The sequence below is a fragment of the Bacillus sp. AC266 genome (assembly GCF_979253805.1).
In genome coordinates this window covers 273,464-388,806 of sequence record NZ_CEEDEC010000005.1, presented here as the reverse complement: position 1 = coordinate 388,806, position 115,343 = coordinate 273,464, and the positions used below count along the sequence as shown (strand labels likewise).

At 35.8% G+C, this 115,343-nt stretch carries 119 protein-coding genes, 1 pseudogene and 3 riboswitches (1 of these 123 cut by a window edge); of the genes and pseudogenes, 82 read left to right on the top strand and 38 right to left on the bottom strand.

Going from position 1 to position 115,343, the window contains the following annotated elements; translation table 11 throughout:
• The 11 genes from AC0IXC_RS21980 to AC0IXC_RS21930 form a co-directional block, all read left to right on the top strand.
• Positions 1–167, top strand: partial view of a thiazole biosynthesis adenylyltransferase ThiF gene (locus AC0IXC_RS21980; RefSeq protein ID WP_193652589.1) — the 3' portion only. The gene continues 853 nt to the left of window position 1, outside the view; the window shows 167 of its 1,020 coding nt (coding positions 854–1,020); the start codon falls outside the window, past its left edge; it ends in the stop codon at positions 165–167.
• A 15-nt stretch (positions 168–182) separates the two neighbouring features.
• Positions 183–995: a bifunctional hydroxymethylpyrimidine kinase/phosphomethylpyrimidine kinase gene (gene thiD / locus AC0IXC_RS21975; RefSeq protein WP_033708803.1), complete on the top strand. Its 813-nt coding sequence runs from the start codon at positions 183–185 to the stop codon at positions 993–995.
• 85 nt (positions 996–1,080) lie between these two features.
• A riboswitch (cyclic di-AMP (ydaO/yuaA leader) is annotated at positions 1,081–1,228 on the top strand.
• A gap of 93 nt (positions 1,229–1,321) precedes the next feature.
• Positions 1,322–1,708, top strand: coding sequence for a hypothetical protein (locus AC0IXC_RS21970; protein WP_471653283.1), 387 nt, complete (start codon positions 1,322–1,324; stop codon positions 1,706–1,708).
• 16 nt (positions 1,709–1,724) lie between these two features.
• On the top strand, positions 1,725–1,955 hold the full coding sequence (locus tag AC0IXC_RS21965; protein WP_016101779.1) for a hypothetical protein: 231 nt from the start codon (positions 1,725–1,727) through the stop codon (positions 1,953–1,955).
• A gap of 262 nt (positions 1,956–2,217) precedes the next feature.
• Positions 2,218–2,363: riboswitch (cyclic di-AMP (ydaO/yuaA leader) on the top strand.
• A gap of 94 nt (positions 2,364–2,457) precedes the next feature.
• The gene (locus tag AC0IXC_RS21960; protein WP_000887888.1) at positions 2,458–2,562 is read left to right on the top strand and encodes a SipW-dependent-type signal peptide-containing protein; all 105 of its coding nucleotides are present in this window, start codon (positions 2,458–2,460) and stop codon (positions 2,560–2,562) included.
• The gene (gene kdpF, locus AC0IXC_RS21955) at positions 2,559–2,639 is read left to right on the top strand and encodes a K(+)-transporting ATPase subunit F (RefSeq protein ID WP_000973728.1); all 81 of its coding nucleotides are present in this window, start codon (positions 2,559–2,561) and stop codon (positions 2,637–2,639) included. The genes AC0IXC_RS21960 and kdpF overlap by 4 nt, the downstream gene beginning before the upstream one ends.
• 19 nt (positions 2,640–2,658) lie before the next feature.
• Entirely contained in the window at positions 2,659–4,326 is a 1,668-nt protein-coding gene (kdpA, locus tag AC0IXC_RS21950) for a potassium-transporting ATPase subunit KdpA (protein WP_471653282.1), read from the top strand.
• Between the two features lie 13 nt (positions 4,327–4,339).
• Positions 4,340–6,430: a potassium-transporting ATPase subunit KdpB gene (kdpB, locus tag AC0IXC_RS21945; protein WP_471653281.1), complete on the top strand. Its 2,091-nt coding sequence runs from the start codon at positions 4,340–4,342 to the stop codon at positions 6,428–6,430.
• A gap of 17 nt (positions 6,431–6,447) precedes the next feature.
• Positions 6,448–7,029 (top strand): K(+)-transporting ATPase subunit C, encoded by a 582-nt coding sequence (kdpC, locus tag AC0IXC_RS21940; protein WP_002140443.1) that lies wholly within the window; start codon positions 6,448–6,450, stop codon positions 7,027–7,029.
• A gap of 56 nt (positions 7,030–7,085) precedes the next feature.
• The gene (gene kdpDN / locus AC0IXC_RS21935) at positions 7,086–8,240 is read left to right on the top strand and encodes a KdpD-like non-kinase potassium sensor (RefSeq protein WP_002029873.1); all 1,155 of its coding nucleotides are present in this window, start codon (positions 7,086–7,088) and stop codon (positions 8,238–8,240) included.
• Positions 8,241–8,389: 149 nt separating this feature from the next.
• Positions 8,390–9,244, top strand: coding sequence for a patatin-like phospholipase family protein (locus AC0IXC_RS21930; protein ID WP_002029877.1), 855 nt, complete (start codon positions 8,390–8,392; stop codon positions 9,242–9,244).
• Between the two features lie 72 nt (positions 9,245–9,316).
• Here AC0IXC_RS21930 and AC0IXC_RS21925 read toward each other — a convergent pair whose 3' ends face one another.
• Positions 9,317–10,618: an NCS2 family permease gene (locus AC0IXC_RS21925; RefSeq protein ID WP_002029878.1), complete on the bottom strand. Its 1,302-nt coding sequence runs from the start codon at positions 10,616–10,618 to the stop codon at positions 9,317–9,319.
• A gap of 224 nt (positions 10,619–10,842) precedes the next feature.
• Here AC0IXC_RS21925 and AC0IXC_RS21920 point away from each other — a divergent pair, with 224 nt between their 5' ends.
• From AC0IXC_RS21920 to AC0IXC_RS21910, 3 genes are all read left to right on the top strand, one after another.
• Complete coding sequence (locus AC0IXC_RS21920; protein WP_471653289.1) at positions 10,843–11,709, top strand: SDR family oxidoreductase; 867 nt, start codon at positions 10,843–10,845, stop codon at positions 11,707–11,709.
• Positions 11,710–11,930: 221 nt separating this feature from the next.
• Entirely contained in the window at positions 11,931–12,692 is a 762-nt protein-coding gene (locus AC0IXC_RS21915) for a L,D-transpeptidase (protein ID WP_326996998.1), read from the top strand.
• A gap of 163 nt (positions 12,693–12,855) precedes the next feature.
• Positions 12,856–13,107 carry a hypothetical protein gene (locus AC0IXC_RS21910; RefSeq protein ID WP_002029881.1) on the top strand — a complete coding sequence of 84 codons (252 nt, stop codon included), beginning with the start codon at positions 12,856–12,858 and terminating at the stop codon, positions 13,105–13,107.
• 32 nt (positions 13,108–13,139) lie between these two features.
• Here the strand turns inward: AC0IXC_RS21910 and AC0IXC_RS21905 are convergent, their stop codons facing one another.
• The 9 genes from AC0IXC_RS21905 to AC0IXC_RS21865 all read right to left on the bottom strand — a co-directional run bounded on the left by AC0IXC_RS21905 (position 13,140) and on the right by AC0IXC_RS21865 (position 19,940).
• Positions 13,140–13,355, bottom strand: a complete 216-nt coding sequence (locus AC0IXC_RS21905) for a DUF1540 domain-containing protein (RefSeq protein WP_002029883.1) — start codon at positions 13,353–13,355, stop codon at positions 13,140–13,142.
• Positions 13,356–13,427: 72 nt separating this feature from the next.
• Positions 13,428–13,880 (bottom strand): thioredoxin family protein, encoded by a 453-nt coding sequence (locus AC0IXC_RS21900; RefSeq protein ID WP_002029885.1) that lies wholly within the window; start codon positions 13,878–13,880, stop codon positions 13,428–13,430.
• Between the two features lie 12 nt (positions 13,881–13,892).
• Positions 13,893–14,312: a disulfide formation protein C gene (locus AC0IXC_RS21895; RefSeq protein ID WP_000532269.1), complete on the bottom strand. Its 420-nt coding sequence runs from the start codon at positions 14,310–14,312 to the stop codon at positions 13,893–13,895.
• Positions 14,313–14,477: 165 nt separating this feature from the next.
• Positions 14,478–14,726: a YhdB family protein gene (locus AC0IXC_RS21890; protein WP_001195459.1), complete on the bottom strand. Its 249-nt coding sequence runs from the start codon at positions 14,724–14,726 to the stop codon at positions 14,478–14,480.
• Between the two features lie 121 nt (positions 14,727–14,847).
• A complete protein-coding gene (locus tag AC0IXC_RS21885) occupies positions 14,848–15,357 on the bottom strand; it encodes a PCYCGC motif-containing (lipo)protein (protein WP_471653280.1) in 510 nt (169 codons plus the stop codon).
• Positions 15,358–15,402: 45 nt separating this feature from the next.
• Positions 15,403–16,512 carry a GerAB/ArcD/ProY family transporter gene (locus AC0IXC_RS21880; protein ID WP_471653279.1) on the bottom strand — a complete coding sequence of 370 codons (1,110 nt, stop codon included), beginning with the start codon at positions 16,510–16,512 and terminating at the stop codon, positions 15,403–15,405.
• 12 nt (positions 16,513–16,524) lie between these two features.
• Positions 16,525–17,607: a spore germination protein GerYC gene (gene gerYC / locus AC0IXC_RS21875; protein ID WP_012260351.1), complete on the bottom strand. Its 1,083-nt coding sequence runs from the start codon at positions 17,605–17,607 to the stop codon at positions 16,525–16,527.
• On the bottom strand, positions 17,604–19,109 hold the full coding sequence (locus tag AC0IXC_RS21870; protein WP_471653278.1) for a spore germination protein: 1,506 nt from the start codon (positions 19,107–19,109) through the stop codon (positions 17,604–17,606). The genes gerYC and AC0IXC_RS21870 overlap by 4 nt, the downstream gene beginning before the upstream one ends.
• A 234-nt stretch (positions 19,110–19,343) precedes the next feature.
• Positions 19,344–19,940: a hypothetical protein gene (locus AC0IXC_RS21865; protein ID WP_305927074.1), complete on the bottom strand. Its 597-nt coding sequence runs from the start codon at positions 19,938–19,940 to the stop codon at positions 19,344–19,346.
• 231 nt (positions 19,941–20,171) lie between these two features.
• On the opposite strand from AC0IXC_RS21865, the gene AC0IXC_RS21860 reads away from it, so the two are divergent.
• The 4 genes from AC0IXC_RS21860 to AC0IXC_RS21845 all read left to right on the top strand — a co-directional run bounded on the left by AC0IXC_RS21860 (position 20,172) and on the right by AC0IXC_RS21845 (position 25,559).
• Complete coding sequence (locus tag AC0IXC_RS21860; RefSeq protein WP_002134515.1) at positions 20,172–20,732, top strand: nitroreductase family protein; 561 nt, start codon at positions 20,172–20,174, stop codon at positions 20,730–20,732.
• A 117-nt stretch (positions 20,733–20,849) separates the two neighbouring features.
• Complete coding sequence (gene spoVR, locus AC0IXC_RS21855; protein WP_215590752.1) at positions 20,850–22,265, top strand: stage V sporulation protein SpoVR; 1,416 nt, start codon at positions 20,850–20,852, stop codon at positions 22,263–22,265.
• Positions 22,266–22,373: 108 nt separating this feature from the next.
• Positions 22,374–24,260, top strand: coding sequence for an AAA family ATPase (locus AC0IXC_RS21850; RefSeq protein WP_471653277.1), 1,887 nt, complete (start codon positions 22,374–22,376; stop codon positions 24,258–24,260).
• Positions 24,261–24,263: 3 nt separating this feature from the next.
• The gene (locus AC0IXC_RS21845; RefSeq protein ID WP_097872485.1) at positions 24,264–25,559 is read left to right on the top strand and encodes an McrC family protein; all 1,296 of its coding nucleotides are present in this window, start codon (positions 24,264–24,266) and stop codon (positions 25,557–25,559) included.
• 108 nt (positions 25,560–25,667) lie between these two features.
• Here the strand turns inward: AC0IXC_RS21845 and AC0IXC_RS21840 are convergent, their stop codons facing one another.
• Positions 25,668–26,141: a MarR family winged helix-turn-helix transcriptional regulator gene (locus AC0IXC_RS21840; protein WP_131247296.1), complete on the bottom strand. Its 474-nt coding sequence runs from the start codon at positions 26,139–26,141 to the stop codon at positions 25,668–25,670.
• A gap of 152 nt (positions 26,142–26,293) precedes the next feature.
• Between AC0IXC_RS21840 and AC0IXC_RS21835 the strand changes: the two genes are divergently transcribed.
• The 10 genes from AC0IXC_RS21835 (at position 26,294) to AC0IXC_RS21790 (ending at position 32,257) form a co-directional block, all read left to right on the top strand.
• Positions 26,294–26,878, top strand: coding sequence for a DUF3238 domain-containing protein (locus AC0IXC_RS21835; RefSeq protein WP_002140455.1), 585 nt, complete (start codon positions 26,294–26,296; stop codon positions 26,876–26,878).
• A 136-nt stretch (positions 26,879–27,014) separates the two neighbouring features.
• Positions 27,015–27,599, top strand: a complete 585-nt coding sequence (locus AC0IXC_RS21830; RefSeq protein WP_471653276.1) for a DUF3238 domain-containing protein — start codon at positions 27,015–27,017, stop codon at positions 27,597–27,599.
• A gap of 241 nt (positions 27,600–27,840) precedes the next feature.
• Positions 27,841–28,104 (top strand): metal-sensitive transcriptional regulator, encoded by a 264-nt coding sequence (locus AC0IXC_RS21825; RefSeq protein ID WP_000456201.1) that lies wholly within the window; start codon positions 27,841–27,843, stop codon positions 28,102–28,104.
• An 88-nt stretch (positions 28,105–28,192) separates the two neighbouring features.
• Complete coding sequence (locus AC0IXC_RS21820; protein WP_002140458.1) at positions 28,193–28,753, top strand: sulfurtransferase TusA family protein; 561 nt, start codon at positions 28,193–28,195, stop codon at positions 28,751–28,753.
• A gap of 38 nt (positions 28,754–28,791) precedes the next feature.
• Positions 28,792–29,928 carry an MBL fold metallo-hydrolase gene (locus AC0IXC_RS21815; RefSeq protein ID WP_471653275.1) on the top strand — a complete coding sequence of 379 codons (1,137 nt, stop codon included), beginning with the start codon at positions 28,792–28,794 and terminating at the stop codon, positions 29,926–29,928.
• Positions 29,929–29,949: 21 nt separating this feature from the next.
• Positions 29,950–30,180, top strand: coding sequence for a sulfurtransferase TusA family protein (locus AC0IXC_RS21810; RefSeq protein WP_002029907.1), 231 nt, complete (start codon positions 29,950–29,952; stop codon positions 30,178–30,180).
• A gap of 38 nt (positions 30,181–30,218) precedes the next feature.
• Positions 30,219–30,578 (top strand): rhodanese-like domain-containing protein, encoded by a 360-nt coding sequence (locus tag AC0IXC_RS21805; protein ID WP_471653274.1) that lies wholly within the window; start codon positions 30,219–30,221, stop codon positions 30,576–30,578.
• Between the two features lie 23 nt (positions 30,579–30,601).
• A complete protein-coding gene (locus AC0IXC_RS21800) occupies positions 30,602–30,898 on the top strand; it encodes a rhodanese-like domain-containing protein (protein WP_107887860.1) in 297 nt (98 codons plus the stop codon).
• A gap of 72 nt (positions 30,899–30,970) precedes the next feature.
• Positions 30,971–31,450: a DsrE/DsrF/DrsH-like family protein gene (locus tag AC0IXC_RS21795; protein ID WP_002087459.1), complete on the top strand. Its 480-nt coding sequence runs from the start codon at positions 30,971–30,973 to the stop codon at positions 31,448–31,450.
• 33 nt (positions 31,451–31,483) lie between these two features.
• Positions 31,484–32,257, top strand: coding sequence for a sulfite exporter TauE/SafE family protein (locus tag AC0IXC_RS21790; RefSeq protein ID WP_002087455.1), 774 nt, complete (start codon positions 31,484–31,486; stop codon positions 32,255–32,257).
• Between the two features lie 33 nt (positions 32,258–32,290).
• Here AC0IXC_RS21790 and AC0IXC_RS21785 read toward each other — a convergent pair whose 3' ends face one another.
• Together AC0IXC_RS21785 and AC0IXC_RS21780 are read right to left on the bottom strand one after the other, a co-directional pair.
• Positions 32,291–32,731: a hypothetical protein gene (locus tag AC0IXC_RS21785; protein ID WP_002029912.1), complete on the bottom strand. Its 441-nt coding sequence runs from the start codon at positions 32,729–32,731 to the stop codon at positions 32,291–32,293.
• Between the two features lie 148 nt (positions 32,732–32,879).
• A complete protein-coding gene (locus AC0IXC_RS21780) occupies positions 32,880–34,082 on the bottom strand; it encodes an LCP family protein (protein WP_131929390.1) in 1,203 nt (400 codons plus the stop codon).
• A 314-nt stretch (positions 34,083–34,396) separates the two neighbouring features.
• Here AC0IXC_RS21780 and AC0IXC_RS21775 point away from each other — a divergent pair, with 314 nt between their 5' ends.
• Positions 34,397–35,395, top strand: a complete 999-nt coding sequence (locus AC0IXC_RS21775; RefSeq protein ID WP_326997012.1) for a YhdH/YhfP family quinone oxidoreductase — start codon at positions 34,397–34,399, stop codon at positions 35,393–35,395.
• Positions 35,396–35,429: 34 nt separating this feature from the next.
• On the opposite strand, the gene AC0IXC_RS21770 is transcribed toward AC0IXC_RS21775, so the two are convergent.
• The 3 genes from AC0IXC_RS21770 to AC0IXC_RS21760 all read right to left on the bottom strand — a co-directional run bounded on the left by AC0IXC_RS21770 (position 35,430) and on the right by AC0IXC_RS21760 (position 39,969).
• On the bottom strand, positions 35,430–37,085 hold the full coding sequence (locus AC0IXC_RS21770) for a Na/Pi cotransporter family protein (RefSeq protein WP_002010739.1): 1,656 nt from the start codon (positions 37,083–37,085) through the stop codon (positions 35,430–35,432).
• A gap of 510 nt (positions 37,086–37,595) precedes the next feature.
• Positions 37,596–38,585, bottom strand: a complete 990-nt coding sequence (locus AC0IXC_RS21765) for an NAD(P)-dependent alcohol dehydrogenase (RefSeq protein ID WP_098635821.1) — start codon at positions 38,583–38,585, stop codon at positions 37,596–37,598.
• A 181-nt stretch (positions 38,586–38,766) separates the two neighbouring features.
• On the bottom strand, positions 38,767–39,969 hold the full coding sequence (locus AC0IXC_RS21760; RefSeq protein WP_002140467.1) for an MFS transporter: 1,203 nt from the start codon (positions 39,967–39,969) through the stop codon (positions 38,767–38,769).
• A 319-nt stretch (positions 39,970–40,288) separates the two neighbouring features.
• Between AC0IXC_RS21760 and AC0IXC_RS21755 the strand changes: the two genes are divergently transcribed.
• The 7 genes from AC0IXC_RS21755 to AC0IXC_RS21725 all read left to right on the top strand — a co-directional run bounded on the left by AC0IXC_RS21755 (position 40,289) and on the right by AC0IXC_RS21725 (position 46,850).
• Positions 40,289–41,377 carry a DUF871 domain-containing protein gene (locus AC0IXC_RS21755; protein ID WP_002029923.1) on the top strand — a complete coding sequence of 363 codons (1,089 nt, stop codon included), beginning with the start codon at positions 40,289–40,291 and terminating at the stop codon, positions 41,375–41,377.
• A gap of 78 nt (positions 41,378–41,455) precedes the next feature.
• The gene (locus AC0IXC_RS21750) at positions 41,456–43,396 is read left to right on the top strand and encodes a BglG family transcription antiterminator (protein ID WP_471653273.1); all 1,941 of its coding nucleotides are present in this window, start codon (positions 41,456–41,458) and stop codon (positions 43,394–43,396) included.
• Between the two features lie 110 nt (positions 43,397–43,506).
• Complete coding sequence (locus tag AC0IXC_RS21745) at positions 43,507–43,827, top strand: PTS lactose/cellobiose transporter subunit IIA (protein WP_215590762.1); 321 nt, start codon at positions 43,507–43,509, stop codon at positions 43,825–43,827.
• Between the two features lies 1 nt (position 43,828).
• Positions 43,829–44,134 (top strand): PTS sugar transporter subunit IIB, encoded by a 306-nt coding sequence (locus AC0IXC_RS21740; protein WP_002134545.1) that lies wholly within the window; start codon positions 43,829–43,831, stop codon positions 44,132–44,134.
• Between the two features lie 76 nt (positions 44,135–44,210).
• Positions 44,211–45,521 carry a PTS sugar transporter subunit IIC gene (locus tag AC0IXC_RS21735; RefSeq protein ID WP_002140468.1) on the top strand — a complete coding sequence of 437 codons (1,311 nt, stop codon included), beginning with the start codon at positions 44,211–44,213 and terminating at the stop codon, positions 45,519–45,521.
• Complete coding sequence (locus AC0IXC_RS21730; RefSeq protein WP_002087437.1) at positions 45,497–45,775, top strand: hypothetical protein; 279 nt, start codon at positions 45,497–45,499, stop codon at positions 45,773–45,775. Before AC0IXC_RS21735 ends, AC0IXC_RS21730 begins: the two co-directional genes overlap by 25 nt.
• Positions 45,765–46,850 carry a DUF871 domain-containing protein gene (locus AC0IXC_RS21725; protein ID WP_215590763.1) on the top strand — a complete coding sequence of 362 codons (1,086 nt, stop codon included), beginning with the start codon at positions 45,765–45,767 and terminating at the stop codon, positions 46,848–46,850. Before AC0IXC_RS21730 ends, AC0IXC_RS21725 begins: the two co-directional genes overlap by 11 nt.
• Positions 46,851–47,025: 175 nt before the next feature.
• Here AC0IXC_RS21725 and entC read toward each other — a convergent pair whose 3' ends face one another.
• The 4 genes from entC to AC0IXC_RS21705 form a co-directional block, all read right to left on the bottom strand.
• Entirely contained in the window at positions 47,026–48,456 is a 1,431-nt protein-coding gene (gene entC, locus AC0IXC_RS21720; RefSeq protein WP_471653272.1) for a cell wall-binding protein EntC, read from the bottom strand.
• A gap of 717 nt (positions 48,457–49,173) precedes the next feature.
• Positions 49,174–50,325, bottom strand: coding sequence for an ABC transporter permease (locus AC0IXC_RS21715; RefSeq protein ID WP_002029935.1), 1,152 nt, complete (start codon positions 50,323–50,325; stop codon positions 49,174–49,176).
• 26 nt (positions 50,326–50,351) lie between these two features.
• Positions 50,352–51,026: an ABC transporter ATP-binding protein gene (locus tag AC0IXC_RS21710; protein WP_016101751.1), complete on the bottom strand. Its 675-nt coding sequence runs from the start codon at positions 51,024–51,026 to the stop codon at positions 50,352–50,354.
• Positions 51,023–52,126 (bottom strand): efflux RND transporter periplasmic adaptor subunit, encoded by a 1,104-nt coding sequence (locus tag AC0IXC_RS21705; RefSeq protein WP_471653271.1) that lies wholly within the window; start codon positions 52,124–52,126, stop codon positions 51,023–51,025. Before AC0IXC_RS21705 ends, AC0IXC_RS21710 begins: the two co-directional genes overlap by 4 nt.
• 215 nt (positions 52,127–52,341) lie before the next feature.
• Here AC0IXC_RS21705 and AC0IXC_RS21700 point away from each other — a divergent pair, with 215 nt between their 5' ends.
• The 4 genes from AC0IXC_RS21700 (at position 52,342) to AC0IXC_RS21685 (ending at position 57,098) form a co-directional block, all read left to right on the top strand.
• Positions 52,342–53,076 (top strand): YwaF family protein, encoded by a 735-nt coding sequence (locus AC0IXC_RS21700; protein WP_326997015.1) that lies wholly within the window; start codon positions 52,342–52,344, stop codon positions 53,074–53,076.
• An 87-nt stretch (positions 53,077–53,163) separates the two neighbouring features.
• Positions 53,164–54,030: an ABC transporter permease subunit gene (locus AC0IXC_RS21695; protein ID WP_063219336.1), complete on the top strand. Its 867-nt coding sequence runs from the start codon at positions 53,164–53,166 to the stop codon at positions 54,028–54,030.
• A 1-nt stretch (position 54,031) separates the two neighbouring features.
• On the top strand, positions 54,032–55,036 hold the full coding sequence (locus AC0IXC_RS21690; protein WP_471653270.1) for an ABC transporter permease: 1,005 nt from the start codon (positions 54,032–54,034) through the stop codon (positions 55,034–55,036).
• Positions 55,037–55,175: 139 nt separating this feature from the next.
• The gene (locus AC0IXC_RS21685; protein ID WP_471653269.1) at positions 55,176–57,098 is read left to right on the top strand and encodes an FtsX-like permease family protein; all 1,923 of its coding nucleotides are present in this window, start codon (positions 55,176–55,178) and stop codon (positions 57,096–57,098) included.
• Between the two features lie 38 nt (positions 57,099–57,136).
• Here the strand turns inward: AC0IXC_RS21685 and brnQ2 are convergent, their stop codons facing one another.
• The 4 genes from brnQ2 to AC0IXC_RS21665 form a co-directional block, all read right to left on the bottom strand.
• Positions 57,137–58,453 (bottom strand): branched-chain amino acid transport system II carrier protein BrnQ2, encoded by a 1,317-nt coding sequence (brnQ2, locus tag AC0IXC_RS21680; RefSeq protein WP_002029943.1) that lies wholly within the window; start codon positions 58,451–58,453, stop codon positions 57,137–57,139.
• 220 nt (positions 58,454–58,673) lie between these two features.
• Entirely contained in the window at positions 58,674–59,243 is a 570-nt protein-coding gene (cotJC, locus tag AC0IXC_RS21675) for a spore coat protein CotJC (protein ID WP_002140479.1), read from the bottom strand.
• Between the two features lie 12 nt (positions 59,244–59,255).
• The gene (locus AC0IXC_RS21670) at positions 59,256–59,519 is read right to left on the bottom strand and encodes a spore coat protein CotJB (RefSeq protein ID WP_002140482.1); all 264 of its coding nucleotides are present in this window, start codon (positions 59,517–59,519) and stop codon (positions 59,256–59,258) included.
• An 8-nt stretch (positions 59,520–59,527) separates the two neighbouring features.
• A complete protein-coding gene (locus tag AC0IXC_RS21665) occupies positions 59,528–59,743 on the bottom strand; it encodes a spore coat associated protein CotJA (RefSeq protein WP_002140483.1) in 216 nt (71 codons plus the stop codon).
• A 109-nt stretch (positions 59,744–59,852) separates the two neighbouring features.
• On the opposite strand from AC0IXC_RS21665, the gene AC0IXC_RS21660 reads away from it, so the two are divergent.
• The 6 genes from AC0IXC_RS21660 to AC0IXC_RS21635 all read left to right on the top strand — a co-directional run bounded on the left by AC0IXC_RS21660 (position 59,853) and on the right by AC0IXC_RS21635 (position 63,073).
• Positions 59,853–60,218: a VOC family protein gene (locus AC0IXC_RS21660; protein ID WP_000398543.1), complete on the top strand. Its 366-nt coding sequence runs from the start codon at positions 59,853–59,855 to the stop codon at positions 60,216–60,218.
• A 20-nt stretch (positions 60,219–60,238) separates the two neighbouring features.
• Complete coding sequence (locus AC0IXC_RS21655; RefSeq protein WP_043331297.1) at positions 60,239–61,018, top strand: DUF2935 domain-containing protein; 780 nt, start codon at positions 60,239–60,241, stop codon at positions 61,016–61,018.
• Between the two features lie 312 nt (positions 61,019–61,330).
• Positions 61,331–61,612, top strand: a complete 282-nt coding sequence (locus AC0IXC_RS21650) for a YkvA family protein (protein ID WP_107887871.1) — start codon at positions 61,331–61,333, stop codon at positions 61,610–61,612.
• Between the two features lie 11 nt (positions 61,613–61,623).
• Positions 61,624–62,229, top strand: coding sequence for a DedA family protein (locus AC0IXC_RS21645; protein ID WP_002010780.1), 606 nt, complete (start codon positions 61,624–61,626; stop codon positions 62,227–62,229).
• Positions 62,230–62,339: 110 nt separating this feature from the next.
• Positions 62,340–62,708 carry a DUF3992 domain-containing protein gene (locus AC0IXC_RS21640; RefSeq protein WP_002087413.1) on the top strand — a complete coding sequence of 123 codons (369 nt, stop codon included), beginning with the start codon at positions 62,340–62,342 and terminating at the stop codon, positions 62,706–62,708.
• 20 nt (positions 62,709–62,728) lie between these two features.
• Positions 62,729–63,073: a DUF3992 domain-containing protein gene (locus tag AC0IXC_RS21635; RefSeq protein WP_000525803.1), complete on the top strand. Its 345-nt coding sequence runs from the start codon at positions 62,729–62,731 to the stop codon at positions 63,071–63,073.
• A 60-nt stretch (positions 63,074–63,133) separates the two neighbouring features.
• Here AC0IXC_RS21635 and AC0IXC_RS21630 read toward each other — a convergent pair whose 3' ends face one another.
• Positions 63,134–63,559 (bottom strand): S-Ena type endospore appendage, encoded by a 426-nt coding sequence (locus AC0IXC_RS21630; RefSeq protein ID WP_002087412.1) that lies wholly within the window; start codon positions 63,557–63,559, stop codon positions 63,134–63,136.
• A 353-nt stretch (positions 63,560–63,912) separates the two neighbouring features.
• Here AC0IXC_RS21630 and AC0IXC_RS21625 point away from each other — a divergent pair, with 353 nt between their 5' ends.
• Positions 63,913–66,375 (top strand): LamG-like jellyroll fold domain-containing protein, encoded by a 2,463-nt coding sequence (locus AC0IXC_RS21625; protein ID WP_471653268.1) that lies wholly within the window; start codon positions 63,913–63,915, stop codon positions 66,373–66,375.
• A gap of 80 nt (positions 66,376–66,455) precedes the next feature.
• Complete coding sequence (locus AC0IXC_RS21620; RefSeq protein ID WP_000391506.1) at positions 66,456–66,659, top strand: hypothetical protein; 204 nt, start codon at positions 66,456–66,458, stop codon at positions 66,657–66,659.
• A gap of 144 nt (positions 66,660–66,803) precedes the next feature.
• On the opposite strand, the gene AC0IXC_RS21615 is transcribed toward AC0IXC_RS21620, so the two are convergent.
• The gene (locus tag AC0IXC_RS21615; RefSeq protein ID WP_002029953.1) at positions 66,804–68,207 is read right to left on the bottom strand and encodes an amino acid permease; all 1,404 of its coding nucleotides are present in this window, start codon (positions 68,205–68,207) and stop codon (positions 66,804–66,806) included.
• A 353-nt stretch (positions 68,208–68,560) separates the two neighbouring features.
• Here AC0IXC_RS21615 and AC0IXC_RS21610 point away from each other — a divergent pair, with 353 nt between their 5' ends.
• From AC0IXC_RS21610 to AC0IXC_RS21565, 10 genes are all read left to right on the top strand, one after another.
• Entirely contained in the window at positions 68,561–69,688 is a 1,128-nt protein-coding gene (locus AC0IXC_RS21610; RefSeq protein ID WP_002010790.1) for a cation:proton antiporter, read from the top strand.
• A 124-nt stretch (positions 69,689–69,812) separates the two neighbouring features.
• The gene (locus AC0IXC_RS21605; protein ID WP_341086662.1) at positions 69,813–70,142 is read left to right on the top strand and encodes an outer surface protein; all 330 of its coding nucleotides are present in this window, start codon (positions 69,813–69,815) and stop codon (positions 70,140–70,142) included.
• Between the two features lie 17 nt (positions 70,143–70,159).
• Positions 70,160–71,023, top strand: a complete 864-nt coding sequence (locus AC0IXC_RS21600; protein ID WP_326997022.1) for a MurR/RpiR family transcriptional regulator — start codon at positions 70,160–70,162, stop codon at positions 71,021–71,023.
• Positions 71,024–71,178: 155 nt separating this feature from the next.
• Positions 71,179–72,063 carry an N-acetylmuramic acid 6-phosphate etherase gene (murQ, locus tag AC0IXC_RS21595; RefSeq protein ID WP_326997023.1) on the top strand — a complete coding sequence of 295 codons (885 nt, stop codon included), beginning with the start codon at positions 71,179–71,181 and terminating at the stop codon, positions 72,061–72,063.
• Between the two features lie 23 nt (positions 72,064–72,086).
• Positions 72,087–73,451, top strand: coding sequence for a PTS transporter subunit EIIC (locus AC0IXC_RS21590; protein ID WP_002029962.1), 1,365 nt, complete (start codon positions 72,087–72,089; stop codon positions 73,449–73,451).
• A gap of 50 nt (positions 73,452–73,501) precedes the next feature.
• Entirely contained in the window at positions 73,502–74,560 is a 1,059-nt protein-coding gene (locus AC0IXC_RS21585) for a DUF871 domain-containing protein (RefSeq protein ID WP_471653267.1), read from the top strand.
• Positions 74,561–74,728: 168 nt separating this feature from the next.
• Entirely contained in the window at positions 74,729–75,133 is a 405-nt protein-coding gene (locus AC0IXC_RS21580) for a DoxX family protein (RefSeq protein ID WP_001077751.1), read from the top strand.
• 182 nt (positions 75,134–75,315) lie between these two features.
• Complete coding sequence (locus tag AC0IXC_RS21575; protein ID WP_326997025.1) at positions 75,316–76,116, top strand: MBL fold metallo-hydrolase; 801 nt, start codon at positions 75,316–75,318, stop codon at positions 76,114–76,116.
• Complete coding sequence (locus AC0IXC_RS21570; RefSeq protein WP_341086658.1) at positions 76,116–76,520, top strand: nuclear transport factor 2 family protein; 405 nt, start codon at positions 76,116–76,118, stop codon at positions 76,518–76,520. Before AC0IXC_RS21575 ends, AC0IXC_RS21570 begins: the two co-directional genes overlap by 1 nt.
• A gap of 88 nt (positions 76,521–76,608) precedes the next feature.
• Positions 76,609–77,091: a PRK06770 family protein gene (locus tag AC0IXC_RS21565; RefSeq protein ID WP_002087394.1), complete on the top strand. Its 483-nt coding sequence runs from the start codon at positions 76,609–76,611 to the stop codon at positions 77,089–77,091.
• Positions 77,092–77,124: 33 nt separating this feature from the next.
• Here AC0IXC_RS21565 and AC0IXC_RS21560 read toward each other — a convergent pair whose 3' ends face one another.
• Entirely contained in the window at positions 77,125–78,036 is a 912-nt protein-coding gene (locus AC0IXC_RS21560) for a DMT family transporter (RefSeq protein ID WP_256485645.1), read from the bottom strand.
• Positions 78,037–78,241: 205 nt separating this feature from the next.
• Here AC0IXC_RS21560 and AC0IXC_RS21555 point away from each other — a divergent pair, with 205 nt between their 5' ends.
• Both AC0IXC_RS21555 and AC0IXC_RS21550 read left to right on the top strand, forming a co-directional pair.
• Positions 78,242–78,736 (top strand): Lrp/AsnC family transcriptional regulator, encoded by a 495-nt coding sequence (locus AC0IXC_RS21555; protein ID WP_002188423.1) that lies wholly within the window; start codon positions 78,242–78,244, stop codon positions 78,734–78,736.
• Positions 78,737–79,026: 290 nt separating this feature from the next.
• Positions 79,027–79,482 (top strand): N-acetyltransferase, encoded by a 456-nt coding sequence (locus AC0IXC_RS21550; RefSeq protein ID WP_471653266.1) that lies wholly within the window; start codon positions 79,027–79,029, stop codon positions 79,480–79,482.
• A 78-nt stretch (positions 79,483–79,560) separates the two neighbouring features.
• Here AC0IXC_RS21550 and AC0IXC_RS21545 read toward each other — a convergent pair whose 3' ends face one another.
• Positions 79,561–80,331: an SDR family NAD(P)-dependent oxidoreductase gene (locus AC0IXC_RS21545; RefSeq protein WP_471653265.1), complete on the bottom strand. Its 771-nt coding sequence runs from the start codon at positions 80,329–80,331 to the stop codon at positions 79,561–79,563.
• Between the two features lie 140 nt (positions 80,332–80,471).
• Between AC0IXC_RS21545 and AC0IXC_RS21540 the strand changes: the two genes are divergently transcribed.
• From AC0IXC_RS21540 to AC0IXC_RS21520, 5 genes are all read left to right on the top strand, one after another.
• Positions 80,472–80,831, top strand: coding sequence for a MerR family transcriptional regulator (locus AC0IXC_RS21540; RefSeq protein ID WP_002188427.1), 360 nt, complete (start codon positions 80,472–80,474; stop codon positions 80,829–80,831).
• Between the two features lie 492 nt (positions 80,832–81,323).
• A complete protein-coding gene (locus AC0IXC_RS21535; RefSeq protein ID WP_002010813.1) occupies positions 81,324–81,680 on the top strand; it encodes a DMT family transporter in 357 nt (118 codons plus the stop codon).
• 2 nt (positions 81,681–81,682) lie between these two features.
• Positions 81,683–81,997 (top strand): DMT family transporter, encoded by a 315-nt coding sequence (locus AC0IXC_RS21530; protein WP_326997029.1) that lies wholly within the window; start codon positions 81,683–81,685, stop codon positions 81,995–81,997.
• Positions 81,998–82,135: 138 nt separating this feature from the next.
• Positions 82,136–82,714 (top strand): TetR/AcrR family transcriptional regulator, encoded by a 579-nt coding sequence (locus tag AC0IXC_RS21525; protein WP_002063960.1) that lies wholly within the window; start codon positions 82,136–82,138, stop codon positions 82,712–82,714.
• Between the two features lie 210 nt (positions 82,715–82,924).
• Entirely contained in the window at positions 82,925–84,127 is a 1,203-nt protein-coding gene (locus AC0IXC_RS21520) for an MFS transporter (protein ID WP_326997030.1), read from the top strand.
• A gap of 53 nt (positions 84,128–84,180) precedes the next feature.
• Here AC0IXC_RS21520 and AC0IXC_RS21515 read toward each other — a convergent pair whose 3' ends face one another.
• Entirely contained in the window at positions 84,181–84,519 is a 339-nt protein-coding gene (locus AC0IXC_RS21515) for a winged helix-turn-helix transcriptional regulator (protein ID WP_002166316.1), read from the bottom strand.
• 169 nt (positions 84,520–84,688) lie between these two features.
• Here AC0IXC_RS21515 and AC0IXC_RS21510 point away from each other — a divergent pair, with 169 nt between their 5' ends.
• The 3 genes and pseudogenes from AC0IXC_RS21510 to AC0IXC_RS21500 form a co-directional block, all read left to right on the top strand.
• Positions 84,689–85,228 (top strand): ester cyclase, encoded by a 540-nt coding sequence (locus tag AC0IXC_RS21510; protein WP_033708820.1) that lies wholly within the window; start codon positions 84,689–84,691, stop codon positions 85,226–85,228.
• A 19-nt stretch (positions 85,229–85,247) separates the two neighbouring features.
• Positions 85,248–85,796, top strand: coding sequence for an NAD(P)H-dependent oxidoreductase (locus AC0IXC_RS21505; RefSeq protein WP_033708821.1), 549 nt, complete (start codon positions 85,248–85,250; stop codon positions 85,794–85,796).
• Between the two features lie 12 nt (positions 85,797–85,808).
• A pseudogene (locus tag AC0IXC_RS21500) lies at positions 85,809–86,174 on the top strand (MFS transporter); the annotation flags it as partial.
• Between the two features lie 51 nt (positions 86,175–86,225).
• On the opposite strand, the gene AC0IXC_RS21495 reads toward AC0IXC_RS21500, so the two are convergent.
• The 5 genes from AC0IXC_RS21495 to gapN form a co-directional block, all read right to left on the bottom strand.
• Positions 86,226–86,429 carry a hypothetical protein gene (locus tag AC0IXC_RS21495; RefSeq protein ID WP_002010828.1) on the bottom strand — a complete coding sequence of 68 codons (204 nt, stop codon included), beginning with the start codon at positions 86,427–86,429 and terminating at the stop codon, positions 86,226–86,228.
• A 250-nt stretch (positions 86,430–86,679) separates the two neighbouring features.
• Positions 86,680–87,195 carry a type 1 glutamine amidotransferase domain-containing protein gene (locus tag AC0IXC_RS21490; protein ID WP_002029999.1) on the bottom strand — a complete coding sequence of 172 codons (516 nt, stop codon included), beginning with the start codon at positions 87,193–87,195 and terminating at the stop codon, positions 86,680–86,682.
• 282 nt (positions 87,196–87,477) lie between these two features.
• Entirely contained in the window at positions 87,478–88,677 is a 1,200-nt protein-coding gene (locus AC0IXC_RS21485) for an ABC transporter permease (protein ID WP_215590779.1), read from the bottom strand.
• Between the two features lie 60 nt (positions 88,678–88,737).
• Positions 88,738–90,162, bottom strand: a complete 1,425-nt coding sequence (locus tag AC0IXC_RS21480) for an amino acid permease (RefSeq protein ID WP_002030003.1) — start codon at positions 90,160–90,162, stop codon at positions 88,738–88,740.
• 146 nt (positions 90,163–90,308) lie between these two features.
• Positions 90,309–90,490: riboswitch (Lysine riboswitch) on the bottom strand.
• 177 nt (positions 90,491–90,667) lie between these two features.
• On the bottom strand, positions 90,668–92,107 hold the full coding sequence (gapN, locus tag AC0IXC_RS21475; RefSeq protein ID WP_002010835.1) for an NADP-dependent glyceraldehyde-3-phosphate dehydrogenase: 1,440 nt from the start codon (positions 92,105–92,107) through the stop codon (positions 90,668–90,670).
• Between the two features lie 628 nt (positions 92,108–92,735).
• Between gapN and AC0IXC_RS21470 the strand changes: the two genes are divergently transcribed.
• The 5 genes from AC0IXC_RS21470 (at position 92,736) to AC0IXC_RS21450 (ending at position 99,042) form a co-directional block, all read left to right on the top strand.
• Entirely contained in the window at positions 92,736–94,496 is a 1,761-nt protein-coding gene (locus tag AC0IXC_RS21470; RefSeq protein ID WP_471653264.1) for an ABC transporter ATP-binding protein, read from the top strand.
• Complete coding sequence (locus AC0IXC_RS21465) at positions 94,493–96,493, top strand: ABC transporter ATP-binding protein (RefSeq protein ID WP_471653263.1); 2,001 nt, start codon at positions 94,493–94,495, stop codon at positions 96,491–96,493. Before AC0IXC_RS21470 ends, AC0IXC_RS21465 begins: the two co-directional genes overlap by 4 nt.
• 303 nt (positions 96,494–96,796) lie before the next feature.
• Positions 96,797–97,594, top strand: a complete 798-nt coding sequence (locus AC0IXC_RS21460) for an amino acid ABC transporter substrate-binding protein (protein ID WP_002030008.1) — start codon at positions 96,797–96,799, stop codon at positions 97,592–97,594.
• On the top strand, positions 97,581–98,279 hold the full coding sequence (locus tag AC0IXC_RS21455) for an amino acid ABC transporter permease (protein ID WP_033706449.1): 699 nt from the start codon (positions 97,581–97,583) through the stop codon (positions 98,277–98,279). Before AC0IXC_RS21460 ends, AC0IXC_RS21455 begins: the two co-directional genes overlap by 14 nt.
• A gap of 28 nt (positions 98,280–98,307) precedes the next feature.
• Positions 98,308–99,042, top strand: a complete 735-nt coding sequence (locus AC0IXC_RS21450; protein ID WP_002010843.1) for an amino acid ABC transporter ATP-binding protein — start codon at positions 98,308–98,310, stop codon at positions 99,040–99,042.
• A 51-nt stretch (positions 99,043–99,093) separates the two neighbouring features.
• On the opposite strand, the gene sasP is transcribed toward AC0IXC_RS21450, so the two are convergent.
• Entirely contained in the window at positions 99,094–99,297 is a 204-nt protein-coding gene (sasP, locus tag AC0IXC_RS21445; protein WP_000013349.1) for a small acid-soluble spore protein, SasP family, read from the bottom strand.
• A gap of 491 nt (positions 99,298–99,788) precedes the next feature.
• Between sasP and AC0IXC_RS21440 the strand changes: the two genes are divergently transcribed.
• A complete protein-coding gene (locus AC0IXC_RS21440) occupies positions 99,789–100,034 on the top strand; it encodes a hypothetical protein (RefSeq protein ID WP_002087367.1) in 246 nt (81 codons plus the stop codon).
• A gap of 16 nt (positions 100,035–100,050) precedes the next feature.
• Here AC0IXC_RS21440 and AC0IXC_RS21435 read toward each other — a convergent pair whose 3' ends face one another.
• Positions 100,051–101,511, bottom strand: a complete 1,461-nt coding sequence (locus AC0IXC_RS21435; protein ID WP_471653262.1) for a YheC/YheD family endospore coat-associated protein — start codon at positions 101,509–101,511, stop codon at positions 100,051–100,053.
• Between the two features lie 19 nt (positions 101,512–101,530).
• Entirely contained in the window at positions 101,531–102,583 is a 1,053-nt protein-coding gene (locus AC0IXC_RS21430; protein WP_471653261.1) for a YheC/YheD family protein, read from the bottom strand.
• A gap of 125 nt (positions 102,584–102,708) precedes the next feature.
• Between AC0IXC_RS21430 and AC0IXC_RS21425 the strand changes: the two genes are divergently transcribed.
• The 6 genes from AC0IXC_RS21425 (at position 102,709) to AC0IXC_RS21400 (ending at position 109,496) form a co-directional block, all read left to right on the top strand.
• The gene (locus AC0IXC_RS21425) at positions 102,709–103,854 is read left to right on the top strand and encodes a DUF445 domain-containing protein (RefSeq protein ID WP_033708825.1); all 1,146 of its coding nucleotides are present in this window, start codon (positions 102,709–102,711) and stop codon (positions 103,852–103,854) included.
• A 143-nt stretch (positions 103,855–103,997) separates the two neighbouring features.
• Positions 103,998–104,351, top strand: a complete 354-nt coding sequence (locus AC0IXC_RS21420) for a YlbF/YmcA family competence regulator (protein WP_002030016.1) — start codon at positions 103,998–104,000, stop codon at positions 104,349–104,351.
• A 223-nt stretch (positions 104,352–104,574) separates the two neighbouring features.
• Entirely contained in the window at positions 104,575–106,263 is a 1,689-nt protein-coding gene (gene alsS, locus AC0IXC_RS21415) for an acetolactate synthase AlsS (RefSeq protein WP_471653260.1), read from the top strand.
• A 16-nt stretch (positions 106,264–106,279) separates the two neighbouring features.
• Complete coding sequence (gene alsD, locus AC0IXC_RS21410; RefSeq protein ID WP_471653259.1) at positions 106,280–107,038, top strand: alpha-acetolactate decarboxylase; 759 nt, start codon at positions 106,280–106,282, stop codon at positions 107,036–107,038.
• Between the two features lie 218 nt (positions 107,039–107,256).
• Complete coding sequence (locus AC0IXC_RS21405) at positions 107,257–108,336, top strand: tetratricopeptide repeat-containing glycosyltransferase family 2 protein (protein WP_471653258.1); 1,080 nt, start codon at positions 107,257–107,259, stop codon at positions 108,334–108,336.
• A 50-nt stretch (positions 108,337–108,386) separates the two neighbouring features.
• On the top strand, positions 108,387–109,496 hold the full coding sequence (locus AC0IXC_RS21400) for a glycosyltransferase (RefSeq protein WP_471653257.1): 1,110 nt from the start codon (positions 108,387–108,389) through the stop codon (positions 109,494–109,496).
• Positions 109,497–109,675: 179 nt separating this feature from the next.
• Here the strand turns inward: AC0IXC_RS21400 and AC0IXC_RS21395 are convergent, their stop codons facing one another.
• Positions 109,676–110,290, bottom strand: coding sequence for a DNA-3-methyladenine glycosylase (locus AC0IXC_RS21395; protein ID WP_044444668.1), 615 nt, complete (start codon positions 110,288–110,290; stop codon positions 109,676–109,678).
• 134 nt (positions 110,291–110,424) lie between these two features.
• Here AC0IXC_RS21395 and AC0IXC_RS21390 point away from each other — a divergent pair, with 134 nt between their 5' ends.
• Together AC0IXC_RS21390 and AC0IXC_RS21385 are read left to right on the top strand one after the other, a co-directional pair.
• Positions 110,425–111,297: a Cof-type HAD-IIB family hydrolase gene (locus AC0IXC_RS21390; protein WP_000640394.1), complete on the top strand. Its 873-nt coding sequence runs from the start codon at positions 110,425–110,427 to the stop codon at positions 111,295–111,297.
• A gap of 421 nt (positions 111,298–111,718) precedes the next feature.
• Positions 111,719–115,343, top strand: a 3,625-nt coding sequence (locus tag AC0IXC_RS21385) for an MSCRAMM family protein (RefSeq protein WP_471653256.1), incomplete at its 3' end; no start/stop codon positions are given.

Genomic DNA, 115,343 nt, shown 5'->3' with positions numbered 1-115,343 from the left:
AAAGATTGTTGAATGATCGTGTGACTGATTTAAATGTAAATCCATATTTATTATCATTTTCGGTTGAAGAAAAGAGATTAGTTGCTTTTAAAGATGGCCGTGTCCTTGTACATGGAACGAAAGATATAAGCGAAGCGAAAACAATTTATCATCGCTATTTTGGGTAGAAAAGGATGAGTGGAATGAAAGTGAATAAAGCTTTAACGATTGCAGGGTCTGATAGCGGAGGCGGCGCTGGGATTCAGGCGGATTTAAAAACATTCCAAGAGCTTGGTGTGTATGGAATGACGGCTATTACAGCAATTACTGCTCAAAATACGCTTGGCGTTCAAGGGGTGTATCCTGTTTCTTTAGAAGGAATTACGGAACAGCTGCATTCAATTGGCACGGATTTAACGCCAGATGCTGTAAAACTGGGAATGTTATTTAGTAGTGAAATTATTCAAATTGTGGCAGAGCATATTAAGAAATTTGGCTGGAATAATATTGTGCTAGATCCTGTTATGATTGCTAAAGGTGGTGCGTCATTATTACAACAAGAAGCAGTACAAGCATTAAAAGAATATTTATTGCCAGTAGCAACGGTTGTCACACCGAATGTTCCGGAAGCAGAAGTGTTAACTGGAATGGAGATTCAAAATATAGAAGATAGTAAGGAAGCTGCAAAAGTATTGCATGAATTAGGAGCTAAATATGTGCTTATGAAGGGCGGACATGCAGAATATCAAGGTAATGAAGTAATTGATTTACTCTTTGATGGTGAGCAGTTTATTGAATTTAGAAGTGAACGAATTCCTTCGAAGCAAACGCACGGAAGTGGGTGTACATTTGCTTCAGCGGTTACAGCAGGACTTGCGAAAGGCTACTTGATGGAAGAGGCAGTTCAAGAAGCAAAACGATTTATTAGTATAGCAATTGAAGAGCCATTGAATATTGGAAGTGGTCATGGGCCGACGAATCATTTTGCATATAAATTGAATAAGACGCATGTATAAAGATACGAGAAGCCAGTTTGTTAACTGGCTTTTTTTGTGTTTACTTTTTCAAAATACAGGAGTAATATATCAGCCAGAATACATTTTTTGTAATACGCTGAGTCCAAATGTATGGAGCGGAGGAACCAATTTGTGCGTCGTCACTAGGGGTGAATCTTTCAATGTTGAAAGTAGGGCTACTCTCAAAGTCCGAATCCGACAGCTAACTTCGTAAGCGTCTTGAGAGAGGACGGTGCCATGATGGATACATCACTTCATCGGTCTGATTAGTATAGGAGAATATCAATCTATGTTTGAGTTCTTTTATGCTAAGGAGGATGAGGTACATGGAACTAACACTTATTTGTGTTGGAGAAAAAAACAAGGTAAAGAGTTTAAGAGAGCTAGTAGCATTTCAGCATGAGTTAATTATTTTTACAGCCAATGAAGAGATAGCGGATGAAGTTAGAGAGTATGGGTTTGAATCAGCTTATAGCTGTAATAAGGAGAAGGATTTTACTAGTATTTGCACACGTATTAAGAAGGTGATTTTACTAGGGGATGAGCTTCCGATAGTTAGTTTCTTCACAGAACACATTCGTTTTTCTTTTCAAGCGCCTATTACTGTTGTTACAAAGAATAAACGCTATCCGGCCAGGCTCTATGAAACAATTGGAGCTAAATTTGTAGTGTTTACGAACCGTGATAATATTTCTTTTTTATTTTTTGAATAGGGCGGGGGAAATGAAGATGAAAGTGTTGTTACTAGGAGATATAGCGAATCGTTGGGCGATATCGGTAGAGAGAGTTCACGAATTGGTAGTGCTCGATCCTCTTTTTCCAGGTCCATATATTATATTACCATCAAAAGATGTTTTGTATTTAGAGGCGGATATTACCGAATATGAGCAGTTACATGCGGAATTATCACAAGTTTATATTCGAGGGAGAAATTTGCGTGCTTTTTTGCGTGGAGAATAAAGGTTGAATGAAAAAAGAGCGAATGCTGAGTGCAACAAGCTATGCACTTCATGTAATTCGCTCTTTTTATTTCGTATTTAAAAGATCATTTCTGTGAAAAAGAAAGGAAAGACGAGAAAACAGATGAAAAAATATTAATAACAACTAATGTAAACGCTTAAATAGATGGATATTTTCTTATTTTCAGTAATTTACCCCTTTACAAGTTAAATTTAGAGGAGTATATTTACTCTCATAAATCATTCATAAAATTTCCAAAAAAAACCTAAAATCGCTGAGTTCCAGAAATGGAGCGGGGGAACCAATTTTGTGCATTGTCACTTGGGGTGAATCTTTCAATTTTGAAAGTAGGGCTACTCTTTAGGCCCGAATCCGACAGCTAACCTCGTAAGCGTTTAGAGAGGAGGTTTACTTTGTGTTGTTCGTTTCGAACACTAAGTAGAGCTTAGTGTTCTTTTTTTGATAACTAGATGGTAAATTTTAACAAAAGCGAGGGGTAGTTATGTTAGATGTTGTAATGATCGGTATTTTTGTTGGGTTAGTCGCATCGATGGCAAGTCTTGCAAGTTGGTCAGATAAAGTTGTGAAAGAAGGGAAGCAATCATGATGATTGTCTTATCGGTTATTGTTGCAGCGATTACGGTGTACTTAGTGTACGCATTATTAAATCCAGAAAAGTTTTAATTAGGGGGAATCATTCATTATGATTTGGGTTGCAGTCGTTATTACAATGCTCTTGTTTATTCTAGTAGCAAAGCCAACGGGGATTTATTTAGAAAAAGCTTTTCAAGGTAGCAAAACGCTAGATAAAGTATTCGGGCCTTTTGAAAAACTTATTTTTAAAATTACGGGTGTAAAAGAATACAATCAAACGTGGAAACAGTACGCATTATCACTCGTTTTACTAAACGGATTTATGATTGTTGTTGTATATTTCATTTTCAGATTACAAGGTGTGCTGCCGCTAAATCCAGCGCATATCGAGGGAATGGAGCCTACGCTTGCTTTTAATACAGCAATTAGTTTTATGGCTGATACAAATTTACAGCATTATAGCGGTGAAAATGGTTTGTCTTATTTATCACAATTAATCGGGATTACATTTTTAATGTTTGCAGCACCAGCAACGACGTTAGCGCTCGTTATGGCATTTATAAGAGGACTCGCTGGAAAAGAACTTGGTAACTTTTTCGTTGATTTTACGAGAGCTTTAACGAGAGTATTTCTTCCTATTGCGTTTGTTGCAGCGCTAATCTTTGTCGCACTTGGTGTACCACAAACGTTAGACGGGGCAGTTACAGCACAAACAATCGATGGGGCAAAGCAAAGTATATTACGTGGGCCTGTTGCATCATTCGTGTCCATTAAGGAACTCGGAAATAACGGCGGTGGATTTTTCGGAGCAAACTCTACACATCCCTTCGAAAATCCAGGGCAAATGAGTAATATTTTGCAAATGATGCTTATGATGTTATTGCCAACAGCACTTCCATTTACGTACGGACGAATGGTAGGAAATAAAAAACAAGGTCGTATCCTTTTCGTTTCACTATTCATGGTATTTTTACTAGGATTTATAACGATTACTACATCTGAATTACATGGGAATCCAGCGTTAAATGGAATGGGTATCGAACATGTACAAGGAAGTACAGAAGGAAAAGAAGTCCGATTTGGAACAGTATTTTCTTCCCTTTATGCGACAGTAACGACAGCTGCGGAAACGGGGGCCGTTAATACGATGCATGATACGTTAACACCAGTTGGTGGTCTAGTTCCACTCGTAAATATGATGTTAAATACAGTATACGGCGGTGTTGGAGCAGGTTTTGTGAACATTATTATGTATACAATTATTGCAGTCTTTATATCTGGTTTAATGGTTGGACGGACACCGGAGTTTTTAGGTAAGAAAATTGAAGGTAAGGAAATGAAATTGATTGCGGTAACGATTTTATTTCATCCATTGCTTATTTTAGGGTTTTCAGCATTAGCTCTTTCAACAAGCTTAGGAACGGATGCAATTTCTCATTCAGGTTTCCACGGTTTAACGCAAGTTGTATATGAGTACACATCGTCAGCTGCGAATAACGGATCTGGATTTGAAGGTTTAGCAGACAATACACCGTTTTGGAATATTACGACTGGTTTAGTTATGTTTTTAGGACGCTATTTCAGTTTAATTACGATGCTAGCTGTTGCAGCTTCACTGAAAGAGAAGACGGTAGTACCAGAAACAGTCGGGACATTCCGTACGGATAATGGTTTATTTGGAGGGATCTTTATCGGAACAATTGTAATTGTTGGTGCGTTAACATTCTTCCCGATGTTAGTACTTGGCCCAATTGCAGAATTTCTTACATTGAAGTAATGGAGGGTAAATGATGAGACCGGTAGTAGTAAAAGAAAAAAGAGTAAATGAATCACAAATACATGCTGTAGAAGATGAGGTTAGACAAGCAAAAACGATGGATCGTGATATCGTGACACATGCAATGAAACAATCCTTTGCGAAATTGAATCCGAAAGTAATGATAAAGAATCCGATTATGTTCGTTGTGGAAATTGGATTTATCATTACGTTAATTTTATCCTTTCTTCCAAGTAGTTCTAGTAGTGTACCAGGGTGGTTTAATATAACAGTTTCTCTCATTCTATTATTTACAGTTTTATTTGCTAACTTTGCAGAAGCTTTAGCTGAAGGGCGTGGTAAAGCGCAAGCCGATTCTTTAAAACAATCGAAGAAAGATGTGTTTGCAAATGTTGTAAAAGAAAATGGAGATATTGTTCAAGTTTCAGCAACTGATCTGAGAAAAGGTGACGTTGTTATTGTAAAACAAGGAGAAATGATTCCAAATGATGGTGAAGTGATTAAAGGTTTAGCGTCTGTCGATGAATCTGCAATTACAGGGGAATCAGCTCCTGTAATAAAAGAGGCGGGTGGCGATTTTTGTTCAGTGACAGGCGGTACGATGGTCGTAAGTGATGAGATTACGATTGTAATTACGAGTAATCCTGGCGAATCATTTATTGATAAAATGATTTCTTTAGTAGAAGGAGCTGCGCGTCAAAAAACGCCGAATGAAATTGCCTTAAATACAGTATTAACGAGTTTAACTCTAATTTTCTTAATCGTCGTTGTGACGTTGCCGATTTTTACAAACTATTTAGGGTTTCAAATTGATACAGCTGTACTTGTAGCATTGTTAGTTTGTTTAATTCCAACGACAATTGGTGGGTTATTATCAGCAATTGGTATTGCTGGGATGGACCGCGTAACAAAGTTTAATGTATTAGCGATGTCAGGGAAAGCAGTAGAAGCTGCGGGTGATATTAATACAATTATTTTAGATAAAACAGGTACGATTACTTTCGGGAACCGGATGGCACATACACTGCTACCAGTAGGAAATGAAACGATTGAGCAAGTAGGAAAATGGGCTGCGATTAGCTCACTTTTAGATGAAACACCAGAAGGTCGATCTGTTATAGAATATGTACAAACGAAATCTATATCATATAATAGAGAAATTGCAGAACAAGGTGAATTTGTTCCATTTAAAGCAGAAACAAGAATGAGCGGTGTTGATTTACAGGATGGAACGAAAGTGAGAAAAGGTGCTGTCGGTGCCGTTATTGAATGGGTTCAATCACAAGGCGGAACGATTCCGAAAGATGTGAATCAAAAAGCAGATTTAATTTCAAAAGAAGGCGGAACACCACTTTTAGTTGCAGTGGATGATCGTATTTACGGTTTAATTTATTTAAAGGATACAGTAAAACCTGGTATGCGTGAGCGTTTTGAACAATTGCGCCAAATGGGGATTAAAACGGTTATGTGTACAGGGGATAACCCATTAACAGCAGCAACAATTGCAAAAGAAGCAGGGGTAGATGAATTCGTTGCTGAGTGTAAACCAGAAGATAAAATTGCAGTTATTAAAGCAGAGCAAGATAAAGGGAAACTTGTAGCGATGACAGGTGATGGTACAAATGATGCTCCGGCATTAGCACAGGCTGACGTTGGATTAGCAATGAATAGTGGGACAACAGCTGCGAAAGAAGCAGCAAATATGATTGATTTAGATTCGAATCCAACGAAAATTATTGAGGTTGTAGGAATCGGTAAGCAATTGTTAATGACACGTGGTGCGTTAACGACGTTTAGTATTGCGAACGATATTGCAAAATACTTTGCAATCATTCCAGCAATGTTTACACTTGCGATTCCGCAAATGGAAGCATTAAACATTATGAAATTAACATCACCGCTTTCAGCAATCTTATCAGCATTAATATTTAATGCGGTTATTATTCCGTTACTTATTCCGCTAGCGATGAAAGGTATCGCATATAAACCGATGAGTTCTAATGCATTGCTTAGCAGAAACTTACTCATTTATGGGCTTGGCGGAGTGATCGTTCCATTCATTGGAATTAAAGTAATTGATATGATTGTCGGCTTGTTCATATAAGGAAGAGGGGAAAAAAGATGGCGGAAAAACAAAGTATACTTTCACCAATTATTCGTATTACTTTTACGTTCTTAGTCTTGTGCGGCCTTGTATACCCGCTTATTGTAACTGGTATTGCTCAAGCGGTAATGAAGGATAATGCGGATGGAAGTCTTATATATAATGAAAAGGATGAAGTAGTTGGTTCAAAACTAATCGGTCAAAATTTCACAGATCCACGTTATTTTCATGGACGTGTCTCTAGTATAGAATATAAAGCAGAAGCATCTGGCTCAAATAACTATGCACCGTCTAATCCAGATTTAGCAAAACGAGTTGAGAAAAGTATTGAAGACTGGAAGAAACAAAACCGGGCCGTTCCAGTTACAGAAGTACCGATAGATTTAGTGACGAATTCGGGTTCAGGGCTTGATCCTGACATTAGTCCAAAAGCGGCTTCTGTGCAGGTAGATCGCATCTCGAAATTAACGAATATTCCGAAAGAAAAGCTGAATCAACTGATTAAGGATCAAACGGAAGGTGCTGCACTCGGCTTGTTTGGAGAAGATCGCGTGAACGTCTTAAAGTTAAATTTAGAATTACAGAAATTAATGAAATAGTAACAGTGCTACCTCAATCTAACGGATTGAGGTAGCGTTGTTTCGAAAGAAAGGTTGTGAGTGTTTTGTATGCGGATGACTATAAACCGACGTTTCAAAGGCGAACACCAGAAGAGTATTTAGAATACATTCGTCAGCAAAATCGCGGAAAGTTAAAGCTATACGTAGGGGCTGCACCTGGAGTTGGGAAAAGTTATAAAATGCTATTTGATGCAAGAGAGATGAAAAAAGACGGTATTGATATTGTAGTTGGTTTAATTGAAACACACGGTAGAAAAGAGACGGAAGAAGCAATTGCTGATTTAGAAAAAGTTCCTTTAAAAGAAATAGATTATAAAGGGAAAGTATTTTATGAACTTGATGTAGAAGGAATTATAAAGCGGGCACCACAAATTGTTGTTGTGGATGAACTTGCGCATAGTAATATTCCCGGGTCGAAAAATAAGAAACGTTACATGGATGTGCAGGAATTGTTAGATGCCGGTATATCTGTATTATCAGCGTTTAATATTCAACATTTAGAAAGCGTTCATGATATTGTAGCTCAAATTACGAATGTCAAAGTACGAGAGCGTATTCCAGACTTTATTTTACAAAAAGCAAATGAAATTCAGCTTGTTGATGCAACACCTGAGGTACTCCGGAAGAGATTAATAGATGGAAAGATATATAAGGAAGAAAAAATAGAGCAAAGCTTACAAAACTTCTTTACGATAAATAATTTAGGGGCATTAAGAGAGTTATCACTTCGAGAAGTTGCAGATGATATGGATGAGAAAATTAGCCAAACAGTAATAGAACCGATCGGTGTGAAAGAAAAAATTCTCGTTTGTGTACAATACAGTTCAACAGCAGAGAAATTAATACGGAGAGGTTGGCGCATGGCTGATCGGCTAAATGCTGAATTGTATGTGTTAAACGTTGAAAGAGAAAATATAGATTCTATTTCAGCAGGCAAAAAGCAGACGATTGAAGAATGGAAATCGCTAACGAATCAATTTGATGCGAGCTTTGTATTAGAAGAAGCAAAGGGAAGAAAGCCCGCTGATGTTATTATTGAAGTTGCAAAAAGACTACAGGTGACACAAGTTTTACTCGGGCAATCGGCGAGAACACGGTGGGAAGAAATACGAAAAGGTTCTATTGTAAATGAAATTATGAGACAAACGAAGTATATTGATATTCATATCGTTGCTGATCAAAGAGCTTAAAATAGAGACCGGGTTGTTGAGGAGTCTCTATTTTTCTTTTTTTCAAGCCTTTTGAATATAATTTCTGAAAGAACTCATATATAATAGAAAAAGATACTTAACATAGTGAATAATTAAAGAGTCAATGTATATAAAGAGGAGAGAATAACATGCTTGAAAATACGGGGTTAGTATTAGAAGGCGGCGGTATGCGTGGTGTATATACGGGCGGGATATTAGAATATTTTATGGAACAAGATTTATATTTTCCATATGTAATTGGTGTATCAGCTGGTGCTTGTCATGCAGCGTCGTATCTTTCCAGACAAAGAAATAGAAATAAAACAGTAAATATTGATTACGCATCACATCCGCAGTATTTATCGTATAAAAACTTGTGGAAAAAACGTCAGCTATTTGATATGGAATTCATTTTTCATGAAATTCCAGAAAAGCATGTACCGTTTGATTTTGAAACATACTTTAATAGTCCAGAGCGTTTCCTTGTAGGAACAACTGATTGTGAAACAGGACAGTCTGTTTATTTTGAAAAAGAGGGAACGAATGATGATGCACTAAATTTATTGCAAGCATCTAGTTCATTACCTTTCATTGCACCGGCAGTAAACTACCGAGGTAAGCAATTGTTAGATGGCGGGATTTCAGATCCGATTCCAGTTCGTAAAGCACAGGAAGATGGATTTAAAAAATCAGTCGTTATTTTGACGAGAAATCATGGTTACGCGAAGAAAAAATCAAAATTTGGTTGGATTGCAGCAAAGGCTTATAAGAAGTATCCAAACCTTGTAAATACGATGCTAAATCGTTATGAAGTGTATAATGAAACACTTCACTACATTGAAAAAGAAGAGCAAGCGGGTAATTTATTTGTTATTCGCCCAGAAGTGCCGCTTCAAGTAGATCGTATGGAAAAGGATACGGCTAAATTACAAAGTTTATATGAGCAAGGCTATGAAGATGCAAAGAGACAATTTGCAGATTTGCAGACGTTTTTGCAAAAATAATAATTAGGCTGTGGAGAAGGAGTTCTCTGCAGCCTTTTTTATTTATGAAAAAATCCCTCTTTATGAGGGATTTTAATGTGGTAAGAAAACTAATTGATAAGCGAACAAAATCCCGAATAAATACACAAGTGGGTGAACAGCACGGAATTGTCCTTTTGCCACTTTCATAAGTGGGTATGAAATAAATCCAAGTGCAATACCTGTTGAGATACTTGATGTAAGTGGCATGCTTAAGATTACTAAAAATGCTGGGAATGCTTCATCGAATGTATCCCAATCGATGTGGCGAACTGAGCCCATCATAAGACTACCAACGATAATTAGTGATGGTGCTGTAATAGCTGAAACGCCAGAAACAGCGCTCACTAACGGTCCGAAGAATGCTGCTAATGCAAATAGAACAGCTACTGTAACAGTTGTTAAACCAGTACGACCACCAGCTGCAACACCAGCAGATGATTCAATGTAAGCTGTTGATGGTGTTGTTCCGAACATAGCTCCAATTGTTGCTGAGAATGAGTCAGATAGAAGAGCTCGTCCTGCTTTTGGAAGCTTTCCATCTTTCATAAATCCACCTTGTTGTGCAACGCCAAGTAGTGTACCTGTTGTATCAAATAGTGTAACAAGGAAGAATGAGAACACAACGCCGTATAATCCGTAGTTAATTACATCAGATACAGCAGTAATTGGATTTGAAACGATAATTCCTTCTGGTAATCCAGGCATCGATGTAACGCCGCTTGAGAATGTTAATTGACCTGTGAAGTAAGCGATAATACCAGTTAATAACATTCCGATAAATAGTGCCCCGTTTATATTTAAAGACATAAGGATAATTGTAATTCCAAGGCCAGCTAATGCTAGTAGAACTGGAGCAGAGTGAAGATCGCCAAGCCCAACTAAGTTTGCATCATTTTTTGTAACAATTCCCGTTAAGCGCAAACCGATAAAAGCAATAAAAAGACCGATACCAGCAGTAAGTGCATGTTTTAAGTTCTCAGGAATTACTTCCATTAATTTCGTACGGAAAGATGTGAATGATAACAAAATTAAAATCATACCTGCTACGAATACAGCAGAGAATGCAATTGCGAAAGTCATGCCTTCATGGGCTTTTACAACAGAATAAGAGAAGTAAGCATTTAATCCCATACCTGGTGCAATTGCGATTGGTAAATTAGTAAAGATCGCCATAAATAATGTTCCGACAACAGCAGCGATAATTGTAGCTGTAAATGCTTGTTCAAACGGAACACCTGCATCCCCAAGGATGACAGGGTTTACGACAATGATATATGCCATTGTTAAAAAGGTAATAATACCTGCCATAATTTCAGTTTTAATAGAAGTTTTATGTTTTGAAAGGTTAAACATATAAACATCCTTTCTTTTTACGAATAATTTTCACAACAGTTATATATAATATTCGTTTTTTAACTATTTTGCAATAGTTTTGCATAAAAACTTTAGAACAACTTATATTTTATGTCGTAAATTCGAATATTAATCGTAAAACTGTGTGTGAATTGCGGTTCTTTAATGTGTAAGTAGTTTTTTTTATTGTGCGCATTATAAGGGGAAAGGAGTTGAAGGAAGTTATGCCGCAGCAAAAAAACTTTTTAACAATGCCAGCACAACATCAAAATAAACAACCTGGTATTGAATCGTTAATGAATCCTCTTCCAAAGTTTGAAGATCCTAATTATAAAGGAAGTGAAAAGTTAAAAGGAAAGAATGTATTAATTACAGGAGGAGATAGCGGGATTGGAAAAGCTGTTTCCATCGCTTTTGCAAAAGAGGGAGCAAATATTGCGATTGCTTATTTAGATGAGGACGAAGATGCAACTGAGACGAAACAACTTGTGGAAAAAGAAGGCGTGAATTGTGTATTATTGCCGGGAGATTTGAGTAATGAACAACATTGTAAAGAGATTGTAGAAGAGACCGCCCAGCAGCTAGGGGGACTAAATGTTCTTGTGAATAACGTCGCACAGCAATATCCGCAGCAAGGACTAGAGTATATTACAGCGGAACAGCTAGAAAAAACGTTCCGTATTAATATTTTTTCTTATTTTCATGTTACAAAAGCAGCCCTCTCTCATTTAAAGCAAGGGGATGTAATTATAAACACGGCATCTATCGTTGCGTATGAAGGAAATGAAACGTTGATCGACTATTCTGCAACGAAAGGAGCGATTGTCGCTTTTACAAGATCGCTCTCTCAGTCGTTAGTACAAAAGGGAATTCGTGTAAATGGTGTTGCACCAGGCCCAATTTGGACACCGCTTATTCCATCCAGTTTTGATGAGAAAAAAGTATCACAGTTTGGGAGTAATGTTCCTATGCAAAGGCCTGGTCAGCCGTATGAATTAGCGCCTGCATATGTATATTTAGCGTCTAGTGATTCGGCATATGTGACGGGACAGATGATGCATGTAAATGGTGGAGTAATTGTGAATGGATAGTTTTCATTTATAAGAGCAAAGTAAAGTTAATTGTATTTATCCCGCTATTTGCGGGCAGTAAGACCCCTACCTAACAATTCGGTGAATACAAGGAAGTTAGGTGGGAGATAAATGTCCGTAAATGCTCGATTGGTGAAGGCTAATTCTCAGTGGGGATGGACAAAATCCCACGACGAGTAAAGTTTCACTTTATTATGATGTTAGTGCTAGGGAGGATTTAGATGAAGAAAGTATGGTTTATCGTAATCCTATTTTTCTGCCTGCCAGCTAGCGTTTTTGCTAATACAGATCATTTAATATTAGTTAACCTTACGACGAATCAGCTGTCTTTTTTTGAAGATGGAAACTATACTAAGACATTTCCGATAACGACAGGAAAAGACAGGACCCCGACGCCTGAGGGTAATTTTTGTATTATAACTAAATATAAAAATAAAGAATACCATCGTAAAAAAATAGCTGGGGGTGCTCCGAATAACCCTCTCGGTACGAGGTGGTTAGGTCTAGATAAAAAGGAATATGCAATTCATGGGACAAATCGGGAATGGACGATTGGAAGCAGGGAGTCGAATGGTTGTATTCGCATGCACGATCGGGACATACAATGGTTATACGACCGGGTACAATTACAGACGAAAGTAATTATTTCTCGTTTTCATACGAGTCCCGAATATGAAGCGTATAAGCTTGGTTATCGGGTTGTGAGTTGGAATGGTCGTAAAGTAGAAGAAGAACAAATTGGAATGCTTACGTTAGTAGATCGCGCCGATATATATTGGCAAGAACCAAATGGACAATTGACGAAAGTAAAAACGGTATTGCCAAATGAAAAATATACAGTGTATTCAAAACGAAAAGATGGAACCTATTATATAGGAAACAATTTGTATATTGTAGATGAAACAGGAGAAAAAATTCGTTATGAGCAATTACCTTATTCGATTTTAAGTAACATATATAAAAGGAAATATAATGTTCCATAATAGCTACCGTGTATAGGCGGTAGCTTATTTGTGATGAAGTTTAGTTGGTTTTAATGATTTCATACCAATCGCGCGCCTGTAAATAGTGAGATAAAAAAATTGAAACAGCAACTATTATGTTTTGCTGAATATAATACAGTACAGACTGGGGGGCGGTCACATTATGAAAAGTGAATTTGCATTTAAAATTTTCTTAATCACGACTTGTTTATTTATCGTGTATTTATATGCGTTACTCGTCTTCTCCTTTTATGTTCCATATATTGATTTAATATTGTTCGTTGGATTTATTTGGGCATTTGTTAAAGCGAGGGAAGGGGAGAAGAGTGTATATCGGCGCATTACTTTATGCGGGACGGTCCTTCTCGTTATTTTGTACTTTTTTATGATGCATGATGTTTGGAGAGGAATGTAAAAAAGCATACGACTAATCGTATGCTTTTACGTTTAATATTTCGGTTTAAATGTATGACAACACGTTTCTACACTCGTTGTTACAGAACTTTCAAGCGTCTCGTTTGTTAAAGTAGCGTTTGTATATGAACTGTTTTCAATTTGACCTGCCTCTTGTGCATCAGGTTGAACAACGATTGCACTTGCTTGACAAAGGTTACCTTGTCCCCAAAATGAGCAATTGGAAACAGAGCATTTCACTTCTGGCATAAAACCCCCTCCTCATACATTAGTGTGGGATTTTACGCCCATTTCATGTATAGAAGGAGTTTCCTTTTCTTATTATTTTTTCGTTTGCTCAAGCCACTCTTTTAATTTGTCCTCCGGTTGTTCGCCGCTAATACGGCTCACTTCTTTACCATCTTTAAAATGAATGATTGTTGGAGTTCCTTTAATTTTATATTCATCCCAAGGAGCATCTAATTTTTCAATATCCATAACTTTCATATCAACATTCAAGTCTTTAGCCATTGGTACTACGATAGGAGATAATTTTTGGCAATGAACGCAAGATGTTTGATAAAAGTATACTGTTTCTTCTTTTTTCTCTTTTAAATTCTTTTGGAGATCTGAAAGAGAGATTTTATTTGTGTAGTAGTCAGAACCATCTGTTTGACTAGTAGCATTATCAATTTTTTGGCTTGTTGAAGCATTTTTTTCTTCCATTTGTGTTACAGCGAAAATTGCTGCAAACAAGGCGATAATAATACCGCCAAATATAAGCATTTTTTTCATTCTTTCATCTCCTTATTTGTTTTTAATTACGATGAAGCTACAAACAGCGATTGTGATAAAGCCGATAAGTGCTAAAAACGGGATTGTCACAAAGCCGAACCAGTTTATGTATTCTCCCGTACAAGGTACGCGGCCGCAAGCTGCCCCAGCAGCTGAAAATGCTGCGATTTTTTGAATTGCATAGTGATATAAAGAAATACAAGCACCAATACTTGCGATTGGTAAAGAATAACTTGCAATGCGATAGTCTTTCTTTACTACAGCGATACCGAGCCATAAAACAAATGGATACATAAAAATACGTTGATACCAACAAAGGACACAAGGCTCAAATTTCATAATTTCGGAAAAGTATAGACTTCCTAATGTAGCAATAAACGAAGCTCCCCATGCAGTAAGTAAAGCATATTCTTGCTTTTTTTCTCGTCCCATATTTTATACCTCACTTATAATAGTTACATACTAAATTATAGTATGAAGTAGTAGGGAAAAGAAAGAAAAAATATGTTTATCAATAAAAGTTTTATAAGGAGAAACTTTTATTGATATAAACATTTTAAAAAAGCGCTATTCTCATAAAGAGAATAGCGCTATATTTTACATTTGAATTTGCTCTACTTCTTCTACATGTGACTTTTGGGATGCGTGGTCAATATATTGAAATAGGAGCTGCAATTGTTTATCAACTTCTGGTAGTTCTTTACTGTATTGATAAGCGTGTAAAAAATGCTCAATACGCTTAGAAAATAATTGATCGTTCGTTTGAACCATGAGAACGAGTAATTTATCCCAATTACAGCAATACGTGTAATAGAGAGCTTTATCATAGTCGTTATATGTTTGCACTGTGTACCCTCCTTACCGAGGAGTTATATATAGTGTGTGACAAGTAAGGAGAAATACACTTGAAAGAATTTGTTAAGAAAAAAGGTGAATGAAAAGAGAAAAACGAGGGATTTCCTCGTTTTTATGCTTTTGGCATTGGCGTAGGTGTTGGCTTGCCATACCCTTCTTTGTATTTATTGTCGATATAGTTACGAATTTCGAGCGTTGATTTTCCTTTTTGTTTCATGGAAGCCGATTCAACCGCGATTTCTAGGCAGTTGACACAAGTTGTTGCGTGGGAATTCCAAACAACTTCACCATTCTTTTTAATTTCACGAATAAAGCAGTTTTTATTGTTTTTATGTCCTACACTCTCACCGCAACCGCAGTAACATGGAATCCAATCTAATAGCTCTGCATTTTGTCCAGCGACAGTGTAGATATCTTTCATTTGCGGATCAAGCTTGTCTAGGAAGGTAGGGAGTGTGTCGACTCCTTTTGTCTTTTCTTGAATATCAGCTTGCTGAGTATGTGATGCGTGGTCATGCTCTTCTTTTGATTCAGAAGATTTTTTTTCATTTGTACCAGTACTCCCGCATCCAGCAAGAATTAAGCTTAGTACTACAAGTAAAGAAAATACATACTTTTTCATTCGCTTGTCCCCTTTACAAATGTATTAACCAAATTGTATCAAATATCATGGTGTGTCGGGTGAAGATTTTTTCGACTGATTTTTGAAGCGCCATCGTAGTGAATGGAATAGAAATAAAATTGGTACATAAGCGTAGACAATATACAGACCAGCTTGAGATAGTATTGTATTTAATGTATTGATACTCTCACGCTTTGTGAAAAATAAGGATGAAATAAATATAGCTGCAATAAAAAATGGAAGTGTAATTTTAAATGGTACGTGAAAAGACCTTTTACTAATGCAACAAGAAGACCAAATTGTTAAACAAAGATTAGGTAAAATAATAAGATACCACATGAAAATAATGATGTACTCAAACCTTTGGATAAAAGGAATCTTTATGATTTTTAGCATTGTTAATGTTGGCCAAATTGTATGATGTAGTTGTCCTTGGCTATAGTACATAAGGGAAACGATGGCTAGTATTACGTATAGAATTGTTGTAAAAGCAATGCCACCGTGCGCCCATTTATTTAATGATTTTTCTTTTTTTATAAATGGATAAAAAACAAGAATTGCTTCAAATCCAAGAAATTCTAATGCAGATGATTTCGCTGCAGTTAGAATTTCTAAAGGTGAATGAGTTAGAATTGGGAGAATGTTACGGACATGCGCGTATTTCATTGGGAAAACTAAGAAAAATATGACGAAAATCGGTATTATGACGCCCCAAAAACACATTCCTGTTACAGAGCGAAAACCACCTTTAATTACGTAGTAAGTCACAAGTAAAAATAATAAAGTTAATTTCCACGGTTTAATTGTAGGGAAGACCCAAACTTGAATGACTTCAATATATGTACGAAGGACAGTAAGGCAAAATAATAGAAGGTATGCAGCAAAGCATACGGAAAGAAGGGTACCAAGCCACTTTCCGAAACATGTCATATGAATATTCATTAAATCATTATCTTTTTCTAACATTTTAAGCATGCAAAATAGCACGATATGAGTTGCAATGCCCGCAACAATAAGAGAAATCCAAGAATCATAACCGGCGTATTGCGCAATAATCCTTTGGTATCCTAACACACCTACTCCAATTTGAAGGGAGTGTAATAGAAGAAATGTGAAATAAGGGGAAACAGTATGTGTTTTATCTTGTCCAGCCATTACAGCACCTCACTATTCTCCGATACCAGATTGTACGACATTAATTTTCACATTAACTGCAACGTCTACGCTAGGATACATTTCTTGAATTTGTTTCATGCTCCATTTTCTTGAGTGACTACGAATTTCTTCACGTATACCGATTGGATCGATTTCTTGTTCTTGGAATTGTTTTATTAATTCGTTTAAATGTTTTTCAAGTGTCTTTTCTACATGTTTTTTTACGTAAGTCACATTTTCGCTCTTTGATAAATCAAGCCAGTCAGGGGCATTTTTTATAAGGCCATTTAATTTCAGTCGAATGTGAACTTTCGGAATGTCACCGGCGTCGGAAAGGGAACAAACACTATTTCCAGATAAGTTTTGGGTTGCGATTAAGCCTTTATGTTTACCTTGACGTATCGAAACTTCGTAACGTCCATTGTTAGTTGGATTAATGAGTAATTTAAATAAAAAAGATCCTGTTTTATCTGTATACATAGCTACTTTATCCTTTTTTAAAAAAGCGAGTCCTTTAATGGAAGCAGACTTGTCTTCTGCAACTTGAATGTAAGGAAGAAATGGATCACAGCCAGATGAATAAAAATTATATAGAAAAATATTTAAAGCCATCCGAGGGATTGTCTCCGTTTCTATATTTTGCTCCAATAAATCAGATAGATATAGCGATCCATTTGTTTTGACATGTTTAAGTAATTCTTCTGTTGAACCGTCTACAAGCGCTAGCTGCACATCTCGGCCAATGTTAGGGTCACGTTGTAAGTTGTTAATAATATCTCCGATTCCACGTTCACCGAATGATTTTCCAAATAGGACAACGCGCATTTGACCTACAGCAATCGTATGTGGTGATTTTGCGTTTAGAAGTGAAGAGATTGTTTCAATGGTACCAGCAGTAGTGGATTGAGTTTCTGGTTTTGATTGCACTCCTTTTGTGTAATCTGGATAGAGAATCGTCCCACGAAATTTCTTCTCTTTCGTTATATCGAATCCACCCACATGAATAATCCGCTGTGTATCTACTATGTTAGGTTGTGTACAGCCAGATAGAAAAATTAAAATGATGATGGAAAAGCGTAATAAAATATTTTTCATTTTTCCTCACCGTCACGTTTTTCTTTCGCTTGGTTTGGATCATAGCGCCATTTCTTCTTTGGTCTTAGAAAAGAAGCCCGTCCTGCAGTTTGACTAAATGGAAGACGAAGGAGCCCCTCAGCTGTACCTAACCCGCGAAATGGATATAAAGGTAATAAATAAGGTGATCCAAGTGATTTTAAGCGAATTAAATGAGCTAATATGAATACAAATCCGACGATTAGCCCTACACCTCCAAATGCTCCAGCTAAAATGATGAGAGGAAATCGTAATATCCGGATAGTGGAAGACATTTTTACTGTTGGTGTTGTAAAAGAAGCAAGTGCAGATAACGCAACCGCAATTAATAAAATAGTACTCGTTAAAGCAGCCTCAACAGATGCCTGACCAATGACAATCCCTCCAACAATACCAATCGTTTGACCAACTTTAGTCGGTAAACGAGCTCCAGCCTCGCGCAGTAATTCGATTGTAATTTCTAAAAAAAGTGCCTCCAAAACAGGTGGAAATGGTACATTGGCTCGGGAATAAATAATTGGTCCAAGTAAATCTGCGGGAATCATTTGATAGTGATACGTTAATACAGCTGTATAAATAGCTGATGAAAATAGAGAGAATGCTGCTCCGAAAAAACGAACCAATCTAAGAAATGAGCCTGCTATCCATGGTAAATAATAATCTTCTGGAGATACGAAGAAATCGAGTAATGTCGCCGGTCCAGCTAATGCGTATGGTGAACCATCTGTTAAAATGACAACACCACCATTAATGAGTGCATAAACAGAACGATCTAAGCGCTCTGTAGGTAGTAAAACAGGGAAGGGAGAGTTACTATTATCGCTAATAAATTGTTCGATCATAGTCGCATCGAAAGGAACATCAAAGTCAATGCCTTGTAGGCGCTGCATTGCAGTATTGACGTGCTGATCATTTGTAATGCCTTCGATGTAAGCAACTACGACCTTTGTTTTTGATATAGAACCAACTATAACTTCTTTGAAAACTAATTGTTCTGTTACGATATTTCGCCGAAGTAAGTGTATATTTGTATCGATGTTCTCAACGAAGCCGACTTTTGGACCGATGACACTATATTCATTCTCTGTATCGTTATATAACCGTGTGCCTAAAACCGAACTTTCAGCACGAATAAGTGCATATTCTGCTGAGTGAGAATCATTTTTTAGCTGAATAAGTACATACCCACTTAATAATTTTTCACGAATATCATCAATAGAAGGGGCGGTGATGATGTCCTCGAGTGTTACGATATTTGCTATATCACTTATATTTTCAATGTGATCTAATTCTCTTTTAATAGGTGTTAAAATGAATCGATTAATGAGGAGTGATTCAGCTGTAGATTTATAATAAAACAAACACAATGTTCCATCGTCTACTACGTTATAAGACACGAAATCACTGGATTCTTTCATAGTGTGGATAAACTCTGGAATAGAACAGAGTGCTTTTTTCTTCTTTTTAGATGATACACGGAACATTTCCTCACCCCTTACACACATCATTTACTTGTGTTAGTTTTTGGGAAAGACGGGAATTTATACTTGAAAATTGAAAGTTCATAAAGTGAAGGCTAATAATAGGGATTTTACGGGCGGCACGACTCCCATCTAACTTCTTTGCTCCAGCCGAATTTTGAGGTGGGAGTTTTACTACCCACAAATAGCGGGATAAAGAAAAGGAAGAGTATTGAATATCTCTTCCTTTTTGACAGGCTAATTTGTTTTCTTTTCTTTAATAGACTTCACTAATTTAATCATTTCTGCCCGTATATCTTCTTTTTTCACATTTAATTTTTCCGCAATTTGTTTAATATCCATCCCATCTTTTTTCATTTTTAGTACATCGTCAAGAGGGGTATTACTTTTTTGAGAGATGATTGTTAACACGGTAAGTTGGCGTAAGCCGATGTTATATTCTTTCATTTTTTGTTTCAGTCCATTTGGTGTGGACTTTTGCATATTTGCTAATTTTTGCAGTAGTGCTTTTTTCGTTTCTTTATTCATATGATGCTTTTTCAATTTACTTGGGTCTACACCGAAATGCTCGGCTGTTTTCTCCCAAGATTTATTTTGCTTATAGTAAGCTAAAACGTCCTTAATTTCTTTTTTACTTATTCTTGCAATGTGGGCAGCTTTCCAAATTTCATGTTTATTATAGCCGAGTTTTTCGAGCGACTGCATTTCTTCTTCTGAAATAGGCTTATGATGGTGCATTGTTACTTCTTTTGGCGTGGCAGCGGAAGCAGGAAAGACAGATATCCCGCACAATAATGCTGCCATAGTCATACTTACTGCGATTTTCTTGTACATATAAACTCCTCCTAGATGGGTAATGTGGAAAACTTACACATATCATTTCCATAAAATGTGAAAAACTTGTGAGCAAGTTAAGTTTTTTTATTCACAGTATAAAAAGAAGTTTTTCATGGTTTTCCAACATAAAACATTGATTAATAGTGAAAAACTAGGTTATAATCGAAATTGAAAATCAATATCAATGACGGATTTATACATATAGATAAAAATAAGGGAGAGAAAAATATGACTACATATACTTCCATCGCAAACGTTATTAAAGAAAGACGTTCTGTTCGTACATTTACAAATAAAGCAGTAGAAAAAGAGCTATTAATTGAACTATTAAACGACGCAACATGGGCACCGAATCATAAACACCGTGAACCATGGAATTGTAAATTATACATTGGAGAAGGCCGTCAGAAATTAGTGGACGCAGTACTAAACTCTTTCACAGAAGAAGAAAGAGCAAAACGCGGCAAAATTTTATCTGATCGTTTCTTAAGTACGCCTGCACAAATCGTTGTTTACATTAATGAAGATCCGCGTCAAATTCCACGTGACGAAGATTACGCTGCAACATGTGCATTTATGCAAAACTTCCAATTACTTGCTTGGGAACGCGGATTAGGCTGTGTTTGGAAATCAGGTGGATTAAACTACAATCCACTATTTATAGAAGGAATCGGTTTAACAAGAGGTCAACGCATCATTGGAATTCTTCATATCGGCTATTTCGATAAAGCACCAGAAGGAAAAGCGCGTACACCGATTACGGAGAAGATGGAGATTATTGAAGGTTAATTAGAAAGAGGCATTCTCGTTTTTTAAGAGGGTGTCTTTTTATTATGCAATCAATCCTCATGAAAGCTTGTTCCTTATCATACACTTTCTTAAGGGAAAGTGTAAGGAGGGAAAATAATGAGAGCAAGTGATGATAAAGCACTACAATATGCGATTGCTGAAATTACGGAAATTGCGACTGGATTTGGTCTTGATTTTTATCCGATGCGCTATGAAGTATGTCCAGCGGAAATTATCTATACATTTGGTGCATATGGGATGCCGACGAGGTTTTCGCATTGGAGTTTTGGAAAGCAATTTTTCAGAATGAAATTACAATACGATTTAGGACTTAGTAAAATTTATGAACTCGTTATTAACTCTAATCCATGTTACGCCTTTTTATTAGATACGAATTCTTTAATTCAAAATAAATTAATCGTGGCGCACGTTTTAGCACATTGTGATTTCTTCAAAAATAATATTCGTTTTTCTAATACGAAACGCGATATGGTTGAGAGTATGGCAGCGACAGCAGATCGTGTGAAGGCGTATGAACATAAGTATGGAAGAGAAGAGGTAGAAACATTTTTAGATGCCGTACTTGCCATTCAAGAACATATTGATCCATCGCTTATGCGTCCGAAACTTGCATGGAGTATTGAAGATTTAGAAGAGGAGGTAGAAAAGAAAAAGATATCACAGTACGATGATTTATGGAATTTAGATGATCGAAACAAAAAGAGAGAACGACCTAATATGCATAAAAAGAAGAAAATCCCACCGCAGCCAGAAAAAGATTTACTCCTCTTTATTGAAGAATATAGCCGTGAGCTAGAAGAGTGGCAGCGCGACATATTAACGATGATGCGTGAAGAAATGTTATACTTCTGGCCACAGCTTGAAACGAAGATTATGAATGAAGGTTGGGCTTCCTTCTGGCATCAACGCATACTTCGTGAAATGGACTTAACATCTGGTGAAGCAATTGAATTTGCGAAATTAAATGCAGGTGTCGTACAGCCATCAAAAACAAGTATTAATCCATACTACCTCGGTATTAAAATGTTCGAAGATATTGAAGAGCGCTATAACAACCCGACAGAAGAAATGAAACGACGCGGTGTGAAACCTGGTTCTGGTCGTGACAAAATCTTTGAAGTACGGGAAATTGAATGGGATGTATCGTTCCTAAGAAACTATTTAAATAAAAAACTTGTAATGAGAGAAGATATGTACTTATTCCAGCGCCAAGGAAAAGAATATAAAGTAATTGATAAAGAATGGGAGCATGTACGCGATCAACTCGTAAATATGCGCACAAATGGAGGTTTCCCGTACTTAGTAGTAGAAGATGGAGACTACTTAAAGAATGGGGAATTGTACATTAAACATAGCTATGAAGGAATTGAGTTAGATTTAAAATACTTAGAAAAAGTATTACCGTATCTTCATCAGCTATGGGGAAGAACAGTGCATATGGAGTCGATGGTGGAGAGTAAGGGTGTTGTGTTTTCTTATGATGGGAAGATGGTGCATAGGAAGTATGTGTGATTGAGCCGCTGGTATCAGCGGTTTTTTTATTGATTTGGTAATTTAATGAAATTATTAAACGCATATGTGATAATGTTGTTAGTTGTTTATTCAAGGGGGATAAGAGGCGTGGGGGAATTTGAACTGCAAGTTCATCAAAGAAAATATGTGGTAGGGAAAGAGGTCGAGTATTACATCCTTACAGGTAAGATTAATGATGTAGAGTATATAGTTAAAGTGTTAGCAAATCATGAAGAGCTTGCATCAGTAATTGTATATAAAAGGTTGGATTTTGCAAAGAAAAAAGGAATGGAACTTTTGTTACAACATGAAAAAAATGTTGAATTGGAAGATATAGAGATGATTCATTTTAAAGAGGATCGCCCTAACGGAAAGCCTTGGCAAAAAGATAATGATAGTGTGCTCAAATTATTGTTAAATCAGAATTATAGAAGTTTAAGTGGGGAAATTGAGTCGTATGTAGGGAATAAGGATGTAACCGAAGAGGGGGATAAGATGATGCAACAAAAAAACACAATTTTATATGGACCACCAGGAACAGGAAAAACATATACAGTTGCAGAGAAGGCGCTTGAAATCGTTATGCCACAACAGTACAAACAAATAATGGGAGACCGTATAGCTGTAATGGAAGCGTATAAAAAATTAAGTGAACAAAATCGTATTGCCTTTTGTACATTTCATCAATCTTTCGCATATGAAGATTTTGTGGAAGGTTTAAGAAGTGATGAGGAAGGAAAATTTATATTACAGGACGGTATTTTTAAAAGAATATGTGATACAGCGACATTAAGAGAAACAAAGGATGTTTCTGTATATAATTTTGATGAGAATGAAATTGAGTTTTATAAAATGTCTTTAGGTGGTATTCAAGAGGAAGACGGAGAAGATATCTACAATTATTGTATTGATAATAATTGTATTGCATTAGGTTGGGGCGGCAACATTGATTATAAGGGATGTTTAGATCGACAAGCTGTGTATGAGAAATTTTATTCATGTAATGCTGAGGATGATAGAGTATTTAATGTCGATGCAATTAATCGTTTTAAAAATTGGATGAAGAAGGACGATATTATTTTCATTTCTGAAGGTAACCATAAAATTAGAGCCATTGCGAAGGTAATTGGTGATTATAATTATGTTGAAGATTCAGAGATTAGATACAAACATTTTCGAGAAGTAGAGTGGTTATATTATGGTGAAGCAATAGGTGTCGACCAAATTTTAAAAGAAAAAGTATTATCGCAGCAAACAATATATCAATTTGGAAAAATAGATTTAAATATACAGCAAATTAAGCGTTTACTTACAAAAACAAAACCAGTTAATGAAGAAACCGATAATTATGTACTTATCATAGATGAAATTAATCGAGGCAATATCTCGAAAATATTTGGAGAGCTTATTACTTTAATTGAAGATGACAAAAGAATTGATGCTACGAATGAAATAAAGGCAATTTTACCCTATTCGAAAAAATCATTTGGTATTCCTAGTAATCTTTATATTATTGGAACGATGAATACCGCTGACCGATCTATTTCGATGATGGATACAGCATTACGCCGAAGATTTCATTTTGAGGAACTAATGCCTCAACCGAATTTGTTACCAGAAAAAGTAGGAAATATAGAAGTGCAGAAAATGTTAAAAGTATTAAATGAACGCATTGAGTTTTTAATTGATCGTAATCATACAATTGGACATGCCTATTTTATAAAAGAAAACTTAACCTTTGAAGAGTTAGTTGAAATTATGAAATTTAAAGTAATCCCATTGTTACAAGAATATTTTTATGAAGATTGGGAGAAGGTTGAACTTGTTTTAGGTGGAGCTGGAAAACTGGGGGATAAGTCATATTTTTTAACAAAAGAAGAAAAAACTGCTCAAGCAATTTTTAAAACTGAATTAGATTACGATCAAACTATAAAGAAATATCAATTGGTGGAAAATCCGAATGAACAAGCTTTCTTAAATATATATGAGGGATGAGATATGAAACATATCACAACATATGAAGTTGCAGGAAAAGTTTTGATTAAGGAAAATTGTTCACAATGTTTGACTGAAAAAGAAGCTAAAGAGTTAGAACAGTATATTGGGGATAGTAAGCTTGATAAGAAATGTATCAAATGGGGAAGGAACTGTGTAACATTTATTAATTATGTGGGGTGTATTCAACTAACAACGGTATCTATTGAAATCCTACCTAAAACGCAGATAAACAGCTCTGATAAAGAAATTGAAGAATCAAGAAAAATGTTATTGCAAATGTTGTATAAATCGGGTCTTTTAAAGATTAACATAAATAATATAAGTATCAATCAAATGTATAAGCATAATTTATTAGAGATGTTTGGAGCGCTTTTTGCATTAAAATTGGAACAAGAATTAATGAAGGGTCTTTATATGCAGTATGTTCAACTAGAGGAGAACTTACCTGTAGTAAAAGGGAATATTCTTTTTCATAAACAATTACAAAATCAAGCAGCTCGTGTTAATCGTGTACATTGTCAATACGAAGAATTTTCTGCTGAAAACCAATTAAATTATATTTTGAAAAGTGCAATTGAAAAATTAATGAGTAATGTGAAACAATTAGGAACCTTAAAGAAATTGAAGCGATGCCTTGTTTACTTTGATGAGTTGGCATTTTCAACAATTACAAAAATGGATTTTAGTATAGTTCACTTTAATAGATTAAATAGAAGGTTTGAACCAAGTTTTATTTTAGCGAAAATGATATTAGAAAATATGTTTTCATTATCACGCTTCGGAAAAGAGAAAAGTTTTTCGATCTTATTTAGAATGGACGAGTTGTTTGAGAAGTATATTGCTAATGTATTAGATACATGTATTGAACATAACGTGATGAGTCAGCATAAGAAATATAAACTTATGATTAATGAGTTTAATGATAGAGAGGTATATCCATTAAAACCTGATATTGTTGTTTTGCAGAATGATAGTGAAAAGTTGATTATTGATACAAAATGGAAATTTATTAACGGTTCTAAAAACCGTCATGGAGTAAAAAGAGAAGATCTATTTCAAATGTATGCATATTTAACAAGGTATGAGAATGTTTCAACAGTAATATTGTTGTATCCACATCAATCTGCTATTACTAAGCCATCAAGTGAAGTTTTAGAATCATGGTATTTAGAAGAATCTGCGGGAATTCAACAGAAACAAAAAATAAGGGTATGTTCTGTAAACTTATCCAGTGAAACAAGAGTAATTCAAGATTTACAAAGAATAATTGAAGAAAACATTACTGTATTATTATGAGGGTTTTTAGTAAATTGCTGAGAGTACGATCGGAAGTATGCGTGATGTAATAAAAAGAACGGACATAGAATTTCTTGTCCGTTCTTTTTTATTATATGGAATTTTTGTTTACCAAACAGGTCGTATGCTCGATGATAATTTTCCTGTATTTTCTTTAGTAACGAATGTTGTTAAATCCTCTTTAAGCATTTGCATTCGTTCTGCACCTATGTTTGCAATCCATCGTTGTTCTATTTCAGCTACTATTTCTTCTTTTGCTTTCATTACTGCTAAACCACGCTCGGTTAAAACAATAATTTTACCTCTTTTATCAGTAGGATGCGTTTGGCGCGTGACATAACCACTGTTCTCAAGAGAATCTACCATTTTACTTATGGCTTGTTTTGAAACCCCTAAAGATTCAGCTAGTTCTATACCGGTTGCTCCATTAGGAAGGATGCGTTTGAACATAAAACCGTGCGCTGGCCTAATATCTTCAAATCCTAATTCACTTAATCTATCATGTAGTTCAGTAATTAATGTGCTGAAAGATAGTGATAAAAGTGATGTAAGATCTAGTTCGTTAAGTGTTTGATGAGTCATGTATATAACCTCCTTACTTATAGTCAATTAAATTGACTATAAGTAGAATCTATTGTACTATACAGGATATAGTCAATCAAATTGACTATATAATAGTAATAGAACAAATAATGATTTATCTAAATAATATCAATGAATTATGGAGGTTTCACATGGTTAATATCGTTAAAATTAGAGGGAGTGTATTTGCACCGTATGCTTTGCTGAAACCTATTCAGGATCCTGCGACGGGAAGAGTGTTTGAATATGCCGGAGATGCACGTGAATTTACACCATACGCTGTGAACACAAAGCGTTCAAGATTAGAACAAGAAGTGGTTGTTGATTTTTATAAAAGAGAAATTTTCACATATGCAGATGCTTGTATCGTTACTGTGAAAATTACAAATCCAGATGGCTCAATTGAGTATCAAAAAGGAGAAACAAGTACAGAAAACATTGCATGTACAAATATTGTATGGAGTGAAGATGAAGTTTCATTTGAAATGAGAGCAAGTGCAAGTAATCCGTTAAACGCGGCAGCACCTGCAGCTGATTATTTTTTGACTATACGAGTTAATGAAAGTGGTACTGTGCATGTTGAAGGTTTACATGATGGTTTTCCTTGCTATGAATTTTATAAACAAATCGACTTTGGTTCATTTGAATTAATATATACACATGATTTCAGGAAAACGGATGATACCCCAGCAGCACTAGCTGGAGAAATGGAATATAGCTTTAAAACGAAAATCTAGATATAAATATAGCGCTATTTTTTAGAAGGAAGTAGCAAACGTAAAAGAGAAAGCTATTGGTTCTAGGATTGAAATTGTGGTCTATTTTATTCAATAGCATGCAGTATATAAAATTAGAATTATAGGGGTGTTTCTTATGACGAATATCGTTAAAATAAGAGCCAGTGTATTTATTCCAATGTCTTGGACAGAACCGCGGAAGGATGCACAAACAGGGAAAGTAATCCAGTTTGAAGGTGATTCACGTGAATTTACACCACATGCGGTAAATACTATGCGCTCTAGAGTTGAGCAAGAGGTAGTAGTGGACTTTTATAAAGAAGAAGTGTTTTCATATGCAAACACGGGTATTACGACAGAGAAGGTCACAAATCCAGATGGTTCTGTGAATAAAAGAACAGGAAAAGCGAGTACTGAAAATATTGTGTGTACGGATATTTCATGGGATTCTGATGGTGTGCAATTCAAAATGAGTGCAAGCGCTAGTAATCCGTTAAATGTGTATGCCCCTCCTGTGGACTATTTATTAACTGTATGTGTGAACAAGGATGGTAGTATCGATATTCAAGGAGAACATGATGGATTCCCTTGTTTCGAATTTTATAAGCAAGTAGATTTCGGTTCATTTGAACAAATTTATACACATGATTTTAGAGAAACTGGTGATACACCTGAAGCGTTAGGTGGAGAAATGGAGTATAGTTTTACAAAGAGATTATAAGAAGTAGGATAATAAAACGGTTGATTCCTTGATTCGTAAATGAAATGAATTAGTTGGACTACCAAGCAGTGTAGTTGAGAAATGCAAAAGCTAATGAAATCAGTGGCTTTTGCATTTTTACTATACTCTAGGAGATTTCAAAAAAATAAACCACTTTACAATATACCCTTAAGGGTATATGATATTATACAAAGTTACAAAGTAATGTATAATATAGTTATAATTACGGAGGTGATCTACAGTGGAATATAATCAAGATATGAAAAATAGATTGAAACGTATTGAAGGTCAAGTTCGTGGTGTGCTTCGCATGATGGAAGAGGGAAAAGATTGCCGAGATGTTATTACACAGTTAACTGCATCCCGTTCTGCACTTGATCGTACAATTGGACTCGTTGTTGGAACAAATTTAGAGCAATGTTTGCGCGAGCAGTTTGAAACAGGTAATGGTTCAAATGAAGAGTTAATTAAAGAAGCCGTTCAATTACTTGTAAAAAGCCGATAATCTGTCAAACGTATGTGTTGACAGATTTTCAAAAATATTTTATTATACCCCTACAGGTATATGTATGCTAATTAGGGAGGAAATGATTATGAGTATAAAAGTTGATATGAATTTAGACTGTAAAGGCTTGGCTTGCCCGATGCCAATTGTGAAGACAAAAAAGGCGATGGAAGGGTTGGCATCAGGGCAAGTTATTGAAATAGAGGCGACAGATAAAGGTTCTATGCTAGATATTCAAAGTTGGTCAAGTAAAGTAGGGCATCAATATATCGGAACGAAACAAGAGGGAGATATATTAAAGCATTATGTACGAAAATCCCATGAACATGAAGTAAATGAAGTTGTGAAGTATCCTCATACAATTACGAATGGGGAATTGCAAGATCTATTATTAAGTGGTGAAGAGTGTATTGTAGTAGATGTTCGTGAAGCGGCGGAATTTGCCTTTGGTCATATTCCATCTGCCATTTCGGTTCCATTAGGTGAAATAGATAGTGCTATGTTAGACAGTGCGAAACCAATTTATGTTGTTTGCCGAACTGGTAACCGTAGTGATGTAGCTTGCCAAGTGTTGAAAGAGAGAGGTTTTTCAAACGTGAAAAATGTCATTCCAGGTATGTTAGAGTGGCAAGGAAATATAGAAAAATAAAATTTTTTAAATATAAATATACCTCAGGGGGTAATTGAATGAGTGTTAAACTGTTACAAGCAAAAGATGTCGCAGAGAAAGTTTTATTCGGAGAATTGTTTATTTTAGATGTTCGTAATGAAACGGACTATGAAGATTGGAAAATTGAAGGGAAACAAGTTTCTTCTATAAATAAACCGTATTTTGACTTATTAGATGGTGTAGATCATATTGTAGATGAATTGCCGAGGGAGAAAGAAATTTTAGTCGTATGTGCGAAAGAAGGTTCTTCGCAGTTTGTCGCAGAGCAATTGTTACATGCCGGATTCAATGATGTTTATTATTTAGCTGGTGGTATGAAAGCTTGGAGTGAATATGTAAAGCCGTTAAAAGTAGGAGATGTACAGGGCGGAGGAAGTGTATATCAATTTAACCGTCTTGGAAAAGGCTGTTTATCTTATATGATCGTCTCAAACGGTGAAGCAGCAGTTATTGATGCAATCAGAACGGTTGAAGCATATGAAGATTTTGCGGAAGAGCATGGTGTTACTATTATGAATGTCATGGATACACATTTACATGCAGACCATATTTCTGGAGGACGTAGGTTAGCTGAAAAAGTAGGGGGTACGTATTGGTTACCTCCAAAAGATGCGGAGGAAGTCGTTTTCTCATATAAACCGCTTGTTGAAGGATCTGTTATTACGGTGGGGGGTACCAAAATTGAAATTGACGCATTATACTCACCGGGGCATACGATTGGAAGTACATCATTTATTGTAGATGATTCCTATTTATTATCAGGCGATATTTTATTTGTAGATTCAATCGGGCGTCCAGATCTTGCTGGGAAGGCGGAAGACTGGGTAGGGGATTTACGAAATACTTTATATAAACGTTATAAGGAATTATCTCAAGATTTAATTGTTTTACCAGCTCATTATTCAAAAATAAGTGAAATGGACGACAGAGGCATTGTGAGTGCGCATTTACAAGATTTATTTAAGGAGAATGTAGGGTTAAATATTGCCGATGAGGTAGAGTTTCGTAAAACTGTGACAGAGAACTTACCGCCTCAGCCGAATGCTTATGAAGAAATTCGTCAAACGAATATGGGTAAGATTTATCCGAGTGTGGAAGAAGAGCGTGAAATGGAGATTGGTCCAAATCGCTGTGCAGTTCATGATTCATTATAAAATAACAAACTGGAGGAATAGATGATGAATGTAAAACAAGTATTAGATGCGAAAGGTTTAGCATGTCCAATGCCGATCGTAAGAACGAAGAGAGCGATGGATACTTTACAAACTGGAGAAGTGTTAGAAGTACATGTAACGGATAAAGGATCAGTAAAAGATATTCCAGCATGGTCAAAAACAGGCGGTCATGAAATAGTAAAGCATAATATAGAAGACGATGTGCTGAAGTTTTGGATTAAGAAGGCGTAGTGAAGAACTAGTTTTGTAAAGGCGGAGAGGTTGGTTATATGAATACAATATTAAGTACGCTTTTCATTGTAATTGCTGTATGGTTTGTTATTTCACGTTTTTTACCGGTGAAAGGTGTTCAAAATATAAATGGAAAAGAATTAAAGAGTATAGTGGGAAAACAGGGAAAGCAGTTTATCGATGTTCGTACAGTAGGTGAGTATAGAGGGAATCATATGAAAGGATTTCAAAATATCCCGTTAAATGAGTTAGCGAGTAAAGCAAATCAGTTAGATAAAAATGAGGAAGTAATCGTTATTTGCCAGAGCGGGATGAGAAGTAAGCAGGCTGCAAAAGTATTAAAAAAATTAGGATTTCAGCACGTTATCAATGTTTCAGGCGGTATGAATGGTTTGTGAGGAGGGAATTTAAAATGAAAGAAATGAAAGAAATGAAAGCAAAAGAATTAGAAGGAAAATTGTTACGTAAAGAAGCAGTAAATATTGTGGACGTACGTGAAGTAGAAGAAGTAGCTGAAGGGAAAATTCCAGAAGCGTGTAATATTCCACTAGGACTATTAGAGTTTCGTATGCATGAGTTGGATAAAAAGAAAGAGTATATTATCGTTTGTCGTTCTGGCGGAAGAAGTGCACGAGCAGTTCAATTTTTAGAGAGCTACGGTTTTCAAGCAATCAATATGGTAGGCGGTATGTTAGCGTGGGAAGGTAAAGTCGTATAGTACAGAGATAAATGATTTGAGCCTTTTTATAAATGATAAAATACCCCTATAGGTAATTAGGAGGAGAACAACATGGAACAACAGAAGAAAACAACAATCGTTTTATTTAGCGGAGATTATGATAAAGCAATGGCTGCTTATATTATTGCAAATGGTTCAGCGGCGTACGATCATGAAGTGACTATTTTTCATACTTTCTGGGGTTTAAATGCTCTTAGGAAAGATGAGCATGTGAAAGTAAAGAAAACATTTATAGAGAAAGTGTTTGGAAAAATGATGCCGCGCGGCGCTGATAAGATGGGATTATCAAAAATGAATTTTGCCGGTATGGGACCAAAGATGATTAAAGGTATTATGAAAAAACATAATGCGATGCCTTTACCAGATTTAATCGATTTGGCGAAAGAACAGGGAATTAAACTTGTAGCTTGTCAAATGACAGTAGATTTATTAGGGTTAAAAGAGGAAGAGATTATGGATGGGGTAGAGTTTGCAGGAGTAGGAGCTTATTTAGCAGATGCTTCGGATGGGAATGTAAACTTATTCATTTAATTCACCTTCTTTTTAGAAGGGAGGGGATGTAAGATGAGCTTAGTCGTATTACTTTTTATAATTGGGTTTATAGGATCGTTTATATCAGGAATGGTTGGAATTGGTGGTGCAATTATTAATTATCCGATGATCTTATACATTCCGGTATTGCTAGGATTTGCTGGATATACATCACATGAAGTGAGCGGTATTACAGCGATTCAAGTATTCTTTGCAACTTTTGCAGGCGCGTGGGCGTACAGGAAAAGTAACGATATGGATAAAACTTTAGTTGTGTATATGGGAGCTAGTATATTAATAGGAAGCTTTGTAGGTAGCTTTAGTGCGAATCTATTAAATGAGCATGCTGTAAACGTTGTTTACACATTACTAGCTACTATTGCGGCTATTATGATGTTTATACCGAAGCGAAGCAATCGTAAGGGGACAGAAGGAATTACGTACAATAAGTGGCTCGCTAGTTTGCTAGCGTTTATTGTAGGAAGTGTTTCCGGCATTATTGGGGCTGGTGGTGCATTTCTTTTAGTACCGATTATGCTAGTTGTTTTAAAACTACCGATACGTACGACAATAGCAACATCTATCGCTATTACTTTTATTTCCTCGATAGGAATTACTACTGGGAAAGTGATTACTGGACAAATAGTTGTTATTCCGGCTCTTATCGTTGCGATAGCAAGTTTATTTGCCGCTCCTCTTGGAGTGAGAGTAGGGAAGAGAGTGAATCAAAAAGTTTTGCAATACGTATTGTCTACTTTAATTGTAGGAACTGCGATAAAGATGTGGGTTGATATGATATCGAAATAAAAAGATGGTGCTCTTGTAGCACCATCTTTTTATTTACGCCCAAATCACTTTCATTAAGTTCTTATATTCATCGTTTGCCAGTTTATATAGCATTCTCGTATGTTCAAAGACAAGTGCGGGATTAAAGTTTGGTTCTGAGAATGCAAGAGATGTTGAAATATCAATTGCATTTTGTTTGTTTAGCGTGAATTTTGCAAATCGATAAGATGTGTTTAATTCATTGATGACATGTAAAATATCATTTGTTGATGTTGAATCAGGTACAAGAGCAACATTGAAGCAGTATATATCCACAGCAGGATGTTCGCTTTGGAAAGCAGCGATAAGTTGAATTTTTGCGCCAGCTTCTGTTTCTAACCCTACTGAAAAATGTACCGAACCATCATTTTCATCTATATTTTCTTCCATGTATATATCGTTTGATTTTAAGTACTCTTTAAAATCTGAAATGTTATGTTTTACTGCAGCTTTCATATGTGTGTGCCCCCTGATAATTGGAATAGATTACTATTATTTATTATAATTTAAAAATATTAAAAAAGATAGTTGGAAAGTTCTGATTTTTTGTTTTGAAAGCATTAAAAAGAAGCAGTGCTCTACCTCCATAGAGCACTGCTTCACTTTATTCATTGTCATTAGACGATGTTTCTGTATCTTCACTGTTATTCTTATTTTGAGTTTCATCGTTACTTGATTCGCGTTCACTCGTATTTTCAGACTTAGATTCTTTTGTTTTCTCTGAGCTTGTTTTTTTCGAATCAGAATCAGATTTTGTATAGGCAGGTAGTCCAAGGTGACTACGAAGTTCGTTTGTAACATTAGCTAATTCTTTTTTATCTGGATTGTAGTAGTAAGTTCGACCACCACCAGCTGACTTACTACATGTATCATCACCTTTTGCCATGTAACAATCTTCACCTTGAAGTTGTAATTTCTCAATTTCCGAATCCGATCCATATTTATAGAATGAAAGCATGTCATCGAATGTTAAGTTTGTAACGAATTGTCCGTTAATATCATCAATGATGTTACCAACTTTTGTTACGGATCCAACGCTTGTTAGTTTCTTTAAAATGGCTTCGATAACGAGTTGCTGACGTTGACCACGCATCGCATCACTATCAACGTGTCGTGTTCTAGCAAGAGCAAGAGCTTCTTCACTATTTAACTTTTGAACACCTTTTTTTAAGTGAATTGCTTCGGCGTTATCATTACTATCTTGTTCAGTAAACTCAACTGGTACGTCAACTTCAATGCCGCCTAAATCATCAACGATTTTCATGAATGATTTAAAGTTGAATTTTACAAAGTAATCGACGGGAACATTCATTAATTTTTCAACTGCATCAATACTAGCTTGTGGTCCACCATCTTTTCCGTTTTTAGTAGAACCAAATGCATGAGCGTGTGTAATTTTATCTTTTTTCTTTTCTACTGGAATATAAGTATATGTGTCTCGTGGAATACTTAATAGTTTTACAGTTTTGCTATCTTTATTAAACGTTGCAAGTAATAGTGCATCCGTTCTTATAGCTTCACCATATTCTTTCCCACGGACATCGCTTTCATCAACGCCCATTATTAAGACAGAGACGTTATTTGTAATAGGTTTTACAGCTTTAGCACGTAAATCAGACTTATCACCGCGTGCTAAATCGTGAGCGGCGTTTCGAACAGCAGAAGATGCTTTATTTACTAAAAACCATGTATAACCGCCACCTATTATTAAAACTAATAGAATAACGCTTATAATAATTTTTGTTTTTTTCTTACCTTTTTTCGGTTTATTGCGTGTATTTTCTTGCAAAGATGGGTTTTGCTCCATTTCTTGTACTCCTTCATTTGAATTGAAATACGACACTCATATCCACTTATTATAATGAAATTTAGCGAAAAAAAACATTACAAATCATTTACATTTCGTAAAAATTCAATTTATTTATAAAAAGTTAGATTTTCTATATTTTATTTTTAAGATGTAGAACAAGTATAATGTGTTTTAGTAGAAATGAAAATATGTAATGTGAGAAAGTGATAGAGAAGTAAGATTTGTTGAAATATAGCCAATAAGATGTGATTAGCTGTATATGTACTTCTTATATAATAAAGAAAGATTTTACGGATGAAGGAGAGAGCATAATGAATAATACATCATTCCGAGCAATTGTCGTGAACGAAAAAGAAAATAATCAATTTGAAAGAAAGCTTGTTGAGAGAGAAATTAATAGTTTACCTGAAGGAGACGTATTAATACGTGTTTATTATTCGTCATTAAACTATAAAGATGCCCTTTCAGCTACGGGTAATAAAGGTGTAACGAGAACATATCCTCATACACCAGGTATCGATGCAGCGGGAGAGGTAGTTAGTAGTGAAAATAACGCCTTTCAGGAAGGCGATCAAGTTATTGTAACTGGATATGATTTAGGTATGAATACTTCTGGTGGTTTCGGAGAATATATTCGCGTGCCATCATCTTGGGTTGTTCCTTTACCGAAAGAAATGTCTTTGAAGGAAAGTATGATGTACGGGACAGCCGGTTTTACAGCTGCCTTATCGGTATATAAGCTCATTAGAGCGGGAATTACGCCTAGTATGGGAGATGTTTTAGTAACGGGTGCTACGGGCGGAGTAGGCAGTGTAGCAGTTAGCATTTTAGCGAAGCTAGGATATGACGTAGTAGGATCAACTGGGAAAATGGAAGAGGAACAGATGCTGCTACGTTTAGGTGCAAAAAAGATGATTCATCGCGCGGAGTTGAGTGATGAATCAGGAAGACCGATGCTTAAAGGAATATACGCTGGGGTTGTCGATACCGTAGGCGGAAGCATGTTAGAAAGTTCTTTAAAGGTAGTTAAGTATGGAGGCTGTGTAACAACGTGTGGTAACGTAGCAGGGCATGAATTAAATACAACTGTATACCCATTCATATTACGAGGGATTAGCCTTTTAGGAATAGATTCAGTTCAATGTCCAGTAGATGTGAGAAGAGAAGTGTGGGCATTGCTAGCAGGTGAGTGGAAAAATTCAGAGCTATTATCTTATACAGAAGAATGTACATTAAAAGAATTAGATGAGAAGTTTACACTTATACTGCAAGGAAAGTTAAAAGGAAGAACGGTTGTAAAGATGAAATGAAAAAAGAGACGCTTAAATTAGCGTCCCTTTCCTATTATAATGATTGTTTTAAATTTACTTTTCCTTGTTCACCTAAAACACCATCAGCGATATTTACAGCGTGATCACCGATACGCTCTAAGTTACTTACCATATCAACGTAGATGATGCTTGCATCACCTGAACAGCTACGTTCGTTCAGACGTAACACATGGCGTTTACGTAAAACACGTTCCATTTGGTCAATTTTACGTTCTTTTGCAATAACAGTTTGAGCTAGTTCAGTGTCAAAGTTTGTTAAAGCATTGATTGCATCTTGTAATGTTGAAATTGTTAATTCAAGCATTTCATTTAATTCAGCTAGTGCTTCATCTGATAGTGAAACGCGGTTTGAAATTTGGAAATCTACAAGTTCTACAAGGTTTTCTACATGATCACCGACACGTTCAATATCTCCAACAACACCTGCTAAAACGGAATGTTTTTCAGAGTCTGTAGGTGAAAGTGGTTTTTCTGATAGTAAAACTAAATACTCAATAATTTTTTTATCTAAATTGTTAATAGCTCCTTCTAATTGAGTAGCCATGTCAGCATGTTTTTTATCTTGTGTATTTAAAAATTGGTTTGCTTCTTTTAATCCATGTAATGAAAACTCAGCCATACGAATGATTTCTTTTTGAGCTTCTGTTAAAGCGATAGCTGGAGATTGCTCAATAAAGATTGGATTTAAATGTTGCGGTTTGAAGTTAATAGATGCATCTTCACCACGAATAATTTTTGTTACAATCCAGGCTAATACTGCAATGAATGGGAACTGAATGATTGTATTCGTTACGTTAAACGTCCCGTGTGCAAATGCAATTGTCATTTCTGGATTTAAGTTTAATGACGTTTGGAAATATTGAATTAAACTTGTAAATGGTATTAATATAATCGTAAAGATAATGGTACCGATAATATTAAAGATAACGTGAACTAATGCTGCACGTCTTGCTGCAATTGAAGTACCGATTGCTGCTAATACAGCTGTAATTGTCGTACCGATGTTATCACCGAACAATACAGGAAGAGCAGCTTGTAAATCGATTGCACCTTGACCGAATAGTTCTTGCAAAATACCGATTGTCGCACTTGAACTTTGTACAATTAAAGTGAAGACTGTACCAACAACAATTCCTAAAATTGGATTATCACTCATGCTAACCATTAACTCTTGGAATGACTCTAAAGAACGAAGAGGTTTCATACCTGCGCTCATTAATTCTAAACCGAAGAATAACATACCAAAACCGAATACAACTTGACCTACAGAATGTACTTTTTTATTTTTAAAGAAGAATAGTAAGATTGCTCCAACTGCCATAATTGGGAGAGCGTATTCTCCGATTTTAATCCCGATAATAAATGCAGTAACTGTCGTACCGATGTTCGCACCCATAATAACACCAATTGCTTGTCTTAATGTCATAAATCCGGCACTTACAAGTCCGACTGTTAAAGCGGTTGTTCCTGAACTTGATTGAATTAATACTGTAACTAACATACCTGCTAGTACACCCATAAGAGGGTTTGTTGTAAAACGATCTAGAATATCGCGAAGACGATCTCCAGCTGCTTGTTGCAGTCCATCGCCCATGTATTTAATCCCGAATAAGAAAATACCTAATCCACCAATGAACTGGAAGATCATATCTTGAATATTGTATTCCACGCATTCCACTCCTTAAATTTCATGTACGATGTAATTATTAACTAAACCTTGAGGCACTGTAAACGGTTTATCAGTAAAATTTACACTAAATTTACAAAGGGATAAAAAGTTTACAAATCTTTAAAGAAACACCTGGATTTAATTGGTTTTTCAGATGATATATCTGATCGGTTTGTAAAGAAGTCGCATTTATCACACTATTTGCGGATAGTAAAAATAGGTGAAGGGAAACTACCCAACTGGGTATGTGGATTGGAATTTTATTTTGTTATGATGATGGTTCTTTGCATATTTTTTGATTAAAGTTAGAAAAATATGTAGGGAAACGGGGGAGGTTTGAAATGGATTTATTTAATGAAAGTAAAAAACGATTAAATTATTTTAAACTGTTTTCTTTTGAGATGCTCGCAACAATAAAAAAGAGCAATTCGCATATGAATTTGCTCTGCTTTTTTATGTTAAAAACTTTCGGTGCTTTGCATTTTAACAATTATGCAAAGTGTTTTTTCTTTATTTAGAATCGTCATTATGCTCCAAAGTGATGACGACATTTCCCTTCTTATGTCCTTTTTCAACATATATGTGAGCTTCAATAATTTCCTCAAAAGTGTATTGCCTATCAATGACCACTTTTATTTTACCGTTCTCAACAAGTTCTTTAAGGAAATTTAATGCTTCGGAAGTTTCAGGTGCGTTTTGACTTAATATGAGTTTCACGCGACTTGTCAATTTAGTCCAGAGCATTTGAGCACTTGGTAACGGTTCAACGATATTTATATAGGTACCATCTTCCTTTAACATTTTAATACACTCTGAAAAGGAGCTCCTGTTTACCGCTTCAAAGATAACATCATAAGTTTCGTCTGTAGTAGAAAAATTTTTTGTGGTGTAATCAATTACTTCGTCAGCTCCTAGAGATTTGACCAATTCTAAATTGGAGCTACTGCACACGCCTGTAACTGTTGCGCCGAAATACTTGGAAATTTGTACTGCATAACTTCCGACACTTCCAGAAGCTCCGTAAATAAGAATGTTTTGACCGCTTTGAACGTTAGCTTTCCTAAGGAAAAACAAAGCTGTACGTGCTCCAATTGGGATGGCTGCGGCTTCTTCATAGGATATATTGGAGGGCTTCATGCACACTGCTCCAACTTCAGGTAGACAAATATACTCAGCATAAGAACCAAAATTTACTTGGGTAGCTGCAAAAACTTGGTCTCCTTTTTTAAATCGTGTGACGTCTTTTCCTACCGATTCAACTTCACCAGCCAATTCCATTCCAAGTATTTGTTTTTTCGGTTGCTTAAAGCCAAGTGCGATTCGAGCGGGTAGCCAAACAGAAGAGGGAACCGTAAAACTTCGTGAGCGAATATCTCCTGCTGTTACGGTTGTCGCTTTTATTTTTACTAGTATTTCATTGTCCTTAGGAGCAGGTTTTTCTATCTCTTTCAGTTGAAGAACGTCGGGGAGACCGTATTTTGTGTACACTATTGCTTTCATTAATATTTCCTCCAATTCGTTCTATATTAATATCATACGAACAACATGAATAAATAGAACAGCGGTTCACTCTTCAATACAATGCAAAAAGCAGTGTGATTTTTTTAGGAATCCACTGCTTTTTACAAATGTGTATACATGATTTTTTGGTCTAAGTACTTCGAAAAAGAACCAATTAGCATTACCCAACGGCTTTTTCTTTTGTTTTATCCCCCTGTTTTTGCTTCCGTAAGCTTGTGATGTAAATGAAAAGAAAAGCGATAAGTAATAGAGAGGAATATCGATATACAGTTGCATAGTTGGTAAAGTGTGCAATGAATCCAAAAATAATCGCTCCAGCACCAATTCCAAGATCAAATGCTGAGAAGAATGTTGCTGTTGCTACTCCTCTCCGGTGCGGTGCTACTCGGTCAATCATCCATGCTTGTAGTGCCGGTTGAATTGCTCCGAAACCACTGCCGTAGCACGCTGCGGCAATAATTAAACTCGGAATTGTAGTTGTATACGACAGCAAGATAATACCTGTAAACGTAATAATAACTCCTGGAATGATGACGAATGTATGGCCTTTCGTATCATATAATCTTCCAGAAAACGGGCGAGTTACAGCGATTGCAAGTGCGTTAAATAAAAAGAAGAGACTGATATCAACAATCCCGACTTCTGTAGCAAATAATGTGATAAAGCTCCCAATTCCCCCGTACATTAATGTAATACATAATATTAATAGTGAAGGAAGTAAAGCTTTACGCTCAATAAACCCATCGAGAAAGGTACCAGATGTTTGCTGTGGTGGTTGCGGCGATTTTTTGATTTGAAGTAGTTTCGTTAATATTAATGAAACTATTGTGCATGAAAGTGCACATAAAAAAAGAATCGTGAAGTTATATGCTTGCATAAGCCAAAGTCCGATAAGCGGACCGAGCGCCATGGCGATAGTTCCAGAAAGACCGAAATATCCCATGCCTTCACCGCGGCGAGCTTGCGGAATTAAATCTGAAACGACAGTTCCGTATGTAGTCGTTGTAATACCAAAACCAGCTCCGTGTAAAATTCGAACGGCAAGCAATAGGAAAACGGTTGAAGCGAAAAGATAACTGCCCATAGCGAGTAAACAAATAGCGGTACCGATCATTAAAATGATTTTTTTGTTGAATTTCTGCAAGGCATTTCCAGTTAGCGGCCTAATAAAAAGTGCTGCAACGGTAAACATGCCGACAACGAATCCGATATTTGAACTTGTGCCTCCAATTTCTTTCACATAAACAGGTAAAGTTGGAATTAACATTTGAAATCCTAAAAACATACATAAGTTTGCTAGAATTAGCGCAATAAACTCTTTCGTCCATAACGGTTCTCGTTTTACGAGTACTGCCTCTCCCATATATTCATCCCCTATATAAAAGTTTTCTCTATTCTTTCGAGTATATGTATTGGTCAACGTAACAGTCAAGGAAGGTGCCTTGAAAACGTATAACAATTTTCGAGGCGAAAAAACTGACAAATTTGTGTAAAAGCTACACAACTATGAAAAAAAGATGTAAAGTATAGATGTATAGACTAGTAGTTGTTATGAATGATAGAAATTGTTTTTTTTAAAAGAAAGCGGATTCAAATTGTAGTGGAAGAAAAGGGGATACATACTTTTTCGCTACATATATTTGAAAAGGTTTACAATATGATGAAGAAAGAGGCGTGTACATATGAGACGATTAGGTATTTCTATTTATCCAGAACATTCGACAGTAGAGAAAGATAAAGAGTATGTAACATTAGCGAGTAAATACGGATTTACACGTGTATTCACATGTTTACTATCTGTGGATGGAGAAAAAGAGAAAATTATCGAAGAGTTTAAAGAAACGATCTCTCATGCAAATGCATTAGGGTTCCAAGTATTAGTTGATATTAGTCCGTCTGTCTTTACACAACTAGGTATTTCGTATAACGATTTATCGTTCTTCCATGAACTAGGTGCTTACGGTATTCGTTTAGATGTCGGTTTCTCAGGTTTAGAAGAATCGATTATGACGTACAATCCATACGGTTTAAAAATTGAAATTAATATGAGTAACGGTACGAAATATGTAGATAACATTATGAGCCATAGACCAAATCGTGAAAATTTAATTGGTTGCCATAATTTTTATCCACATCGTTATTCAGGATTATCATACGATCATTTCATTAAATGCTCGAAACAATTTAAAGATTACGGTATGAGAACAGCTGCTTTTATTTCATCATTCGATGCAACGTACGGGCCTTGGCCAGTAACAGAAGGGTTATGTACGTTAGAGCAGCATCGCGAATTACCGATGACAACACAGGCGAAGCATTTGTTTGCAACAGAATTAATTGATGATGTTATTATTGCGAATGCTTATGCTTCAGAAGAAGAATTACAAGCACTAGGTGCGTTAAATAAAGAGAAACAAACATTTGATATAGAACTATACGATACAACAACAGATTTAGAAAGAATTATCGTATTAGAAGAACCTCATTTTTATCGCGGGGATGTATCTGAATATATGATTCGTTCTACACAAAGTCGTGTGAAATATAAAAAAGAAGAGTTTAAACCGCATAATACGCGTGAAATTAAGCGTGGCGATCTTTTAATTGATAATGAGCAATATGGCCAATATAAAGGTGAATTGCAAATTGCTTTAAAAGATATGGTGAATACAGGAAAAACAAATGTAGTTGGCCGAATTATAGAGGAAGAAATCTTCTTATTAGATTATTTACAAGCTTGGGATAAGTTTGGATTTACGCTAAAGAAATAATGAACGCGGGATAAAAGGGAAAAAACTACTGATTTCAGTGGCTTTTTCCCTTTTATATAAAGAGCGAGAGGAAGAGCTATGACAAAAGTGCATCAGCGATTAATTTCCATTTTGGAGGAGTTTTTAGAAGAGAAATCGATGCTAAATCGAGCTTTTTTAGCGAGCCGTTTACACGTATCAACGAAGACGATTCAAAAGGATATAAAATTATTAAATGATATATTGGGAGAACACGGAGCGAAAATTGAATCACAAAGAGGGAATGGGTACGAACTAGAAATTATACAAACTAAGAAGTTTGAAGATTTTTGCGTAAATGTATTTCAAAAACAGACAGAAAAGATTCCAACTTCTTATGAAGAAAGAGTAGCTTATATTTTACACCGTATTTTAACGACAGATGGGTATGTGAAGCTTTCACAGCTAGCGGAAGAGATTTATGTGAGTAAATCTACTGTAAACTTAATTATGAAAGATGTTACGGATATTTGTAGTCGCTATGAGTTACAAATTGAAAAAAGACCATATTATGGTATACGTATTGTAGGAGAAGAATTTAATATTCGTTCTTGTTTATCACAATATGGTTTGCCACGTTATGACCATACTCCGTTTCATGAGAACTATGAGCAGACGGACACATATTTATCGTTACCCCATATTTCTCTCATCCGCTCAGTTATACTAAAGTATATCGAGGGAGGAACGATATATTTATCAGATATAGAAATTGATAATTTATCAATTCATATTGCGATTGCTTTAAAGAGATGCAGGGATGATCATTACATTCAAGCACTGCATGTAGAGGAATCTGAACTTATAATAAAGAAAGAATATAAAATTGCGAAACAGATTTTAGGGAATTTAGGGGAAGAGCTAAAACTTCAATTTCCAGAAGAAGAGATTTTATATGTGACGATGCATTTATTAAGTACTGCTGTTACAGCGAGAGATCGCTATGAAAATGTGGAAGAGCTATTAGGGAAAGACGTATATGCATTCATGCAGCATATTCTTTTCAAAGTAGCGGAAGAACGGAATCTTACTTTTTATTATGATGAAGAATTATTATTTGGTTTTGGTGTTCATTTAAAAACGTTATTAAATCGTTTGAAATATAAGTTAAATACGCGAAATCCTCTTTTGGCAGAAGTGAAAAAAAATTATCCATATGCTTTTGAAATTGCAGTTCTCGTTGGAGATATAATTGGTGAATATACGGGTGAATCCATTCCAGAGAGTGAGATTGGTTATATTGCCATTCACTTTGGTGGGGCGATGAGCCGCTTGCAGGAAAATAATCAAAAGAAAAGATGTTTATTAGTTTGTGCAACTGGTCAAGGGAGTGCACAACTACTGAAATATAAAATTCTATCACATTTCCGAGATAAACTAGAGATTGTAGGTATTACAGGGTACTATCAATTGAAAGTGGAAGATCTTTATAAAGATAAAATAGATTGTATTATTAGTACGATTCATATACCGAGTGGTTTGCCTGTTCCGGTTATAAAGGTAAACTCAATATTTGATGATAAAGAGATTAAATCAATTGGTAAGCAGTTATTTACACATGTGAATGATAGTATGCAGCAATATATTAAGGAAGATTTGATCTTCTTAAATCGTAGTGCTTCTACGAAAGAGGAGGTTATTCAGTTTTTATGTGAGAAAGCTGCTGAGAAAAACTATGTACCCGCAAACTTTTATGCTTCTGTTATGGAGAGAGAGAACACATCTCCTACAGCAGTTGGAAACTTAGTGGCAATTCCGCATCCGATGCAATTATTAAGCGATACGACATTTTTGATGTTTTGTACACTCGATAAGGCGATTGACTGGGGAGATAAAAAAGTACAAGTTATTATTTTATTTAGTGTGAAGCGCAATAATAATGAAGATTTACAAAAGCTTTATGATTTTTTATATGATATTATGTCTAATCAAACTATAATAGAAAAATTGCATCAGGCTCAAGCTGTTGATGATTTTCAAGAAATCTTACTATCATTGTGAAAAAGTATATTAAAACTTCCGTTACATAACGGAAGTTTTTTATGTTTAATTGTATGCGTTTTCATAATAAGATAAAAATATAGAAAAAAGATAGCTTGGGGGAATTTAAAATGACTGATATGCAAACTCCATTTGCGTTAATTTTACATGGTGGCAACGCGAGAAGCGCGGCACTTGAAGCAATCGCTTTTGCAAGACAAGGAGATTTTCAGAATGCGAGTGAAAAGATGACACTTGCTAGTGAAGAAATTTCAGCAGCTCATCGCATTCAAACGGACTTAATTCAAGAAGAAGCAAGAGGAAATCATGCAGAAATAAGTTTACTGTTAGTGCATGCACAAGATCATTTAATGAATGCCATTACAGTGAAAGAACTTGCTGAGGAATTTATTACTCTTCATAAACGAGTGGAAGAGAAAGTGACAGTGTAATATGTACATTTTATTATGTTGTGCAGCAGGCATGTCAACGAGTATGGTTGTAAGAAAAATGCAAGAAGAGGCAAAGAAACAAGGGAAGGATTATAAAATTAAAGCAGTTGATTCGGAACTTGTGAAACTGGAAATGAAAAATGCTGATGTTGTTTTAATTGGACCACAGGTGAAGTATTTGTTTCCAGCGGTAGAGTTTCTTGCAAAGTCATACGATATACCAGTTGCAATTATAGAGCAGCGAGATTATGGTATGTGTGATGGTTTGAAAGTACTTAAGCAAGCTGAACAATTAGTTTTAGCGTAATTATATTTTTTTAAATATAAACATTATAATGTTATAACTTTTACTTTTGTCAGATTGAACATAGGGAGGGTTATCGATGAATGGTTTTATGAGTTTTATGGAACAGAAGATTATGCCAACAACGCAAAAGATTGCGGGGCAACGACATTTATTAGCAATTCGAAATGGAGTTATTTCTACATTACCGTTAACGATTGTCGGGTCATTTTTCGTTATCTTTTTAAACTTACCAATTGATGCATATATGGAGTGGATTGCACCGTTTCGTCATATTTTAGATATTCCATTCCGATTTACAGTAGGCTTAATGGCTTTATACGCAGCATTTGGGGTAGGGGCCTCACTCGCGAACTTTTATCAGCTCAATCAATTAAGTGCAGGATTATTATCTGTACTCGCCTTTTTACTAGCATCAGTTGAACCAATTCAAATAACAAAAGCTGTACCAGGTGTTATTGATGCAGGTAGATATATTTCAGTAGGAACATTAAGTGCAACTTCTTTATTCGGAGCTATTGTGACAGCATTAATTGCAGTAGAAATTTATCACTTTATGATTAAGCATAATATTTCGATTAAATTACCAGATAGTGTACCACCAGCAGTTGCAAACTCGTTTGCAGCATTAATTCCAACTTTAGTAGTTATTCTTTTATTCTGGGGTATTCGTTACGGTTTGAAATTTGATGTAAACACAACAATCACATATTTAATCGCACCATTAAAATCAGTATTAGTAGGAAATAATTTATTCGGCGGTTTATTAACAGTATTCTTAATCGTGTTCTTCTGGTCGTTCGGTATACATGGCCCAGCGATTTTAGGACCAATCATCCGTCCGATGTGGGATTCAGCAATTCTTGAAAATATGGAAGTGTTCACGGCTACAGGAAATGCACATCAGTTACCAAACTTATTTACAGAGCAATTTATTCAATGGTTCGTATGGATCGGTGGATCAGGCTCAACGTTAGCTTTAGTAATTATGTTTATGTTCTCTAAATCTAAGTTCTTAAAAGAGTTAGGTAGATTATCATTCGTACCAGGATTATTCAATATTAACGAGCCAATTATTTTCGGGGCACCAATTGTAATGAACCCGATCTTAATTATTCCATTCGTTATTACACCGCTAGTTACAACGACAGTATCATATTTCGCAGTTGTTTCAGGTGTGATTCCGCTCATGATGGCGAAGCTGCCATTTACGATGTTAGCGCCAATTGCAGCGATTATTAGTACGGACTGGACAATTATGGCCGGTGTACTTGTACTTGTTAACTTTGTTATCTCATTCGTTATTTACTATCCATTCTTCAAAATGTATGAGAAGCAACAATTAGCAGGAGAGGAGAAAACAGAATGCTCGGAGCAATTATCATCTTAATTACATTCGTGGCGGGGCAGTGTATTGCACATTATTCAAAATGGGTACAAAGTAAATCGCTATTAGTTTTACTACTTGTGTCGATATTATTTATTGGATGTTCAATGGGAGCTTATGTGGCATTTAGTTTAGAATCACCGTACTTTATCATCGTACCAACGATTTTATGTGCAACATGTTTATCTGCAAAATATAGATTTACGAGCATGGCATTAATACAACGTGTGAAGGAGATGCAAAAGCATGGAGCGTAAATTAGGAATTTCACTTTATCCAGAGCATTCAACGAAAGAACAAGATATGGCATACATTTCGGCAGCGGCACGCCACGGTTTTTCAAGAATATTCACTTGTTTACTGTCTGTTAATCGTCCGAAAGAAGAAATTGTAGCTGAATTTAAAGAAATTATTAATCATGCAAAAGATAACAATATGGAAGTTATTTTAGATGTAGCTCCAGCTGTATTCGATCAACTTGGTGTTAGTTATAGTGATCTATCGTTCTTTGCAGAGCTAGGCGCGGATGGAATTCGTTTAGATGTAGGGTTTGACGGGTTAACAGAAGCGAAAATGACGAATAATCCATATGGTTTAAAAATTGAGTTGAATGTAAGTAATGATATTGCCTATTTAGAAAATATCCTTTCGCATCAAGCGAATAAATCAGCTTTAATTGGTTGTCACAATTTTTATCCGCAAAAATTCACTGGTCTTCCGTATGATTATTTCATTCGCTGTAGTGAACGCTTCAAAAAGCATGGTATTCGTAGTGCAGCCTTTATTACATCGCATGCAGCTGACATCGGTCCATGGGATATTAATGACGGATTATGTACGTTAGAACAACATCGTAACTTACCAATTGAAGTACAAGCGAAACATTTATGGGCAACAGGGCTTATTGATGATGTTATTATCGGAAATGCTTATGCGAATGAAGAAGAGTTAGAGAAACTAGGAAACTTAAATCGTTACATGTTACAGCTAAAGGTACAATTTGTAGACGAAGCGACTGAAGTAGAGAAGAGAGCGACACTGCAAGAATTACACGTAAGACGCGGTGACATAACAGAGTATATGGTACGTTCTACAGAAGTACGTAAAAAGTACAAAGACTATGACTTCCCAGTGCGCGAAAGTGTACGACAGGAAAGAGGGCAAGTTGTAATTGGTAATAACCTATTCGGAAAGTATAAAGGTGAACTACAAATCATTCTGAAAGAAATGCCAATAGATGAACGGAAAAATATTGTCGGTACAATTGCAGAAGAAGAGTTATTCTTACTAGATTATGTAGGAGCTTGGACACAGTTTACTTGTGTGGAATAGGGAAGGTAAAAGAGGATGCTATAGCATCCTCTTTTTTCTGTTGAAATAGTAGTCTATCGTATATAGAATGCAAAGAGATAGATTTAATTTGGACGGGAGAGAAGGAGAAAGAATATAAGAATCATAAAAAAAGAGTCAGTCTCAACGTTGAGACTGACTCTTTTTTTTATAGTAATTAGTTTAAAATTTTCACTGTAACTGTTTTACGTCCCCAGTTACTTGATGTACCTTTATCTGGCATTAAAACATCGATTTTATTTCCTTTAATAGCTCCACCAGTATCACCAGCGATTGCTACTCCGTAACCTTCAACCCATACTTTTGAACCTAATGGAATGACACTTGGATCAACTGCAATTAGTTTCATGTTTGGATTAGCTGTTAAGTTATGACCCATAGCTGATTTTACTTGGTCTCCTGCTTTGTAACCATTTTCAAGTGGATCCGCTGTGTAAGCTGTTGCTTGAACTCTTAATTCACGAGAAGAAGATGGTGCACTTGTTTCAGTTTCTTTTGCAACAGGTTGTTGTGTAGCTGGTTTTTGAGCTTTAGCCGCTTCACGAGCTTTAGCTGCCTCTTGAGCCTTAGCTGCTTCACGAGCTTCAGCTGCTTCTTGAGCCTTAGCTTCTGCTTGAGCTTTAGCCGCTTCACGAGCCTTAGCTGCTTCTTGAGCTTTAGCTTCTGCTTGAGCTTCTGCCTGAGCTTTAGCTGCTTCACGAGCTTTAGCTGCTTCTTGAGCCTTAGCTTCTGCTTGAGCTTTAGCTGCTTCAGTTGCTTCTTGAGCTTTAGCTGCTTCACGAGCTTTAGCCGCTTCTTGAGCCTTAGCTTCAGCTTGAGTTTCAGCTGCTTCACGAGCTTTAGTTGCTTCTTGAGCCTTAGCTTTTGCTTGAGTTTCAGCTGCTTCACGAGCTTTAGTTGCTTCTTGAGCCTTAGCTTTTGCTTGAGTTTCAGCTACTTCCCCGGTTTTAACTGCTTCACGAACTTTAGCTGTATCTTGAACGTTAGTTACTTTTTCAGCTTTAACTACTGGCTGAACTTTAACTGGTGCTTTTCCTGTTAAGTAAGGAATGTGTACATAAGCTGTTTGGCCGTTATATTCAAATTGGATCCAATCATTTTGTACTTGGTGTGTTGTTTCGATTACATCATCTTTTTTCAATTTACCAAGAATCGCTGAATCTGTATTTGCTCCAGCACGTACGTTTAATACGTTTGCTGTTACGTAGTAAGTATCTTTTGTGTAGTCAGCGCTTATGAAAGCCTCTTTACCACTATTTAATTTAACTTTTGACCATCCGTTTTCTGTATGTAAAACGTTAACTTTATATCCATCTAATAACTTTCCGACAACTTGTGATTCAGTAGTTGGGTTTTCTCGTACATTTAGTACATCAGTCGTTACGATTGTTTCTGCTTTAGCAGATGTTGTGAAAATCCCAAGACCAAAAACCGCTGCTGTTGCTATACCCATAAATTTTTTCATAATAGCCTCCATTGCATTTGTTTTCGTTGACCTCATTATAGCAACCATTATTTTCTTATTTGCGGAAAACACAAAACTACAAAGCATTCGTAACGAGGCATTAATATTCTGTAATAATTCCATTAATATCCTGATAGCGTTTTCTTTGCGTTTTTGAGGGGATTAGAACATACGATTCATAAAATCAACACTTTTTTAATTACTAATAGATTAATAATGTATCAGTGGTATTACTTAAGTGTTTCTGTAACGTTACAAAAAAGGGGTATTTAACTGTTTGAATCGTAATGTAGTTATGAAAATATAATCTTCTTGTGTGTGAAGTCGTATATATAGGGGGGATTTTAATGAAATAGAGATATAATTGTTACAAAATAAGTTGTAGTATGGAAAAAATTACGCCTTGAATTTGTTCTTTTACATATTATTTTTGCAATAATAGGATTGCTTGATAGCTTTCGTGAGAAATGAAAGTTTAAATGATAAAAAGATAATCGCAACATGAAACATATATAATAGAAGAAACATGATTTAAAGGGATGATATCGTTATGAATTGGTTCGCGAGTTGCATTAGAATTATCCCGCTATTTGTGGGCAGTAAAACCCTCACCTCAAAATTCGGCTGAAGCAAAGAAGTTAGGTGGGAGATTAACTGCCCGTAAAAGCCCGATTGATGAAGGCTAATAATCAGTGGGGGATGAACAAAACCCCCACTGATTATAGTTTCACTTTATATAATAGAAGTTAGAGGTTCTTATTTTTGTCAAAACGTCGATGAAATTACATTTGCCTTCAACAAAATAAAAAACGTAGGAGTGTAAACTCCTACGTTTTTTATTTACTCATATCGTAAACATTCAATTGGATCAAGTTTAGCAGCTTTGTTTGCTGGTAGTAAACCGAATGCAATACCGATTAGCATTGAGATACCTACTGAAAGAAGTCCAAGTTCTTTTGAGATAACGAGTGGCCATCCGGCAAAGATTGAGACGATCCAAGCGAAGAAAATACCAAGCATGAATCCGATGAAACCACCGAGTCCTGTTAAAATACAAGATTCAATTAAGAATTGTGTTAATACTTTACCGCGCGTTGCACCAAGTGCTTTACGAATACCGATCTCACGTGTACGTTCTGTTACAGATACAAGCATGATGTTCATTACACCGATACCACCAACAAGTAAGGAGATAGCGGCAATGCCACCGAATACCATTTTCATCATACCGATGGATTCGTCTAATTGCTTCGTAAATTCACCTAAGTCCTGTGCTTCGAATTTGTGCTCGAATTTAGGAGCTTTCATGTCGTTTAAAACAGAAACAGCTTGTTTTTCTACACTTTTACGTTCTGTTGGAGAGGTCATTGTTAATTTTACAGAGTCATACTCATTTACTCCTGAAATGACAGGCGCGTTTTCAAGAGATGTATAACCTTCAGGCATAGCCATTCCAAATTCGTTTTTCGTTTCGTATACACCGACTATTTTATACGGCTTTCCTTTTACATCTGTGTATAGATTTGATTCCCAACCACTAAATAATTTGTTGAAAGCTTCTTCATTTAATATAACAGCAGGAATTGCTTGGTTTAATTCGCTGTCGTTTAATTCACGACCGTGAACTAATTTTATTTTCGAATCTGTCATAAAGGCGCCTGTTCCACCTTTTAAATCAAGAGAGACATCTTTTGAACCAGAAGATGCTTTTACTTTCATACTTACATCTGGATAAACATCTTTAACGCCTGGTACAGTTTGAAGACGTTTTAGCATATCAGGTGTGATTTTGGCACTATCAGTTCCATAATCAGGGTTGTTGTAGTAAATCGTTACTTCAGTATCTTTTCCTTGGCCTAACTCTTTTTTAAACTTTGCATTTGTACCATCACCCATTGAAATGATAGTAATAATGGCGCTAATACCGATAATAATACCTAGCATTGTTAATATAGAACGCATTTTATGAGCAAAGATAGAGGAAAGGGCCATGCGTATATTTTCACTCGTGTTCAAAATTAACCTCTCCAATCTTGGACGATATTTCCGTCACGAATTACAATTTGACGTGCTGCCGCTTCCCCAATTTCACGATCGTGGGTAATCATAATGATTGTTGAGCCTTGTTTGTTTAATTCGTAAAAGAGATCCATAATTTGTGTACTTGTTTTCGTATCAAGTGCACCCGTCGGTTCATCTGCTAAGAGAAATTTCGGGTTATTTACGATTGCACGTGCGACTGCGACACGCTGCTTTTGTCCACCTGACAATTCATTTGGTAAGTGAGTAGCACGATCAGCTAAACTGACTTTTGTTAAAGCTGCTAATGAGCGCTCACGTCTTTCTTTTTTATCGACTCCAGCGTAAATAAGAGGTAGTTCTACATTTTGAAGTGCTGTAAGTCTCGGTAATAACATAAAGTTTTGGAATATGAATCCGATCTCTTTATTACGAACATGTGCAAGTTCTGTTTCAGACATGTCTGAAATGTTTTGACCAGCTAGTTCGTACGCACCTGTCGTTGGCTTATCTAAGCAACCGATAATGTTCATTAATGTTGATTTACCAGAACCAGATGGTCCCATAATAGAAGTGAATTCCCCTTGGTTTAGTGTTACATCAATTCCGTGTAATATTTGAACGGACTCTGCACCATTTTGGAAAGATTTCGTGATGCCTTTTAAGTTAATCATTGAGTGACAACCTCCATACCGTCTTTTAAGTCTTTTTCAGGTTTAGAGATAATTTCCTCTCCTTTTTTCACTCCAGAAACTTTTGCTTCGCTATCTGTCTCGAATTCAACAGTAACTGCTTGTTCTTTCGCTTTACCGTCTTTTACAACGAAGACAACATTTTTGTCACCTTTTTTCACAATGCTGCTTTTCGGAACAATCGTACCAGTTGCTTCGCCAGATTTACTTGTTACGTAAACATGGAAGCCGTTTTGTAATTCTTCACTATTATCTAATGTGACAGTGAATTGATAATTAGAAACAGTTTTATTTTCGTCCATGCTCTTTAATGGTGTAGAACCGATTTCTGTTACTTTTCCTGTCCAAGTCTTACCAGCGACAGTTTTTGATGAAACAGTTACTTCTTGCCCAACTTTCATACTAGCAAGTTCATATTCAGAAAGTTGACCTTTTACTTTAAATTGACCAGCGTGACGAAGTGTAATGCCACTCATACCTGTTTTTTCATCAGCAGTTTTTACGATATCATCAATTACACCGTCGGTTGGACTCGTTACAGAAAGTGTGTTTACTTTCTCTTTTGCTGCTTTAATCATTTCATCAGCTTTTTCTACTTCAAACTTTTTCATTTCAAGTTGTGATTCTAATTGTTGCACTTCGACTTCCGATGCCTTTAATGCTTCCTGAGGAAGACCTGCATTTTTATCTTTTTGTAATTTTTGTTTCGCTGCATCAATTTGTTTTTGATATAATGTCACTTCTTTTTGTGCAATTTTCTTTTGCATTTCTGCTTCTGTTAAACCTTGTTTAGCAGTAGGGTCATTATATTTAAATAGAAGCTGCCCTTTTTTCACTTCGTCACCTTTTTTAACAGCTAATTCATACGTACCTTTTGTTGGATCAAATGAAATTGTTTCGATGCCGTTTGGAATGACTTCACCGCCAAATTTTTGCGCGTTTTCAATTTGTTTTTCTGTTACTTTATATCCGCTATATGCCATTGCTACTTCTGAACTACCGCCAGCTAAAGCAAAATATGATCCAGCTGCAATTCCGATCGCTACTACACTAGTAATTAATACTTTATTTTTCTTCTTCATCTATTTATCACCTTTTCGTTCGTTTTAGTATCTACATTAAGTATAGAAGAGGTGAAGAATCTGACAAATCGTTTTAGCTTACAATAACCTTACAGTTTTGTAAGGTATAAATATGTAAATGTAAGGTGGAGGTTGTCCTAGCTAGTTTAAGCAAATGAATTGACTCGTTGTTTCTTTCTAACAATAATATTGTATGAAGGAGAGGAGGGAGGAAGATGGAAGCTTATTTTAGTGCGCATCCATTAAAACCATTTATTCCGTACTCGAGGCAACATGTCATTATATTATTTATTATGTTGGTGGGGATATTTTTTCTGTATCAATACCAAGATTTATTGCGTCAAAGTGAGTGGAATATAACGGTTCGATATGCGATTGCATTTCTATTTATAGGAAGTGAGATTGGACTTCATATGTGGGAATGGAAAGCCGGTATTTTTGAGCTAGGCACTTCATTACCATTTGAGTTATGTACGATTAGTTTATTGTTAGCATCGATTATGATTGTAACGAAAAGCTATCGAATATATGAGATTGTGTTTTTTACAGGAATTATCGGTGCATCGCAAGCCATTTTAACGCCGAACGTGCAATACGCTTTTCCGCATTTTCGCTTTATAGAATTCTTCATTGCACATGTATTACTCATTTGGGCACCGCTCTTTATGACGTGGGTAGAAGGATATAGACCTACCTTGCAATCGATTAAGCGTACGATGATATTTTTAAACATAGTAATTCCAATCGTTTCATTTGTTAATTATAAAACGGGTGGCAATTATATGTTTTTAGCTCGTAAGCCAGAAACTACTTCATTACTCGATATGTTAGGGCCGCATCCTTACTATATTATTTCATTAGAGCTAGCTGCGCTTATTGGATGTTTTATTTTGTATATGCCATTTGCGAAAAGAGAAGGGCATGCGCATAAAGAATCACTAGGATCATAACCTAGTGATTTTTTTATTATAAATATTTACAATTCAGAAAATTAAGAATAAAATTAAATGGTAAATTATATAGAGAGAAGGGGGAAAATGGTAAAGAAAGTTTTTTTGAATGGGATGGAAATGACAATTCAATTTATCATTTCAATTTTGGGTATTATTTTTTTAGGGGCACTGCCGAAATTATTTTATGGATTTGAGCTGAATGTATCAGCGTACATAAAGAGTTTAAAAGAAGTATTTGCGAAATTAATGGATATTTCCAATATGCAATATGCAAGTGATAAATTTTTATTTCCACAGTTGTTTGTTCATTATAAAGAAACAATGGTTATTTTCTTGTCTGCATTTTGCATTTCATTATTTGTAGCATTTTGTATCGTTTATATGATTATGAGTAGTTCACCGCGTATACAACATCGAATTAAATCATTTCTCATCTTCCTAGAATCCATTCCAGACATTCTTCTTATTTTGGGATCACAAATTTTAGTTATATGGTTTTTTAAACAGACAGGTTTTTTACCCTTTCAAATTGCGTCAATCGGAGGCGAGTCTATTAGAGGATTGCCAATATTTTGTTTGAGTATACCGACTACGATTCTGTTTGTAAAACTGTTAGTGCTTCGTTTTGAAAATGAGCTAGAAAAAGATTATGTACTATTTGCTAAGGCGAAAGGGTTGGGGCGTTTTCACATTTTAAATCGTCATATTTTACGAAATGTGTTGCTTAGTACACTGTTCTTTGCGAAAACGAATATTTTTTTTATGTTATCTAATTTATATATTATAGAATGGATTTTTAATACGAGAGGTATTTTTATGTTTTTGAAATCATATCCGGATATTAGGGTTGAGGTTTTCATCGTTAGTGTGCTGCTTATTTATATTCCGATTTTTATTTTGTTTAAATTGTTTCATTATCTCATTCCAGCTGCGATGAAGGAGAGGCTATAATATGTGGACGTATATAAAACACGATAAAAGATTTTGGATAAGCATTGGGTTTCTTCTCATATTAGTTCTTTTGAGCATCGGAAATACGATATGGAATGATGGACATATTAGACAAGTTACATTGCAATATGATGCGGATGAAAATCCACAAGTACCACCGTTTTCACCTTCATTACAATTTTTACTTGGGACAGACCGGAAAGGATATGACCTTTTACATTTAGTAATTGAGGGAGCAAAGTGGACGATTGGAATATCGTTTTTAATCGCATTACTTAGAATGGTAATGGGTGTGTTTTTCGGTGTTTTGCTCGGAACATACATAAAAAAAGGCTTTTCAAAGATTGAGGCTTTCTTTGATAGTTTTACAGTCATTCCAACAGTTATGATTGCGTATTTCTTGCTTCGCTCTGTGAATACCTTTGGAAATGGAGAGGAAACAACAACTTTTTTTGAAAGAGCTTCGTTTCAAGTGGTATTACTTGTAATGCTTGCGATGCCGGTTATTGCACTGTATGTTGCGAAGGAAGTTCGTAAATTACAAACGGAAGAATTTATTGATGCCGCGCGCATATTAGGTGGATCGAGAAGACATATTGTTATAAAGCATCTTTTTCCGCATCTTTATATGACGTTTATACTCGTATTTCTTCAACAGTTTACGCAAACTCTTACTATTTTACTGCACTTAGGGCTACTGGAAGTATTCTTTGGCGGAACTGTTAAGTTTTTCGGACCGGTAGAAGAAGTAGACTCTTACACGCATGAATGGTCAGGTTTAATTGGAGTATACTTTAGATCCTTAACGGTGCATCCGTGGATTCCTCTCGTCCCAATTACATTTTTCGGGCTTACTATTTTTTCAGGAAATATGATTGTGAAAAGTATAGAAGAAGCGATGACAAAAGTTCGATTAGGGGGAGAGATAAAGAAGACGGATGTAGAAGCGGAACAATCTGCTGTGCAGTCAAAAGAAGAGTTATTTACTTTTAAACATACGATGTGAAGAACCTAGGAAACTAGGTTCTTTTATTTTGTTATATTACAATATCGTAAGAGAGATGTAATGAAAATCGATAGGGGAGAAATACAATTTCGTATACACTTCATGTATAGAGAAATGCGAGAGCAGGTGAAGGTATACGATGGATTTTTTAGAAGTATCAAAACGTAGTATAAAACGAAATATGAAAGATTATTTTCTATACTTTATTTCATTAGTAGGCAGCATTATTATTTATTTTACATTCGTATCGATTAAACGAAATGAAAGTGTAGTAGCTCTTTTAAAAGAATCGGATAAGGTGGAAACGACATTTACGTTTGCACAAATATTGTTGATTATCTTTTTGACGATATTTGTTTTTTATTGTAATAGCTTCTTTTTGCGAAAGAAGAAAAAAGAAATTGCGCTATACAGTTTATTAGGTATCCGTAAAGAAGAAATTGCGAAGTTACTCTTTTATGAAACGTTATTAGTTGGTGGTGCGGCAAGTGTGTTAGGTATTCTTGCTGGTTTATTTATAGCGAATATATGCGCAGGGCTTCTTGTGAAGTTAATGGGAAGTGCGTTTACTTTTACATTTACGATTTCATTTTTATCTATAGTAGAAGTTCTTATAACGATAGGCGCAATTTTCTTTATTGCATCATGGAAAAGTAAAAAGTTAATTTATGAGCATCGTTTAGTTGAATTATTATATGGTGAAAATCAGAGAGAAGAGGCACCCACGTATTCAAGTAAGAAGGCAAAACGAGCGATTGTTTTATTAATTACAGGTTATATCATTGCGCTACTCACACAAGTTTTTGGGTTTGGAGCCATTTTTATTACAGGTCTACTTATTTTTGGTTGTATTGTAAAAGGTACGTTTTTACTATTTGAGCAATATACAGTGAAATCACTCCATAAAATAAAGGGAGATAAAACGAAATATTGGAATGGAACGAACATTTTATCCATTTCTTCATTGTTCTTCAGAATAAAAGGAAACGTAAAGATGCTGGCGCTATTATCTTTATTAAGTGCGGTAACGTTATGTACGATTGGAATTAGTTCTAGTATGTATTATGGAGCGCAGAAGACAGCGGCATTAATGAATCCAGTTAGTTATGAATATGTAACAACTGGAAAAGGATTAGATAAGAAAGTTAGAGAAGAAATTCAAAAGCATGAGTTAGCAATCAAACATGAAACGTCTGTAGTTATGCTCTCTATGCAAGGGAAGATAGATGGAGAACAAATATTAACTGGGTATTTAATAGGTAATGGTAATGTACAAGTTATAAAAGAGTCGGATTTTAATAAATCAGCTTCTATGTTAGGGAATAAAAAAGCTGTGCTTCATTCGGAAAAGGAAGCAATTTTATTAGATCCGTATAAATCATATAACATTGAAAAGAATTCGCTTGAAGGAAACAACGTGTCCTTTGAAGGGATGAAGAATGGTATAACAATTGTTGAGCATCGTGAGGAAACAATTGTTAGTGCGAAACTTGCGCCAGTTGGACTTGTTGTTCAAGACTCGTTATTTAATAAGTTGCAGCAAGGAAATGCTGTTTCAAAGGTAAGTGGATTTATCGTTGAAGGAAACGGTAGTAGAGAGCTAACGAAAGAGCTAGAGACTATTCTTTTTAAGGAAGCGAAATTCCAATCATTTGAACAGGCGAGTCAAGCTGAGTTGCAAGATGGTGCAGTGTTGTTATTTGCAAGTGTATTTTTAGGGATTGTTTTTATTCTGGCTACTGGCTGTATTTTATACTTTAAACAAATAACAGAAGCGCTGGCAGAGCGACCAGCATATGGAATGTTAAAGAAAATCGGACTAACGAAAAGAGAAGCAACAGAGTCTGTAAGAAAACAAGTAGGAGCGATTTTCGTAGTACCATTACTGCTTGCGATTTGTCATACATTCTTTGCATTTTTAAGTTTGATGGGCTTTACAGGGATGTTTGAATATAGTCTTCCTTTACTAGGTAGTATAGGAGTGTATATCATGATTTACTTAGGCTACTATATGTTAACTGTTCGCTCATATACAAATACTGTATTCAGCGATAGAAAATAAAAAGAAGCAAGCATGGATTTCATGCTTGCTTTTTTTCTTTATTTTGTAGAAACTTCACCTGCAGCTTCTGTTTGCGGAATACAGTATCCGATTATACCACCGATTATTGCTGGAACGATCCAGCCGATTCCTAAGTTATAAAAAGGAATTGTGTGTACGATATTAGCGATAAAACTTGGTATCATTCCCACATTATCAAGTGCATGAATACAGCTAATAATGAATGCTGCGATCATCGCTCCGATATAGACAGAAGGTTTACGTTTCGTATATTTATCGATAAATGATACGAAAATTAAAATGATTGTAATTGGATATAAAATAATTAATACGGGTAATGTAATTTTGATTAATAAACTTAATCCTAAGTTTGAAATAACGAAGCTAAAAATACAAACGTATAGTACAAGCTTCTTATATGAAACATTTGTTAATACTGTTGTGAAATAGTTGGCGAATGCACTTACAACACCGATTGCAGTCGTTAAACAAGCAGCTATAATTGCGATACTTAATAAAACATTACCGCTTGTCCCAAAGAATTGATACATAATAGTTGCTAATAGTTGACCGCCATTTTCAAATTGTCCTAAGTTTCCGTTTGAAGCGCCGATATAACCTAGTAAGAAGTAAACAATTGTTAAGAAAAGAGCCGCAATGCTTCCGCAAATAATTGTATATTTCGCAATGGATTTCTTATCTTGTATACCGTTTTGGCGAATTGCATTTACAACAATTGTTGATAATACGAGAGCTCCGATTGCATCTAATGTTAAAAAGCCTTCGAGAAATCCTTTGAAAAATGGGATTTCTTTATAGTCACCAACAGGTTCTGCGAACGATACTGGTGAAAGAATCGCCTTTGTTGCCATAATTGCAATAATTCCAAGCAAAATTGGCGTTAATATTTTTCCGATATGATCTACTAATTTGGATGGATTTAACGATAAGAAGTAGACGACTATAAAGAAAATCGCACTAAAAACTAACATAGAGTACCATTGATCTGGGAAAAGTGGTGCAATCCCAATTTCATAAGATACAGTTCCAGTTCGTGGAATAACAAATAGTGGGCCGATGGAAAGATAAATAATGATAGCGAATACTGCTGCGAATTTTGGGTGAACACGGCTCGCTAAAGTATTAAAACTACCACCAGCAAGGGCAACAGCGACGATAGCTAGTAAAGATAAACCGACATCTGTAATAATAAATCCTGTAATGGAAACCCACATATTTTCTCCGGAAGAAAGACCGAGAAGAGGCGGGAAAATCATATTACCAGCACCGAAGAAAACTGCGAATAGTAATAAACTAATCGAAAGTATTTGCGCTGGTTTTAAAGTTGTACGCATATAAAGAAAAGCCTCCTAATGAGCGTTTTTTTGTCGAAAATTCAAATAATTTGTCGATTAACTGTTATTATTTTAAAGGTCTGATGACTAGAAAGCAAGAGGGAATTTTAAAAATATTTTAAAATAATGCGTAAAATTGAATAAATATACTATTTATATGTTAATGCAGGAAGAATTTCACTTTTAACGTAAAAAAACACATATCGCTAGGATATGTGTATTAAAAATAAATTTGCCTATCACGTTCTTCTTTTAAAATTTCTACAGCTTCTCGGAAACGTTGAGAATGGACAATTTCTCGTTCGCGTAAAAAGCGTAAGCTATCATTTATATCGGGATCGTCTGATAAATCAATTAGCCATTGATAAGTCGCTCGTGCTTTTTCTTCAGCTGCAATATCCTCGTATAAATCTGCGATAGGATCTCCTTTCGCTTGAATGTAAGTGGCAGTAAAAGGAACACCACCTGCATTATGGTAAAACAAGGCGCTATCATGATTCGCATAATGCGCGTCTAATCCGGCAGCTTTCATTTGTTCAGGTGTTGCATCTTTTGTTAATTTATAAATCATTGTAGCAATCATTTCTAAATGTGCGAACTCTTCTGTACCAATATCGGTTAGTAAGCCAACGACTTTATCAGGAATTGTATAACGTTGATTTAAGTAGCGAAGAGCAGCAGCTAGTTCGCCGTCCGCACCACCGTACTGTTCAACTAATAATCTTGCGAGTGCTGGATTACAAGTACTCACTTTAACAGGATATTGTAATTTTTTTTCATAAATCCACATAGTTTCTCTCCTTCATATTTGCCATGGCCACGGTCCTTTGCTCCATTCCCATGGAGCGTTAGAATAACTATTTCCAAACTGCTGAAGTGGTCCGTATTTTTCTTCGATTTTTTGTTTTAATACTCTTCGTTTATAAGAAAAATCGTTGAATTGATTTATAGCTGCAGTATCGTCGGGATGCGTATCTAAATAGAGAGTAAGTTCAACTAATACAAAGTCTAATTCTTGAAGTTCTTCAATCCATTTGTAATATTCATCAGGCAATGTTTGTGTCACGTCTTTATTCACCGTCCTTTTTTGTAAGGATTTTCATAATAATCATAAAAGGCAGGCCATAAAGTCCCTTTTCTTAAAGCTTCTTTTGGTGTGAATTGGGGTAAATTAGTTGGTTGAAAGCCCATATATAAGTGCGGGGGAGTTGAGTAATATTTCTTTCCAATTGGAGGACAAGGATCGTTTGGACCATGATAAGGTATGAAGGATTTCATGAATTTATCCATGTTACACGCCTCCTTTATAAATGAAATATCCATTACTATGTATTGTATTCGTACATAATTGTCATTTATGACTCATATAAAAAACTAATAGAGACAGGGGGAGTTGAGGATGGAAGGCATTACAACATGCATCGTATTAGAATCAAAAAATTTAAAGGAAACATTGTATTTTTATGAAGGGATTTTAGGCTTTAAACCAAGCAAGGAGAGACCTCAACTACATGTAACAGGTGTTTGGTATGACGTTGGTTTAACGAGAATTTGTTTTGTGGTAAATCGGAATTTACGAGGGCGAGAGAAGGTTGCTAATTCTTCGTGTGAATTAATAACCTTTTCAATTTCTGATATGGAAAAAGTAAAGAGAAAATTACAGTTTTACAAAATATCTTTTGCGGAAGAACAGCATGCGGATGGGGTGGTAATTACTCTGTATGATCCAGATTGCTATAAGCTTCAAATTTCATCAGAGGCATGAGTAACCATAGGGGGGATAGTGTGGATAGAATGTATGAAGAAAGCGCACTGTTTGAACATAAATTTTGGCTCAAAGTTCTTGGGGATCATGCTCAGTTTTTACTAGATGCTTTAGCTCCACAGGAGAAAGAAGATATACAGAAAGCCACCTATTTTGTAGAAAAATTCACGAACTTTTTAAATGAAATTCATACTGTAAATTTTATTGCATTTTCAAAAGATGCAGAACAAGCTGCAGAGGAGATTCGAGCATTTAAATTAAATATTATACAAAAGCAATTGGAAGGTAAAATTGTGATTCATTTTACTCCGACTTTTATTAATCATATGGTAAATGAAGTGGAGGAATATATAACAGTATTAGAATACTTAGGGAGGGGAGAAGTCCCGCCCGTTTTTCATGAACTACACTATCATCTCGCGTGGTTAACGGATGCAGCAGGGCATGCTGGTTCTATTTCAGGCGGATTAGATGTTGTGGAAAAAAGATTGAAGGAGAAAAGTGATTTGTTTGCTAAACATTTTGAACAATTTTATTTAAAAGCAGTTGAAATGACAGGTTATTTACGGTCAGAACTGAAACATTTTCCAGCTTTGAAGAAGTTTACAAAAGACGTTTCACTAGAGCTAAAGTTATTCTCGCATTTCCTTCGAGAAGTAGAAGAATTAGAGTTGTCTGAGCAAATATTAAGTTCATTATCAGCCAGGATGGCGGATCATATGGCGAGGGAGGAGTGTTACTATTTATTGAAGTTAGCACAATCCTCAGGGTTAGAGATACCGAAATGTAATCCGCTTTAAAAATAGATTGTAGGGAAGATTAAGCAGACAAATTGTAACAGTGATAGAAGTATGTGAACAGGTTTCATTATGAAAAAAATATTGACAAGCCCCTCCAAATATCTTAATGTGATTGTATAAAATTGTGTATCTAAAGGGGAGTAACTTATTACAGTAAAGTCGTCATTACAGGGAGAAACCCTCGGCTTTATTGGCAACGTTTCGTTGTTAGTGAGACCTTTACCAGCAATGGTAAAGGCCCCTTATTGTCTTTTTAGGACCCTTACCATATTTGGTAGGGTCCTTTTTGTATACAAAGAGAGGAGCTAGAAAATGAAAAAACTTATTAGTAGATTAAGAGTTATATTTCATGTCCGCCGTTTTGTTCCATTTCTATTTGACTTTTTTACTTCAAAAGAGGTTTCCATAAAGAAGAAAATCTTATCTATTGCTTTTTTAGTTGGTTATGTAGCGATGCCGCTCGATTTAATTCCAGACTTCTTACCGTTTATCGGTATTTTAGATGATATTGGAATTGTGTTATTTATTTTAAATCGAATTGTAAAAATGGCGCCAGTGCAATTGCAAGAAAAGCATAACGTAAACGTAGGATAGGAGTTGAAAATATGGAGCAAATTATTTTAGATATAATCGAGTTTTTAAAGCAGTTTTCTTATTTTGGAGTCGTGTTAGCTTTAACTTTTGAGTTTATTCCAGCAGAGGTAGTTTTGCCTATGGTTGGATATTGGGTATACGAGGGTGATATGAATTTTTGGCTAGCTGTATTAGCTGGAACGCTTGGCGGAACGACAGGACCTTTAACGTTATATGCGCTCGGGTATTACGGTGGTCGTCCTCTATTAATAAAATACGGGAAATACTTCTTCATTAAAGAAGAACAAATTCAAAAAGCAGATGATTTCTTTGAAAAATATGGACCGGTTGTAGCATTTGTTGGACGCTTTGTGCCAGGAGTTCGAACGCTTATTTCCGTTCCATGTGGTATGGCGAAAATGAACATATGGAAATTTAGCATATATACATTTGTAGCAATGTTCCCATTAACGACTTTGTATATTTATTTTGGAATGAAATTAGGTCCGCATTGGGAAAAAGCAGCGGGTGTTGTTGGACAATATATGCTACCGATATTAGCCGTCGTTCTTATTATTGTAGGTGGTATTTTAATCTATAAATTTATGAAAAAACGAAACAGATCGGAATCTATCTAGTCATTGGTAATGGAATTTGCATATTTTTTGAAAATAGATGAATAGTACAGGCAAAAGACTCTGAGGGACATACACATATAGGGAATATAAAAGAGAGAGGGGAAACAACTATGTCTTGTGAGTGCTCAGGGTCAGCATTAACTTGCTGTCCAGATAAAAATTATGTGCAAGATAAAGTGTGTAGTCCGTGGTCTGCTACTGTAGTTGCAACAGCAATTGATAATGTTCTTTATACAAATAATATTAACCAAAATGTAGTTGGTACTGGTTTTGTTAAATATGATGTTGGTCCAGGTCCAATTACTGTAGAAGCGCTTGATTCTGCTGGGGCTACAATTGATACACAAACATTAAACCCAGGAACGAGTATCGCTTTTACGTATCGCCGCTTTGCTAGTATACAAGTTGTGCTACCTGCAACACCTGGTGGAACGTATCAGGGAGAATTTTGTATTACAACACGTTATCCACTTTCATAGTAGAATAGGAGAGGATCGAAATGGGAATGAGAAGTTCCGGTTTGTCTTGTTGTTCTAATAAAACACTTGTGCAAGATCAAGTATGTACAGACTGGTCTATTACAGGTGCTGGTACTCAAATTGTATATACGAATAATATTACACAAGAAGTATATGGTTCAGGTTATGTGAAATATGATGTAGGCGCGAATCCCATTACAGTTGATTTTTTAGTCGGTGCTACAGTAGTTGATACAATTACTGTACAACCACAAAGTAGTGGTACTTTCACTGTACGATATTTTACTACTGTCCGAATTACTACGACAGGAACAACTGTTAATCAAGGCGAGTTTTGTATTACAGTACGTTATCCAATTTCATAAAAAAAGCATACCGTAAATGGTATGCTTTTTTTAAATTGAGGAAGTAATAAAATTGGTATTCTATAAGCAACATGTAAATTGGCAACAGTACTTGCCTTCTAAATATAGTGAAGGATTATTTTGTATATTAATAATACTAACGGATTTTAAATCTTTACCTGTGTAAGATATTGTATTGCCAGGAAACACAGTGAAAATATTGGTTACTGCTCCAATGATTTGAATTGTAATTGCTTCAGTGCTGCTAGTACTATTGTAAACCGAGACAGTACCTGATATAAGTAGTATCCCATCACTTTGCCACAGTATCATTGATTGTAGTGCATCTTTGGTAGAGGGAATGGTGTTGTTAGTTATGAGGAAATTCCCTGCAAATTCATTTGTTACTCGCTCACAACTTGGATTTGGAGGAGGGGGCGGTGGACAAGGGTCTGGACAAATGATAGATAAAGGAGCGAAACAGCCAATATTTTTTTTGTTCTTCAATACAACCCCTCCTTTTTAAGTTGTCTTTTACTACTATTAAATGTAGAAGCATGGCCGATGTGTTAAGAAAAGAAGAAAATTTTTAAAATTAAGATTGTCTAATAGGCTTACAGCTTAACTTATCATTAATGTTATAGAAAAGATTATATGTGAATAGACATGGGAAAAGAAGGATCAGACTCTTTTAGACAAAAGGTGGTTGTATACAATAGTACGAGTAATGTTGGACTTAACACTTAATTAACTGTATATTTACAAAAATCTAATAAAATTCATTTGTTATTTAAACGATATTAATATGTTTAAGATAAAATAGCCCTTGTAATGAATCAATTATTATGAGGAGGATTCACGTGGAAAGAACTGCTTTACGAAAAGTAAAAGGTCTTATTGGATTATTAATGGTGTTTGTATTGGCATTTGTATCATTACCGTGGAGTACGTCGGTTAAAGCGGAAGAGAAAAAGCAAGAAAAGGCACCAAGTGAGAAGAAAATCGTTTTCCCAGTTGTAAGTGATGTGCATATTAAAGATAGTGGAACAGATGATACGTTCCGCTGGAAAAGAGCGATTGAGCAATTTAATACGCTTGCACCAAAGCAAGATGCGTTTGTCATTGTAGGTGATTTTACTGATTCGGGTTCAGTAAAGCAATATGATCGTTTCATGCAAGTGTATAACGAAAATGCAAATAAAGATGCGGTACGAATGAATTCTCTAGGTAATCATGATTATTGGAACGGCTTATCTGTAGAGGGAGCACAGAAGCGTTTCTTAGAAAAGACAGGAATGGAATCGGTTTATTATCATAAGGTGGTAAAAGGGTATCATTTCCTTGTTATGTCTCCAGAGGATGGGACAACACATGGCTATTATTCGGACAAGCAAATTAATTGGTTAAAAGAAGAAATGGCAAAGGCACAAAAAGATGATCCAGAAAAACCGATTTTTGTGTTTTTACATCAACATATTAAAGATACAGTGTACGGTAGCCAAGAATGGGGAACGAAAGATAGTGCGAAAATTAATGCGGTATTAAAAGAATATCCACAAGTCATTACGTTTTCAGGTCATTCACATTATCCGTTAGATGATCCAAGATCGATTCATCAAAAAGATTTTACATCAGTTGGTACATCTTCTGTAAGTTATATGGAAGTTGAAGGTGGTAAAGTACAAGGAAATATCCCGCCAGGAGCTAGTACATTAAGCCAAGGTTTATTAGTAGAAGTGGATGATAAAGAAGTAACGATTAATCGCCGCGACTTCCATACGAATTCTTGGACAGGTGAACCTTGGAAAATTAAATTACCATCAAAGAAAGAAACATTTACTCATGTAGAAGATCGTGATAAAGAAAAACCATACTTTGCAAAAGATGCAAAGCTTGCTGTATCAAATGTAACAGAAAATGCAGCAACAGTAACATTCCAGCAAGCGTTGGACAACCTTCTTGTTCACTCTTATCGCTTGCAAGCAAAGGATAAACAAACAGGTGAGATTAAAAATAAGTTATTAGCATTCTCAGAGTTTTATCGTGATCCAGTGCCGAAAGAACTTACATTTACACTGGCAGGATTAGATGGCGGGAAATCATATACACTTGAAGTAGTTGCGATTGATTCGTTTGGCAATGAAAGTGCGCAACCGTTAACTGCAGAAATCACAACGAAAAAAGATAATATTGATCCGAATGTGAAAGTACCAAAGGCAGACGTTTTTGATGTGAATTTCTTAGATGGTACATTTAAAGATAACTCACCGTTTGGAACAAAAGGTGATGTGAAAGGAAATGTATCTATTGAATATGATAAAGCGTTGAAAACAAATGTAATGAAATTAAATGGAAAAGCAAATACATTTGGGTACCTTCCATTTTCAGCAACACAAAAAGAAAAAGTAGCAAATTCATTTACGTTAGAAACTGTATTTTCAATGAATGAAATTCGCGGACAAGGTATTTTGCAAAATACAGAGAGCGGTGGAATTGGTTTTGAGTCTACAGGAAGTGGATATGTGGAATTATGGGCTCATATTGGCGGAAGTTATAAACGTGTAGGTGTTCAATTAGAAGCAAACAAAACGTATCATTTAACAGGAACGTATAATGGAAGTGAAGTAGCAATTTATGTAGATGGTAAAAAAGTAAATAGTCAGCCAGCTCAAGGGAAAGTATATCACCCGAACGTACCATTTGCACTTGGTGCAGATCCAGATAGCAATGGAAATGGTGGTATTCCGTTAAATGGACAAATTGCGTTAGCAAAATTATATAGTAAAGCATTAAGTTCTTCAGAAGTATTAGCAGCATATAACGAATTTTCTAATCGTACAAAATTAGAGCAAGTAAATGCGTTATATGAAGAGAGTGGAAAAGTGAAAGAAGTGTTAGCTGGTACTTATGAATTTGGTGAAAAACCAGGTCAGTATTCCCAAGCAGCTTTTAACGAATTAAAAAGAAGTTATGACAATGCAAAGAAAGTGTTTGAGAATATAGCAAGTACAGGAGAACAAATTGTTCAAACGTATAATGAATTAAAAACAGCAAACCAAACATTTGTACAATCAAAGGTAGCAGAAGAACAGCCAAAAACACCGAAAGAAAAATTACAAGTGAATATTGAATCTGCAAAAGCAGTAGTGAAAAAAGCACAAGCTGCAAATGTAACGGACGGTTCAGTGAGATCATTGAGTCAAAAAATTACAGTTGCAGAAGCTGTAGTAAAAGATGTGAAAGTAAAAGATGCACAGGTAGAAACGATGAATCGTACGTTAGAGTACGCTATTTCACTGGTTGAAAAAAGCATCAACAAATAAGGTATAAGAAAAAGAAGCTTATCATGATAGGCTTTTTTTTTGTTATACTAAAAGTAGTATAGAAAAAGGGAGCGAATAATTTGGAAGAGAAAAAGCTAAAAAGAATTCTTGAATATGTATGGATCGCCGTTGTGCTCCTTGTAGGATATTATTTATTAAAAGATAAAAGTATATGGATTCTATTTTTAATGACATTTTTATTAGCGGGATTAGGAACGCTATTTATTAACTTTTTCTTTGATAGTGTAAACGCGTGGAGAAAGAAAAAGAAAGAGACGAAGTAAGGGAGAATAAAGTGAAACTTTAATCAGTGGGAGTCTTACTGCCCGGCAAATAGCGGGATAAGTATACAAAAGTTGATCGGTGTATTTTTCGTTTTACAATCGTTAATGAAAATAGCTCGCCTTTATTATAGGCGAGCTATTTTTTTATACTTCTTTTTTCTCATCATTTGTTTTTTTAGTAGCTAAATGACTATGTTTTCTAGAGTAGAAGAAGTATACGCATAAACCGACTATAAGCCAAAATGAAAAGCTGATCCATGTCGTTTTGGACAAATTAGTCATTAAATATAAACAACAAAGAATAGCGACAACCGGTAGTGCAGGTACGAGTGGTGTGCGGAAGCCTCGTTTTAAATCAGGATGAGTTTTCCGTAAAATAAGTACAGCAAAGCAAACGAATGTGAAGGCTGTTAACGTACCGATGTTTACTAAATTCGCTAGTAAATGTAGGTCTAAAAGTCCTGCTAATAAAGCTGCAAATACTCCAGTAATCCATGTGTTTAATAAAGGGATTTTTACTTTTTTATTTACGCGTGATAAAGCTTTTGGGAGTAAGCCGTCTCGGCTCATTGCATAAGAAACACGAACTTGTCCATACATAACGACTAAAAGAACGGTTGTCATTCCTGTCATCGCACCAACTGCAAGTAGCCCCGCAATAGTATCTTCACCAACGAAATGTAGTGCAAATGCAACTGGATCAGAAACGTCTAATTGCGTATAAGGAACCATGCCTGTTAAAACGAAAGATACGATCATGTATAAAACTGTACAAATAAGAAGGGAACCGATAATGCCAATTGGTAAATCACGCTGCGGTTTTTTCGTTTCTTCTGCCGCGGTTGCGATTGCATCAAAACCTAAAAAGGCGAAGAAGACAGTCGCAGCTCCGGTAATAATACCGTCGTACCCGAATGGAATGAACGGTGTCCAATTTTCAGGCTTTACATATTTTGCGCCTGCTACGATAAAGGCGATAATAACTGCTAATTTGATAAGGACCATAACATTATTAATGCGTGCGCTTTCGCGTATACCAAAACTTAAAAGCCCAGTAATGAGAAGTAAAATACAAACAGCTGGTAAATCAATGAGACCACCTTTTCCTGTACCAGGGGCCGAGGAAATAATGGTGGGAAGGTGTATATTGAACCCTTGAAGCAATGATTGTAAGTATCCAGACCAGCCAACAGCTACCGCTGCAACAGCGAGTAAATATTCGAGCATTAAACACCAACCAACGATAAAGGCGACAACTTCTCCGACTGTCATGTATGCGTAAGTATACACACTTCCTGAGACAGGAATAGAAGAAGCAAATTCGGCATAACAAAAGGCTACACAAGCACAAGTAAATGCAGCAATAAGGAATGATAACATAATACCAGGGCCAGAATGTTTTGCCGCTACGATACCTGTTAATACAAAAATCCCTGTCCCAATTACGGCGCCGATTCCTAAAAACGTTAAATCGAGTGCCGTTAATGTTCTATCTAGCTGTCGTGGTGATTCAGTACTAAGCGCTTTTTTTCGTAATAATGACTTCACTTTGGACTCTCCTCCCGTTTTTCATCTCCATAACTGCGAATAGTGTGAATCCATTGGAAAAGAGTACGTCAGTGAATAAAGGTACAGTTATGGTATGTAGTTTTTTGAAATTTCTGGATTAATTTTATTATAATTCAGAATATTTTGTCAAATAAAAATGTGACAAATAATATTCGAATGAATAGGGGAAACTACTTGCAGGAATGGACGAGGGTTAACAGAGTGACAAAAACACTCATTAAAGTTTCACTTTATCCCGCATTAACTGCCCGATTGGTTTAACTAATAATCAGTGAGGATGGGGAAATTCCCCACTGATTAAAGTTTCACTTTATAAAGTAGGAGAAGATGTTATGTTATTTTATTTTGAACTTGTCGTCATTTTACTTTGTACGAAATTAGCTGGTGATATTAGCGTAAGACTTGGCCAGCCCTCTGTACTTGGTAAATTAATCGTTGGTATTATTATCGGTCCGGCTGTGCTAGGTATTATTAATAGTTCAGAACTTATTGATGAGCTTAGCGAAATCGGTGTTTTGCTACTTATGTTTATGGCAGGACTCGAAACTGATTTAGAAGAGTTAAATCGTAATTTAAAATCTGCATTCGCAGTAGCGATGGGAGGAATTATTTTCCCATTCCTTGGTGGGTATTTAGCAGGGCTTGCTTTTGGAATGTTACAGTCGCATGCGATTTTTTTAGGGTTATTACTTTGTGCCACATCGGTTAGTATTTCTGTTCAAACGCTAAGAGATTTAGGGAAAATGAATACGAGAGAAAGTACGACGATTTTAGGTGCAGCTGTATTTGATGATGTAATTGTCGTTATTTTATTAGCGTTTGTCATGAGTTTTTTAGGCACACAAGATGTAAATGTAACGCTAGTCATTGCAAAGAAAATCATCTTTTTTGTAAGTATTGTTTTCATCGCTTGGAAAGTTGTTCCGTGGATTATGAAAATGCTCGTACCACTTCGCGTAACAGAAGCGTTAATTAGTGCTGCACTTATTATTTGTTTCTCTTTTTCGTATTACAGTGAAATGATGGGAATCGCAGGTATTATTGGGGCATTTGCAGCAGGAATTGCGATTTCGCAAACAGAGTATAAGCATGAAGTGGAACATAAAATTGAACCGATTGCTTACGCGATATTCGTACCGGTTTTCTTCGTAAGTATTGGAATGGAAATTACATTTCAAGGTATCGGAAGCCAACTTTGGTTCATTATCATTATGACGCTCATCGCAATTTTTACAAAGTTAATCGGATCAGGTTTAGGAGCAAGATTAACAGGGTTTAACTTACAATCTTCTATTAGTATTGGTGCGGGAATGGTGTCGCGCGGGGAAGTAGCGCTTATCATTGCAGCAAATGGACTTGCGGCGAATTTGTTAGCGAAAGAAAATTTCACAGCGATTGTCATTGTTGTTATATTGACGACAATTATTACGCCGCCGCTTTTGAAGAAGTATTTTGTATAGAGAGGAAGGGCTTATCTGATGTAGGTAAGCTCTTTTCTTATTGCAAAATGCAGTGGTCATGTAGCATGAATGGATTGTAATTATGATAAAATCTATGTATGTGATATGACAAGGAGAGGGAAGTGTGAAGATTACAAAGGGGAAAGTTATAGGTGTAATCATACTTATTGCACTATGTATACCATTTACTGCATGGAAAGAGTCAAAAGTGAAAAATTTTCCAGTTTCTATTTTTTCTTCCTATGTAGAAGACGAAAACCCGAAAGACTATAAGTACACTGCTTTTGTACCTGACTTTGCAATTTGGATACATGGATGGGAAAAACAGCGATCTGAAGGTGAAATAACGTCATATAAAAAAGGGAATCGAACTGTAATTGTTCACCATCCACCTGGCAATGATGGTTTTTATCTATATGATACAAATGATATTAGAGAATATACGCAACCGTAAGAAGTGGAGGTTAAATAGTGAAAGCTTCAACATTACTATTTAAAATTGAAAGTAGTATGGATCAATTTTCACCAGCTGAAAAGAAGGTGGCCATGTACATAATGGAGAATGCTGAGATTGTTCCGAATTTAACGACGAAAGAAGTGTCAACGAATGCAGGTGCAAGTGAGGCGAGTGTTGTTCGCTTTTGTAAATCGATTGGAATCGGAAGCTTTAAAACATTTAAGATAGCGCTCGTTCGTGAATTAACGATTGCTGATTATAATATTAATGATTTTTCAGTGATGAATACGGAAGATGGACCGTACGATTTGTTTAATAAAGTTACATATGTGAATAAAGCTGCAATTGAGGCGAGTGTTACTGCGATAGATAAAAAGGAACTTGAGAAAGCTGCAGATCGTATTGTAAATGCGGATAAAATTATATTTTACGGAGTAGGCGGATCGGCTACTCCGGCGATGGACGGGGCTTATAAATTTACAAGGCTCGGATTTACAGCGATGATGCTATCTGATTTTCATATGATGTTGCCACTCGTCACGAATTTAAAAGAGGGAGATATATTTGTTGCGATTTCAACTTCTGGTCGTACGAAAGATGTACTTGAAATGGCGCAATATGCGAAGAAGCGAGGGGCTACAGTTATTGCGATTACGAAGCTAGACCAATCATCTCCGTTATATAAAGCGGCAGACATTCGCCTTTGTATGCCAGATGTAGAGCAAGACCATCGCATTGCGAGTATTGCTTCGAGAATGACGCAACTGAATATGATTGATGCTTTATACGTGATTACTTTCAATCGAATTGGTAATAAAGTATTAGATCAATTTATGGAGACGAGAGAAGAAGCATTACGGTTACGGAAATTGAAGTAGAAGAAAAGATGGGGAGACTCATCTTTTTTATTATCTTTGACACAAATATGTCATGTCGTGAAATTTTATTTCATAAAATAAGAAAGAGTTATTGATTTTTAGTTTCTTAAAGTTATAATAAAAGTGTGAAATATAATTTCGAAGAGGGTGGCAATATGTTAGAGAATTTATCGACAGAACACCGTAATGAGAAAACGATGAATCTAGATGAGATGAGTATAAAAGAAGTGTTACAAAGTATGAATGAAGAAGATCGAACTGTTGCGTTAGCAGTTGAAAATGAAATAGAAGAAATTGAAAAGGTTGTACAAATTGTTACTAAGTCTTTTGAAGAAGAAGGCCGTTTAATTTATATTGGGGCTGGTACGAGTGGCCGTTTAGGCATTTTAGACGCAGTAGAATGTCCCCCGACATTTGGAACAGATGATAAAATGGTGCAAGGATTTATAGCAGGTGGATTGAAAGCGTTTACTAAGGCGGTGGAAGGTGCCGAAGATCGCGAAGAGTTAGCAGAAGAAGATTTAAAAAGCATTGGGTTGAATGAGAAAGATACAGTTATCGGAATTGCAGCAAGTGGTAGAACACCATATGTAATTGGCGGATTGAAATATGCAAGTAGCGTGGGAGCAAGTACAGCTAGTATTTCCTGTAATAAAAATGCTGAAATAAGTAAATATGCAAAACTAAATGTGGAAGTGGAAACAGGCGCAGAAATATTAACAGGCTCAACACGGTTGAAGGCTGGCACAGCGCAAAAGTTAGTACTCAATATGATTTCTACAGCGTCTATGATTGGTGTAGGGAAAGTATATAAAAACTTAATGGTAGATGTTCAATCTACAAATGAAAAATTGGTAGAACGCTCAAAACGAATTATTGTTGAAGCGACAGGCGCTAGTTATGAAGTAGCTACAGAGTGTTATGAGAAAGCAGATCGAAATGTGAAAGCTGCAATCGTTATGATATTACTACAGTGTGAATATGGGGAAGCACTAGAAAAATTAAAAGGTGCGAAAGGATTTGTGAAGAAAGCACTTTAAACTTTGGGGAGGGGGATTCTATTATGAAGAAAGAAGAGAGAATGGCCAAAGAGATTTCAGAGCAACTTGGGGGAGTAAAAAATATTCGTGGCATTGCTCATTGTATGACGAGACTGCGATTAACGCTTCATGATGAAAGTAAAGTGAATATGGACCTTTTGAAAAAGGTTGAAGGGGTTATGGGCGTTATTGAAGATGAGACGCTTCAAGTTGTTGTTGGACCAGGGACAGTAAATAAAGTAGCAGCTGAGATGGAAGGTTTAACGGGACTGCGAATTGGTGAGGTGGCAGATCATCACCTTGAAGATCTTGGGCAAGAGATGAAGTCAGAGATTAAGAAGAAAAATAATACACCAGTGAAAAACTTTTTAAGAAAAATAGGAAGTATTTTCATTCCGCTAATTCCGGGGCTTGTTGCGTCAGGAATTATAAATGGGGTTGCTAACTTTGCGAAAAACGCAGGTGCTGATCCGAATGCAACGTGGCTACAAATGCTACTACTTATTGGCGGCGGTATCTTTACATTCTTAGGAATTTTAGTCGGTTGGAATACAGCGAAAGAATTTGGCGGGACACCAGTTCTTGGGGCAATTGCAGGTATTTTAATTTTCAACCCAGCGATGGCGAATGTAAAATTATTCGGTGAAGCGCTCGTACCCGGACGGGGCGGATTATTTGCAGTTATTTTTGCAGCATGGCTTATGGTTGTAGTTGAGAGACGAGTGCGAAAAGCTGTGCCAAATGCAGTTGATATTATCGTAACACCACTCATTACTGTATTAGCTGTAAGTATAGTAACGATGTTAGCGATTCAGCCAGTAGCAGGCTTCTTATCTGATGGTATTACAAGCGGTATTAATGCAATTTTAAATGTTGGCGGAGCATTTGCTGGAGCTGTGCTTGCCGGAACATTTTTACCTCTCGTAATGGTCGGATTACATCACGGTTTAACACCGATTCATATGGAATTTATTAATCAAACGCACGTAACGCCTTTATTACCAGTACTCGCAATGGCTGGCGCTGGGCAAGTAGGAGCAGCAATTGCGATTTATGTGAAAACAAAAAATAAACGCCTTCGTAATGTGATTAAAGGTGGATTACCAGTAGGATTTTTAGGAATTGGCGAACCGCTATTATACGGGGTTACATTGCCACTTGGGAAACCGTTTATTACTGCTTGTTTAGGAGCGGCTGTCGGTGGTGCATTCCAAGCTGTTATGAAAACGGCTTCACTCGGAATAGGTGTATCAGGATTATCATTAATTCCGTTAATTGCTGATAATAAATATTTATTATATTTCCTTGGATTAGTAGTGGCATATACGTTCGGATTCATCTTTACGTACTTCTTCGGCTTTAAAGAAGAAATGGCAGAAAACATATAGAGAAAGGGATTCCTTTCTCTTTTTTTATATTAATAGAAGGAGAGATTCATATGATAGGAGTTTCAATTTATCTTTCAAAAGAGCGCGTAGAGAAACAAGAAGCATGGTTAAAACTAGCGAAAGAAAACGGATTTTCATCTATTTTTACATCTCTTCACATTCCAGAAGATGATCCGAATACGTATAAGGAGTTAATTCAAATACTTGGGAAGCAAGCTCTCGAAAATGAAATGGAATTAATGGTTGATGTCTCCCCGAAGTCGTTAAACCATTTAGGAATAACGTATGAAAATGTGGAAGAATTATTGGAGTGGGGCATTACTGGTTTTCGAATGGATTACGGTATTACGCCAAAAGAAATCGCACGTGTATCTCATAAGATGAAGGTAGCTTTAAATGCGAGTACGATTACAGAATCATTTTGGAAAGAGTTACTTGCGGAAAATATACGAGTAGATCGAGTAGAAGCGTGGCATAATTTTTATCCGCGTCCAGAAACAGGATTAGCAAAGTCGTTTTTGCAAAAACAAAATAAGTATTTACATGAGTGCGGAATAAAAACGATGGCATTTATTTCGGGAGATGGTGAAAAACGCGGTCCATTATATGAAGGTTTACCGACGTTAGAAAAACACCGCTATATGCGGCCGCTTGAAGCTTATTTAGAACTTGTGCAAGATTGTGCTGTTGATAAAGTGCTAATTGGAGATATAAGCGGGAGCCTAGAGAGTGTACAAGAAATCTCGAGTGCGAGTAGAGGGATTATTCCGCTGCGATATGAGTCATTTATAAATGCAAGTGAAGTATTAAAAGTGGTAGAGCAAGTGCATACAAATAGGTTAGATCCGGCTCGTGATGTAATTCGTTCTGTAGAATCGCGGGAAGAAAATAAAGTTGCATTACAACCGATGAATACAATTTCAAGAAAACGAGGCAGTATTACAATTGATAATGAATTGTACGGTAGATATGCTGGTGAAATGCAAATAGTTATAAATGATTTACCTGAAGATAGGAAAGTGAATGTTGTTGGAATGGTGATGGAAGAAGATGTGTCTTTATTGTCCTATATAGGTGCTGGGAAAAATTTTCAACTTTTTTCTAAGTAATAGAGCGAAAGCTTGAATTAGCACTATTTTATAAAAAACATTATCTGCAAAAAGGATAATGTTTTTTGGTTTCTTTAAAAAAGTATTTGACGAATGAAAAGAAATACCGTATTGTTTTGTCTTGTGAATAAATGTTCACCATAACAAAACAAAAAAGGAGAGTTCAGAATGAATCAATATATTGGGAATTTAATTATTCGTATCGTATTAGGAGTTACTTTTTTTGCACACGGTTTAGCAAAGTTTCAATCAGGTATAGATAACGTAGCAGGATGGTTTACAAGCATCGGTTTACCAGGTGGTCTTGCATACGGCGTAGCAACAGTTGAATTAGTTGGTGGTATATTATTGATTATCGGTTTAGGCGTGAGGTATGTAGGATTGTTATTCGCTCTTATTTTGGCTGGAGCTATCGTAAAGGTAAATGGAGCAGCAGGCTTATTAGGAGATGGAAAGAATCCGGGATATGAATTAGATCTTGCATTATTATCAATGGGTGCGTATTTATTCGTTGTAAAAGCAGAAGGATATGTAGATCGTTTCTTAAAAGAGAAAGTAATGAAAACGAAGTAAATTTTATTTTTTTAGTGTTGACTTGACGACTCGGTGTAACTATAATGATTACAACGAGTCGATTAGTAATAAAATGATTCATATATTTTTTTATTCTAGTTGTAACTAAATTAGTTACAACTAGAATAAAGCTTAAAGAATAAAGGAATATAAAAGAGTAAATAAAAAGTGGAGGAAATAACATGTCAAAATTACATTTAGAGGTTTTTACAGGATCTGAGCAAGCATTTCAAGTTACATCCACAATTGTATACGGAGAAAAAAATGCAATTCTTATCGATGCACAATTTTTATTAAGTGATGCGCACCGTTTAGCAGCTCAAATTATTGAAACAGGAAAGAATTTAACTCATATTTATGTGACTCATTTCCATCCAGATCACTATTTTGGATTAAATGTATTACATGAAGCATTTCCAGAAGCGAAGATTGTTGCATTACGGAATACTGTTGAAGATATTCGTAACACATTTGAGAAGAAAGTGGAACAGTGGAAACCATCTATTGGGCATAATGTTCCTCATCAACCAATTGTTCCAGAGGAATTAACAGAAGAGAAATTGATTTTAGAGGGAAATGATTTAATCATTAAAGGTGGTTTGCAAGGTGATACACCGAATAATAGTTATGTATGGATTCCATCATTAAAAGCCGTTGTTACAGGCGATATCGTTTATAACAATACTTTCGTATGGACGTTAGAAACAGATGCTGAAGCTCGTCATAAATGGTTAGAAACATTAAGTGAACTTGAAAATCTTCATCCTGAAATTGTTGTAGCGGGTCATCGTGATTATGACGTACCAAATACAGCAGACGCGATTAAACATACTCGTAAATATTTAGTTGCATTTGATGAAGTTCTTGCAGGAAATCCTTCAAGTGAAGAAATTCAAACGGCAATAAAGGAGCGGTTCCCGCACGTTAAAGCGTTAGAAATTGGACTTGTTGTAGCGGCAAACGCGTTTGGGGTGAAAAAATAATGAAGCAAAAAACAAATTTAGAAATTATTCAAAGCACGTATGAAGGATCAGCTTCTTCGAATGCAAGACATTTAGCGGAAGCATTTTCTGAAAAAGTGGAATGGACAGAGGCAGAAGGTTTTCCGTACGGCGGAACGTATATAGGTACAGAAGCTATAATGGAAAATGTATTTAGTCGTTTAGGATCAGAATGGGATGATTATAAAGCGAGTGTAAAGACGTACCATGAAGTAAACGGAAAAGATGTGATTATTGCTGAAGGTGTTTACTCAGGAGTTTATAAAGAGACGGGAAAATCATTTGAGGCGGAATTTGTTCATGTGTGGCAGCTTGAAAATGGAAAAATCGTGAAATTTAAGCAATATGTGGACAGTTACATTGTACGAGAAGCGATGAAGGCTTAAAATGAAATAAGGAAACAAATGGAATCGACTATGTGCAGGCGATTCCATTTGTTTATGTAATTATTAGGGGGAATGGGGAGTACATAATATGAAAAAATGGATAATAGGGACAATTACAATGATTGTAATTGCGGTAGGAGCTGTATTCGGTGTTACTAAACTTCTTAATTATATAGAGGAGGAGGAGAAGAGCCTTAAAGTACAAAAAGTAATGGATCAACAGGAGAAGAAAGTAAAGGAAGAGAAGCCACAAGTTAGTGAAGATGAAATTATTTCTACAATGCATAGGATGGTACATCAAAAAGTGAAATCCTCTGAGAAATGGGGATTTATCGAAATGACAAATAAGGAAATTAGTAGTGCGAAGAACGCAGTAGAAAGCAGTACTAATTTTAAATATAAATCAAAGCTACTTTCTACTTTAGAGCGTTGGGAGAAAGGGGATTTTTCACAGACGGTTGAGGAGCATAACTTTTTGTGGGAAATTCAAGGTGGTGATACCGGAAAGGCAACAGAACGTTTATCGCCAGAAGAAGAAAAACAGTATGTGAAAGAAATGAAAGGTAAATAAAAACATCGCCACTCTGGTGGCGATGCTTTTTCATTAAGAATGCTTTCGTACTAAAGTTCTAGTCGTCTGAGGAGAAACAGTTTTAAAATGAGAGAATAAATAGCACCCTGTAACGACGATAATTGTCCCGAAAATTTGAATCCATGTTAGTTCTTCTCCAAGGAAAATAAATGCTAAAATAGCTGTGAAAATTGGATTGAAATTTAGAAAAATCCCCGATGTAGTAGCGCCTAATTTCTGTACACCAATATTCCAAAACACCATACAAAGTACTGTTGAAATGAGTCCTGTATATAAAAGTGATGTTATGAAGGAAGAGTTGATATTGGAAACAGTGAAGCTACCTATGTTAAATGGAAGCAATAAAATGACACCAAAAATGCCAGAATATAATGTAGCCATTAGCGGTGTAACTGTTTTTGTCGCCCATTTACTACAAACAGAATAAATGCCCCAAATACAAACTGCTGCAATCATCCATAAATCTCCGCTATTAAAATGTAGTGAAAATAAAAGAGCAAAGTTTCCCTTTAAAAGAACGAGGATGACCCCAAAAAATGAAAGAATCATAGAAAGAATTTGAAGCGTATTTACTTTTTCTTTTAGAAACAGCACAGAAAATAATGCAATTGAAATAGCGTTCAATGTAGAAATAAGACCTACATTCGTTGCGGATGTTTTTTCTAATGCTAAAAATTGAAAAATGTTGAAAAGAGCGACGCCTGTAATTCCCATAATTACTAACGGGATTATAGCAGCACGCGGTGGAATAATTTTCTTCTCTTTAAACCATACGAGTGGTAATAAACAAACAATCGCAATCATCCATCTTAAACTTGTCAGTGTCATCGGAGACGCATGATCGACAAGTGATTTCCCAACGACAAAATTTCCTCCCCATAATAAGCTTGTTAATAATAGTAAAAAGACGTAAAAATAAGGCATGCTAAAAACCCCTTTGTTGAAATAAGAATGAACTGTAAATAATTTTAGCATTTTTCTTTATTATCTAATATATTCTTTTGTATAATGGTAAAAACTCGATAAAATGTTTCGTTAGAAATATTATTTGCAGAAAAACATTCAGTTTTATATAAGTTATGAGATGTTTCTTCGAATAATCGTCGGTAAGAAAAAAGGGGGAATTTTGATGGAGTCATCTGTTATTAAAGTGCTTGATGATTTGGATGTGAAAATTTTAGATATATTGCAGAAAGAATCACAAGTAAGTAATGCAGAACTAGCACGCCGTGTTAATTTATCTCCAGCTGCGATGCATGCACGAATAAAAAGGTTAGATGGGGAAGGTTTTATTGATAAGCAAGTAGCAATTTTAAATCAAGAAAAGCTTGGATTTGATTTATTATGTTTCATTTTTATGAGTACGAATATTCATCAGTATGAAAAGCTGGAAGTGTTAGAACGAGAATTAGAATCTATGCCTGAAGTGTTAGAATGTCACTGTTTAACAGGAGAGTATGATTATTTATTAAAAGTTGCGAATCGTGATCGTAAAGAACTGGAGCAGTTTATTAGAAAGTTGAACAAGCTTGGTATTACACGGATACAGACGAGTTTAGCACTTCGTGAAATTAAATATTCGACGGTATTGCCGATACGAAATGAGGAACCGAGCATCGATTAAGTTGCTTGGTTTTTTGTTTGTGTAAAGTGAAACTTTAATCAGTGGGGGTTTTGTTCATCCACCACTGATTATTAGCCTTCACCAATCGGGCGTTTAGGGGCAGCCCGACTCCCACCTACCTTCTTTGCTTCAGCCGAATTTTGAGGTGGGAGTCTTACTGCCCGTTAATGCGGGATAAAATTCAGAAAAGTGATTGACGGAGAGAAAAGAGAGATGTATTATTATATGAAATTATGAATTAAAATTCATATAATGTTATAAATATTAACACTGGGGCAAGGGGATATAATATGAAAATCTTTAATGCGGTTACAAGTGATGTGAAAGGAATTTATAATCTCATTGAAATGTATGCAAAAGAAGGAATTGTTTTGCCGCGTTCTCTTTTGTCTCTCTATCAATATTTACAATGTTTATATGTTATGAAAGAAGGGGAGGAAGTCGTTGGAGTTGCTGGTTTGCATGTGTTAGGAGAGGATCTCGCAGAAGTACGATCGTTAGTAGTTTCGCATACATATGCAGGAAAAGGGATAGGGCGTAAGTTAGTGAATCATGTAATGAATGAGGCGGCAAAAATAAAAGTGAATAGAGTAATTTCTTTAACATATGAAACAGATTTTTTTCAAAAGTGCGGGTTTGATTTTGTGAATAGAGAAGCATTGCCAGAAAAAGTGTGGATTGATTGTAGACATTGTCCAAAAGTTGATTATTGTGATGAGGTGGCGATGATACGGTATGTGGGGTGAAATTTTTAGAGAGAAAAAAGGCCCACTATTATTTAAGAAATAGTGGGTATCTATATTTTAATCAGAAATGAGATGTTGTTAAGAATTTGAATTCGTTTGTCTCACTGCAAAATTAAAAATGGGATTTTTAAGCTCATAGTTATAAGTAGAACCATCGACAAGCCCTACAACTTTATCGCTATCATAAAGGTCGAGCATAAATTGTGCCATTTGTTTTGCAGTGTGGAATTTTGGTACAACACCATCATATTGGAACTCATCAATATTAAATGAACGTTTCGCAAATTCTGTTTCAGTTGCACCAGGAGCTAAAACTTTTGCTTGTAGTTTTGCACCTTGTTCTTTCAGTTCATGAGATAGTCCTTCTGTAAATGCACTTACATAAAATTTCGTAGCGCAATACGTAACAGCATCAGCAACAATCGTATATCCACCGCCTGATGAAACGTTAATAAGCTGTGTTCCTGCGGTCATTGAATAATCTCGAACGAAAAGGGAAGATAGTATTGTTAGTGCTTCTATATTTACATGCAACATCGTTTCTATCTTGTTTAAATTTTGTTCAGCAATTGAGGCGAAATTACCAAAACCTGCGTTGTTAATCCACGTTTCAATTTGAAAACTTTGTAGACCTTCATAAAATTTATAAACTTCTTCAGTGACTGATAAATCAGTTCTTCGAATGACAACATCCAATTCCGGATGCATTTCGTTAATTTTCAATTTTAATTCTTCTAATTCTGCTTGTCTTCGAGCTACAAGTATTAAGTTTTTTCCGCGAGATGCAAAGGCTAAAGCGGATTCATAGCCAATTCCTGAACTAGCACCAGTAATAACAGTATATTTCATATAAAAGCCTCCTAAATTCAAATTAATTTATCATGGTTAGATTGTATTTGTTAGAGTATACTCTAAGTCAAATGTTTTTTATAATTTGGATAAGGCAGTAAAATATATGAGAGTAAATGGCGTGCGGAGGGAGAATGGTTATGTACACAATTAGCGAGGTAGCTAAATTATTAGGAGTGAGCACACATACATTACGTTATTATGAAAAGGAGAACATATTAATTGCAAATCGCGATGCAAATGGGAATAGATTGTATGAAGAGTCACATATAAAGTGGTTGCAGTTTGTAATGAAATTAAAACAAACACAAATGCCGATAGCGAAAATAAGAGAATATGCTAGATTATATTTAGAAGGGGAGCATACAACCGAAGCTCGTTTACAGCTCTTAGAAGATCATAGGAAATCTATTCAGATTCAAAGAGAAAATTTAGAAGTTACAGAGAAGATGCTCGAAAATAAAATTATTGCATACAAAGACTCGTTGAAAAGTAAATAGCGTACAAAATATTTCGTTCTTTGTTGCATGTTGAAAAGGGAGTACAGGTCTTTGTTTTGGAATTTATTTATGAGTATTTAATTATAATGTGCCGATAAATTAAAAAAGAGCAGTTAGCTAAAAGCAACTGCTCGATTCAAAGGGATCTCCAAGGGGGGAATGGAGAAAACATTATGTTACTACCATTATTGACAGATTATTAAGAAATATACATGTGGATTTAAGAAATTTAAAATATTTTTTGGTTAATAGAATCCGGGTGTTGACACTTTATCAATTGGTCATGTAGAATGTTTATGAATGACATTCAGTCATTTTTTCTGTGAAAGGGTGTAGATAAGCAACTTTTATATGTAGTTAGCTTAATAACGGAACAAATATAAGGATAAATGAGGATGATATTGGTTTTTTAAATAGTAGTTAGAGTGAGGTTATATTTTTTAAATTAAAAATGACTGACGGTCAGTCAGTAAATAATAGAAGGTGAGAGATATGAAAAATAAAGCTTGGTTATATGTCATATTAACATGTATTTTTGAAGTCTTTTGGGTGTTTGGTTTTAATACAGCTCATACTTGGTGGCATTGGGTCATTATTGTAGGAGTTATCGCTGTTGATTTTTACTTCCTATCGAAAGCGTGCGAACATCTTGCAACAGGGACTGTATATGCTGTGTTTGCCGGAGCTGGTACGGTAGGTACTTTCCTAATGGATGTATTCCTTTTCGGCGGCAGTTTCAGTGTAGGAAAACTATTCTTTATTGTGATGGTCGTAGCGGGCGTTATCGGTTTAAAATTGGCTGATAATAAAGAAGAAACCGCGGAAGAAACTATGGAAGGAGCTGCTTAAAAATGGGTTGGTTTTTCGTATTTTGTGCTGCAATTAGTGAAATAGTCGGTGTGATAGGCCTTAAAATGTATAGTAAAGATAAGACGTTAGCAAATGGAGCGATTTATATGGGTGGATTTGCAACTTCCTTCGCATTCTTATACACATCTTTCTTGTTCTTACAAGTAAGTGTAGCTTATGCGGTTTGGATTGGCATTGGAACAGCAGGAGCTGTTTTATTAAATATGTTTCTGTTTGGTGAATCAAAAAGTAAGGCACGTTTGATTAGTGTAGCTCTTATCGTATGTGGAGTTACGGGATTAAAGGCTCTTTCATAAGAAAAGGATATTAAAGTTAAATCTCCTAACGATTTGTTGGGAGATTTTTATTATGAAAAGTGCACGATGATTGACAGTACAGCTAGTTATTTTATAAAATGAGTGACAGTCATTCAATACGCGTGTGAAAGGGTTTAGATGATGAATAAAAAAGAAAAAATTGTCTATGCAGCTATTGAAGTGTTTCAGGAAAAGGGCGTTGAAAAAACGAAGATTTCTGATATCGTGAAATTGGCTGGCATTGCACAAGGAACTTTCTATTTATATTTTCCTTCTAAGTTATCTGTTATGCCTGCAATAGCAGAAGTGATGGTTGAGAAGATGATACTTGCAGTGAAAGAAAAAGTACAGAACGATTCACCTTTTTCAAGTAAAGTTGAGCAAGTAATAGATGCAGTATTTACCTTTATAGCTGAATATCGTGAAATACAAGCATTAATGTATGCGGGCCTTGCATCAACTGAACATATAAAAGAATGGGAAGCTGTATATGAGCCTCTTTATATATGGCTAAGTGACTTTTTAAGTGAGGCAAAAGAATCAGGTGAAATTCGTGATTCGGTTCACGCAGAGCGAACAGCGAAGTTATTTATCGCTCTTGTTGAATCAGCAGCGGAACAAGTTTATTTATATGATCATAAAGATGATGAGCAAGTCGAGCTACAAAAGGCAGAAGTACTAGATTTTTTAACACATGCACTACATATAAAGAAGTAGTAAGATGAACCTGTCTGAAAAGGTAGGTTCATTTCTGCGGGAAACTGAATGATAGTCATTCACCCTGTGTTTATGTATGTGTGGAAGGATAGAGTGAAATTCTAATGAGTGGGGACACCTTTACTCAGTATGAGCCCACAAATAGCAGGATAAAGAAAAAGCTTCTTGGGCATTATTTTTGAGAGGAACTACGGGAAGAGGTGTTAAAAATTGAAGAAACCGATAAAAGAACAAAAGATGGTATTGATCATTCTTTTGAGTAATATATTTATCGCTTTTTTAGGGATTGGATTAATCATTCCGGTTATGCCGTCCTTTATGAATGATATGAATTTAACAGGAAAGACGATGGGTTATCTCGTTGCAGTGTTTGCAATGGCGCAGCTTATTACTTCCCCTATTACGGGTCGTTGGGTCGACATTTACGGTAGGAAGAAAATGATAATCATTGGATTATTTATTTTTGGTGTTTCAGAGCTTCTTTTTGGATTAGGTACAGATGTGTGGATGCTTTATGCAGCGAGGGTGTTAGGCGGAATTAGTGCCGCGTTTATTATGCCGGGTGTTACGGCATATGTTGCGGATATTACTTCTATTCAGGAACGTCCAAAGGCGATGGGATATCTTTCAGCTGCTATTAGTACCGGATTTATTATAGGGCCTGGAATCGGCGGATTTATTGCAGAATACGGTATACGTGTGCCGTTCTTTGTGGCAGCAGTGATTGCCTTTGTTGCATGCGTGATTTCTATATTTATTTTGAAAGAGCCGTTAACGAAAGAAGAACTTGCAGAGATTTCTGCTAATACGAAAGAATCCAGCTTTATCGGAGATTTAAAGAAATCATTAAATCCAATGTATGCAATCGCATTTATTATTGTATTTGTACTCGCATTTGGATTATCAGCATATGAAACTGTTTTTAGTTTGTTTTCTGATCATAAATTTGGTTTCACACCGAAAGATATTGCTGCAATTATTACGATTAGCTCCATCTTTGGGGTAGTTGTGCAAGTATTTATGTTTGGCAAATTGGTTGACACGTTCGGTGAGAAAGTATTAATTCAAATATGTTTAATTGTAGGTGCAGTATTAGCATTCGTCTCAACTGTAGTCTTTAATTATTGGAGTGTACTTCTCGTTACTTGCTTTATTTTCCTAGCATTTGATTTACTTCGTCCAGCTTTAACGACGTTTTTATCAAAAGCAGCTGGAAAAGAGCAAGGATTCGTTGCTGGTATGAACTCAACGTATACGAGTTTAGGAAATATCGCAGGACCAGCGATGGGCGGAATATTATTTGATATAAACATTAATTATCCATATGCATTTTCAGGTGTTGTTTTAATCGTTGGTCTCGGCATTACATTTATGTGGAGAGAGAAACAGCTAGCTCAAAGTTTTGCGAAGTAATGTAGTGAATAACGAAAAGCCTCTTACTATTTTTATGGTAAGGGGCTTTTCGTTTATAAACTTAATCCAAACCGCTTTAATTCAATAAATATCCCCTCTAATTGCTTTCCTTTATCCGTTAACGTGTACTCTACGCGAGGTGGAACTTCTGGGTATACTTTTCTCGTTATAATCCCTTGTGCTTCCAATTCTTTTAGGCGAAGTGATAATGTTTTCGGACTAATCCCGTCCATTGATTTTTGTAAATCGCTAAATCTTAATGTTCCTTCGATAAGAAGATCGCGAATGATTAAAAACGTCCATTTTGTACTAATTACGTCAAGAGTTTTAGCGATAGGACAAGGTATACCAGGTAAACCTTTCGTTAATACAACTGGATCTATATTGCTCATGGAAATAGCCTCCATAAAAATTTTTTTAATGAATTTGCCTTATCGTATCACAAAACTATCTTTTTGGTAACTATATGAAAAAAATATCACTACTTCCATAAAGGAAGTTACTGCATATACAATAGCAATAAGAAATACAAAGGGTTTGTATGAAGAGGAGGTGATTTCCATGGTTATGAAAAAGCTGTTTATGTTACTTAGTTTTTTTGTCATTTGTATTGTGCTTGTAGCATGTAGTGGTGAGCAAAAAACTGAAATTCAGTTATTAAAGGAAATGCCGAAGCCAAAAGCAATGACAATTGATTCTTCATTAAGTAAAAAGGAAGCGACAGAAATCGTGCATGCAGCTCAGCGTTTTTATGCATTTTGGGATACAGGTAAAGAGGAGCTTATTCCGCAGACGGTTACTGAAAATTTTTTCGATAACACACTGCCGAAAGGTCGACCACAAGGCACTGAAGGATTAAAGCTTGCGGCGCAAAATTTTCGCAAAGTCGTTCCTGATATACATTGCGAGATTGAAGATTTATTAGTGGTTGGTGATAAAGTAACAGCTCGTCTTTCTTTTACAGGAACTCATAATGATAAGAAAATCAATTTTTTTGCAATTGATATTTTGCATGTGAAAGACGGAAAGATAACGGAAGATTGGCATTTAGAAGATAATCTTACGCTGAAGCAGCAACTCGGCTTAATAGCTGAAGAGTAAAATAAGGGAGAGAAAAGTGATGAAAAATATATTCATTATAAATGGGCATGAAAAATACGGTACGAAAGAAGGACGATTAAATAGAACGTTAGTTGATTATATGGTAACTGTATTAAGTGAGAATCATTATGTGAAAACAACAACGATTCAAGATGGATACAGTATTAAGGAAGAGCAAGAAAAGTTTTTATGGGCTGATGTTGTAATTTATCAAACACCTATTTACTGGTTTAGTGTACCGGGATTATTTAAAACGTATATGGATGAAGTGTATGAATACGGTTTGTTCTTTAAAGGTGCAGATGAATACGGAACAGGTGGTTTATTAAAAGAGAAGCAGTATATGTTTTCTACAACTTGGAATGCACCTGAAAAAGCATTCGGAGATAAGACGAAGTTCTTTGAAGGAGAAAGTTTAGAATCAGCACTTAGTCATTTACATCGTGTGCAGAAGTTTATTGGTATGAGTCCGTTAAAGAGCTTTGCTTGTTATGATGTGGTGAAAAATCCTACTGTTGAGAAGTATTTAGAGAACTTGAAGAACCATTTAGAAGAAGTCATTCAATAATTACAGTCATAATATGTAGGCTTATTCATTTATACAATTGGATTTACAATACTCGGAGTGAGCTATAGTTTATGGATCTTATTAATCGCAGGGCTTTTCCAAACTGTAGGAGAGATGATGTATGTGCCAGTTCGTCAATCTATTATGGCAGATATGGTGCCGAATGAGGCAAGAGGCTCTTATATGGCGATTAACGGAATGGTCTTTCAAGTTGCGAAAATGAATGGTGCATTAGGTGTTATGCTAGGGTCATTTATTGCATCTTGGGGCATGAGTGCTCTATATTTCATCGTTGGTATGAGCAGTATTTTATTATTTATGAAGGCGATAGGGAAAGAGAAGTATCAGAATGAAGGAAATGTTTCTCAGATTGGATGAAACTATATAAAAGCGAACCAGTTATACTGGGACTCGCTTTTTATATAATTTTTAAAACGGATCAACTTCAGCTAAATCAGGATTGGCGTTAGGGTTTGTTAATAAGGTTTTCAGCTCACCTACTTCTGAGAGAGCGACGAGGATATAACCACTAATAAGGACGATGAGTCCGATGACTCGTAATGTTTGCAATTTAATGTCACGGCTATTTTCTTCTGAGTTGTTTTGGGGCGTTGCAGGTGGATTGTTGTTCATAATAGAGCTCCTATCTTTTTTATTTATATGTGCGAAATCATTATTAACTTATGGATAGGAATCGTATAGTCATTTTCACTATATGAGAACTGCCTATGAAAAGTGATTAGAAATTTTGGGACGAGAAAAGAGGCTGTCTCAAAAAATCATTAAAGATGAAGAAATGTTTCATATGGTGTTAATTTTGTTTTTTACAAATAAAAAGGTTAACCAAAGTAGTTATTTAGCTACTTTGGTTAACCTATAATAACTATCCTAATATACGCAATGATTCTTCAATAAACACTGGGATGTCCTCTGGTTGTCTACTTGTTACTAGCTGATTTTGGCATACAACCACTTCTTTATCATGAAAATTTCCACCGGCATTTTTCAAATCGACCGCAATGGATTTATATCCAGTCACATCGCGTCCTTCAAGTGTTTGTGCAGTGATGAGTAATTGGGGGCCGTGACAAATAGCAAAAACAGGTTTTTTCGCATCCATAAATGCTTTGCTAAAGCGAACAAAACGTTCATCTGCACGAAGTATATCTGGGGAAAATCCGCCTGGTATAAAGAGGGCATCAAAGTTCTCTGGAGAAACATCATCAATACTTTTATCAATTACGACTTCACTTTTTCCTTGTTTACCGTGTACCGTTTTACCTTTTTCCATTTCAATAGTTGTTAATTCGTATCCCTTTTGATTAAAAGCTTCTACTGGCTCTGTGTATTCTGTGTCCTCGAAATAATCCGTTATTAAAATAGCAATTTTTTTACTCATTGCAATCAGCTCCTTATATTATATAATCGGTTCCAGAATCGTCCTTGAGCAACGCCTTTTATAAAGTGAAACCTTAATTCATATTTTTTCATTCCCTCCAGTTCCTTTGCCCTGTTAATTTAATAACTACCCTTTTTATTAGGACGTAAACATGTATTATCGTTTTTGTATGTAAAAATCATAAAATATCGGTTGTTTCAGTGATTCTTGTTTGAGGAAGAAAAATAAAAAAGCCAAGGAGGTAATTTATTTTTCCCTTGGCTTTTAAGATAATTCTTTTCGTTAAAACGAAGAAACGCGTCGCTTCGTTTTTGGTACAATAATAAATTTTATCCAGATTAACCCGATAATCATAATGATAAGACTATGTGAAAATTGCCCTGTAGCAATGAGTATAATACTTGAAAATACAATGAGTTGAATGCTTAGCAATATAAAGATTAAGCGGAGAAATTGATTCATTCGTTTTTCAGTATCAATTGGATATAATGCTACAATAATATTTCCTGAAAAATATTTCCACAGGGAACGGAGCTGCATAGAAATCATATATAGGACGATATAAGCGAAAGCACCTTTTACATATATATTCGGAATAAAATATAGAGCGAAAGCACCGATCAACCCTAAGCGAATATATATACCGAAATAATCATTACCGCGTAAAAATGCTAGTGTATGTAAATAGAAGAAAGTTGCTCGTTTTTTATGTAATAAAGGTTCAATCCAATTTGTAAGCCATTTTCTTTTATTTACTTGCTTATTCAGTTGCGGAACATCGGTGAAAATGCTAGCAAATTGATAGAAACGAACGTCCATTTTTTCTTCTTGTTCGATTATGTAATCCCACGGTATTCGTTTTGTAGGTTGTTTCTTCGTGTATAGAAGCAGGAAAGCAAGAAGTAAGAGTAGTCCGCCTAACACGATCACATTTGCAGTATAAAACAGCATGTAAATGATCAGGGCGTTACAAGCAATACGAATGATAAACCATATGCTTTTTTCATAACTATCACGCCATATCCAATGTATGTATATGTTCCAGCTCTTTAGAATCATTAAAATTATAAAGATTGTACATAAAAAAGGTACGGTTAGTTGTAATGATTGAATGGCAAGTGGTACGAGAATAAGGAATGTAAATAATAATGGGAAAAGCTGAATGATGTAATTATATAGAAGAGATTTTTTAAAATAAGAAGTTAATTTCTCTTCTAGTGCTAGTAAATAGACAGCATCGGGCTTTTGAATAAATGTACGTATTGGGCATCTCGTTATAATCGCTGTTAAGACGATTGTAATAAGCAATAGAGATATTCCTTTAGAAGGATCCGTTTTAAGAAACTTAGCGTAATAATATGCACCTACACATGAGACGAAGATGAAGCTATATAGTAAACCGTTAATCATACGTGCAAAGTATGTGATGGCATTTTGAATATGTTGTTGAAAGCGAGAGCTCCATAGTGATTCGATTGACATGTTTTTCACCTCTTTTTTCTATTATATATGTTTTATAAAGTAAAAAACGAGCAAATTGCGTTACGCAACTTGCTCGTTTTTCTTTTCTTTATTTTTTTTCTGATCACGATTCATTAATGGATAGAAGGCAAAGCCAATCCCGAATAAACCAATTCCGAGAAGAAATGTTTTTATATCGGATGCGCCGGTTTTAATAACCCATAGTGCATAGCAAAGTGCGATAACTGCAACTACACCATCCATAATTCTTGAACCCATTTCATTCTTATATGTTTCACCAGTTGCGACTAGTTTTAACTGGAAGATTGGTGAAACGAGATATGGAATGAGGTAGGCCAGTGTTGATACGGTAATAACGAATGTATAAGCTTCCGCAATTGTTCCTGATAATGTTGAGAATAAGAACACTTGCGACATAATGTTTGTTAATCGTAGTGAATGAATTGGACTTCCTTTTTTATTCGTTTTTGCGAAGAAGGAAGGGAAGAAACCTTCTTTTGCTGCTTGATAAGGTACTTCTGAGCTTAATAAAATCCAGCCTAATATTGAACCGAATAGGGAAGTAAGAGCAAGTAATGCCATAAGTTTCCCGCCGCCATGACCCATTGCAGCGTTTAATGCATCTGCTAATGGACGTTCAGAAGCTTGTAATTTATCAACGTGAAGTACACCCATTGTTAAAATTGTAATTCCTAAGTAAATTGCAACTGTGATAAGTAATCCTGCAACAGTTGCGCGTTTTACCGTTTTTGGAGAGGTAGCTCGGTTTGATAAAAGAACGGCTGATTCAATCCCGATAAATGCCCAAAGTGTTGTAAGAGCAGCTAAGTTTACTTGTGAAAGTAGACCGTGTGATACGCCTTCTTTATCGATCATTGGTGTGTACCATTGTCCAAACTTTGAAGCTTCGAACGCAAATAACGTAACAATGATGAATAGAAGGAATCCAGTTACTTTCGTTGTTGTTGCTAAGAAGTTTAGCTTCCCAGCTCCGCTTACACCGTTTGTTAAAATTAAATGTGTTCCCCAAAGTAAGATGGAACAAATAGTAAATGTAATTAGTTTTCCAACTTCTATATTGAAAGAGCCAATTGAAAATAGTAGTCGTGTATCTTTCATAATTGGGAAGAAGAGCGATAAATATCCCGCGAAAGATGTAATAATGGCAACGTTACTTGCCCAGTTTGCAACCCAATATCCCCATACCATGCTGAAACCAGCCATTTTCTTTCTTTTTGGTGTTGAGAATAAAGCATATGCATGACTTTGTGGTCCTGTCGTTAAATCAGGACGACGAATTGCTAAATTACCGAAAACAAGAGCTAGCATTAAAACACCAAACCCTGTTGTTAACCAAGCTAAAGTGACACCGAGTGGGCTTGCTGTTTGTGCTAACGTACTTGGCACCATGAAAATACCAGCGCCAACCATGTTACCGACAACGAAAGCTGTTAGTACCCAAAAGCCCCATTTTTTTTGTTGCATAGAAAATACCTCCAAAGTTAGTATAACCAAGTCAAGCGAGGAGATATGTATGTCTTCCTGATAAGGAAGAGAAGGTTCAAACAAAACAAAAAAAGCACGTAATTTGCCGCTACATGCTTTCTATCTTATAAGAAACCCACGACATACCTCTCGATAGCTCTCCACAAACGAAACGTTTGTGACAGTTCTGCACTTATTAAATGCAGACCCAGCAAGCGTGCATGGTGGACACGACTTACTTCGGCAATCATTCCTTTCTCATTTCTTCATCAATGCCACTACATCTCCTGAAATGATACTCTTAATGACTGCAACCTCTACCTCACCGAGATACGAATGAGGATTTATGTATTAAATTAACATGTTTAAGAGTAACAAATGTATTTTTATACGTCAATGGATATAGTAATAATCAGATTATAGAGAAGAATTTGTTATTAGGTCCCGGAGGATTTTAACTAAAAAGCAGCTGACCTAAATATTAGATCAGCTGCTACATATAAGATTAAACTAAGTTTAATACAGTTACTTTTTGACGAGTCATAGACTCAAGGCTCTTACGAATACCTTGTGCGCCCATACCTGAACCTTTTACACCGATGAATGGGAAGTGGTCAGGGCCGCGCTCTGTGCGTCCGTTAATTTGAACAGAACCAGTGTCGATTTTGTTAGCAATTGCAAATGCTTTGTTAATGTCTTTTGTGAAGACACTTGCTTGCAGACCGAACTCTGATTTGTTAGCAATTTCAATCGCTTGTTCGTCAGAAGAAACACGGATGATTGGAAGGATTGGGCCAAATGGCTCTTCCCAAGCAACTTTCATTTCTTCTGTTACGTTGTCGATTAATGTTGGATAAATTAGGTTGCGCTCACGTTTGTTACCGATAACGATTGTTGCACCTTTTTCAGCAGCATCGTCAATTAAACCTTGAACGAAGTCAGCAGATTTGTCGTCGATTAATGGAACGATTGTGCTGTTTTGTTCTGGAGATCCAACTGATAGTTCAGCTACTTGCTCTTTTAATAAGCCAGCTAGTTCGTCTGCTACATTTTCATGTACAAGTACACGCTTAATAGCTGTACAACGTTGACCTGAGTAAGAGAATGCACCGCTTACGATATGCTTTGCAGCTTCTTGTAAGTCTGCATCTTCACAAACGATACCAGGATCTTTACCACCAAGTTCTAATACAAGTGGAATCATCGCAGCTTTTTTCGCTAAATGTTTACCTGTATTTGTACCACCTGTGAACGATACCATATTTACGCCAGGATGTTCTACTAAGTAGTCACCAATTACAGAACCGCGTCCTGTAGCTACGTTTACAAGACCTTTTGGAAGGCCAGCTTTATGAAGTGCTTCAACCATTTTAACACCGCTAATTGCACCTTGAGTTGCTGGTTTGAAGATAACAGCGTTACCCATAATAAGTGCTGGTGCAAGTTTTGCAGCAGATAAGTTTACTGGGTAGTTAAATGGTGCAATTGCTAATACAACACCAAGTGGTGCGCGCTGAATAATCGCAAGTTTAGATTTAGATCCACCAGGGAAGCTATCACCCATCATGCTTTCACCGTGCATGTGAAGTGCTTCGTCAACTGTGTAACGAATTAAGTCAGCTGTACGAACGACTTCTTTTTGCGCATCTTTATAGCCTTTACCGACTTCTTTCATAATGATATCGGCAATTTCATCTTGCATATTTACGAGCTCATCAGCCCATTTATATAAATATTTTGCGCGATCTTGTAGAGAAGCTTCAGCCCATGATTTTTGAGCTTCTTTTGCAGATGCAATTGCTTCATCTACTTCTCCTTGAGTAATTGCTTGTACTTGCCCAATTACTTCGTGTAAGTATGGAGATGGAATGTCGATTGTTTGACCTGAAGAGCTTTCTCTCCATTCTCCGTTTAAATAAAATTTGTACGTATTGCTAGTTGTCATGATTAGTCCTCCTAAAATAGCAACTTGTAAGAGTGAGTATAAGGTGATTGTAGGTGGTTTGATAATATTTTTCAAATGAAATGTTTGTGAAAACGATTTCTTACTATTTTTTTATTTTGTATGCCCTTTCTTACAGAAGATTCTCTTATTTCAAACTGAATTATAAGTAGAATGCATCACTTTTATTTTTTGTGATAAAAGATTATTTTATTCTAAAGCGAAAAAAATAATTGACAGAATACTCAATAAAGTTGTAAGATTATAAATGGAAAATAAATGAAGGGGGTGTGCGTAATGATTGTAATCGTAAATGTAATGGGCTTAGCTCTGTTAAATGGCGGAAAACATTCATATCATTACGCAACCCGTGCGGATATATAGGACCTTTTTGTCTTATGAGAAGCGTACGTTGCGTATATCGTAACGTACGCTTTTATGCATTCTATTGCATATCGTCAAGCGGCGGTATGCTTTTTTTTGTTTATTTTCCTTGTTACTATAAAAAATCAGAATTTGGAAGGTGGAAAAATGTGATGAAATTGTATGGCTTACGAAATGTAAATGTGATGGGTTTGGATAGCGGATAAAGAAATGTGAATCAAACGAGAAAGAGAAAGGAGAGGTTATATTGTTTTCAGTATTACTAAAGTTAAGCTGGTTTTTTAGAGATCATTGGAAAAGGTATAGTATTGCAATTGGGGTACTTTTAATTGTAAACGTGATAGAGGTAATTCCACCGAAAGTGTTAGGAATTACAATTGATAATATTAAAACGGGAGCCTTAACGAATGAGGCGATTATGCAATATATTCTTATTTTACTTGGGGTAACGATTGGTGGGTATGTACTTACTTTCATTTGGCAGCACCAACTATTTGGCGGTGCGTTCGTACTTGAGAAAACGATGCGTTCAAAATTTATGGGGCATTTACTTAAGATGACACCGACGTTTTATCAAAAAAATCGTACTGGCGATTTAATGGCGAGAGCGACAAATGATTTAAAAGCAATCTCCATGACAGCTGGTTTTGGTATATTAACGCTCGTTGATTCTAGTCTATATATGCTTACAATCGTTTGTATGATGGGCTTTTCAATTAGTTGGCAGTTAACATTTGCTGCGCTTATACCGCTTCCGATTATGGCGTATGCGATGAATAGATACGGAAAGAAGTTGCATGAAAGATTTACAGTCGCGCAAGATGCGTTCGGGGATATGAACGATAAAGTACTTGAATCAATTGCGGGTGTACGCGTTATTCGTGCGTATGTACAGGAGAACGCTGATCAAGAAAGGTTTCATCATTTAGGAGATGACGTATACGAGAAAAATATGAGAGTAGCAAGAATCGATGCATTATTCCAGCCAACTGTAAAAATGCTCGTCGGTCTTAGTTATTTAATTGGTTTAGTGTACGGTGCATATCTCGTATTCCAATCAAAGGTGACACTTGGTGAGCTCGTTTCTTTTAACGTCTATTTAGGGATGATGATTTGGCCGATGTTTGCAATTGGTGAATTGATTAATGTTATGCAAAGAGGAAATGCGTCGCTCGACCGTGTAAATGAAACGTTAGCTTATGAACCGGATGTAAAGAATCCGAAAGATCCAAAGGTTGTACAAGGGCCAGATTACATTGAATTTGATAATGTTACTTTTTCATATCCTTCATCAATTGAAACAAATTTAAAAAATGTTTCGTTCTCATTAAAACAAGGAGAGACACTTGGAGTTGTTGGGAAAACAGGAAGCGGGAAAACGACGCTCGTTCGTCAGCTTCTTCGTCAATATCCACTCGGGGAAGGGGATATTGCGGTTTCTGATGTGAAGCTAGATAAAATTACGAATGATAACGTACTTGGCTGGATTGGGTATGTACCTCAGGAACACATTTTGTTCTCAAAAACAGCGAAGGAAAATATTTTATTCGGAAATAGAGAAGCGACTGAAGAAGAACTTGAAAAAGCGATTGAAATAGCTGCGTTTAAAAAGGATTTAGAGTTTTTACCGGAAGGTTTAGAAACGCTCGTTGGGGAGAAAGGTGTTTCTTTATCAGGTGGGCAAAAGCAAAGGATTTCAATTGCAAGGGCTGTTATTCAAAATCCGGAAATTTTAATTTTGGACGATTCTTTATCAGCTGTTGATGCTCGTACGGAAGCAGCAATTATTGAAAATATACGAACAGAAAGAAGCGGGAAGACGACGATTATAACGACGCATCGTTTGTCAGCAGTGCAGCATGCTGATTGGATTCTCGTTATGGATAACGGTGAGGTTATTGAAGAAGGCTCGCATGAAGCGCTCGTTCGAAATGGGGGCTGGTATGCAGAGCAGTTCGAAAGACAACAAGGTGAAAGTGAAAGTACGGATAGTGGGGTGAAAATATGAGTGTTTCAAAACGATTGTTTCAATACGCGATGAAAGTAAAAGGGCCGATTTTTGCAGCGATGGCGATGCTATTTGTTTTCGTTATTGCAGAACTCGCGGGTCCTTTCGTCGCAAAAACGATGATCGATGAGCATATCGTTGGAATAGAGAGACCCTGGTATGAAACAGAAAAGAGTGAGGATGCTGTTTCATATAATGGCGCCTTTTATAAGCGAAGTGATCGCTTTGAACAAGGTGAGCAAAAAGGGAAAGAAGTCCGAGTGATTCAAGTTGGTTTTCAGTACTATTTTGTACCGAATAAAATAACGCTTGAAGGAACTCGTTCTGTTAAGGGTGATGTGCTTACAGTACAAAGTGGTAAGGCAGTGCAAGTGTATAAATCGAAAGCCTTAACGAAAGAAGAAGTATTTGCGTTTTATAAACCAGAAATAAATAGGTTATTACTACTTGGCGGTGGATATTTCGCTTTATTAGTAGTCGTATCATTATTTGCATACGGAAAGCAGTTCTTCTTACAGAAGGCGGCAAACAAAATTATTCAAATTATGAGGGAAGACGTCTTTTCCCATATTCAAACGTTGCCAATTCGTTATTTTGACCATTTACCAGCAGGGAAAATTGTATCGCGTGTAACGAATGATACAGAAGCGATTCGTGATTTATATGTAACAGTGCTTGCGACATTCGTCTCTAGTATCATTTATATTATCGGGATTTTTGCTGCGCTATTTTTACTTGATGTAAAACTGGCGGCACTATGCTTACTCATCATCCCAATTTTAATTGTTTGGGCGATTATGTATAGAAAGTATGCGTCTGTATACAATCATAAAATGCGTTCGCGTTTATCGGATATTAACGGAACAGTGAATGAATCAATTCAAGGGATGCCAATTATTCAAGCATTTCGTCAAGAACATGAAACGAAGAAGGAATTTGAAGAGTTAAATGGTGATTATTTTAAATATCAAAATAAAATTTTAAATTTAAATGCAGCAACTTCGCATAATTTAGTGTCTGTATTAAGAAACATCGCTTTTACAGGTGTAATTTGGTATTTCGGTGGTGCTTCATTAAGTGCTTCTGGCCTCCTTTCTCTAGGGATACTGTATGCTTTCGTCGATTATTTAACGAGATTGTTCTCGCCAATTACGAACATGGTGAACCAACTTGCTAACTTAGAGCAATCGCGTGTTGCATCAGAGCGCGTCTTTGAATTGCTAGAGGAAAAGGGAGAGGCAGTAGAAGAAGAACGTATGCCTCGCTTAACCGGAAATGTGAAATTCGATAATGTTTCGTTTTCTTACAATGGAAAAGATGAAGTATTAAAAAATATTTCTTTTGAAGCGAAACAAGGGGAGACAGTGGCACTTGTCGGTCATACTGGATCAGGAAAAAGTTCCATTATGAATGTGCTCTTTCAGTTTTATGGATTTCAAAAAGGGAAGCTTACGATTGATGGTCATGATGTAACAGAGATGCCGAAACAAGCAACACGTGAACATATGGGAATTGTATTGCAAGATCCGTTTTTATTTAGCGGGACAGTGGCATCCAATGTAAGCTTAGAAAATGAAAAAATTTCAAAAGATCGCATCGTAAAGGCGTTACGTGATGTTGGTGCGGAAAGGTTTGCGAACAATATAGATGAAAAAATTACGGAGAAAGGAAGTACACTTTCAACCGGAGAACGTCAGCTTATATCGTTTGCTAGGGCACTTGCTTTTGATCCTGCCATTTTAATTTTAGATGAAGCGACTTCCAGTATTGATACAGAAACAGAAGCGATGATTCAACAAGCGCTAGAAGTTGTGAAGAAAGGACGAACGACGTTTATTATCGCTCATCGTCTTTCAACAATTAAGAGCGCTGATCAAATTATTGTGCTTGATAGAGGAACGATTTTGGAAAAAGGTTCCCATGATGAATTAATGAAAAAGCGCGGGCGTTATTACGATATGTATAAAACGCAAATGGAAGGAAACCAGAGTGCTTAATTTTTAGAAGAACTTGCGATTTTCGCAAGTTCTTTTTTGATAGGATTGTCCGCTTAGAAGTTAATATATTTCACCGGCTGAAAAACTTATAAATAAGTAGGTATTGTTTTACCTTTTTCTTTATAAATGCTATATTAAAAAATGTTACTTATTTTTTGTATGTAGCGTTATTTTTCCATTTTGTTTGATTATGAAGAAAAAGGTTAAACTAAATAAGAACATTTTCATTGAAAAATTGTTCGAAATTGCATACAATCAATATAGTTTTTAAATTCCTATCAGAATACTTGGAGGACTACTATCATGAAAAAATTATTTTCAGTGCTTGCAGTAACTACATTAGCGATTGGGATTGTAGCGGGCTGCGGTAAAGAAGAGAAAAAAGATACAGCTAATCAAGATGCATTACAGAAGATAAAACAAAGCGGTGAGCTTGTAATTGGTACAGAAGGTACATATCCACCATTTACGTTCCACGATACAAACGATAAATTAACTGGGTTTGACGTTGAATTAGCAGAAGAAGTTGCAAAACGTTTAGGTGTAAAGCCTGTATTTAAAGAAACACAATGGGATAGCTTACTTGCAGGAATAGATGCAAAACGTTTCGACATGGTTGCGAACGAAGTTGGTATTCGTGAAGATCGCCAAAAAAAATATGACTTCTCTAGTCCATATATTTCTTCTTCAGCAGCATTAGTTATTGCGAAAGATAAAGATAAACCTGCTACATTTGCTGACGTAAAAGGATTAAAAGCAGCACAATCTTTAACAAGTAACTACGCAGATATTGCTAAGAAAAATGGTGCGGAAATCACAGGTGTAGAAGGATTTAGCCAAGCAGCAGAATTATTAAGTTCTGGCCGCGTTGATTTCACAATCAATGATAAATTATCAGTGTTAAACTATTTAGAAACGAAAAAAGATGCAAAAATTAAAATTGTAGATACAGAAAAAGAAGCGTCACAAAGTGGATTCTTATTCCGTAAAGGTAGCGACAAACTTGTCCAAGAAGTAAATAAAGCGTTAGAAGATATGAAAAAAGATGGTACGTACGATAAAATAACGAAAAAATGGTTCGGTGAAAATGTATCTAAGTAGCGCATTGATGTCAGATCGATTGTCTACTTGGATAGATATTATGCAGACTTCCTTCGCGCCTATGCTGAAGGAAGCTGTCTTTACGACAATTCCGTTAACGCTTATTACATTTATTATCGGTATTATACTTGCGACGTTAACAGCGCTCGCACGTATTTCAGGTAGTCGTATTTTACAATGGATTGCTCGTATCTATGTATCTATCATTCGCGGAACGCCACTTCTTGTACAGTTATTTATTATTTTCTATGGTCTTCCAACTCTTAATATTGAAGTTGAGCCATATACAGCAGCAGTTATTGGATTTTCATTAAATGTAGGTGCATATGCATCTGAAATTATTCGTGCTTCTATCCTTTCAATCCCGAAAGGACAGTGGGAAGCAGCTTACACAATTGGGATGACATACCCGCAAGCATTAAAACGTGTTATTTTACCACAAGCAACACGCGTATCAATTCCGCCGCTTTCGAATACATTTATTAGTTTAGTGAAGGATACGTCATTAGCGTCGTTAATTTTAGTAACAGAAATGTTCCGAAAAGCGCAGGAAATTGCGGCAATGAACTATGAGTTTTTAATTGTTTATTTTGAAGCAGGTCTAATTTATTGGGTAATTTGCTTCTTATTATCTATCGTGCAACAAATATTAGAAAAACGTTCAGAACGTTATACTCTAAAATAACCCTTTCATAAAAGGAGTTTTTGTTTTTATGATTTCAATTCAACATTTACAAAAAAGTTTCGGAGATAATACCGTATTAAAACATATAGACTTATCAGTTGAGAAGGGCGAAGTGGTTGTTATTATCGGGCCATCTGGATCTGGTAAAACGACATTCTTGCGTTGTCTCAACGTGTTAGAAACGCCGAACGCTGGTAACATTCGCATCGGCAATAAAGAGCTCGATTTCTCTCAAAAAGTATCGAAGAAAGATATTGTAAATCTTCGTACGCAAACAGGTATGGTATTCCAACACCATAATCTATTTCCTCATTTAACAGCAATTCACAATGTAATGGAAGGGCTCGTTACAGTGAAAAAGATGGGGAAAGAAGAAGCGAAGAAAAAAGCAAACTATTTCCTTGAAAAAGTTGGTCTTGCGGATAAAGTAGACTTATATCCGTTCCAATTATCAGGTGGACAACAACAGCGCGTTGGAATCGCTCGTGCGCTTGCGATGGAGCCGGAAGTTTTACTATTTGATGAGCCAACGTCAGCACTTGATCCTGAGCTAGTTCAAGAAGTTTTAAAGGTTATGAAAGAACTTGCTAAAGAAGGAATGACGATGGTCATTGTAACGCATGAAATGCGCTTTGCCCATCAAATTGCGAACCGTGTTATTTTCATGGATGGCGGTGTCGTTGTCGAACAAGGTACACCGGAAGATGTATTTACAAATCCAAAAGAAGAACGAACGAAGAAGTTTTTACAAATGTTGCAATAAATTAAGGAAGGTCTCAAGGCATATGCCTTGAGACCTTTTTGCCATATATATTTATTTTTGGAATCCGCCAAGGCTTTGCTCAGCCATTGCAACTAGACGTTTTGTAATTTCTCCACCAACAGAACCGTTAGCGCGAGCCGTAGAATCTGCTCCTAATTGTACACCAAATTCTTGAGCGATTTCGTACTTCATTTGATCGATTGCTGCTGTTGCACCTGGTACTACTAATTGATTGTAAGAACTTTGGTTTGCCATAGGAATATATCCTCCTTAGAGTTATAAAAATTTTTTTGGTTGGACTAGCTGGATTTGAACCAGATTATCGCCCCGTTTGGCGCTAATCCATCGGTAATTAAGTTTGTACTCATAGTATGGATGTTACCTAGAAAGATATACAAAAAAAATAATTTGTAAATTTTGTAAAAAATATTTCATCATTTCGTAAATTATGAAATAAGAGTAATCGTTGTATTTTTAAGAAAGAAGGCTAAACTAAGAGCGAAATCATATGCGTTTTTTTCTTTGTATAACCAGCTTGGCTTACTTAACTTATGATTTGTTAAAGTGAGACAAATTCCAGTTTAGTAAAATGAAAATTAAATCGGGAGCAACTACATAGTTCTGTTTTAACCCAGGATGGGGCAGAAAAAGGAACTGACCGCGTCTATGCACGGCTAGATGCTCTCTTCAATCTAAAAAAAGGGCTTTTTAATTGTTTTTAAACGATAACGTATGGAGGAATCATGATGGGAATTTGCCCGCTTTGCAACGCGCTAGAATCACAAACATATTCTTGTCAAAATTGCCAAGGTATACTCCAAGATTATGGGAAAACTGTAGATTACATAGACGATTACAGTGCATATATGGATCAAGAATTATTAAGTGCAGTAGACGGTTTAACACATAATAATTCACAGGAGTATTGCAATCATGTTTTTTATTGCGGAGTATGTAATGTGGAAACAGAAGTTGTAGTGAAGCTCGTTTAAATAAAAAACTTCCACCTTATGAAGGAGGTGGAAGTTTTTGTTTTTGTATTTGTGAGTTAATCATAGGGGAAGGGATGTTTTCGGTATGTGACGAAGGATCTGATTTTATTTGTGACATTTTTTCTTTCTTGTCGCGCAAAGAGTGTTCAGTTAAATAGATGGCATATTCATAAAATAATTGGCGCGTAAGTTCACTTTGTTCTTTTAACTTTTCATCTTGGAATACAGTTCGCCCCGGTTTAGAATTTGCTTCAAATAGCCACGGGTTTTCCGTGGTGTCTAAACCAATGTCAAAACCAATTTCTCCAATGTTCCCGGTTACTTGCCCATCAAGTGCATAACTGATTTGTAAGGCTGTTTGTTTTAGTTTATTTTCAATTTGAACTTGCTTTGTTGAATCAGGAAATAGTTCCTGAAGTAATTTCGTATCACCGCCGCTATTTACATGAGTTGTTAAGCTACCTTTGCCGGCGATTTTTGCGACGATTGCACTGACTACCCAATTACCAAAATGGTTTTTATTTGTATGAATGCGAAAATCGACGGGTTGCCCTTCGAAGCGGAGCAGTGAGATACCTTGTTGTACGATAAACTTTTTTAAATCATGTCCTTTTAACACATGGTTAAGAAGGGCTTCTAATGATTGATACTTTCTTAGTTTGTTTTGTTCATTTTCACGATAACGACAATAGTAGCAATTATCAGTTTGAGAATAGAGTATTTGATGAATATTTCTTCCGAAGCTACCGTGTATTGGTTTCATATAAATGTACTTATGCGTACCGAGAAGTCGTTCTACTTGTTCAAAATGTTGAAATACTTCTGTATTTGGTAAGAATGGTTTAATTGAATCTTCTTTCATTAAAAGTTGATGCACTTCCCATTTATTGAAAAATCCCGGATTAAACCACGGAATCGCATAGTCGCTTTCTAAACGTTTTTTTGTTCTTACGATAGGTTTGTAATTTTCTGCTTGCCGATTTGGTAATCGGTCGTAAATGACATTTGGTAAAGGGACTTTGTTTTTTACCCATTTTCCTTCTTGAAAGAAGTACCCTTCAATTGTTTCCTCTTCCCAGTTTATATGTTGAATGCCAAAGACAAATACAAATGGCTGCAATGTGAATGGTGGTGTTAATAACTCACTGAGAGAGATGGAACGACTTCCTAAAGGAGAATTAGAATCATCGTTAAAGCCAGTTGTGAAAATCCCGATTAATGGGCCGAAAACAATGGTTTGATTGTGTAAGAAGGCATGGATTGTTGCTGAATGCGGTAGTAAAAGATCGGCTGCAATCTGTTCGCCAATAATAATTTCTCGCGTGAATGAATAATGAATTTTAATATTCTCACATGTAATATAACGTAAGCCAAAGAAAAAGGATGTAATTGGTGGTGTAATAGAAAAAACGTAAGGTAAAGTAATACTATTTGGATGCTCATCTGAAATACTTAATGTATATATGTGCTCTTTCAACGGGGATTTCCTCCTTTCGTTATGGTGTAAATCGGCTAAACTTTAATGGACCATGAAAAATTTGTTCAGCCAGTTCGTCGTTGTACCTAGTATAAACATCGTAAGAAGGCATCGTATTGACGTACATAAGCCAAATGGCACCTTTTTGATCCATAATGGTAGAAAGCTCTAGTTCAAATAATGAAGAATAGGACTGATCGAGTGTTTTAAACACTTCATTTACAACATCATGTAAAGCATCTTTTAATAATTGAACGCCAGTTGGAGAAAGTAAATATTTAATTTTAGAAAATGGATGTAACATAGAACGTTCTGTTGCTGAAAGTAAAAATTGTGCCGGGAATGAAGATTTTTGTATAAATTGACCGAGCACTTGCCAATTCTGTTCTTTATTTTTTTGCATAATGGTTCGAATATGAATCGGATATGATAGTTGATTTGGAGGTTGTAACATTGGATGAATCATATAACGGAATGAGTGTATGTTCGATTTGCACCATGATATAAATTTATCTGTTCGTTTGAATTGAGTAGAAGTATGATGTTGTTCATTTATTGTATCGATATGAAATGTTTTATTTTTGTAAGTGGCCCGATATAAATTTTCATTGGATTGTATATTGATTGGTCTTATAATAATATCTCTTGTTTCTAGTAGTAATTTAAAAATTCCTTGTACTGTTCCTTTTATTATTTTTGGTACGTAAGGGGAAAGACGTTTATTAGTAAGAAAAAGATTGTGTAAATCGCTTGGGTTAATAAGTGTGTTGTTTAAAAAAGTAGTGGAAGAACGTTTGTGTAATGAATGAATAATCGCATTTGCTTGTTGGAATTCCTCATCCTCTTTGAAATGACAACGATCATATATATATGAAGGAATGGGAAAGGTTTGATCTATCCAATTTCCTGTATCTGTATCGTAAATAAGACCAGAAACAAGATCTGTCTTTGAATCAATGCTAAACGGTGTGAATTGGGCAACGACGTTATGATAAAGACGAGCTCGCTTAGCGATTTCGGTGTAATACGTTTGCTCGTGATGGAGCCCGGAAGTTAAAAGACCAAGAACCAACGAAATCACTCCTTTAGTAATAAGATGTTTGCATTATAGGCGAAGCTATATATTGCAAATACGTTTTTATACCATTATACTTTTGTCCGTATGATGATATGCTATAGTTTTGGAGAAGTGAAAGGTTGATTGTGATGAATATATGGTTAAATATGTTAATAACGACAGGGCTCGGGGCAATTATTGGAGGATACACAAATCATTTAGCGATAAAAATGTTATTTCGTCCTCATCGTCCGATTTATATTGGGAAGTTTCAAGTTCCATTTACGCCAGGGTTAATTCCGAAGCGCCGCGATGAGCTTGCTGTTCAATTAGGTAAAATGGTTGTAGACCATTTGTTAACACCAGAAGGAATCGGAAAAAAACTAACAAATAAAGAGTTTCAAACCAGTTTAATTCGCTGGACACAAGTGGAAGTTGATAAAGTAATTACAAATGAACAGTCGTTACGGGATATGTTAGAAAAATGGAATTTAGAACATGTAGAAGAAGAGGCGATCGGGAAAATCGAACATGTTATTACAGAAAAAATTCATGCATTTTTAGCAGAGTACTATACATATACATGGGAACAGGCGTTACCTCATTCTGTTCATGAAAAAGTAGAGAATGCGATTCCGAATGTAGCATCTTTTATTTTAAAAAGAGGAATTAGCTTTTTGGAAAGTGAAGAAGGAAAGGAACGCCTTTCAAAAATGATTGATGACTTTTTCGCTTCTCGCGGAACGCTGCTTAACTTAGTTGGTATGTTTTTAGGGAATGTAAGTTTAGTTGATCGCGTGCAGCCGGAAGTCATTAAGTTTTTAGGACAAGATGGAACAGAGCGTCTGTTAACTGATGTACTGCAAAAAGAGTGGGAAAAGTTAAAAGGAAGAGACGTAAAAGAATTAGAAACGTTCGTAGAGAAAGAAATGATTGTGAACTCCATATTGTCAGCGGTTAAAGTAGAGGAAACAGTGAGTAGATTTTTAAATCAGTCTGTTCAGCAAGTATGTGAGCCAGTTCGAGAAACAATCGTTGAAAAAGTGGTCCCTAGCGCAGTAGAGAAAGGCTTGAAGTGGGGGACAGAAAATGTGGGAAGTATATTGGGAAATCTACAGCTTGCGGAAATTGTCCAGCAGGAAGTATCTACATTTTCAACAGAGAGACTAGAAGATCTCGTATTGTCCATTACAAAAAATGAGTTAAAAATGATTACATATTTAGGGGCGTTATTAGGAGGAACAATTGGATTTATTCAAGGGTTGTTACTCTTGTTCCTTAAGTAATAAAGATGGGTGCATAGAAATAAAAGTGAAATTTCTTCCCATCTCTTGCATAGTTTGATATGGTAGGAAGAGGTGCGTATGTAAATGCACTTAAAAGGCAGTGCGAGCGAAAAGCGCTAGCCTTCTAAAGGAGGAAAAATAAAATGACAAAAAACATTCATGATGTTGCATATGAATTACAAAAAACAATCGCTGAAAACGAAGATTTCCAAACACTAAAAGCAAGCTACGCAGCAGTACAAGGAGATGCAGAGTCAAAGAACTTATTCGAAGAGTTCCGCACGATGCAACTTGGCTTACAACAAAAAATGATGCAAGGCCAAGAAATCACTGAAGAAGACAACCAAAAAGCACAAGAAGTTGTAGCTCGCATTCAACAAGATGCTAAAATCACAAAGTTAATGGAAACTGAGCAACGTTTAAACATCGTTATCACTGACGTTAACAAAATCATCATGAAGCCACTTGAAGAATTATATAGCGCGCAACAAGCGTAATGATAGAAGACGCTCCTACTATAGGGGCGTTTTTTTTATTGCAGAAAAATGTAAGGGTTTTCCTTTTGTTTGTCAAAATACTGTCAAATGCATATAGTTGGAAAAATAATGCATTTGTACTATAATGATAAGCGAGATATATTACACCATGTTAATTAATGTGGTGAAATATATAAATTAAAAATCTTTATTACACACATTATGAAATAAAGGGATGATTAGTTTGAGTACAGGTGTAAAAGCAAACGACGTGAAAACAAAAACAAAAGGAGCAGATCTTGTTGTTGATTGTTTAATTAAACAAGGTGTTACACATGTTTTCGGTATTCCAGGAGCGAAGATTGACTCTGTATTTGATGTACTGCAAGAAAGAGGACCAGAGTTAATTGTTTGTCGTCATGAACAAAATGCAGCATTTATGGCAGCTGCTATTGGTAGATTAACAGGGAAACCGGGCGTATGTCTTGTAACTTCAGGACCAGGGACATCAAATTTAGCGACAGGTCTTGTTACTGCGAATGCGGAGAGTGATCCCGTTGTTGCTTTAGCTGGTGCAGTTCCGCGTACAGATCGATTAAAACGTACGCATCAATCTATGGATAATGCTGCATTATTCGAACCAATCACTAAATATAGCGTAGAAGTCGAGCATCCTGATAATGTACCAGAAGCACTTACTAATGCATTTCGAAGTGCTACTTCTACAAATCCAGGAGCAACACTTGTAAGTCTTCCGCAAGACGTTATGACTGCGGAAACGACAGTAGAATCTATCGGTGCGCTTTCTAAGCCACAGCTTGGAATCGCTCCCACAAATGAAATTACATATGTAGTAGAAAAAATAAAATCAGCGAAATTACCAGTTATTTTACTCGGTATGAGAGCAAGCACCAATGAAGTAACGAAAGCAGTTCGTGAGTTAATTGCTGGTACAGAACTTCCTGTTGTTGAAACATATCAAGCAGCTGGTGCAATTTCACGTGAGTTAGAAGATCATTTCTTCGGCCGCGTTGGATTATTCCGTAACCAACCAGGTGATATTTTACTAGAAGAAGCGGATTTTGTTTTATCTATCGGCTATGACCCAATTGAGTATGATCCGAAATTCTGGAATAAACTTGGCGATAGAACAATTATTCACCTTGATGATCACCAAGCAGATATCGACCATGATTACCAACCAGAGCGTGAATTAATTGGCGATATCGCTTTAACTGTAAATAGCATTGCGGAGAAATTACCGAAGCTTGTATTAAATACGAAATCAGAAGCAGTTTTAGAACGATTACGCTCGAAATTATCAGAGCAAGCAGAAGTTCCAAACCGTGCTGCAGAAGGTGTTACGCATCCACTTCAAGTCATTCGTACACTTCGTTCTTTAATTAGTGACGATACAACCGTTACATGTGACATCGGTTCCCATTCTATTTGGATGGCAAGATGTTTCCGTTCTTATGAACCACGTAGACTATTATTTAGTAACGGTATGCAAACGTTAGGTGTTGCACTTCCTTGGGCAATTGCCGCTACTTTAGTTGAGCCGGGTAAAAAAGTTGTTTCAGTGTCAGGTGATGGTGGTTTCTTATTCTCTTCGATGGAGTTAGAAACAGCGGTACGTTTAAATGCACCGGTTGTACATCTCGTTTGGAGAGACGGTACATATGATATGGTTGCGTTCCAACAAATGATGAAATACGGTAGAACATCAGCTACAGAGTTTGGCGATGTTGATCTTGTGAAATATGCAGAAAGTTTCGGAGCAATAGGTCTTCGTGTCAATACACCAGACGAATTAGAAGGTGTATTGAGAGAAGCGTTAGAAGCAGGAGGTCCTGTCATTATTGATATTCCAATTGACTACCGTGACAACATTAAATTAAGCGAAAAATTATTACCAAACCAATTAAACTGATGGGGGCATGAGTGAGATGACTGTTGCGCAATTAATTGATATTGATGCAAAAAGAGCGAAAATGAGTAATGAAGTATATCAAACATCTACAATGCTTGCGCTATTAGATGGTATATACGATGGTGTTATTAACTTTGAGGAATTGAAAGAACGTGGTGATTTTGGCATCGGTACATTTGATCAATTAGATGGTGAAATGATTGCGTTTGATAATGAGTTTTACCATTTACGTTCAGACGGTTCAGCGGAAAAAGTAGAACCGGAAGAAACAACACCGTTTGCGACTGTAACGTTTTTTGAAAAAGAAATGAGTTATACGGTAGAGCGTCCGATGAATCGTGAAGAAGTGGAAGCATTATTACATGAGTTAATGCCAAGTAAAAACTTATTTTATGGTATTCGAATGGATGGAACGTTCCGTGAAGTAAGAACGAGAACTGTTCCAAGACAAGAAAAACCGTATACGCCGCTCGTTGAAGTGACGAAATCACAACCGATCTTTTCATTTAAAGATACAGAAGGTACGCTAGCTGGATTTTGGACACCAGATTACGCGCAAGGTATTGGTGTAGCTGGTTTCCACTTACATTACATTGATGATGAAAGAAGCGGTGGCGGACATGTTTTCGACTATGTTGTAGAAAACTGTACGATCCAAATTTGTCAAAAAGCTCATATGCATTTAGCACTTCCTGAAACAGCTGATTTTATGGCAGCTGAATTATCAAGAGAAAACTTAGAGAATGATATTGCGACCGCGGAAGGTGCGGAGTAAAAAGGAATCGAAATTATGTATTCTCTATATAAAGAACCGAAGTCTTGTTCAGGCTTCGGTTTTTTTCATTGATTTGCAATCTTCGAGTGAAATTCCCCTATCCAATTTCACTGCACCGCCTCATTATGTTTCTTTTGTAAAATGAAAACTCAATTTTGAAGCAAAAGAAATATAAATTTCTCTCCAAACATATACATCAAAAGGATAGGGGGGATATGATGGAAAACTCCATTACTATTAGTTTATGCATGATTGTAAAAGATGAAGAACAAACTATATCAAAATGCTTAGAATCGGTTAAAAGTGTTGTGGATGAAATTATTATTGTAGATACAGGTTCAACAGATGGTACAAAAGAAATTGTGAAGAAGTACGACGCGAAAGTTTATGATTTTCAATGGATTGAAGATTTTTCAGCGGCACGAAATTTTGCGTTTTCTAAAGCTACAAAAGAATATATTCTTTGGCTAGACGCAGATGACATAATAGATACGGAAGATATAAAGAAATTATTGCAGTTAAAACATACGTTAGATCGTAGTACGGATGCAGTATCTATGAAATATTATTTAACTTTTGATATAGAAGGAAATCCAACACATTCTTTAAGGAGATATCGATTAGTCAACAGAAGTAGAAATTTTCAATGGTATGGATTTGTTCATGAATATTTAGAGGTGTATGGAAATCTTATAAATAGTGACGTAGGGGTAAGTCATAAAAAAGAAAAAGCATATACTAATCGTAATTTAAAAATATACGAAAAACATCTTGAGAGTGGAAAAGAGTTTAGCCCCCGCGATGTGTACTATTATGCAAATGAATGTAAGGATCACAGATTATTTGATAAGGCTGTTAAGGGGTATTCTAGGTTTTTAGATGAAGAAAAGGGTTGGGTTGAAGATAACATTCAAGCTTGTTTAAAAAGAGCCGAATGTTATTTAGAATTGGGGGACTTAAAAAAATCTATACAGTCTTGTTTGCAATCATTTACGTATGACACGCCTAGAGGAGAACTTTGTTGCCACTTAGGACGTGTATTTTTGCAACAAGGGGAATATTCTAAAGCGATATATTGGTACCATGCAGCAATTGATGGGCCACGAACAAAGGATTCTCCGTTTGTCCGAGAAGAGTGTCATACATGGTTGCCGCATATTCAACTATGTATTTGTTATGATCGAATAAAAGAATATGAAAAGGCAATTTATCATAACGAACAAGCTGCACAGTTCATACCTAATAATCCGAGCATTGAATATAATAGAAAATATTTTGATAGTTTATCGGAAAAATAATATTTAATAATACTAGATAATCATTTTGGCTGCTGAGAGGAGTTTGATTCATGCTCACAAGTATAATTATATTGACTCATAATCAATTACAATATACAAAAGAATGCATCCAAAGTATTAGAACGTATACAGTGGAACAAGAGTATGAGTTAATAGTTGTGGACAATGCGTCAACAGATGGTACTGTAGAATGGTTACAAAAACAATCGGATATTATGCTAGTGAAAAATGCGGAGAATATGGGGTTTCCAAAGGGATGCAATCAGGGGGTTAAAGAGGCAAAAGGTGATAATATTCTATTATTAAATAATGATGTGGTCGTAACTGAAAATTGGCTAAGCAACTTAATTCGGTGTTTATATGAAAGTAAGGATACTGGAGCGGTAGGGCCCATAACTAATAATGCCGCTTACTATACTGCTATACCAACCTTTTATAAAGATATTGAAGGAATGCAGAAGTTTGCAACTTTATATAATCAAAGTGATAAAAATAAATGGGAAGAACGTATGAAATTAATCGGATTCTGTATGCTTATAAAAAAATCAGTGTTAGATGAAGTTGGATTATTAGATGAACGATTTACACCGGGGAATTATGAAGATGATGATTTGTCACTAAGAATGTGTGAAAAAGGATATAAACTGTATTTATGTAAAGATACATTTATTCATCACTACGGAAGTGTCTCATGGAAAGAAGATAGTATGAAATTTTCTGTAGTTTTACATGCAAATAATATAAAATTGTATGAAAAATGGGGATTTTATGGTGAAAGTTTATACATTCATTATGATTTACTAGCAATTGTAGATCGATTTGCGCCTGATCAAGTGAATATTCTTCATATAGGAGCTGGATGTGGTGCAACTTTATTAGAAATGAAAAGGCGTTACCCGGCAGTTTCCATATTTGGAGCAGAAATTAATGAAAAAGCAGCAGCTCTTGCAAATAGGGTAGCTCCTACAACTTCTGCTGAGTATGACAAGTTACATGAGGTATTTACAGATGAAAAATTTCAGTACATTTTGTTATCACATCCTATTGAGCCAGCGAAATTACCGCAGGTCATACAATCTATGTCACAACTTTTAACGCCAACAGGAACTTTCATTATGTCGAAATTCAATTTAGATAATTATTATGCATTAAAAAAATAATACTTTTAAGATTTTCTCTTTGGAGATGAGCTGTATTTGGCAATGTTGGAGGAACAACGGTTTCTTTTATAGAAACAAAACCGAAATCCGAGCCCGGATTTCGGCTTTTCGACGTGTGATGAATTACGAAAAAAGAGCTATCCTATAAGTTGGTTTCACTGACTTATAGGATAGCTTCTTTATTTTGAAACAAACGGATGCTTTTCATAATAAAACCGCCAGGGATAGTGAACGGCTTCTTCTGCATAATCAATATTAATACGAGGGCCAGCTATTATGTTATGTGTGGATGATAAATGGTCTTCTTCAGGAACTAATTCAATATGTAACGTATCACTTTGAAGTGATACGCCGCGCTCTTCTAAAGTGATTCCGAGCGCGCGGCATAGTTTTCCGGGGCCATTTGTTAAGTTTTTATACTGAGCTTTCGTAATGTCGGTTTTGTTGTAGCGCGCTAGTTTCATGTCTTCGATTCCATCTACAGGTTCAAGAGCACGAATGAGAACTCCTTGCGGGGTGCCGATTGGTGCTGTAATTACGTTAAAGCAATGATACATGCCGTAAATTAAATATACGTAAGCATGTCCGGGTGCACCGAACATTACTTCTGTTCGATCAGTCCGTCTGCCTCCGTAACTATGAGCGGCCTTATCATCTGGACCTTTGTATGCTTCTACTTCTACAATAATTCCGCTCCGCTTTATGCCGTCTACAATATGAACGAGTTTATGTCCGAGTAACTTCTTTGCGACCTCTAACGTATCGCCTTCATAAAAAGAAGAAGGTGCCTGCATTGTACTATCTCCTTTGCCAGTTGTATATGTATATAGTAAACCAAATTTTCAGTAGTAATTCTAACTCGTTCTATTTACTACATTTATTTCATAAATTATGGATAGAGTACAACAGCGAAGAGGGGGAGTGCGACATGATTTATCGCTTACTAGCTCTTAATATAGATGGGACACTACTATACAACAACGGAAAAATCGCAAAAGGGATACGAGAAACAATTGACTTTGTGAAAAGAAAAGATGTATACGTTACATTATTTACGAATCGTAATTTTCAATCTGCTCATAAAATAGCGAAGGCGTTAAAATTAGATTCTATATTAGTTACGCATGGCGGTGCTTTCGTTTCAGCATCGTTAGATAAGCCGTTCGCTCAAAGGAGATTATCTGAAGAGAAAACCTTTAATATTGTGCAAGTGTTAGAGCATTTTGATTGTAATGTTCGCATTTCTCATGAACGATATTCAATTGGGAATCGTGAGAGAAATACACCAAACTTAATTGCGCGTACTGTATTATCAAGCGCAGATCCGTTATTTTATCCAGTTCAATTTGTAGATTCGCTAGGGGATGCACTGCGTGATCATCCAGTAGCTGCGCCAAAAATTGATATTGTTTTCCATACGAAAGGTGAAAAAGAAAGAGGGATGAATACGTTAAAAAAGGCATTTCAAGATGTAGAGTACGTCGAGTGTGATGAAAGACATATAGAAATTCTCCCTCAAAATGTATCAAAACTACGTGGTTTACAATTACTTGGGGAGCATTTAAATATTAACCTTAGTGAAATGGTTGCGATTGGAGATAGCGTAGAAGACTTAGAGGTAATTGAAAATGTTGGGCTCGGGGTAGCAATGGGGAACGCTCCTGTAGAATTAAAGCAAGCGGCGGACTGGATTACACGTTCTAATACTGAGAACGGCGTAGAGTACATGATTAAAGAGCATTTTCGTAAGCAATTCCCGCTTCCTTTTTTAAAAAATCATAAACATACACCGAAACGATGAAAGAAAAACGTAGCTTTTTGGCTACGTTTTTTTGTCGACTTTATTTGAAAAGTTTAAATCAATATTCCAATAAGAAATGAAAGCGTTTCAGGCAAGGAATTGTGTCTGTAATCCATACAATTCACTTGGATACTTTAGAAAACTGTTGTAGAGTGGATGATGTTGCCAAAATAGTTACACCACATGAAATATTCTTCGAGTTAATTTTATTGAGCTCCCGTACGTAAAAACACTTCGGCATGTTAGTTTAGTTCACGTATTATCTCAAAAATGAATTGTAGTAGTTTCGCCAATTAGTTGTAGAGCTTCTTTGTTTTATTTAAATGGATTATTTGTAAATTAGTATGAATAGGTTTTAAGTACATCTGAAATGTACTTCTTGTTATAAGTTTTTGAAATTTGAAAAGGGGGAATGAATTTCTTGAGGAAATCATTAAGTCAAAAAGTAAAAAAGATATGCAGTAGTTTTATAATTATATTGTTAGTATGTATGAATTTTTTAATCCATTTACCGTATAAAGCGGAGGCAGCTACAACAGAATTAAAAGGTTTAGGCGATACATCTTATTATAACGCAATCATTTTTGGTGATCATAGTGCAACGAGTGCGGATATTGAGGGTGCGATGGCTGTTCAAAAGAACATGAACGCATCAAGTTATACAGTCGTAGCGGCTGCAACTGGAGCAAACAACTTAGCTGGAGCAACATGGAAAGATGAAGGATATCCATCATTATTACTAGGTGGTCAATTTACGAAAGCGGGAGCAGGACAAGTAATCATTCAAGATGGAACAGTGGCGATGACAAAAGATGGTGACCCAGAAGGTGCAATGAAGTCATCTTATGACCGTATCTCTTATAAAGAGCAAGCAGAGATTGATGCCAAGTTCAAAGAATTTAGAAAAGACGTTGATGGTGTAATTGGAGATGCGAGTCAATTACATACTGATAAACCAAAACCTAATATGAGTTTTGGCATCGGAGAGGATGTAAACAATCCTAATATTTATGTTTCTTCAGGCTTAACAGGAAAGAAAACATTTGATGTAAGAGATGTTTATCTTCCGAATGTAAATAACAAAGACTTTATTGTTATTTATTCAGACGCAGAAGAAGTGAATTTTGGTAGCGGTGCAATTTTGTACGATACGAAAAATACTGGGATGGCAACAGACTTAATTAATACATCACAAGCATATGATCCTAATTCACCTTTTACTGAGTTAGCTAGTAAAGTAATTTGGGCGTTTCCGAATGCTACAAAAATATCAACAAAAGGATATGGCGTAGTAGGAAGTGTATTTGCTCCAAATGCTGTTGTAGAGACAAAGGGTGGTTCTATTAATGGACAAGCCTATGTTGGGGGATTACACCAAAGAGATGGGTTTGAGGTTCACAATTTTAAATTTAACTGGCCGAAATGGAAAAATCCATCAGTTGAAAAAGGAAATTTACAAATTAAAAAAGTTGATGCAAACGATGAAAACATTGTTTTAAAAGATGCAAAATTTGATGTTATAGACAAAGACAATAATGTTGTAGCTACTGTTACAACGAATGAAAAGGGTATTGCTGAAGTCAAGGATTTACCACTTGGTGACTATTTTGTAAAAGAAATAAGTGCACCAGAAGGATATATAAAAGTTGATACACCAGTAAAAGTAACAATTAATGGTACAAACGTAATTGAAATTGTTATGAAGAATACGAAAAAAGTAGAGAATGGTCAATTTAAATTGTTGAAAAAAGATAGTGAATCTGGTCAACTTCTACCAGGTGCAAAATTTGATGTTATAGATAAAGATGGAAATGTTGTTGAAACAATTATTACAGATGGTAAAGGTGCAGCTTTATCAAAACAACTTCCAGTTGGAACATATACATTAAAAGAAGTTGAAGCACCAAAAGGTTATGAACTATCATCTAGCTCAGTTCGTGTTGATGTAGCTGCTAATAAAACAGTGACTGTAGATGTGTTGAATAAAAAAATCGCTGAAAAAGCTACAGGCCAGTTTGAAATCGTAAAAGTAGATGCAAATGATAAAGAGAAACTATTATCCGATGCAGAATTTGAAGTGTACAAAGATGGTAAAAAGGTAGATACGTTACGAACAGATAAAACAGGTAAAGTAATATCTACGAAATTAGAACCAGGAAAGTACACATTAAAAGAAACGAAAGCACCACAAGGATATAAGTTGTTAAAAGAAGAAATTGAAGTGGTTGTGGAAGCAAACAAAGTAGTACAAGTACAAGTAGAAAATGCGAAAGAACTAGGAAGCTTACAAGTAATCAAAAAGGATGCAGAGAGTGGAAAAGTTCTAGAAGGCGCAGAATTCAGACTGAAAAACGAAACTGGTCAAGTAGTTGGAGAAGCGAAAACAACGAATAAAGATGGTGTTGTGACATTCGAAAACTTAGTGCCAGGTAAGTATACGCTAGAAGAAACGAAAGCGCCAGAAGGCTACAAAGCGGTAGAATTAAAAGTGGAAGTAAATGTTGTAGCAAATGAAGTAGTAAAACAGGAAGTAATGAACGAAAAAGTTCTGGGTCAATTTGAAATCGTAAAAGTAGATGCGAATGATAAAACGAAGCTATTATCAGATGCAGAATTTACTGTGTATAAAGATGGTAAAAAGGTAGCAGAGTTGAAAACTGATGAGAGTGGAAAAGCGATGTTACCGAAATTACCATTAGGTGAATACACAGTGAAAGAAACGAAAGCACCAGCAGGTTACAAGATTTCAAATAAAGAATGGAAAGTAACAATTCAAAATGAGAAAGAAGTAGTAAAAGTAGAGGCAGAAAATGAAAAACTCTTGGGCTCTCTACAAATTATTAAAACAGATGATAAAGATCAAGCGGAACGTTTAGCAGGCGCAGTATTTACATTGAAAGATGCTAAAGGAAATGTTGTAAAAGAAAAAATTACAACAGGTAAGTCTGGAACGGTTAAAGTAGAAGGACTAGTACCGGGTGAGTATACGTTAGAAGAAACAAAAGCACCAGAAGGTTATGAGTTAACAAAACAAGTAATTCATGTAACAGTCGACGGTGAAAAAGTTGTTGATGTAAAAGTAACGAATAGTAAGAGCCTTGGTCAATTTGAAATTGTAAAAGTAGATGCAAACGATAAAACGAAGCTTTTATCAGACGCAGAATTTGAAGTGTATAAAGATGGTAAGAAAGTAGAGATGTTACAAACAGATAAAACAGGTAAAGTCATCTCTGGAAAATTAGAACCAGGAAAATACACGTTAAAAGAAACGAAAGCACCAAAAGGATATAAATTACTAAAAGAAGAAATTGAAGTCGTTGTGGAAGCAAACAAAGTAGTACAAGTACAAGTAGAAAATGCGAAAGAACTAGGAAGCCTACAAGTAATCAAAAAGGATGCAGAGAGTGGAAAAGTTCTAGAAGGCGCAGAATTCAGACTGAAAAACGAAACTGGTCAAGTAGTTGGAGCAGCGAAAACAACGAATAAAGATGGTGTTGTGATATTCGAAAACTTAGTGCCAGGTAAGTATACGTTAGAAGAAACGAAAGCGCCAGAAGGCTACAAAGCGGTAGAAGTTACAGTAAAAGTAAATGTTGTAGCAAATGAAGTAGCAAAACAAGAAGTATTGAATGAAAAAGTGAAAGAAAAAATCACAGGTCAAGTAGAAATTACAAAGATAGATGCTAATGATACAGATAAAAAATTAGAAGGTGCAGTGTTTGAAATTCTGAAAGATGGAATAAAAATAGACACATTAACATCAGATAAAAATGGTAAAGCAACTTCGAAGAAACTGGAACCAGGAGATTACGTTTTAAAAGAAGTCCAGGCTCCAGAAGGATATAATTTATCTGATAAGGGAATTGAATTTACGATTTCTAATGAGAAAGTAGAAGTTATAAAGCTTCAAATTACCAATGAAAAAGAAACAGGAAAAGGTCCAGAGAAACCAGGTGGAGAGACAGAAACACCAGGTGGAGAGACAGAAACACCAGGTGGAGAGACAGAAACACCAGGTGGAGAGACAGAAACACCAGGTGGAGAGA

Bases quoted from the DNA above. Each gene is read 5' to 3' on its own strand.
- thiD (WP_033708803.1), top strand. From the start codon at position 183: ATGAAAGTGAATAAAGCTTTAACGATTGCAGGGTCTGATAGCGGAGGC.
- AC0IXC_RS21970 (WP_471653283.1), top strand. From the start codon at position 1,322: ATGGAACTAACACTTATTTGTGTTGGAGAAAAAAACAAGGTAAAGAGT.
- AC0IXC_RS21965 (WP_016101779.1), top strand. From the start codon at position 1,725: ATGAAAGTGTTGTTACTAGGAGATATAGCGAATCGTTGGGCGATATCG.
- AC0IXC_RS21960 (WP_000887888.1), top strand. From the start codon at position 2,458: ATGTTAGATGTTGTAATGATCGGTATTTTTGTTGGGTTAGTCGCATCG.
- kdpF (WP_000973728.1), top strand. From the start codon at position 2,559: ATGATGATTGTCTTATCGGTTATTGTTGCAGCGATTACGGTGTACTTA.
- kdpA (WP_471653282.1), top strand. From the start codon at position 2,659: ATGATTTGGGTTGCAGTCGTTATTACAATGCTCTTGTTTATTCTAGTA.
- kdpB (WP_471653281.1), top strand. From the start codon at position 4,340: ATGAGACCGGTAGTAGTAAAAGAAAAAAGAGTAAATGAATCACAAATA.
- kdpC (WP_002140443.1), top strand. From the start codon at position 6,448: ATGGCGGAAAAACAAAGTATACTTTCACCAATTATTCGTATTACTTTT.
- AC0IXC_RS21930 (WP_002029877.1), top strand. From the start codon at position 8,390: ATGCTTGAAAATACGGGGTTAGTATTAGAAGGCGGCGGTATGCGTGGT.
- AC0IXC_RS21925 (WP_002029878.1), bottom strand. From the start codon at position 10,618: ATGTTTAACCTTTCAAAACATAAAACTTCTATTAAAACTGAAATTATG.
- AC0IXC_RS21920 (WP_471653289.1), top strand. From the start codon at position 10,843: ATGCCGCAGCAAAAAAACTTTTTAACAATGCCAGCACAACATCAAAAT.
- AC0IXC_RS21915 (WP_326996998.1), top strand. From the start codon at position 11,931: ATGAAGAAAGTATGGTTTATCGTAATCCTATTTTTCTGCCTGCCAGCT.
- AC0IXC_RS21910 (WP_002029881.1), top strand. From the start codon at position 12,856: ATGAAAAGTGAATTTGCATTTAAAATTTTCTTAATCACGACTTGTTTA.
- AC0IXC_RS21905 (WP_002029883.1), bottom strand. From the start codon at position 13,355: ATGCCAGAAGTGAAATGCTCTGTTTCCAATTGCTCATTTTGGGGACAA.
- AC0IXC_RS21900 (WP_002029885.1), bottom strand. From the start codon at position 13,880: ATGAAAAAAATGCTTATATTTGGCGGTATTATTATCGCCTTGTTTGCA.
- AC0IXC_RS21895 (WP_000532269.1), bottom strand. From the start codon at position 14,312: ATGGGACGAGAAAAAAAGCAAGAATATGCTTTACTTACTGCATGGGGA.
- AC0IXC_RS21885 (WP_471653280.1), bottom strand. From the start codon at position 15,357: ATGAAAAAGTATGTATTTTCTTTACTTGTAGTACTAAGCTTAATTCTT.
- AC0IXC_RS21880 (WP_471653279.1), bottom strand. From the start codon at position 16,512: ATGGCTGGACAAGATAAAACACATACTGTTTCCCCTTATTTCACATTT.
- gerYC (WP_012260351.1), bottom strand. From the start codon at position 17,607: ATGAAAAATATTTTATTACGCTTTTCCATCATCATTTTAATTTTTCTA.
- AC0IXC_RS21870 (WP_471653278.1), bottom strand. From the start codon at position 19,109: ATGTTCCGTGTATCATCTAAAAAGAAGAAAAAAGCACTCTGTTCTATT.
- AC0IXC_RS21865 (WP_305927074.1), bottom strand. From the start codon at position 19,940: ATGTACAAGAAAATCGCAGTAAGTATGACTATGGCAGCATTATTGTGC.
- AC0IXC_RS21860 (WP_002134515.1), top strand. From the start codon at position 20,172: ATGACTACATATACTTCCATCGCAAACGTTATTAAAGAAAGACGTTCT.
- spoVR (WP_215590752.1), top strand. From the start codon at position 20,850: ATGAGAGCAAGTGATGATAAAGCACTACAATATGCGATTGCTGAAATT.
- AC0IXC_RS21845 (WP_097872485.1), top strand. From the start codon at position 24,264: ATGAAACATATCACAACATATGAAGTTGCAGGAAAAGTTTTGATTAAG.
- AC0IXC_RS21840 (WP_131247296.1), bottom strand. From the start codon at position 26,141: ATGACTCATCAAACACTTAACGAACTAGATCTTACATCACTTTTATCA.
- AC0IXC_RS21835 (WP_002140455.1), top strand. From the start codon at position 26,294: ATGGTTAATATCGTTAAAATTAGAGGGAGTGTATTTGCACCGTATGCT.
- AC0IXC_RS21830 (WP_471653276.1), top strand. From the start codon at position 27,015: ATGACGAATATCGTTAAAATAAGAGCCAGTGTATTTATTCCAATGTCT.
- AC0IXC_RS21820 (WP_002140458.1), top strand. From the start codon at position 28,193: ATGAGTATAAAAGTTGATATGAATTTAGACTGTAAAGGCTTGGCTTGC.
- AC0IXC_RS21815 (WP_471653275.1), top strand. From the start codon at position 28,792: ATGAGTGTTAAACTGTTACAAGCAAAAGATGTCGCAGAGAAAGTTTTA.
- AC0IXC_RS21810 (WP_002029907.1), top strand. From the start codon at position 29,950: ATGATGAATGTAAAACAAGTATTAGATGCGAAAGGTTTAGCATGTCCA.
- AC0IXC_RS21805 (WP_471653274.1), top strand. From the start codon at position 30,219: ATGAATACAATATTAAGTACGCTTTTCATTGTAATTGCTGTATGGTTT.
- AC0IXC_RS21800 (WP_107887860.1), top strand. From the start codon at position 30,602: ATGAAAGAAATGAAAGCAAAAGAATTAGAAGGAAAATTGTTACGTAAA.
- AC0IXC_RS21795 (WP_002087459.1), top strand. From the start codon at position 30,971: ATGGAACAACAGAAGAAAACAACAATCGTTTTATTTAGCGGAGATTAT.
- AC0IXC_RS21790 (WP_002087455.1), top strand. From the start codon at position 31,484: ATGAGCTTAGTCGTATTACTTTTTATAATTGGGTTTATAGGATCGTTT.
- AC0IXC_RS21785 (WP_002029912.1), bottom strand. From the start codon at position 32,731: ATGAAAGCTGCAGTAAAACATAACATTTCAGATTTTAAAGAGTACTTA.
- AC0IXC_RS21780 (WP_131929390.1), bottom strand. From the start codon at position 34,082: ATGGAGCAAAACCCATCTTTGCAAGAAAATACACGCAATAAACCGAAA.
- AC0IXC_RS21775 (WP_326997012.1), top strand. From the start codon at position 34,397: ATGAATAATACATCATTCCGAGCAATTGTCGTGAACGAAAAAGAAAAT.
- AC0IXC_RS21765 (WP_098635821.1), bottom strand. From the start codon at position 38,585: ATGAAAGCAATAGTGTACACAAAATACGGTCTCCCCGACGTTCTTCAA.
- AC0IXC_RS21760 (WP_002140467.1), bottom strand. From the start codon at position 39,969: ATGGGAGAGGCAGTACTCGTAAAACGAGAACCGTTATGGACGAAAGAG.
- AC0IXC_RS21755 (WP_002029923.1), top strand. From the start codon at position 40,289: ATGAGACGATTAGGTATTTCTATTTATCCAGAACATTCGACAGTAGAG.
- AC0IXC_RS21750 (WP_471653273.1), top strand. From the start codon at position 41,456: ATGACAAAAGTGCATCAGCGATTAATTTCCATTTTGGAGGAGTTTTTA.
- AC0IXC_RS21745 (WP_215590762.1), top strand. From the start codon at position 43,507: ATGACTGATATGCAAACTCCATTTGCGTTAATTTTACATGGTGGCAAC.
- AC0IXC_RS21740 (WP_002134545.1), top strand. From the start codon at position 43,829: ATGTACATTTTATTATGTTGTGCAGCAGGCATGTCAACGAGTATGGTT.
- AC0IXC_RS21735 (WP_002140468.1), top strand. From the start codon at position 44,211: ATGAATGGTTTTATGAGTTTTATGGAACAGAAGATTATGCCAACAACG.
- AC0IXC_RS21730 (WP_002087437.1), top strand. From the start codon at position 45,497: ATGCTCGGAGCAATTATCATCTTAATTACATTCGTGGCGGGGCAGTGT.
- AC0IXC_RS21725 (WP_215590763.1), top strand. From the start codon at position 45,765: ATGGAGCGTAAATTAGGAATTTCACTTTATCCAGAGCATTCAACGAAA.
- entC (WP_471653272.1), bottom strand. From the start codon at position 48,456: ATGGAATTATTACAGAATATTAATGCCTCGTTACGAATGCTTTGTAGT.
- AC0IXC_RS21715 (WP_002029935.1), bottom strand. From the start codon at position 50,325: ATGGCCCTTTCCTCTATCTTTGCTCATAAAATGCGTTCTATATTAACA.
- AC0IXC_RS21710 (WP_016101751.1), bottom strand. From the start codon at position 51,026: ATGATTAACTTAAAAGGCATCACGAAATCTTTCCAAAATGGTGCAGAG.
- AC0IXC_RS21705 (WP_471653271.1), bottom strand. From the start codon at position 52,126: ATGAAGAAGAAAAATAAAGTATTAATTACTAGTGTAGTAGCGATCGGA.
- AC0IXC_RS21700 (WP_326997015.1), top strand. From the start codon at position 52,342: ATGGAAGCTTATTTTAGTGCGCATCCATTAAAACCATTTATTCCGTAC.
- AC0IXC_RS21695 (WP_063219336.1), top strand. From the start codon at position 53,164: ATGGTAAAGAAAGTTTTTTTGAATGGGATGGAAATGACAATTCAATTT.
- AC0IXC_RS21690 (WP_471653270.1), top strand. From the start codon at position 54,032: ATGTGGACGTATATAAAACACGATAAAAGATTTTGGATAAGCATTGGG.
- AC0IXC_RS21685 (WP_471653269.1), top strand. From the start codon at position 55,176: ATGGATTTTTTAGAAGTATCAAAACGTAGTATAAAACGAAATATGAAA.
- brnQ2 (WP_002029943.1), bottom strand. From the start codon at position 58,453: ATGCGTACAACTTTAAAACCAGCGCAAATACTTTCGATTAGTTTATTA.
- cotJC (WP_002140479.1), bottom strand. From the start codon at position 59,243: ATGTGGATTTATGAAAAAAAATTACAATATCCTGTTAAAGTGAGTACT.
- AC0IXC_RS21665 (WP_002140483.1), bottom strand. From the start codon at position 59,743: ATGGATAAATTCATGAAATCCTTCATACCTTATCATGGTCCAAACGAT.
- AC0IXC_RS21660 (WP_000398543.1), top strand. From the start codon at position 59,853: ATGGAAGGCATTACAACATGCATCGTATTAGAATCAAAAAATTTAAAG.
- AC0IXC_RS21650 (WP_107887871.1), top strand. From the start codon at position 61,331: ATGAAAAAACTTATTAGTAGATTAAGAGTTATATTTCATGTCCGCCGT.
- AC0IXC_RS21645 (WP_002010780.1), top strand. From the start codon at position 61,624: ATGGAGCAAATTATTTTAGATATAATCGAGTTTTTAAAGCAGTTTTCT.
- AC0IXC_RS21640 (WP_002087413.1), top strand. From the start codon at position 62,340: ATGTCTTGTGAGTGCTCAGGGTCAGCATTAACTTGCTGTCCAGATAAA.
- AC0IXC_RS21635 (WP_000525803.1), top strand. From the start codon at position 62,729: ATGGGAATGAGAAGTTCCGGTTTGTCTTGTTGTTCTAATAAAACACTT.
- AC0IXC_RS21610 (WP_002010790.1), top strand. From the start codon at position 68,561: ATGTTATTTTATTTTGAACTTGTCGTCATTTTACTTTGTACGAAATTA.
- murQ (WP_326997023.1), top strand. From the start codon at position 71,179: ATGTTAGAGAATTTATCGACAGAACACCGTAATGAGAAAACGATGAAT.
- AC0IXC_RS21590 (WP_002029962.1), top strand. From the start codon at position 72,087: ATGAAGAAAGAAGAGAGAATGGCCAAAGAGATTTCAGAGCAACTTGGG.
- AC0IXC_RS21585 (WP_471653267.1), top strand. From the start codon at position 73,502: ATGATAGGAGTTTCAATTTATCTTTCAAAAGAGCGCGTAGAGAAACAA.
- AC0IXC_RS21580 (WP_001077751.1), top strand. From the start codon at position 74,729: ATGAATCAATATATTGGGAATTTAATTATTCGTATCGTATTAGGAGTT.
- AC0IXC_RS21575 (WP_326997025.1), top strand. From the start codon at position 75,316: ATGTCAAAATTACATTTAGAGGTTTTTACAGGATCTGAGCAAGCATTT.
- AC0IXC_RS21570 (WP_341086658.1), top strand. From the start codon at position 76,116: ATGAAGCAAAAAACAAATTTAGAAATTATTCAAAGCACGTATGAAGGA.
- AC0IXC_RS21565 (WP_002087394.1), top strand. From the start codon at position 76,609: ATGAAAAAATGGATAATAGGGACAATTACAATGATTGTAATTGCGGTA.
- AC0IXC_RS21560 (WP_256485645.1), bottom strand. From the start codon at position 78,036: ATGCCTTATTTTTACGTCTTTTTACTATTATTAACAAGCTTATTATGG.
- AC0IXC_RS21555 (WP_002188423.1), top strand. From the start codon at position 78,242: ATGGAGTCATCTGTTATTAAAGTGCTTGATGATTTGGATGTGAAAATT.
- AC0IXC_RS21550 (WP_471653266.1), top strand. From the start codon at position 79,027: ATGAAAATCTTTAATGCGGTTACAAGTGATGTGAAAGGAATTTATAAT.
- AC0IXC_RS21545 (WP_471653265.1), bottom strand. From the start codon at position 80,331: ATGAAATATACTGTTATTACTGGTGCTAGTTCAGGAATTGGCTATGAA.
- AC0IXC_RS21540 (WP_002188427.1), top strand. From the start codon at position 80,472: ATGTACACAATTAGCGAGGTAGCTAAATTATTAGGAGTGAGCACACAT.
- AC0IXC_RS21535 (WP_002010813.1), top strand. From the start codon at position 81,324: ATGAAAAATAAAGCTTGGTTATATGTCATATTAACATGTATTTTTGAA.
- AC0IXC_RS21530 (WP_326997029.1), top strand. From the start codon at position 81,683: ATGGGTTGGTTTTTCGTATTTTGTGCTGCAATTAGTGAAATAGTCGGT.
- AC0IXC_RS21525 (WP_002063960.1), top strand. From the start codon at position 82,136: ATGATGAATAAAAAAGAAAAAATTGTCTATGCAGCTATTGAAGTGTTT.
- AC0IXC_RS21515 (WP_002166316.1), bottom strand. From the start codon at position 84,519: ATGAGCAATATAGATCCAGTTGTATTAACGAAAGGTTTACCTGGTATA.
- AC0IXC_RS21510 (WP_033708820.1), top strand. From the start codon at position 84,689: ATGGTTATGAAAAAGCTGTTTATGTTACTTAGTTTTTTTGTCATTTGT.
- AC0IXC_RS21505 (WP_033708821.1), top strand. From the start codon at position 85,248: ATGAAAAATATATTCATTATAAATGGGCATGAAAAATACGGTACGAAA.
- AC0IXC_RS21495 (WP_002010828.1), bottom strand. From the start codon at position 86,429: ATGAACAACAATCCACCTGCAACGCCCCAAAACAACTCAGAAGAAAAT.
- AC0IXC_RS21490 (WP_002029999.1), bottom strand. From the start codon at position 87,195: ATGAGTAAAAAAATTGCTATTTTAATAACGGATTATTTCGAGGACACA.
- AC0IXC_RS21485 (WP_215590779.1), bottom strand. From the start codon at position 88,677: ATGTCAATCGAATCACTATGGAGCTCTCGCTTTCAACAACATATTCAA.
- AC0IXC_RS21480 (WP_002030003.1), bottom strand. From the start codon at position 90,162: ATGCAACAAAAAAAATGGGGCTTTTGGGTACTAACAGCTTTCGTTGTC.
- gapN (WP_002010835.1), bottom strand. From the start codon at position 92,107: ATGACAACTAGCAATACGTACAAATTTTATTTAAACGGAGAATGGAGA.
- AC0IXC_RS21465 (WP_471653263.1), top strand. From the start codon at position 94,493: ATGAGTGTTTCAAAACGATTGTTTCAATACGCGATGAAAGTAAAAGGG.
- AC0IXC_RS21460 (WP_002030008.1), top strand. From the start codon at position 96,797: ATGAAAAAATTATTTTCAGTGCTTGCAGTAACTACATTAGCGATTGGG.
- AC0IXC_RS21455 (WP_033706449.1), top strand. From the start codon at position 97,581: ATGTATCTAAGTAGCGCATTGATGTCAGATCGATTGTCTACTTGGATA.
- AC0IXC_RS21450 (WP_002010843.1), top strand. From the start codon at position 98,308: ATGATTTCAATTCAACATTTACAAAAAAGTTTCGGAGATAATACCGTA.
- sasP (WP_000013349.1), bottom strand. From the start codon at position 99,297: ATGGCAAACCAAAGTTCTTACAATCAATTAGTAGTACCAGGTGCAACA.
- AC0IXC_RS21440 (WP_002087367.1), top strand. From the start codon at position 99,789: ATGGGAATTTGCCCGCTTTGCAACGCGCTAGAATCACAAACATATTCT.
- AC0IXC_RS21420 (WP_002030016.1), top strand. From the start codon at position 103,998: ATGACAAAAAACATTCATGATGTTGCATATGAATTACAAAAAACAATC.
- alsD (WP_471653259.1), top strand. From the start codon at position 106,280: ATGACTGTTGCGCAATTAATTGATATTGATGCAAAAAGAGCGAAAATG.
- AC0IXC_RS21405 (WP_471653258.1), top strand. From the start codon at position 107,257: ATGGAAAACTCCATTACTATTAGTTTATGCATGATTGTAAAAGATGAA.
- AC0IXC_RS21400 (WP_471653257.1), top strand. From the start codon at position 108,387: ATGCTCACAAGTATAATTATATTGACTCATAATCAATTACAATATACA.
- AC0IXC_RS21395 (WP_044444668.1), bottom strand. From the start codon at position 110,290: ATGCAGGCACCTTCTTCTTTTTATGAAGGCGATACGTTAGAGGTCGCA.
- AC0IXC_RS21390 (WP_000640394.1), top strand. From the start codon at position 110,425: ATGATTTATCGCTTACTAGCTCTTAATATAGATGGGACACTACTATAC.